This window comes from Actinoplanes sp. NPDC051537 (genome assembly GCF_055586105.1).
In genome coordinates this window covers 1-113,543 of the sequence record NZ_JBVJIU010000021.1, presented here as the reverse complement: position 1 = coordinate 113,543, position 113,543 = coordinate 1, and the positions used below count along the sequence as shown (strand labels likewise).

Genomic DNA, 113,543 nt, shown 5'->3' with positions numbered 1-113,543 from the left:
CCCCGCGCGGGAGCACCGCCCCGCCGCGCTGAGCATCTGTCCGGGATCGGTCAGGCCCGGTGGCTCTCCAGGTAGGCCTCGATCCGCTCGGCCGGCGCCGGCCGGCCCAGCGCGAACCCCTGCCCGTAGAGGCAGCCCGCCTTCGCCGCCCGCTCGATCTGCTCCCGGGACTCGAGCCCCTTCGCCACGATCTCCAGGCCCAGCCGGCGACCCAGGCTCACCACCACGTCGATCACCGCGGGACCGTGGCCGGTCGCGCCCTCCGAGGCCGTGTTGACCAGCGACGTGTCCAGCTTGAGCACGTCGACCGGCAGCCGCCGCAGGTGCGACAGCGACGCCTGGCCCGCCCCGAAGTCGTCGAGCGCCGCCCGCACCCCCAGCTTTCGCAGCCCGGCCAGCGACGCCACGATCGTCGGCACGTCCTCGGCGATCCAGTCCTCGGCCACCTCGACGACCAGGCGCTCGGGCGGCAGGTCGTACCGCTTCAGCGTCGCCGCCACCCGGTCGGGGAACCGGGCCGTGAGCAGCTCGCGCGGCGCCACGTTCACCGACAGCCAGAACCCCTCGTCCCCGGTCGACCAGGCGGTCAGGTGCTTGCAGGCCGCGTCGAGCACCCACTCGTCGATCTCGGCGGCGATGCCCACGGCCCGGGCGATCGGCAGCAGCTCGGCCGGCAGGATCGTGCCGAGCTCGGGATGCCGCCAGCGCAGCAGCGCCTCGACGCCGACCGGCAGGTTGTCGCGCAGGTCGACCACGGGCTGGAAGACCAGGTCGAGCTCGCCCCGCTCGGCCGCGCCGAGCAGCTGCTGCTCGAGCTCCATCCGGCGGTTGAGCTTCATCTCGACATCGGGGTCGTACCACTCGACGCGGTCGAGGCCGAGCTGCCGGGCGCGCTTGCGGGCCAGGTCGGCGTGGCGCAGCACCTGGTCGGAGTCGGCCGCGCCGGCCAGCTCGGCCAGCCCGATGCTGGTGTGCAGCTCGACGATCGTGCCGGGCAGCTCGTGCGGCCCGGAGAGCACCGTGGCGAGCCGGGTGGCCATCGCGTAGGCCAGCACCGCGCCGTCGCCGGTGAGCACCGCGAACTCGTCGCCACCGAGCCGGGCCGCCACGTCCTCCTCGGCCAGCAGCGTCTTGATGCGGCGGCCGACCTCGACCAGCACCGCGTCGCCGGTCTCGCGGCCGCGGCTGTCGTTGATCTCGGCGAGCCCGTGCAGGTCGATCACCAGCAGCGTGCCCTGCTGACCGGCCCGCCGCCGCTGAGCCAGCAGGTCGCGCATCAGCGCCCGCCGGTTCGCCAGCCCGGTGAGCTGATCGACGTACGACATCTTGTGCAGTGCTCGTTCAAGATGCCGCCGCTCGCCGATGTCGCGCACGTGCACCACCAGCGCCGCCACCTCGGGCACCGCGCGCTGGTCGGAGATCGTCGACTCGGTGTCGCGCCAGAGCTCGGCCCCGTCCCGCATGCGGGCCGTCACCAGCGCCGGCGGGCCGTCGTCGTGGTCACCGGCCAGCACCGAGTCGATCGCCGCCTGGGCGCCGGCCACGTCGTCGGGGTGGATCAGGTCGCGGAAGGCCCGGCCCACCACCTCGTCGTCGGAGAGCCCGAACAGCCGGGACGCGGCCGGCGACTGCCATTTGATCCGCAGCTGCTCGTCGAGCACCAGGGTGAGGTCGGTGGCCCCGGCGACCAGCGAGCGGAAGTGGGCCTCGGCGGTCTGGAGCTGTCCCGCGTACCGCCGGATGTCGCGCACCACCAGCAGCTCGCGCATCACCAGCACCGCGACCATGCCGATGCCCAGCAGCACGCCGATCGTGTCGAAGCTGCGCACCACGACGAGGTGCCAGAGCGCGGCGATCACGCCGACCGCGGCCGGGATCGCGAGCAGCGGGTAGCTGGCCAGGTATTGGTCGGGGTTGCGCGGCTCGAGCGCCGGCGCGGGCAGATGCCGGCGGCTGCCGCCGTCGGCCGAGGCGGCCAGGCCCACCACGACCGGGATGCCCAGCAACGGCAGCACCACCCCGCCGTGCCCGAGCGCCACCACCGTGGTGAGGATGCCGAGCGCGGCCATGGTCGTGACCGCGCCGGCGCCGCAGCGCAACGAGGGCCGGCGGTGCGGGCGGCCGCGCAGCACGGCCACGACGGCGATCGAGATGCCGAGGGCGCCGATCAGGGTGGCGGGCAGGGTGGTGATGTGCTCGGCCTTCTGCGGCGGGATCAGGTAGCCGGCGAAGGCCAGGCTCACGCCCAGGCCGGCCCCGTCGAACGCGCGACGGGTGCGAACCACCCAGTTCGTCGCCGAGCCGGGCAGGAACAGCATGCCGATCGAGAAGAGGGCGGCGGCCGACGCGTACCCGCAAGTGGCCCAGACGCCCGCCGCGGGCGGTCCCCAGGCCGGAACCACCGCGGTGAGGCCGGTCGCCAGCGCGGCGAGACCGATGAAGCCGGCCCCGCGGCAGGCGACGAACGTGCCGTCGGCATGGTGGATCTCCAGCGCGGCCCGGACCAGGTGGAGGCAGGCCCACAGCCCGGCGCCGCCGACCCCGATGGCCAGCGCGGTCGCCGGAGGCGTGAGGCCGGTCGCGCCCGCGAGCAGCACCGCCACGGCGACCACGGGGACGCCGAGAAGCGTCGCCCGGTCGATGAGCCGGGCGTGCATGGGGGGCTGCACTGCCACGTCGACGGATCCTCTGCGATGGGTAACTGTGACGTATCAACGAACGTCCCTCGAACAGGTTACGGCCGGGCGGCAGGGAATCGCACGTCCAGATCGTCGCCTGTGGACAGCCTGGGCGAAAATGGCGCCGGATCGGCGGGTGGGACAATGACCGGGTGAGACGAAAGCCCCTCCTTCGCGTCCGCAAGACCGGCGCGTTCCTGGTCGCCGCCGTGATCGCGTTCGTCGGCGCGGTCCCGTTCGCGGGGGCGGAGTGGGAGCTGACGCCGGTCCTGCTGATCCCGGTCGCGATCTTCGTCTGGGCGTGGCGGGCCGGCACCGACGTCTACCCCGACGAGCTGCGGGTCAAGGCCCTCTTCGGCAGCACCCGGGTGCCCTGGGCGCGGGTCAGCGAGCTCGCCCCCGACGAGAAGGGCCAGGTCTCGGCCCTGCTCGACAACGGCAACGTGATCCGTCTGACCGGCGTCACCCAGGGCAACCTCCCCCGGGTGCTGGCCGCCGGCAAACAGGAGATCAGCCACCCCGACTGATCGGCAGGGGCTTTCCAGGCTGCGCCGCTACCCTGGGGTGCGTCGAGTCGAGGAGGTCGCGTGGTGGTGGTGCGTTCCCGCCGGACAAGGGCGACGGCCGGGTCGCTCGGCGCCGTCCTGGCGCTGACCGCGGCCTGCAGTTTCGGCCCGCCCGATGCCGAGCAGCAGGGCACTCCGCCCAACCTGCCGAAACCCTCGGTGGCCGCCTCCGACTCGAGCGCGCCCGAGGGCGATCAAGAGGTCGCGGTCACCGTGCTGGCCAAGGGCCTCGAGGTCCCCTGGGGCATGGCCTTCCTGCCCGACGGCGCGGCGCTGGTCACCGAGCGCGACACCGGCCGCATCCTGCAGGTCGGGCCCGACTCCGACGCCAAGGGCCTGACCGTCACCGAGGTGCAGCGGCTCGCCGAGGTGCAGGCCTCGGGCGACGGCGGCCTGCTCGGCATCGCGGTCAGCCCGAAGTACTCGACCGACAAGACCGTCTTCGTCTACTACTCGACGGCCAAGGACAACCGCGTCGCCAAGCTGGTGCTCAAGGGGAAACCGCAGCCGATCCTGACCGGCATCCCGCGCTCCAAGGACGACAACGGCGGGGCGCTGGCCTTCGGCCCCGACGGGTTCCTCTACGCGTCGACCGGCGACGCCACCAACGGCACGCAGGCGCAAAACCCGAAGAGCCTGGGCGGCAAGATCTTGCGGATGACCACGGCGGGCAAGCCCGCGCCCGGAAACCCGATCAAGGACTCGCTGGTCTGGACGCTCGGCCATCGCAACGTCCAGGGCCTGGCCTGGGACAAGACCAAGCGGATGTACGCGACGGAGAACGGCCAGCCCAAGAACGGCGAGCTGAACGTGATCGTCAAGGGGAAGAACTACGGCTGGGCCAAGGCCGACGGCGCCAGCACCGACGCGACGCTCACCAGCCCGCTGTTCACCTGGCAGACCGCCGACTCGGGCTGCGCGGGCGTGGCCGTGATCGAGCAGACCGTCGCCACCGCCTGCCTGCTCGGCAAGCGCCTCTGGCTGCTCAACATCACCGACAACGGCACCGTGCTGGGCACCCCGCAGGCGCTGCTGACCGGTGAGTACGGCCGTCTGCGCGGCCTCGTGGCGGCTCCCGACGGCTCGCTGTGGGCCAGCACGTCGAACCAGGAGGACGCCGGTGACCCCGGCCCCGACGACGATCGGATCATCAGGCTCGTTTTCTCTGATGGCGGCGCCGGCCGCAGCTAGGAACAGTTTGATGACCGCCAGGTGGGGGCACGTGATGCGCCGATGACCGAACAGCCGTGGACGCTCGCCGTCCGCCGGCGCCTCCGGGGCACGCCGGCGGCGGCCGGCCGTCTCTACCGGCATCGCTGGACGCGCAAGATCGCGATGGCGACCGCGATCTTCCTGGTCAGCGTCGGCGGCGTGATCGTCGGCACGATGCTCTTCGCGCACGCCGCGCTCAACGTCGGCCCGTTCCGCGCCGAGATGTCGATCAGCCCGTCGATCCTGGGCGGCACCGAGGTCGACATCCCGCCGCTGGGCTCGCTGCACCTGGACAGCCACGACGGCCCGATCCACCTCAAGGTCAACCTCGCCTCGCTCGACCAGAGCCGCACCGAGGCGCTGATCGACGACCCCGCCGCGATCAGCTCGGCCGGGGAGAACGCGGTCGACGATGTCCGCATCGGCGTGATGCGCCTCGGCGTACGGACGCTGGGCATTGCCGTTCTGAGCGCGATGATCCTCTCCGCGCTGATCTTCCGGGACGTCCGGCGGGTCGCCGCCTCCGGCGTGACCGCCCTGGTGGTGACCGGCGGCAGCCTGGGCCTGGCGGCCGGCACGCTGCGCCCCGACTCGATCGCCGAACCACGCTACGAGGGCCTGCTGGTCAACGCGCCCGCCGTGGTCGGCGACGCCCGGCGGATCGCGGACAACTACGGCCGGTACGCCGAGCAGCTCCAGCAGATCGTCAGCAACGTGAGCCGCCTCTACACCACGGTGTCGTCGCTGCCCGTCTACGAGCCGGCCGGCAACACCACGCGCATCCTGCACGTCTCCGACCTGCACCTGAACCCGGCGTCGTGGGGGCTGATCCGCACCGTGGTGCAGACCTTCGACATCGACGCCGTGGTCGACACCGGCGACATGGTCGACTGGGGCAGCGCGGCCGAGACCAACTACGTGTCGTCGATCCCGTCGGTCGGCGTCCCGTACATCTACGTCCGCGGCAACCACGACTCGAGCGCGATCCAGGCCGCCGTGGCCCGGCAGCGCAACGCCGTGGTGCTGGACAACTCGACCACCACGGTCGACGGGATCACCATCGCCGGCATCGGCGACCCCGAGTTCACGCCGGACAAGAGCGAGACCCCGGCCGCCGCGAACGCCGACGACCCGGCCACCAGCCCGCTGGCCGCGTCCGGCGCCCGGCTCGCCGAGACGATCCAGCAGAGCGACAAGCCGATCGACATCGCGCTCGTGCACGACCCGGCGATGGCCCGGCCGCTCTCCGGCGTGGTGCCGCTGGTGCTGGCCGGGCACCTGCACCACCGCGAGGTCAGCCTGCTGCCGGCGCCCACCCCCGCGCCGGACGCGTCCGCCTCCGCCACGCCGGCGCCGCAGCCGTCCGCGGGGGACGCGCAGATTCCGGTCCAGACCAGGCTCATGGTCGAGGGGTCGACCGGGGGCGCCGGCCTGCGCGGGCTGCAGAACGACAAGCCGACGCCGCTGAGCCTCTCGGTCCTCTACTTCGACGAGAACCACCTGCTCAAGGCGTACGACGACATCCAGCTCGGCGGCACCGGCGAATCCAACGTGGAGATGCAGCGAAACGTGATCGGGGAGAAGCCCGAGGCGACCCCGACGGACTCGGTCTCATCCGGGCCTTGACCTTGCCCCTGGGGCAGGGTTTGACGATGTCGGCATGGACATCAAAGCCTTCTGCTCATCAAACGGCGTTCCCGGCTACGTGGTCGGCATCTACCGGGCCGGCGAGCTCGAGATCCGGACCCACGGCGTCGCCGACGTCACCACCGGCGAGCCGATGCGCCCCGACACCCCCTTCCTGTTCGGCTCGATCACCAAGGTCATGACCACCACGCTGGTGCTCCAGCAGGTCGAGCGGGGCGTGCTCGACCTCGACGCCCCGGTCGTCCGCTACCTGCCGGAGTTCGAGCTCGCGGTCCCCGGCGCGGCCTCCAAGATCCTGGTCCGGCACCTGCTCAGCCACGACAGCGGCATCGACGCCGACCTGTTCTTCCCCGACGCCGCCGGCCGCGACGCCCTGAAGATCTACCTCGACGGCCTGCGCGCGTGCGGCACGCTCTTCGAGCCCGGCGAGTACGTGAGCTACTCGAACGGCGGCATGATCGTCGCCGGCCGGCTGCTGGAGGTCGTGACCGGCCTCCCGTACCCCGAGCTGCTGAAGCGCGACGTCTACACCCCGGCCGGCATGTCCGGCTCGTCGACCTCGGCCGTCGCCGGCGCCGCGATCGGCCACTTCCCCGACCCCGCAACCGGCCGCCCGCGCCCGACGTCGATGTTCCGGCTCCCCGAGACGTGGGGCCCGGCCGGCGCCACCCCGCTCGGCCCGATCGCCGACCTGATCGCCCTGGGCCGCATCCACCTGAACGGCGGCGTGGCCCCCACCGGCGCCCGCGTGCTGTCGGAGTCGTCGGTGGCCGCGATGCACACGGTCAGCCACGACATGGGCGTGCCGAACGTCCCCCCGGTCGGCCTGGGCCTGCTGCTGGTCCCGTTCGGCGACGTCACGGTCCTGTCGATGTCGGGCGCCTCCCCCGGCGGCGTCGCGGTCCTGGCCGTGGTGCCGTCCCTCGACCTGGTCTTCGCCGCCTTCGGCAACGCACCGCAGGCGCTGGCCCTGCACGACGGGCTGCTGCTGTCGCTGATCCGCGAGCACGTGCCGGTCACGTTCCCGCCGATCGCCCCGGTGGAGGCCGACCTCGCCCGGTACGCCGGCACATACCGCTCCCACCAGCTGCGCGTGGACGTTCGGGTGGTCGACGGCATGCTCGAGGAGACGATGACGTACGAGCCGGCCTCTCGCGCCCAGGAGAGCATCTTCACGAAGTTCGCCGGGGGCGCGTTCCCGGCGCCGCCGATGAAATGGATCCCGGTGGGCAAGGATCTGTTCGCCCCCGCGGGGCTTCCGCTCGAGACCCTCGACGGGCACGCTCGCCAGTTCCTGATCTCGTACGTGGGTGATGAGGACGGGCGCCCGACCCATCGCTGCGCGGGCGGCCGGATGACGCGGCGCTGCACCGACGCGGCCACGTGATCCGCCGGGTGCTCCCGTGAGCGGCCCACAACTCTCGGCCCACGGCCCACCCTCTGCGGGTGGGCCGAATTCAACCACCCACGACCGACACTTTCAGCGCGTCTTCCACAGGCGGCCGCTCGACCCGGGAGCCCGCCCAACAGCCCACCAGCGCCCGGCCCACCCTCTGTGGGCGGGCCGAATTCAACCACCCACCACCGACACTTTCAGCGCGTCATCCACAGGCGGCGGGTGGCGCCCCGCCCCGAACGCACGACGGTGACACCATGGAGAACATGAGCGACGAGGCGAGGCGGCTGATCACGATCGGCCGGCTCGCCGAGTACGCCGGCGTCACGATCAAGGCCGTCCGCGTCTACCACGAGCGCGGTCTGCTTCCCGAGCCCGAGCGTGACTCGTCCGGCTACCGCCGCTACGACGCCGGCCACGCGATCCAGCTCGTCAAAATCAAGACGCTGGCCGACGCCGGGGTGCCGTTGGCCCGCATCAAGGAGCTGCTCGCCGCGCCGGCCGGGGAGTTCGCGGCCGCCATCGCCGAGATCGACGACAACCTGCGGAAACGGGCCGAAGAGATCCGCCGCACCCGGCGCCGGATGGCCGAGCTCCGGGCCGGCGAGCGCCTCTTCGTCTCCGCGCCGGTGGCCGACTATCTGGACCGGCTGCGCGCCCTCGGTATCAGCGACCGCACCGTCCATCTCGAGCGCGAGGTCTGGGTCCTGCTCCAGGCGGTCTCCCCCGACCAGGCCGCCGATTGGGTCGCCGACAAGCTCGCGGCGATCGAGGACCCGGAGTTTCAGGCGCTCTACCGCGACTACGACGCCGCCTTCGACTGGTCGCCCGACGACCCGCGTCTGCCGTCCCTGGCCGCCCGGACCCGCACCTGGTACCTCGCGCATGCCCCGGAGTCGCCCCCGCCGCCCGACCCGACGATCTCCCGCCTGGCCGCCGCGTCGATCAGCGACTCACCCGCCTGGGCCCGCATAGCAAAGCTGGCCCGAGGCTGACAACGCCGACCGAGCGACCCAAGGCCGAGCGACCCAAGGCCCAGCGACCCAAGGCCCAGCAACTCAAGGCCCAGCGACCAAGGCCGGCCAAGCGCCCGAACGCCGGACGAGCGAGCCGAGGCGACTCAAACCGGCCGAGCGGCCCAAGGCCGGCCAAGCGCACCAAGGCCAAGGCCCAAGGCTCAAGGCCCAAGGCCAAGCGGCCCCTACGACAAGCGCGCCAAAATCAGGTCGCGCACGGTCTTGGCGTCCGCCTGCCCCCGCGTCGTCTTCATGACCGCGCCGACCAGTGCGCCCGCCGCTGCCACCTTGCCGTCGCGGATCTTTGCGGCGATCTCCGGGTTGGCCGCGATGGCCTCGTCGACGGCCGCCGTCAGCGCGCCCTCGTCGTTGACCACCTCGAGCCCGCGAGCCGCCATGACCTCGGCCGGCTCGCCCTCGCCGGCCACGACGCCCTCGAGCACCGAGCGGGCCAGCTTGTCGTTGAGCTTGCCGTCGTCGACCAGCTTCTGCAGGGCCGCCACCTGGGCCGGCGTCGCGCCCACGGCGCCGATCTCGACGCCCGTCTCGTTGGCGCGACGGGCCAGCTCGCCCATCCACCACTTGCGGGCGCCGGCCGCCGACGCACCGGCCGCGATCGTCTCCTCGATCAGCTCGACCGCGCCCGCGTTGGCCACGGACTGCATGTCGGTCTCGCTGATCCCCCACTCCTCGCGCAGCCGGGCCCGCTTCACGCTCGGCTTCTCGGGCAGGGCCGCCTTCAGCGCCGCCACCCACTCCGGGTCGGGCGCGATCGGCACCAGGTCGGGCTCGGGGAAGTAGCGGTAGTCGGTCGCCTCCTCCTTGGACCGGCCGGGGCTGGTGTCGCCGCGGTCCTCGTGGAAGTGGCGGGTCTCCTGGATGATGCGGCCGCCCTCGTCGAGCACGCCGGCCTGCCGGATGATCTCGGAACGGACCGCGCGCTCGACCGAGCGCAGCGAGTTCACGTTCTTCGTCTCGGTGCGGGTGCCCCACTCGGCGCCGGGCTTGTTGAGCGAGGTGTTGACGTCGCAGCGCAGCGAACCCTGCTCCATGCGCACGTCGGAGACGCCGAGCGAGCGGATGATGTCGCGCAGCTCGCTCACGTAGGCGCGGGCCACCTCGGGGGCGCGGTCACCGAGGCCGGGCACCGGCTTGGTCACGATCTCGACGAGCGGAATGCCGGCCCGGTTGTAGTCGACGAGCGACTCGGTCGCGCCCTGGATGCGGCCGGTCGCGCCGCCCACGTGCAGCGTCTTGCCGGTGTCTTCCTCGAGGTGCACCCGCTCGATGCCGATGCGGTACTGCTTGCCGTCGATCTCCACGTCGACGTAGCCGTCCGTGCACAGCGGCTCGTCGTACTGCGAAGTCTGGAAGTTCTTCGGCATGTCGGGGTAGAAGTAGTTCTTCCGCGCCATGCGGCACCACGAGGCGATCTCGCAGTTCAGCGCGAGGCCGATGCGGATCGTCGCCTCGATGCCGGCGCGGTTGGCCACCGGGAGCGCGCCGGGCAGACCGAGGCACACCGGGCAGACCTGGGTGTTGGGCTCGGCGCCGAACTCGGTGCGGCAGCCGCAGAACATCTTGGTCTGCGTGCCCAGCTCGACGTGGGTCTCCAGGCCGATGACCGGCTCGTAGCGCGCGAGAGCGTCCTCGTACGTCGGCAGGGCAGTGGTGGTCATTGCGGTGAGCTCCCAGACTGGATCCGGTGATTCGGGCTCAAGCCTAATGGGCCCCACCGACGGAATTTCCGCCGACCTCGCGCTGCCCCCACCGGGAGTGATCATTTGACTAAGGTCCCGCCCATGCACCGCACCCTCTTCCTGGTCGCGGCCCTCGTCGTCGCGGGCTGTGACAACAAACCGGCCGCAGCCCCAACGCCGAGCGTCGCCCAGAGCGCACCCGCAACAAAAGGCGCGACAACCAGCGAGGGCAGATCGACCCCGGTCAAGGACCCCGTCTACCCCCAGCACGGCAACCCCGGCCTCGACGTCCTGCACTACGGCCTCGACCTCGGCTGGGACACCAAGACGTTCACCGGCACGGCGACCATCCAGATCCGCCCGACCGCCGACGCCGCGAGCATCGAGCTCGACTTCAAGCCGTACACGCTGGACAAGGTCACCGTCGACGAGCAGCCGGTGGCCGGCGCGACAGTCAAAGCCGAGCGGCTGCAGGTACCCATCGCGGTCACCAAGGACAAGCCGGTGACGCTCGAGGTGGCGTACCACGGAATCCCCAGCACCACCCCGATGCCCTCGCATCGCGGCGACGCCGAGCCCCTGGGCCTGACGGTCACCAAAGACGGCGATCTCTGGACCATGCAGGAGCCGTACGGGGCCTTCACCTGGTACCCGGCCAACGATCAGCCCTCGGACAAGGCCCTCTACGACGTGAAGGTGACCGTGCCGGCGGGCTACTCGGCGATCGCCGCCGGCACGCCTGGCGAAACAACGGGCACCACGTTCACCTACCGCAGCGACGTCCCGATGGCGTCGTACCTGCAGACCCTGGCCGTCGGGAAGTACCGGAAGATCAGCGCCAAGGGCCCGAGCGGCACGCCGCTGACGTACTGGTACCGCCCCGGCGCCGACGACAAGCTGCTGCCCTCGCTGCGGAAGTCCCCGCAGTTCCTGACGTTCCTGGAGAAGCGGTTGGGGCCGTACCCGTTCGCCACCGGCGGCATCGTGGTGGTCGACTCCGAGTCCGGCATGGAGACCCAGCAGATGGTCACGATGGGCGGCCGGATCAAGAAGCTGGACGCGGCCGGCTTCGAGGAGGATCTGCTCCATGAGTACGCGCACCAGTGGTTCGGCGACGCGGTGACCACCTCGAGCTGGCAGGACCTGTGGCTCAACGAGGGCTGGGCGACCTACGTGCAGTACCTCTGGGAGCAGGAGCTCTACCACTTCAGTGACACCGAGCTGGAGGACTATCTGCGCAAGTCCGACGCCGAGCTGCGGGCGAAGCTGGGACCGCCCGGTCATCCCCGGGCGGCCAACTTCGCCGAGAGCAACGTCTACATCTGCCCGGCCGCGATGCTCAAGCAGCTGAACGACGCGCTCGGCGACACGCGGTTCTTCGCGCTGGCCACCGCGTGGGTGCAGACGCAGAAGGGCAGCCAGCAGGACCGGGCGTCGTTCATCGCGTTCGTCAACAAGCAGACCGGCAAGGACTTCACCAAGATGATCAACTCGTGGCTGGACTCGAAAACGACGCCCCGATCCTGACCGTCAGAGTTGCGGCGGGGTGAAGGTCCCGACGGCGGACTCGAGCGCCGCCGCCACCCGGTACATCCGGTCGTCGGCCATCGTCGGCGCCATCACCTGGAAGCCGACCGGCAGCCCCTCGGAGAGCCCGCACGGCACCGAGATCGCCGGTCCGCCGTACAGGTTCGTCGGGATCGTGAACAGGTCGGCCAGATACATCTGGTAGGGGTCCGAGGTGCGCGACCCGAACGGGAACGCCACGAACGGCGTGGTCGGCGAGACCAGCACGTCGACCCGCTCGAACGCCTGCTGGAAGTCCCGCGTGATCAGCGTGCGGACCTTCTGCGCCTGCCCGTAGTACGCGTCGTAGTAGCCGCTGGACAACGCGTACGTCCCCAGGATGATCCGCCGCTTGACCTCGGGCCCGAAGCCGGCGTCCCGGGTCAGCGACATGACCTCCTCGAGCGACCGGTTGCCGTCGTCGCCGACCCGCAGGCCGTAGCGCACGCCGTCGAAGCGGGCCAGGTTCGACGAGCACTCGCTCGGGGCGATCAGGTAGTAGGCGGGCAACGCGTACTCGAAGTGCGGGCAGGAGACCTCGACGACCTCGGCGCCCAGCTTGACCAGCGCCTCCAGCGACTCGCGGAAGGCGGCCACGACGCCCGGCTCGGAGCCGTCGCCCGCGAACTCCTTGACCAGGCCGAGCTTGACGCCGGTCAGGTCGCCGCTCGCGCCGAGGCGGGCCGCGCCGACCACGTCGGGCACCGCCTGCGGGATCGAGGTCGAGTCGCGCGGGTCGTGCCCGGCGATCACCGAGTGCAACAGTGCCGCGTCCTCAACCGTGCGCGCGCACGGACCCGGCGTGTCGAGCGACGACGAGAAGGCGATCAGCCCGTATCGCGACGTGCCGCCATAGGTCGGCTTGGCCCCGACGGTGCCGGTCACCGCGCCCGGCTGCCGGATCGAGCCGCCGGTGTCGGTGCCGATCGCCAGCGGCGCCTCGTAGGCCGCGATCGAAGCCGCCGACCCGCCACCCGAGCCGCCCGGGATGCGCCCGAGGTCCCACGGGTTGTGGGTCGGCCCATACGCGCTGTATTCGGTGGAGGAGCCCATCGCGAACTCGTCCATGTTGGTCTTGCCGAGCATCACCGTGCCGGCCGCCTGAAGCCGCTCGACGATGGTGGCGCTGTAGGGCGGACGCCACCCCTCGAGGATCTTCGACGCCGCGGTGGTGGGCACGCCCTTGGTCGCGATCACGTCCTTGACCGCGACCGGCACGCCCGCGAGCGGCCCGCTGACCTCGCCCTTGTCGACCTTTTCGGCGGCCTGCAGCGCACCTTCGCGGTCGACATGGAGAAACGCGTGAACGCGCGCGTCGACGGCCTCGATGCGATCGAGATGAGCCTGCGCCACCTCGACGGCCGAGACCTCCTTGCTCTTGATCTTGCTGGCCAGCTCGGCCGCCGACATCCGGATCAGATCGGTCATCTCAGGCCTCCTCGTCCAGGATCCGCGGCACCCGGAACCGGCCCTCGAACGCATCGGGCGCGCCGGACAGCGCCTCTTCCTGCGTGAGACACGGCTGCGGCACGTCGTCGCGATAGACATTGGTCAGCGGCACGGAGTGTGAGGTGGGCGGAATGTCGTCCGCGGCCACCTCGCCGACCCGCGCCACCGACTGCAGGATCACGTCGAGCTGCCCCGCGAACTGATCCAGTTCCTGCTCGGTCACGGCGAGCCGCGACAGGCGCGCGAGATGCGCGACCTCTTCGCGGGAGATGGCCATGATTCTCTTCTTTCTCTGGTCCGACGCTGACGGGAGGAGTCTATTTCGACCCCCCGACAGGTTTTCCGCCGGGACCACGAACGTCACCCGTCACATAAAGATCAAATTCATCATGTCGTGCGTGGGCGGTGTGTGCGGACCGTCGCTCCCGCCGGGACCCGGGCGGGCCGAGCAGGGCGCTGACGCGCCCAAAACGCTCGACCCACCCGGGCGACCTGCGTGAGTGGTCACGCCCAAGGCACCCCGCGATTGTCGCCAACCGCAGGCGGGACCTGCCCGAGCAACCACGTTTGCGCAGGTGGGGTGTAATGCCAAGCCCCGTATATCCAACTATATCGATTGCCGAGCGCGGCCCGAAACGGCCCCGCCGGTAGCGTCGACGCCCCGCGTGGGGCCGGCCCGAAAGCGCGAACGAAAGGTGCGGCCGGCTTCAGGTGGGCGGGCCCGGCAACGCGACGGGGGTGCGGCCCGGGCGGATCGGGCGGTACTTCGCGAGCCAGTTGTTCAGCTCGTCGGGGGGCATCGGCCGCGCGTGGAACCAGCCCTGGGCCGCGTGGCAGCCGGCCTCGGCCAGCAGGCGCCACGTGCGCTCGTCCTCGACGCCCTCGGCCACCGCGCGCAGGCCCAGGGCCTCGGCCAGGTCGATCACCGAGCGGACGATCGCGGCGTCGCCCCGGTCGGTGGCCATGTCCAGGACGAACGAACGGTCGATCTTCACTTCGGCCAGCGGCAGCCGGCGCAGGTGCTGGAGCGACGAATACCCGGTGCCGAAGTCGTCGAGCGAGATCGCGACGCCCATCCGGTCCAGCCGGGTGATCGTGTTGAGCACCCGGTGCGGGTCGGCCATGAGCGCGCTCTCGGTGATTTCCAGCTGCAGAAGGTCGGCCGGAACGGCGTACTGGAGAAGCAGTTCCTCCACCCGGTCGGCGATGCCACCCGCATGCAGATCGCGCGCGCTCACGTTGACCGCGGCCCGCAGGGGCCGTCCCGCCTCGCGCCAGATCGCCAGCTGGCGCACCACGTCGTGCAGCACCCGCTGGGTCAGCAGCCGCATCACCGGCGTCGGCTCGGCGACCCGGATCAGCTCCTCCGGCCCGACCAGCCCCCGCTCCGGATGCTGCCACCGCAGCAGCGCCTCCACCCCCACCACCTCGCCGGTCGCAATGGCGATCTGCGGCTGGTAGAAGAGCATGATCCCGTCGTCGGGCGCGCCCTCCCGCAACGCCCGCCGCAGGTCCGCGAGCAGCGTCAGCCGATCGGGCGAGTGATGGGCCGCGTCCGGCCCGTAGACCGAGATCTGGTCCCCGCGCTGCTTCGCGTCGTACATGGCGGCCTCGGCCTCCCGCAGCAGAACCGCGCAGTCGTCGCCCGGCGACCCCTGCAGCGCGATCCCGATCGAGGCGCTGACGTCCACGGGCAGCCCGTCCAGCGCGAACGGCCGGTTGAGCGCCTCGGCCAGATGCGACGCGATCCGCCGGGCCTCCGGCACCCCGTCGACCCGGTTGGCGAGCACCGCGAACTCGTCCCCGCCGAGCCGAACCACCAGATCGTGCTCCGGCACGACCTCGGCCAGCCGCCGCGCCACCTCCACCAGCAGCCGGTCACCCACCCGATGCCCGAGCGCGTCGTTGACCGTCCGGAACCGATCGAGGTCGAGAAGCAGAAGCGCGCGCTGCATCCCGTTCCGTTCCCCCCGCCCCCGCCGGTCGCCTGCGCTTCCCCACCCCCGGGCGTCGTTCACCGAGGCCTGAAGCGCCCGCCGGTTCGGCAGCCCCGTGAGCGCGTCCACCCGAGCGGCCCGCTCGGACTCGCCCGCCGACCGCACCATCCGATGCACCGCGTGCAGCGCGAGCAGCACCAGCGGCACGAACGCCAGCCCGACCTGCGCGGTCGCCAGCACCACCGGCCCGAGCAGCAGAAGCGCCGCGGTGGCCAGCACCTCCACCCCGTGCCGCCGCCCTCGCATCCGCCGCCGGTGCGAGTTGACCCGGGCCACCAGGGCCGCGATCCCGTACCGAGCCAAAATCCAGGCCACCGCCGCCGCGACGGTCAGCAGCGCGTCGTCCCAGTCCGGCTCGGGCCCGATCCGCAGCGACACCAGCGCCGCGACGCCGGCCGCGGCCCCCAGAGCCACCGCATGCTGCAGCGCAAGATGAAGCGTCCGCCGCACGGCCAGCCGCATCCGCATGCCGGCCACGGTCACCGCCACCACCTGCACGGCCAGCGCCGCCTCGATCCCCCAGGCCAGCGCGATCGCAAAGGTGAAGCAGATGGACGGAAGAATGACCGAACTGGCCCGCCGACCGGCCAGGACGTAGGGCCGCGCATCGACCACCACGGCGAGCACCGCCATCAGCCAGTAGGCCCCCGGCAGCCCTCCGAAGAGGTCCCGCCCGAACACCCACAACACCGCGTCGACCCCGACCGCAATCCCCGCCGTGATCGCCAGCGCCCGCCGCCGCTCGGCCGAGACCCGCCACTCCCGCCCACCGCTCCGAGCCGCGGAGGGTTCGCTCTCGGCCACGCCGTCACCAAGCGCGCTGTTGCGCGGACGTGCGACGTCCATGCGACCTCCACAGTGGGGATCTTCCAATGGTTTTCACCATAGATCCGCATTGTCCGTTGGCCGCTAAACCGCTTCGGCGTTATCAAATCGGCATAAGCCCTCAAACGCTCAATGTTCACAAATTACCCCGAACGGGTGACCCACCGCCCCTCACCAGCGCAGAGGCCAACCTGACGCCGCCGCAGACCACCACGCGCAGCCACGGGTTGGACGACGCCGGCGCGGACCACCACGCACGGCTGCGGGTTGGTTGACGCCGCCGCGGACCCCCCACACGCGGCGCGGGTGAAGGCCCCCGGACGACACGGCGCCGCACGAGAAGACCGCAGCACGTCCCGCAGCCGCGCGAGAAGGCCGCAGCACGCTCCGCAGCCGGACGACAGGGCCGCGGCAAGCCCCGCGGCCGGGTGGTAGGGCCACAGCGAGCTCCGCAGGCAGCACCGCCCAGCAGCCGCACACAAAGCCGCCGCGGAAGGCCAACCAGCACCCAAAGGCCAAGCCCCACTCAAGCCGGGCGGCACCCCGCAAAGGCCGCACGCCTCCGCCCAGCCACGCGACGCGGACTCCGGCCAGGCGGCACGGACTCCGGCCAGGCGGCACGGACCCCGGCCAGGCGGCACCAACCCCGGCCAGGCACCAACCCCGGCCAGGCGCGGACCCCGGCCAGGCGGCCCTCAGCTCTCGGCCGGGACCTCCGGCGCAACCTCGGCCACCGCCCGCGCCGCGTCGGGGCCCTCCGACAAGAGCACGCCAAACCCCGCGTCATCGAGGACCGGGACCTTCAGCGACAAAGCCTTGTCGTATTTGCTGCCGGGGTTGTCGCCCACCACCACGAAGGCCGTCTTCTTCGAGACCGAACCGCTCACCTTGCCACCGCGGGACGTGACGGCCTCGGTGGCCTGGTCTCGCGAATAGCTGGCCAGGGTGCCGGTGACGACGAACGTCATGCCCTCGAGCGGGCGCGGGCCCTCGTCGACGCGCTCGTCGGCCATGCGGACGCCGGCCTCTCGCCACTTGCGGACGATCTCGCGATGCCAGTCGACGGTGAACCACTCGCGGAGGCTCTCGGCGATCGTCGGGCCCACGCCCTCGACCGCGGACAGGACGTCGGGCTCGGCCTTGGGCTTGCGCTTGGCGGGCTCTTCCGACGACTCGTCCACCGGCTCGGGGACGGGCGGCGGCGTGGCGATCACCCGCTCGATCGCCTCCATCGAGCCGAACTCGCGGGCCAGCGCCTGGGCGGCGGTCGGGCCCACGTGCCGGATCGACAGGGCCACGAGCACGCGCCAGAGGGGCTGCTCCTTGACCTTTTCCAGGTTGTCGAGCAGGCGCACCGCGTTGCTGCCGAGGCTGCCGTCCTGGTTGACGAAGAACGGGGACTCGCGCAACTGGTCGGCGGTGAGCGCGAACAGATCGCCCTCGTCGCCGATCACGCCGGAGTCGAGCAGCGCCTGGCCCGCCTTGTAGCCCAGCACCTCGATGTCGAACGCGCCGCGCCCGGCGAGGTGGAACACCCGCTCGCGCAACTGCGCCGGGCAGGAGCGGGTGTTGGGGCAGCGGATGTCGATGTCGCTCTCTTTGGCCGGGGCCAGATGCGTGCCGCAGGCGGGACAGTCGGTCGGCATCACGAACGCGCGGGCGTCGTCGGGCCGCAGGTCGATCACCGGGCCGAGCACCTCGGGGATCACGTCGCCGGCCTTGCGCAACACGATCGTGTCGCCGATCAGCACGCCCTTGCGCTCGACCTCGCGCGCATTGTGCAGCGTCGCCTGGGCCACCGTCGAGCCCGCCACCTTGACCGGCTCGAGGATCGCGAACGGGGTCACCCGGCCCGTGCGGCCGACGTTGACCGCGATGTCGAGCAGCTTGGTGGTGACCTCTTCGGGCGGATATTTGTACGCGATGGCCCAGCGCGGCGCCCGGCTGGTCGTGCCGAGCCGGCCCTGGATCGACACCGAGTCGCACTTGACCACGACGCCGTCGATCTCGTGCTCGACGTCGTGCCGGTGCTCGCCGTAATACGCGATGTACTCATGGACGCCGGCCAGGCCGTCGACCAGTTTCCACCGCTCGCTCGTCGGCAGACCCCAGGCCTTCAACGCTTCGTACGCATGAGACTGCGACGTCGGCGTGAACCCGACCCGGGCCCCGATGCCGTGCACCACCATGCGCAGGCCGCGCGACGCCGTGATGCGCGGGTCTTTCTGGCGCAGGCTGCCGGCGGCGGCGTTACGCGGGTTGGCGAACGGCGCCTTGCCCTGCTCGACCAGCGACGCGTTGAGGTCGGCGAAGGCCGAGACCGGGAAGTAGATCTCGCCGCGCACCTCGAGCAGGTCGGGCGGGTCGTCGCCGGCCAGGCGCTCCGGGATCTCGCGGATCGTGCGGACGTTGGGCGTGACGTCCTCGCCGGTGCGGCCGTCGCCCCGGGTCGCTCCGCGGACGAGACGACCCTTCTCGTACGTCAAATTGATCGCGAGTCCGTCGACCTTGAGCTCGCAGATGAACTCCACCGGGCCACCCGCGTCGCGCACCGTGCGCTCGGCCCACGCGCCCAGCTCGTCCTCGTCGAAGACGTTGTCGAGCGAGAGCATGCGCTCGGCGTGCTGCACCGGGGTGAACGTGGTGGAGAACGTGCCGCCCACGTTCTGCGTCGGGGAATCGGGCGTGCGCAGGGCCGGGTATTCCGCCTCGAGCGCCTCGAGCTCGCGCAGCTTCTTGTCGAACTCGGCGTCGGAGATGGTCGGCGAGTCGAGCACGTAGTAGCGATATTGATGACCACGCAGCTCGTCGGCCAGCTCGGCGTGCCGGGCGCTCACCTCGGACGTCGGGTCCTTGCCGGCGGCGGCCTCCTGCTCGGGCGTCGGCCGCCCGGAGGCGAGCTCCTCGGCCGAGGACCCCTCGTCACGCTGCACATCCGCCTTGTCGGCCACCGGAACCTCCGTCTCGCTTCAGCTAGGAGAAACCGTAGCCCCCACCCCCGACATTTTTCGGGACGCGGCGCGGGTGGATCAGGCCTCGGCCAGGCGGCGTCCGGCCTCGTGACAGGCGGCGAGCACCGCGCGGGCGTACGGCTCGCTCGCGCCCGCCAGCCCGCAGGCCGGCGTGACGACAACCTGCTCCGGAAGCCGCGCCAGCGGGAAGCTGAGCCGGGTCCACAGCTTGGTGATCCGCTCGGCCACATGCTTCCCGGTGACGGCGGCGCCGGCGGCGCCGGTGGGCCGGGTGGGCGCGGCGCCGGCGAAGAGCCCGATGCCGGCCTCGATCGCCTCACCCAGCGGATCAAGATCTTCGAGCAACGAGAGGTCGAGCGCGACGGCGGCGGCCCCTGCATCCCTGAAGACCTGCAGAGGTACGTCCGGAGCACAGCAATGTGCGACGACCGGCACCCCGACCGCTTCCGCCACGGTGCGCATCGCCGTCGCCGCGTCCGCGACGTCGACCGGCCGGTAGGACCCCAGCCCGCTCTCGGTCGGCACGTGCCCGGCCAGCACGACGGGCAGCGACGGCTCGTCGAGCTGGAGCAGGATGGTCGCGCGCGGCAGCCGCTTGCGCACCTCGTCGACGTGCCGGCGCAGGCCCTCGGCCAGCGAGTCGGTCAGGTCGCGCACGGCGCCCGGGTCGCGCAGCACCCGCCCGCCGATCTGCAGGTCGATGCCGGCGGCCAGGGTCCACGGTCCCGCCGACTGGAGCTTGAACGTGCCGGCGAACCCCTCGCCCTGCTCGGTCGCCTGGTCGAGGTCGCGTTCCAGCAGGTCGGCCGTGCGGCGCAGGTCTTTGCCGGGCCGCGGGGCCATCTGCCACCGGCCGGCGTAGAGCTGCACCGGCAGCTCGACCAGAAACCCGGCGGCGCGCCCGATCATGTCGGCCCCGGGCCCGCGGTCCGGCAGCTCGGGCAGGTGCGGCAGCTCGGGCAGCTCGCCGAAAACGATGCGCTGCGCCTCGGCGATGTCGGTGCCGGGCAGCGACCCGATCCCGGTGGCCGCGCCGACCGGCCAGGCGAACTCAGGCATGAGCCACCGCCGGGAAGTCGGCCGCCGGGACACCGGCCGTGATCGTGGCCGAACCGAGCACGACGTCGCCGGCCGGATCACGTCGGTACGCCACGATCGCCTGGCCGGCCGCCACGCCTCGCGCGGGCTCCCGCAGCCGGGCCGTCAGGACGTCTCCCTCGACGGTCACCAGCGCCGGCACGACCTCGCCGTGCGCCCGCAGCTGCACGTCGCACTCCACCGGCGTCGGCGTGCCGTGCCAGATCACCTTCGACCCGGTCACCACGTCGACGGCGAGCGCCTCGCGCGGGCCGACGGTCACGGTGTTCGTCTTCGGGGTGATCGACAGCACGTAACGCGGCCGTCCGTCGGCGGCCGGAACCCGCAGATCCAGCCCCTTCCGCTGGCCGACCGTGTACGCGTACGCCCCGTTGTGGGTGCCGACGGTCTCGCCGGTGCGTGCGTCGACGACATCGCCCGGCGCCGCACCCAGCTTGCGCTCGAGGAAGCCCTTGGTGTCGCCGTCCGCGATGAAGCAGATGTCGTGCGAGTCGGGCTTGTCGGCGACGGCCAGCCCGCGCGCCGCCGCCTCCTCCCGCACCCGCGCCTTGGTCGAGTCGCCCAGCGGGAACACCGCCCGGTCGAGCTGCTCGCGGGTGAGCACGGCCAGCACGTACGACTGGTCCTTGCCGTCGTCGACGCTGCGCCGCAGCAGGCCGTCCGCGCCGAGGCGGGCGTGGTGCCCGGTGACCACGGCGTCGAAGCCCAGGGCCACCGCCCGGTCGAGCACGGCCGTGAACTTGATCTTTTCGTTGCAGCGGAGGCACGGGTTGGGCGTGCGGCCGGCCGCGTACTCGGCCACGAAGTCGTCGACCACGTTCGCGTGGAACTGGTCGGCCATGTCCCACACGTAGAAGGGGATGCCGATCACGTCGGCGGCACGGCGGGCGTCGCGGGAGTCTTCCAGCGTGCAGCAGCCCCGGGCGCCGGTCCGGTAGGTCTGGGGGTTACGCGCCAGCGCCAGATGCACCCCGGTGACGTCGTGCCCGGCGTCATGGGCGCGCGCGGCGGCAACGGCGGAATCGACTCCGCCCGACATGGCCGCAAGAACTCGCATGCCGCCAGCCTATCCGGGGGATCAGCGCGGCGTTTTCCAGGCGGTCGCCCGCCGGGCCCGCTCGACCGCACCGGGGAGGGCGGCGAGCAGGGCGTCCACGTCCTCGACCGTGCTCGTGTGCCCCAGCGTGAACCGCAGCGAGGACCGGGCCCGGTCGTCGTCGGCGCCCATCGCCAGCAGCACGTGCGAGGGCTGGGCCACGCCCGCCGAGCAGGCCGAGCCGGTCGAGCACGAGATGCCCTGGGCGTCCAGCAGCAGGAGCAGGGCGTCGCCCTCGCAGCCGGGGAAGCTGAAATGCGCGTTGCCGGGGAGGCGGAGGTCGTCGCCGGCGCCGTTGTAGACCGCGTCGGGGATCGCCCGCCGCACCCGGACCGCCAGGTCGTCGCGCAGGTCGCCGACGCGGGCCGCGTAGTCCTGCTGCGCCTTGACCGCCATCTCGACGGCCACCGCGAACGCCGCGACCCCGGCCGTGTCGAGGGTTCCGGACCGGACGTCCCGCTCCTGGCCGCCGCCGTGCAGCAGGGGCGTGCAGGCGACGTCCCGGCCCAGCAGCAGCGCGCCGACCCCGACCGGGCCGCCCACCTTGTGGCCGGTGACGGTCATCGCGGCGGCGCCGCTGGCGGCGAAGTCGACCGGGATCTGGCCGACGGCCTGGACGGCGTCGGTGTGGAAGGGGATGCCGGCCTCCGCGGCCGCACGCGCGAGCTCGGCCACCGGCTGGACGGTGCCCACCTCGTTGTTCGCCCACTGGACGCTGACCACCGCGATCTCGTCCCGGTAGTGGGCGATCAGCTCGGTCAGGGTGGCCGGGTCGACGCGGCCGGTCTCGTCGACCGGCAGCAGGTCGACCGTGGCGCCCTCGTGCGTGCCCAGCCAGTCGACCGCGTCCAGCACCGCGTGGTGCTCGACCGCGGAGGCGACGACCCGGGTGTGGTTCAGCGACGCCGAGCGCCGCGCCCAGAAGATGCCCTTGGTCGCCAGGTTGTCGCTTTCGGTGCCGCCGCTGGTGAAGACGACCTCGGAGGGGCGGGCGTTCAGCGCGGCCGCGATGCGCTCGCGGGACTCCTCGACCAGGCGGCGGGCGCAGCGACCGGCCGCGTGCAGGGACGACGGATTGCCGACCTCGCGAGCGGCCGCCGTGTAGGCGTCCAGCGCTTCCGCGAGCATCGGGGTGGTAGCTGCGTGATCCAGGTAGGCCATCAACAAGAAAGCTTATGCCTCGAATCGCGGACCGGCCGCAGCGGGAAATCGCAGTGAGGGTGGCACCCCTCACTGCGATGAGTCCCGTCGCTACTTGCGCTTGCGGATTTCCTCGGCGGCCTGGGGAACGACCTTGAACAGGTCGCCCACGACGCCGTAGTCGGCGAGCTCGAAGATCGGCGCCTCGGCGTCCTTGTTGACCGCCACGATCGTCTTCGAGGTCTGCATGCCGGCCCGGTGCTGGATCGCCCCGGAGATGCCCAGCGCCACGTAGAGCTGCGGGGACACCGTCTTGCCGGTCTGGCCGACCTGGAACTGGTGCGGGTAGAAGCCGGAGTCGACCGCCGCCCGGGACGCGCCGACCGCGCCGCCGAGCAGGTCGGCCAGCTCCTCGACCAGCTTGAAGTTGTCGGCGTTGCCGACGCCGCGGCCGCCGGAGACGACGATGCCGGCCTCGGTCAGCTCGGGACGGGAGCCCTTCTTCTCGGCCACCCGCTCGACCACGCGAGTCAATTTGTCCGAATCAGAAATGGTCGCCGTCAACTCTTCCACGGCGCCCGACGCCGGGGCGGCGGACGGGGTCGTCGAGTTCGGCCGGACCGTGATGATCGGGATCCCGCGGGTGACCTTCGACTTCACCGTCGCCGAACCGGCGAAGATCGCCTGGGTCGCGGTGCCGTCGGCGTCGACCGCGACCGCGTCGGTGAGCAGCCCGTTGTCGAGCTTGACCGCCAGCCGCCCGGCGATCTCCTTGCCCTCCTGGGTCGAGGCCAGCAGGACCGCGGCCGGCTGCTTCGACCGCACCAGGTCGGCGACGACCGACGCCTTGGGCGCCACCAGATAGTCGTCGACCCCGGTCGCGACGTAGACCTTCTCCGCGCCGTACTCGGCGAGCTTGGCGGTGTCGACATCGCCGAACGCCACCACCGACACCGTCCCGAGCTCGCGGGCGATGGTCAGCATCTCGAGAGAGACCTTCTTGACGCCGGCCTCGACGACAACCAATACCTCAGCCATGACCGCCCCTCTCAGACGAACTTCTCGGTGGCGAGGAACGCGACCAGCTGCGTGCCGCCGTCGCCCTCATCGGTGACCTTGGTGCCGCCGGCCCGCGGCGGGCGCGGCGCGAACTCCAGCACCTGGCTGGTCGCGCCGGCCGTGCCCACCTCGTCGGCCGAGATGCCGAGGTCGCTCAGCGACAGGGTCTGCACCGGCTTCTTCTTGGCCGCCATGATGCCCTTGAACGACGGGTACCGCGGCTCGTTGATCGTGTCCCAGACGCTGACCACGGCCGGGGTGGCGGCGGAGACGACCTCGTAGCCGTCGTCGGTCTGCCGCTCGGCGGTCAGCTGCGACCCGTCCACGGTCAGCTTCCGCGCCCCGGTCAGCGCCGCGATGCCGAGCCGCTCGGCCAGCATGTGCGGCATGACCTGCACCCGGCCGTCGGTCGACTCGGCGCCGCAGATCACCAGGTCGGCATTGAGCGTGCCGAGCGCCGCCGCGAGCACCTTGGAGGTGGCCACCGCGCAGGAGCCGCGCAGCGCGTCGTCGGTCACGTGGACCGCCTTGTCGGGACCCATGGACAGCGCCTTGCGGATCGACTCGGCGGCGGTGGCCGGACCCATGGTCAGCACCGTGACCTCGCCGCCGTGCGCCTCCTTGATCTTCAGGGCTTCCTCGATGGCGTACTCGTCCATCTCGTTGATGACGTTGTTCGCGGAAGCCCGCTCCACCGAGTGATCCGCGCCGAGCGAGCGCGGTGCGCCGGAGTCCGGCACCTGCTTCACCAAAACGACGATGTTCATCGCGCTGCTACGACCTCCTGTATTGAACGCACCGTTGCGGTCGGACCGTCGCCTCGAAGGTTACCCGTCAGTAGCTTGGCGAGGACAGCCACCCAGAGTGACACACCTCACCATGATGAGCGAAGGAGGTGTCGCATATGTCCGGCCAAATCGCTCCGCTGCTGGACGGGTATCGCCAGCCCGTCCCCCATCCTCTACCACCGAAGGGTGCGGCCGCGCCGGAGACCCATGCCCGCTCCGATCCCGACTCACCGTGGTGCCGCTGCGGCCGCCTTCGCGAACGCTGTGTCAGTGACGAAGTACGCAGCTTGTGGACGCGCCTTCTTGACCCATCCGGTCGATAATCAACCGGTGTCCGGTGGCCTGCGGCAGTGGTTCGACCCCGAGAAGCAGCCGACGGTCGGCCGCACGCCCGACTACCGCTTCTCGCTCGCCAACGAGCGGACCTTCCTGGCCTGGATCCGCACCGGCCTCGCGCTGATCGCCGGCGGCCTGGCCTGCGCCCAGTTCCTGCCGCCGCTCGGCGTCCAGCACCTGCGCGAGGTCATCGCGATCGCCCTGCTGCTGCTCGGCGGCCTGACCGCGCTGCGGGCCGTCGACCACTGGGCCCGCACCGAGCGGGCCATGCGGCTCGGCCAGGAGCTGCCCGGCTCGAAGTTCCCGGCCGTTCTCGCCCTGGTGGTGGCCGCCGGCGCCGTGCTCCTGGTGATCGCCGTCATCGTCAAGGCCGCGCGGTGACCGATCCCGGCGCCTCGGCCGAGCGCACCCGGCTGGCCTGGCGCCGGACCGGCCTCTCGGCGACCGCCGTCGGCCTGCTCGCCGCCCGCCCGGCCTTCCACCCCGACGCCGGCGTCGGCGCCTGGCTGATCGCCGCCGTCGCGATGGCCGCCTGGGCGACCCTGGTCGGGATCGCCTACCGTCGCTCGGAGGAGTTGCGGACGGCCCCGCCGAGCCCCGGCCGCCGCGCGATTCCGGTCTACGCGCTCGTGACGGTGACCCTCGCGTTCCTCGGCGGGCTGGTTGTCATGCTCTGATCCGTGCCGCACGGCTCCGGCCGAGTCATCATTGCCTCATGGTCCGGTTGTTCATCTTCCTGGCTGCCGTGCAGCTGGTCCTCTTCGTGCTGGCGCTGATCAGCGTGTTGTCGGCCGATCGTGTCCGCGGCGTGCCGCGATTCGTGTGGGTGCTGCTGATCGTGCTGGTCCCCCTGCTGGGCCCGGCCGGCTACTTCGTCTGGGGCCGGCCGGCCGCCGTCCGGCACGAGGGCACGCCCGTGCGCCGGTCCAAGGCGCGCCCGTCCTCGCCGGACGACGATCCGGATTTCCTGAGCTCGATGGACAGCGAACAGTCCCGCCGCGACCGGGAGATGCTCGCCCAGTGGGAAAAAGAGTTCAAGAACCGGGAAGAGGACAAATAGGGCTCAGGCGAGATTGGAGCTGCGGGGGTACGCGTCGGCCGGGTCGGTGAGCACATTGACCAGGTACGGGACCCCGGAGTCGAACGCGCGGGCGAGGGCGGGCCCGATCTCGGCGGCCTTCTCCACGGTCTCCCCGGCGCCGCCCAGCGCGCGCACGACGTCGTCGTAGCGGAGCCCGGGCTGCAGGTCGGCCGCGACGTCGTACCCGTACATCGCCTGCATCGGGTGTTTCTCGAGCCCCCAGATGCCGTTGTTGCCGACCACCATGACCACCGGCAGGTTCTGCCGGACCAGGGACTCCGCGTCCATCAGGGAGAAGCCGGCCGCGCCATCGCCGAGCAGCACGCAGATCTGCCGGTCCGGGTAGGTGACCCGGGCGCCCATGGCGTAACCCATGCCGGTGCCGAGGCAGCCGTACGGGCCGGGGTCGAGCCAGGTGCCGGGCCGCGAGGGCTCCAGATACCGGCCCGCGTACGACACGAAGTCGCCCCCGTCGCCGATGGTCACCGCGTCCTCGGCCAGGACCTTGCGCAGCTCGCCGTAGATGCGGGCGGGCTTGATCGGGTCGGTCTCGGCCGCCATCGCCTCGGCGTCGCGCGCCTTGCCGGCATCCTCGGCCGTCCGCAGCCCGGCGATCCACTCGGCATGATCGGCCCGTTCGCCCGAATAGTCGGCGAGAGCGGTCAGGATCCGGCGCAGATCGCCGGCGGGCGACACCGCCGGCGTCACGTGCGCGGCCCGCTGCGAGGGGGCGTCCACAATGTGCACGACCCGAGCCTCGCCGAACTCGCCGAAGCCCAGCCGGAAGTCGAGCGGCGTCCCGATCACGCAGACCACGTCGGCCTCGTTGAGCGCGGGCCGGCGGGCCTTGGCGAACGCCAGCGGGTGCGACGGCGGCAGCGCGCCACGGCCCATCCCGTTGGTGAAGACCGGCACCTGCAGCGCCTCGGCGGCGGCCCGCAGCTCGGCGACGGCGTCGCCGCCCCAGACGTCCGAGCCCGCGATGATCACCGGGCGGTCGGCGCCGGCCAGCAGCGCGGCGGCCCGGGCCACCTCGTCCGGGTCGGCCTCGAGCACCGGCACCTCGGGGACGCCGGGCGCGGCCGCCTCGCCCGAGGAGAAGACGACCTCGAGCGGCAGGTCGAGGAAGGACGGCCCGCGGTGCGGGGTCAGCGCCGCGGTGAGCGCGGCCCGGATCTCGCCGGCGATGGCGTCGGCGTCGCCGACCGTTCCCGCGTACTTGGTGATCGGGGCGACCAGCGGCACGTGGTCGAACTCCTGGAGGCTGCCCGAGCCCCAGCGGAACTGCGGCGCCCGGCCGCCGAGCACGAGGACCGGCGAGGCGTTGAAGAACGCGCTGGTCAGGCCGGATATGCCGTTGGTGACGCCGGGGCCGGCGGTGAGGACCGCGAGGCCGGGACGGCGCTGGAGCTTGGCCACGGCCTCGGCCGCGAAGACGGCGCTCTGCTCGTGGCGCACGTCGTAGATGGGGAAGCTCTCCTTGTGGGCGGCGTCGTAGAGCGGGAACACGTGCCCGCCGGAGAGAGTGAACATCTCGTTCACCCCGAACGACCGCAGCGCGGCCAGGGCGAGGTCGCCGCCGTGTCCCTCGATCACTTCTGCCATGCAAGCAACCTACCGGTCGCCACCACAAAGATGAATCGGTCTCAGATACCCAGGAGGTTGGCGATGTCGTGCAGCAGGTTGCGGGCGTCGTCGGTCAGCGGCTCGGCATTGCCGTAGCCATAAGCGACCACCAGGGCGGCGAGCGGCACCGCGATCATCACGATGACGCTGAACAGGATCTGCACGCCGCGCCGGAACCCGCCGCGCCGCTTCGGCTTGGGCGCCTTGGCCTTCTTCACCTTCGCGACCCGGGCCGGCTTGACCTTCGCGACCCGGGCCGGCGGCGGGGTGACCGGCACCGGGCGCGACGACGCCGTCTGCGGCGACGGCGACACCGGCCGGCCGGGCGAGTCGAACCGGCCACCGGAGATCGGCCGGTTCGCCGGCATCGCGGGCGACATGGGCCGGGTGGCGTTCAGCTTCGGGGTGGACCGGCCGGCCGGCGCCGGACCGTCGAATCGAGGTTTCGGCGTGGCCACCGTGGCCTGCGGATCGGGCATCCACGCGCCGTGATCGGCGTCCGGCCACGGGTCGACCGCGGGCTGCAGCCCGGTCGTGCCCGGCACGTGGGCGGCGGCCGGCGCGATGCTCGCCACCGGCACGGTCGCGATGTCGGCCCGTCCCTTGGAGACCAGCCGCAGCTCGGCGGTCGGCCCGGGCGCGGCCGGGCCGGTGGTCAGCAGCGCGGCGTCGGCCAGGATGCTGCCCTCGGCCACCACCAGCTCGGGCTGCTCGATCACCACCGGCGCCTCGCCCAGCTCGCGGTGCAGCAGGGTCGCCACCAGCGGGATCCGGCTCGCCCCGCCGACCAGGAACACCCCGGCCAGCCGCCCCTCGGGCAGGTCGGCCCAGCGCAGCAGGTTCTTGGTGATGCGCACGGTCTGGTCGAGCACCGGGCGGGCCAGCTTCTCCAGTTCGTCGCGGGTCAGGTGGACCTCGGTGTCGAGCAGCGGCACCACGAAGTCGGCGGACTGGGCGCGGGACAGCCGCTCCTTGGCGATCCGCACGTCGTCCCAGAGCTGGCGGCGGGCGCGGCGCTCCTCGACGGTGGACGGCTCGAGCAGCCGCTGCCACTCGTCGGTGCGCAGGTGCTCGACGATCGCGGCGTCGATGTCGAGGCCACCGATGTCGTCGCGGCCGTCGACGGCCATCACTTCGAAGCCGGAGGACGTACGCGCGACCACGCTCGCGTCGAAGGTTCCGGCCCCGAAGTCGTGCACCACCACGACCGAGCCGATCGGCACGTCCCGCCCGAGCACCTCGGCGAAGTAGGTCGCGGCCGCCACCGGCTCGGCGACCAGCCGCGCGCCCTCGAGCCCGGCCCGCGCGGCGGCCTCGGCCAGCAGCGAGCGGCGGGCCGCGCCCCAGGTGGCCGGGCAGGTCAGCGTGGTCTCGGGCCGCACCGGGCCGACCGCGCGGTGCCACTCCTCGGCGACCCGGGCCAGCACCGCCGCGATCAGGTCGACCACCGCGAACTCCTGGTCGCCGAGCAGCACCGTGCCGTCGTCGATGCGGCGCTTCGGGTTGGGCTCGAAGCGAGCCGGGTCGAGGCGGGCGCTGTGCACGGCGTCGCGGCCCACGTTGAGGTCGCCGCCGGGCTCGGCATAGACGGCCGAGGGCAGCAGGGGGGAGCCGTCGACCAGGATCGGGCGCGCGCGGCCGTCGGGCCAGCGCGCCACCGCGACGGTGTTGGACGTCCCGAAGTCCACGCCGAGGGCGTGCCGCTTCGGGCCCCCAGGGTCAGTGGCCATGCCGCAGAGTCTAGGGGGTCGCGTCCCCTAGACGATCTTCCAGCGCGGGCGGTAGTGCCACGTGCGCAGACAGCGAACGAGAGTGCCCGCGGCGGTGAGCCCGAACGCGCCCGCGGGGTCGCAGCGCTCGCCCACGGTGACCGGCGCCTGCACGATCGGCGGCAGCGGGCTCGGCAGCGGCAGCGGCGGGTTCGGCACGGCCGGCGGGCTCGGCGCCGGCGGAACCAGGCTGCCGATCGGGCTGGTGCTCGCGGACGGGGACACCACCGGCGCCACCGGATCGCCGGCGACGGGGCCGGCCGGGGCGGGCACGTCCGGCGCGGGCGACGGAGGCGGCGCCGGAGCGGGCGGGACCGCGACGGCCGGCGAATGCGTGGCGCCACCGTCGCGCTTCGCCGTCCGGGTGTGCCGGGGGGCCGGGATGGAGGTGGATGTGGTGGTTGCGGTCGCCGTCGCCGTCCGGTCCGGCTCGGCGTACCGGCCGCCCGCGGTCGGCAGCGGGGCGCGTGGCGGCGCGGCCATCTCGTCGACCGGCGCGCCGCCGGCCGGGCGGCCCAGCGTCAGCCAGCCGATGAGCAGGCAGAGCAGCGCCTGCCCGACGACCAGGGACACCGCCACGCGCACGGTGCGGCGCACCGTGCGCGTGGTCGGAACCGGTTCCACTCGTCGGACTTTATGGCACTCGATCGATGGAAGCGAGATCAGCGGCCCGTAAACGTGGGTTTACGCTTCGCCACGAACGCGGTCGTGCCCTCGATCCGGTCGTCGGTCGCGAAGAGCGAGGCGAACAACTGCGACTCGAGGGCCAGGGCGGAGGCGAGGTCCATGCCGAGGCCGCTGTCGATCGCCTGCTTGGCCGCCCGCAGGGCGAGGGACGGCCCGGTCACGTACGGCCGGACGAGCGCGAGCGCCGTCTCGTAGACCTCGGCCGCGGGCGCCACCCGGTCGGCCAGGCCGATCCGCAGCGCCTCCTCGGCGTCCACCATGCGGCCCGAGAAGATCAGGTCCTTGGCGCGGGCCGGGCCGACCAGCCGGGCCAGCCGCTGGGTGCCGCCGGCGCCGGGGATGAGGCCCAGCTTGATCTCGGGCTGGCCCAGCTTCGCGTCGTCGGCGACCACCCGCCAGTCGCAGGCCAGCGCCAGCTCGCAGCCGCCGCCCAGGGCATAGCCGGTGATGGCGGCCACCACCGGCTTGGGGATGCGGGCCACCGAGTCGAAGGCCCCGGAGAGGGCGCCGGCGCGTACCACCATGTCCTGGTAGCTCTGCTCGGTGAACTCGGTGATGTCGGCCCCCGCGGCGAAGACCTTCTCCCCGCCGTACACGATGACCGCCTTGACCGCGTCGTCGCCGGCCGCGGAATACGCGGCCTCCCGCAACTCTTCCTGTACCTGGGTGTTCAGGGGATTCATCGGGGGCCGGTCCAGCCGGATGGTGCCGATGCCGTCGGTGATCTCCAGCGCCACGAACTCGCCCACGAAACACGCCTCCCTGAGTGTTGGTTAAGCCGAAGCCTACGACGGGTACGGAGAGAGAATGACCACGTACTACCGGGACCCCGACGTCTGGATCACGTCGAACGGCGTGCGGATGAACGGCCGCGACTACCCCCTGGCCGAGCTGCGCCAGGTGTGGCACCAGCGCGGGCGCCGGTCATGGCGGACGATCGCCGGGCGCGGCGCGCTCGGCCTGGCCATGCTGCTGCCGATCCTGGTCGGCGCGCTCGGCGTCGGGGTCGCGCTGATCATCCACGCGTCGGCCGCCGTCACGATCGGCCTGATCGGCGGCGGCATCCTGGTCGGGCTGGCCGCGGCGCCGCTCGCCGACCTGCTGCTCGAGCACGTGGACCGCTCGTACGACCGGGGCAGCCGGCAGCGCGAGATCTGGGGACGGACCCGGGCCGGCGACGTGTTGCTGCTGCGCACCGGGGACGCGGCCCGCTTCGGACGGATCTACCGGGCCCTTCAGCGAGCCCTCGAGCCGGCCGGGGTTACTCGCTAGTAATGTGACGCCCATGAAGAAGGACGCGCTGGGCCTGGCCGGCCTGCTGGCCACCACGGGGGCCCTGCATTTTCTGGTGCCCGGCCCGTTCGACTCGATCGTCCCGCGATCGCTGCCGGGGTCGCGGCGCACCTGGACCTACCTGAGCGGCGCGTGCGAGATCGCCGTGGCCGCCGCGGTCGCCCACCCGCGCACGCGCCGGGCCGGGGCGCTGGCCGCCGCCGCGCTGTTCGTCGGCGTCTTCCCGGCGAACGTGAAGATGGCGGTCGACTGGCGGCATGCTCCGCCGGCGAAGCGGGCCATCGCGTACGGCCGCCTGCCGTTGCAGATCCCGCTGGTGCTCTGGGCCCGCCGCGTGGCGCGCTGATTCCGGCGTTCGGGCGCGCGGGACCGGCCGCGTTCGGGACGATCGGAAGATCATGCGAGCCATCCAGAGCCGCCCGACCGGGGTCGAGCGCACCTTCGGCCCCGACGAGATCATCGTTACCAAGACCGACCCGCGCGGCGTCATCACGTACGCCAATGAGGTCTTTCTTCGCATCTCGGCGCTCACCGAGGACGAGGCCCTCGGGCAGCCGCACAACCTGATCCGGCACCCGGACATGCCCCGAGCCGTGTTCAAGCTGCTCTGGGACACGATCCAGGGCGGCGACGAGATCTTCGCGTACGTGCTGAACCTGGCCGCCGACGGTGGGCACTACTGGGTGTTCGCGCACATCACGCCCTCGCACGGCTCGGGCGGACGGCACGTCGGCTACCACTCCAACCGGCGTCGCCCCGAGCCCGGCTCGGTCGCGGCGATCAAGCAGGTCTACGACCGGGTGCGCGCCGCCGAGAGCCGGCACGGATCCACCCCGGCCGCGGTCGAGGCCGGCCGGCAGGCGCTCCAGGACGAGCTGGGCGGCCACTCCTACGACGAGTTCGTCTGGTCGGTCACCAATGGATGACCAGGCACTCGGGATGATCACCGAGGTCTGCCGGCGAGCCGCGGCCGGCGACCTCGAGGCGCGCCTGCCCGCGCTCGGCGACTCGCCCGCCGCCGACGACTGCCGGCAGGCGCTCAACAGCCTGCTCGACATGAGCGACGCGTTCGTGCGGGAGGCCGGCGCCGCCTCGTCCGCGGCCGCCGAGGGCCGGTTCCACCGGCGGATCCTCACCCGCGGCCTGCAGGGCTCGTTCCGCGGCGCGGCCGAGCAGATCTCGGCCTCGATCGAGGAGATGAGCCGCAGCGCCGGCCGGCTGGCCGAGGCGACCGCGGCCCGGGTGGCGCTCGCCGACGAGCTGGAGAACGCCGTGCTGCGGGTCTCCGAGCAGGTCGCGACGGCCGCGACCGAGATGGGCGCCTCGGCGAACGGGCTGGCCGACTTCGCCCGGGCCGCGGTGACCGAGGCCGAGCACGGGCTCGAGACGGTGACCTCGCTGCGGACCGCGGCCGACCAGATCCTCACCGCGGTCGACCTGATCAACCAGGTGGCCAAGCAGACCCGGCTGCTGGCGCTGAACGCGACCATCGAGGCGGCCCGGGCGGGCGAGGCCGGACTCGGCTTCGGCGTGGTGGCCGGCGAGGTCAAGACGCTGGCCGACGAGACCAGCGGATCGAGCGGCGAGATCATGGGGCACGTCAACAAGGTGCAGGAGGTCGCGGCCGACGCCATCGCCGTGCTGGAACGGGTCACCGACAGCATCCGGGAGATGAGCGGGCTGACCAACGGCATCGCCGTCGCGGTCGACGGCGAGCACGGGGTGGACGGGCTCTCCCAGCTCGCCGAGGTGCTGCGGGGCGAGGTCAGCCGCTTCGTGGCGACCGCGCGGCAGAGCTAGGGCCGTCCCGCCCTAGCCCGCCTTGTACTGCGCGTCGATCTCCTCGCGGGTGGGCAGCGCGCTCGACGCACCCAGCCGCTGCACGCAGACGGCGCCGGCCGCGGTCGCCCAGCGCACCGCCTCCATGAGGTCGCGGCCCTCGCCCCAGGCGACGGCGAGCGCGCCGGTGAACGCGTCCCCGGCCGCCGTCGTGTCGGTGGCCTCGACCGGGTACGCCGGCACGTGCTCGTCGCGGCCGTCGCGCTCGGCGTAGCGGGAGCCGTCGCCGCCCAGGGTCAGCACCACGCGCGGCACCAGGGCCAGCAGCGCGGGCATGTCGGGGGCGTCGGACCCGGTGATCGCCTGGGCCTCGCTCTCGTTGACGACCAGCAGGTCCACGTTCGCCAGCAGCTCGGGCGGCAGCTCGCGGGCCGGGGCCGCGTTGAGGATCGTGCGGGTGCCGCCGGCGCGGGCGGCCCGGCAGGCGGCCGTCACCGTGCCCACCGGAATCTCCTGCTGGCAGAGCAGCACGTCACCACCCGCGATGACCCGCTCCTCGGCCTCGGTGAGGCCGGTGAACGTGCTGTTGGCGCCGGGCGAGACGAGGATCGAGTTCTCCCCCGCGCGGTCCACCATGATCACGGCGACGCCGGACGCGCCGTAGCTGGTGCGCAGGTGCGCGGTGTCCACCCCGGCCGCGTCGAGCCGGGCGTTGAGCGTGACGCCGAACGAGTCCGAGCCGATCGCGCCGAGGAAGACCGCGTGACCGCCGGCCCGGGCCGCGGCGATCGCCTGGTTGGCGCCCTTGCCGCCGGGCATCATCACGAAGTCGTCGCCGAGCACGGTCTCGCCCGGCAGCGGCAGGCGCGCGGCCACCCCGACCAGGTCCATGTTGGCGCTGCCGGCCACCACGATGCGCGGCGCCACGGCTAGGCCGCCCGTGCCGTGTAGCGGTCGCCGAACCGGTCGACCACGAGCGGCATGCCGAAGGTCTTGGTGAGGTTGTCCGCGGTCATCACGTCGCCGAGCGGGCCGGCCGCCACGATCGTGCCCTCGCGCAGCAGCATGCCGTGCGTGAAGCCGGGCGGGATCTCCTCGACGTGGTGGGTGACGAGCGCCATGGCCGGCGAGTCGGGGTCGAGGGCGAGCTCGGTGAGGCGCGCCACGAGGTCTTCCCGGCCGCCGAGGTCGAGGCCCGCGGTCGGCTCGTCGAGCAGCATGAGCTCGGGGTCGGTCATCAGCGCGCGGGCGATCAGCGTGCGCTTGCGCTCGCCCTCGGAGAGGGTGCCGAACTCGCGCTCGATCAGCGCGCCCATGCCCAGCTGCTCGAGCAGCTGCCGGGCGCGGCGCTCGTCCTGCGGGTCGTAGCTCTCCCGCCAGCGGCCCACCACCGACCAGGCCGCGGTGACCACCACGTCGAGCACGCGCTCGCCGGTCGGGATGCGCTCGCCGAACTGGCCGGTGGACAGGCCGATGCGGGTGCGCAGCTCGTTGACGTCGGTGCGACCGAGGCGCTCGCCCAGCACGTACGCCGTGCCGCGGGACGGGTGCAGCCGGGCCGACGCCAGGTTGAGCAGGGTCGTCTTGCCGGCGCCGTTCGGGCCCAGGATCACCCACCGCTCATCCAGCTCCACCTGCCAGGACAGGCTGCGGACCAGGAAGTTGCCACTGCGGATCACGCTGACGCGGTCGAACGCGATGACGGTGTCCTCGTGGGGCGGAATGCGTACGACAGGTTCGAGCACGCGTCCATCCAACCACGCGTACGCCTGGCCCCCGGTCACCCGGTGGTCGAGCCGAAAACCTCGTCGCGGACCTCGTCCAGGGCCGTGTGCAGGGCGCCGTGCAGGACCGGCTCGTCCTCCACGCCGGTGATCACCACGCGGGGCGTGACCAGGGTGATCGCCGCCACCTCGCGCTCGACCCGCTCGGCCAGACCGGGGCCGCCGGCCTGGCTCACCTCGCCGGCCAGCACGACCAGCGGCGGGTCCAGCACCACGCAGGCGGCGGCCACGCCGAGGGCCAGCTTCTCGGCCAGCTCGTCGAGCACCTGGTCGCCGGCCTCGCCGGCGGCGACCGCCGAGCGGATGACGTCGGCCGCCTCGGCGCCGCGGAACCCGTACTTCTTGCCGATCGCCCGCACCGCGTCGCCGCCGGCGATGGTCTGGAAGCCGCCGCGCACGCCGCCCTTCTGCGACCGCTTGCCCTGGTGGCGGGGCACCTCGGTGCCGGCCACGGCGAGGTAGCCGATCTCGCCCGCGGCGCCGGTCGCGCCCTGGTGCAGCTTGCCGCCGATGACGCTGGCGAGGCCGACGCCGCGGCCGGCCCAGACCAGCACGAAGTCGCTCTCGCCCTTGGCCGCGCCGGTGCTCTGCTCGGCGATCGCGGCCAGGTTCACGTCGTTGCCGAAGACGACCGGGGTGCTCAGGTCGCGGCGCAGGTCGTCGAGGAGGCCGCGGTGCCAGCGGGGCAGGTCCCAGGCGAACGAGATCTCGCCGCTCTCCGGGTCGACCAGGCCCGGCGTGCCGAGCACGACCCGGCGGACCGAGCTCATGTCGGTGCCGGCCTCGGTCGCCGCCTGGACGACCGCGTTGTGCACGACGCCGACCGGGTCGTCGGTGTCCTTGGTGGACTGCTCGACCCGGCTCACAATGGCGCCGGTGATGTCGGCACAGGCGGCCACCACCCGCTCGGGGCCGACGTCGACGCCGATCACGTGGGCACTACCCGGGGTGACGGCGTAGAGCTGGGCGTTCGGGCCACGACCACCGGCCTGCTCGCCGACCCGGCGCACCAGGCCGCGCTGCTCGAGCCGCTCGACGAGCTGGGAGGCGGTGACCTTGCTGAGACCGGTCATCTCGCCGAGCTGCGCGCGGGTGAGCGGACCGCGGGTGAGCAGCAGCTCGAGCGCCGCGCGGTCGTTGAGAGCGCGTAGCAGCCGAGGTGTGCCCGGAAGGCGGGTGGCGGCCATTTCTCGTCCCCTAGTATTTTTAGGATTGTTTCCTATTAGACTAACGAGCCCTTCGTAGCCGCAGCGTAACGGTCGGCATCGTCGCCGTCCGCAGCACACGTCATCGACTCGGAGCGATCATGGCAGCTCGCGGGCACCCTGAGCCAGAGTTGCGTCACCGGAAGGACACCATGGCGAACGATCACGGGCTGCGCCGCCTCGCCCTCGGCACGCTGCTCGCCGCATTTCCCGGCGAGACCGCCCCGCCGTGGGCGCTGGACCTGCTGGCCGACGGCCTGGCCGGGCACACCCTGTTCGGCTACAACATCGAGTCCGCGGCCCAGGTCACGGCGCTGACCACGGCCCTGCGGTCGGCGCGGCCGGACGTGCTGGTCGCGATCGACGAGGAGGGCGGCGACGTCACCCGGCTCGGGCACCGCACCGGCAGCCCGTACCCGGGGAACGCGGCGCTCGGCGTGATCGACGATTTCGAGCTCACTTCCCGGGTGTACGCGGCGATCGGCAGCGACCTGGCGGCGACCGGTGTCAACCTCGACCTCGCCCCGACCGTCGACGTGAACACGGCCGACGACAACCCGATCATCGGGACCCGGTCGTTCGGCTCGTCCCCGGAGCTGGTCGCCCGGCACGCGGCGGCCGCGGTGGCGGGCCTGCAGTCGACCGGGGTGGCGGCGTGCGCGAAGCACTTCCCCGGGCACGGCGCGACGCTGTCCGACTCGCATCTGGAACTGCCGACCGTGGACGCGCCGCTGTCGCTCGTGCGTTCGCGCGACCTGCCGCCGTTCGCCTCGGTGGTGGCGGCGGGGACGCGAGCGATCATGACGGCGCACATCCGGGTGCCGGCTCTGACCGGGGACGATCCGGCCACCTTCAGTACGGCCGCCCTGGAGTCGCTGCTGCGGCGGGAGCTCGGGTTCGCCGGCGTCATCGTCACCGATGCCCTGGAGATGAAGGGCGCGGCGCTGGCGGCGGGCGGGATTCCGCGCGCCGCCGTGCGGGCGCTGGCGGCCGGGGCCGACCTGCTGTGCATCGGGGCGCAGGTGGACGCGGCGCTGGTCGAGGCGGTGGTCGCCGAGATCGTCGCGGCCGTGGACGATGACCGGCTCCCGATCGCTCGCCTTGAAGAGGCTTTCGCCCGTACGGCCGCATTGGCGCAGTGGAGCGCGACGCCTCGCGCCGGGAGTGACCACGACGCCGGCCTCGGTGTCGCCGCCGCCCGGCGTGCGGTGCGGGTCGAGGGTTCCCTGGCCGAGCTGGAGTCGCCGCTGGTGGTGCAGCTGGTGTCGGGCTACTCGATCGCCGAGGGACGCGTGCCCTGGGGTCTGGGACCGCACCTGAACGGGACCGAGCAGATCGAGGTCGTCGCCGCCTCCGCCTCGGCGCCGGATCTCGCCGCGCGCGCCTCGGGGCGGCCGATCGTGGTCGTGGGCCGGCACGTGCACCGCTCGCCGGACTCCCGCCGGCTGATCGAGACACTGGCCGCCACCCACCCCGTCGCCGTCGTCGAGATGGGCTGGCCGTCGTCGTGGCGCCCGGCCGGTTGCCGCGCGTTCGTCACCACCCACGGCTCCTCCCGGGCGAACGGCCGCGCCGCCGCCGAGACCCTGGGAATCGCCGCCTCCTGATCCGCGCGTCACACGTTCTTGAACACGTTCAAGTCTCCCCCTACGCTGAGGGAGACTTAGTTGAACGTGTTCGAGAAGGGTGACCCGATGGACCCGAAGGTCTGGATGTACCTGCTCTACCTGGCGGTCAGCGTGGGGCTGACCGTCTGGGTGGCGACCACGCTGTCGCGCAACGGGCTGGTCTTCCTCGAGGAGGTCTTCGCCGACGGCAAGCTCGCGCGGGCCGTCAACCAGCTGCTCGTCATGGGCTTCTACCTGCTGAACCTCGGCTACGTGGCGTTCGCGATGCGGTCGAGCGCGCAGGTCGAGGACGCCAGCGAGGCGCTCGAGACGCTCTCCATGAAGATCGGGCTGGTGCTGCTGGTGCTCGGCGTCCTGCACTTCTGCAACGTGTTCTTCCTGGGCCGCTACCGGCGCGGGCGGATCCGGCAGCAGCAGGGACAGCCGCCGCTGCCGCCGGCCGGGCGCCTGCCGATGCACCCGCAGCGACAGATGCCCCCGATGCCCCCTCCGGCGCAGGCGTGAGCCTCGCCGCCGACCCGGCCGGTCACGGGGCCAGCCGGGTCGGGTCGTTCACGGTGCTCTTCGACGAGGGGTGCCCGCTCTGCCGGACGGCGCGGCGGTGGCTGGCGGGGCGGGCGCAGCTGGTGCCGCTCGTCTTCGTGCCGGCCGGGTCGGCGTCGGCGCTCGCGCTGTTCCCCGGGCTCGACCACGCGGCGACGCTGCGCGACCTGACGGTGATCGCGGACGACGGGGCCTATTACACCGGGGACGCCGCCTGGCTGGCCTGCCTGTGGGCGCTGGCCGACTACCGGGAGGCGGCGCTGCGGCTGAGCTCCCCGCGGCTGCTGCCGGCGGCGCGGCGGTTCATCGCGGCGGCCTCCGCGGTGCGGGAGTCGACTCGCTCGCCCGGGCCGTCGCCGGTGCTGGTGGCGGACTACGGTGACCAATGTGACGACCGCTGCCACTGAACCCGAATCGCCGGAACCGGCGGGCTCACCGGATGCGGCGGGCGCGGCCGATCCGGCGGGCGCGGCCGGTTCAGCGGGCGCGGCCGGTTCAGCGGGCGCGGCCGGTTCAGCGGGCGCGGCCGGCTCAGCGGGCGCGGCCGGCTCGGTGGGCGCGGGCTCGGCCGGCAAGCCGCGGCGGGCTCGCGGGGAGCAGACGCGGCAGCTGATCCTCGAGACGGCGCTGCGGCTCTTTCGCGAACGGGGCTATGCCGAGACGACCATGCGAGCGATCGCTAAGGAGGCCGGGGTCGCGGTCGGGAACGCGTACTACTACTTCGACTCCAAGGAACACCTGATCCAGGGGTTCTACGACCGCAACCAGGCGGCGCACCGGACGGCGTCGGAGGCGGTGCTGGCCGGCGAAAAGGACTTCGCGGCCCGGCTGCGCGGGGTGCTGCACGCGGGCATCGATGTGAACGAGCCGTACCACTCGTTCGCGGCGACCTTCTTCAAGAGCGCGGCCGAGCCGTCGTCGCCGCTGAGCCCGTTCTCTCGCGAATCGTCGCCGGCCCGGGACGCGTCGATCGCGATCTTCCGCGACGTGATCGAGGGCTCGTCCGCCAAGCTCGACCCCGAGCTGCGCAAGGAACTGCCGGAACTGCTCTGGCTCGGCTGGATGGGCGTCATTCTCTTCTGGGTGTACGACAAATCGCCCGACCAGCGGCGGACCAGGCGCCTGATCGACGGCGCGGTGCCGCTGATCGACCGCTTGGTGGCGCTCTCCCGGTTGCGGGTGCTGCGACCCGCCCTGCGCCAGATCCTGGGCCTGATCGACAGCATCCGCCGGGACGATGATCACACACGGTAAGACCCGGCCGTCATCACCCTGCGTAACCCTGAAGCGGAATAAATACGCCTCTACCCAATACTTTCCGGATTTGTCGCCTATGTTGGGCTAGCCGAACGGCCATTTTGCCCACTCAGAGCTTCCGGCCCCGCTTTGCAGGCACGTAGCGTTATGTCCGCAGGTGGGTCTGGGGATGTTGCGAGGACTCGGACTTCGGGACCAGTCCGAGTCCTCGCGACGCTAGACGGTGAGCCGGGCGCGGGCGATTTCGGGAGCAATCCCCCGCGACCGGCTCACGCCGTTTCCGCCCTCCAGCGCTCCGCGCCTAGTGCCACAGCTCTGCTTACCTCGACGCGCCACCGCCCGCCAGAACATCGCGGTGCGCCACCTCAGGGTCGGCGCGCGAGAGCTACACCTCCGAGCCGACGCCCGAGTGCCACAGCTCTGCTTACCTCGACGCGCCACCGCCCGCCAGAACACCGCGCAGCGCGCCCACCTCCGGGGCGGGCGCCGCGAGAGCCACAGCTCTGCTTACCTCGGCGCGCCACCGGCCGCCGGAACACCGCGGCGCGCCACCTCAGGGCCGGCGCGCGAGAACCACACCTCCGCGCAGGCGCGCGAGAGCCACAGCTCTGCTTACCTCGGCGCGCCGGGGATGTGGGCTGGGCGGAAGTTGCGCAGGCGGAGGCTGTTCAGGACCACGAAGATCGAGCTCAGGGCCATCGCGGCGCCGGCGATCATTGGGTTCAGCAAGCCGGCGGCGGCCAAGGGCAGGGCGGCCACGTTGTAGGCGAAGGCCCAGAACAGGTTGCTCCGGATGATCGTGAGGGTGCGGCGGGACAGGCGCACCGCGTCCACCGCGGCGGTCAGGTCGTCGCGCACCAAAGTCAGATCCGAGGCCTGGATCGCCACGTCGGTGCCGGCGCCCATGGCCAGGCCCAGGTCGGCCTGGGCGAGGGCGGCGGCGTCGTTCACGCCGTCGCCGACCATGGCTACCGAGCGGCCCTCTCGCTGGAGGCGCTTGACCACGTCGACCTTGCCGGCCGGGAGGACGCCCGCGAAGACCTGGGTGATGCCGGTTTCGGCGGCTACGGCCTCGGCCACCGGCTGGGCGTCGCCAGTGACGAGCATCGGCTCGAGGCCCAGACGCTTGAGCTCGGCTATCGCGGCGCGGCTGGTCGGGCGTACGGCGTCGGCCAGAGCCATCCATCCGCGCACCCGGTCGTCGACGCGGACCTCGACCCACGTCGCCGCCTGTCGATGGTCCTGGGGCGCGCCCGCGCCGACCTCGACCCGGACGCCCTCGACCCGGCCCCGGACGCCCACCCCGGCCGTCGCCTGGAAGTCGGTGACCGGCGGCAGGTCGCCGCGCTCGCGGGCGGCGGCGGTGATCGCGCGGCCCAGGGGATGCTCGGAGGCCGCCTCCACGGCGCCGGCCAGACGGAGGAGATCGTCCGCGGGCCCGGGCGCCACGCGAAGGTCAACCGTGGCGCCCGCACGGTCGGAAGCGAGGACCACGTCGATCACCGACATGCGGCCGGTGGTTACCGTGCCCGTTTTGTCCAAAACAATCGTGTCGGCCCGGCGGGTGGACTCGAGCGCCTCCACCCCGCGGATCAGGATGCCCAGCTGGGCGCCGCGCCCGGTGCCCACCAGCAACGCCGTCGGGGTGGCCAGGCCCAGCGCGCACGGGCAGGCGATGATCAGGACGGCCACGGCCGCGGTGAACGCCGTCGTCGCGCCGTGGCCGGTGCCGAGCCAGAAGCCGAGGGTGGCCACGGCCAGGGCGATCACCACCGGGACGAAGACGGCCGCGATGCGGTCGGCCAGGCGCTGGACCGCGGCCTTGCCGTTCTGCGCCTCCTCGACCAGGCGGGCCATCTGCGCCAGTTGCGTGTCGGCGCCGACCCGGGTGGCCCGGATCGTCAGGCGACCGCCCGCGTTCACCGTCGCGCCGGTCACCTGGTCGCCGGGGTGCACCTCGACCGGCACCGACTCGCCGGTGAGCAGGCTCTGGTCGAGCGCCGAGACGCCCTCGACCACCTCGCCGTCGGTGGCCAGCTTCTCGCCCGGGCGTACCAGGAAAAGATCGCCCACCTTGAGGTCCGCCGCCGCGATCGCCCGCTCCCGGCCGTCCCGCAGGACGGTGACCGACTTCGCGCCGAGCGAGAGCAGCGACCGCAACGCGTCGCCCGCCCGCCGCTTGGCGCGCGCCTCCAGATAGCGCCCGGCCAGCAGGAACGTCGTCACCCCGGCGGCCGCCTCGAGGTAGATGGCGTCGCCGTCGCGGGCGGTCAGCGAGAACGGGTGCGTCATGCCGGGCATGCCGGCATCGCCGAGGAAGAGCGCCCACAGCGACCAGCCGAAGGCGGCGAGCGTGCCGAGGGAGACCAGCGTGTCCATGGTCGCGGCGCCGTGCCGCAGGTTGACGAACGCGGCCCGGTGGAACGGCCACCCGCCGTAGACGACGACCGGCGCGGCGAGGGTCAGCGACAGCCACTGCCAGTACGTGAACTGCCAGGCCGGCACCATCGCGAGCACGATCACCGGCAGGCTGAGCGCGGCCGAGATCAGCAGCCGGTCCCGAAGTGGGTCACGCGCGGGGGGAGCAACCAAAGGCGCCTGAAAGAAGGCCTTATATCCGGTTTTCTCGACAACGGCGATCAGGTCGCCGGCCGTGACCGAAGCCGGCACCGTGGCACGCGCCTTCTCGGTGGCGTAGTTGACGGTAGCGACCACACCGTCGAGCCGGTTCAGCTTCTTCTCGATGCGGCTCGCACACGACGCGCACGTCATGCCGCCGATCTCCAGCTCGATAACCCGCTCCACGCCTCCACCATATACCCCTTGGGGGTACCACGGCGGAGGCGTGGATCACGGCCCGGCTATGAGCTGGCCGACGAGGTCTTGACCAGCGTGCGGATCTGCCGGAGCAGCACCGACAACGCCGCCAGCTCGGCCGGCGTGTCGTCGACGTTGCCCATCGCGTTCGACGCCCGCGCGATCGATGCCGCGTTGACGTGCTCCCACTGCGAGACCCGGTCCTCCGCGGAGGAGGTCGCCGACGTCGACTCCAGCACCTCGACCGTCAACGCCGCCAGCGCCGCGTACAGGTCGTACCGCAACGCCATCCGGGCCAGCGTCTGCCACCGGTCGCCGCGCGGCAGCTTCGAGATGTGCGAGAGCAGCTGGTCGATCTGGAAGCGCTCGGACAGCACGAAGTAGACCCGGGCCACCTCGATCGCGTCGCGGCCGGTCAGCGCGCTGGCGGTCAGCACGTCGAGCAGGCCGAAACCGTAGTTCGCCCAGGTCACGCGCTCGGCCTGGTCGAGCGGCACACCCTTGTCGACCAGCGTCGCCACGTGCTCGTCCATCGACCGGCGCTCGATGCCGACCAGCACCGACGGCAGCTGGGGCAGCAGATCGCGCACGCCCGACTTGAGCTTGGTGATCTCACCGGCCACGTCGAGCGGCGAGCGCCGGGTGCTCACCAGCCAGCGGACCGCCCGGTCGAGCAGCCGCCGCGACTCGAGGAAGACCAGGGTCTGCGCCGGCGTCGGGACCTGGTTGTCGAGCGCCTCGGCGGCCGCCCAGATCTCCGGCAGCCCGTAGGCCTCACGGACCACCACGTACGCCCGCATGACGTCGGCGGCCGATGCCCCGCTCTCCTCCATCGCCCGGAAGACGAACGACGTGCCGCCGCGGTTGACCACCTCGTTGACCAGCGCCGTCGAGATGATCTCGCGACGCAGGCGGTGACCGGCCATCCGCGAGGCGAAGCGCTCGCGCAGCGGTGTCGGGAAGTACCGCGCGAGCACGCCGTTGGTCCAGGGCTCGTCGACCAGCTCGTCGGCGAGCACCTCGCGCTCGAGCGAGATCTTCACGTACGCGAGCAGGACCGCGAACTCCGGCGCCGTGAGCCCCTCGCCGTTCTCGTAGCGCGCGGCCAGGTCGGCGTCGGTGGGCAGCGCCTCCAGCTCGCGGTTGAGCTGCCCGGCCTCCTCCAGCGAGGTCAGCATCCGGCGGTGCACGGGCAGCAGCGAGTGGGCCTGGGCCCGGGCGTTGCCCAGCGCCGACGCCTGCTCGTAGTTGTCCCGCAGCACCAGGGCCGCGACCTCGTCGGTCATCTGCGCGAGCAGCGTGTCCCGGTCGGGGACGCTCAGCTCCCCGTCGGTGACCGCGCCGCCGAGCAGGATCTTGATGTTGACCTCGTGGTCGGAGCAGTCGACGCCGGCCGTGTTGTCGATGAAGTCGGTGTAGATCCGGCCGCCGGCGCGGGCGAACTCGATGCGCCCGCGCTGGGTGAGCCCGAGGTTGCCGCCCTCGCCGACGACCTTGACCCGCAGCTGCGACCCGTTGATCCGGATCGCGTCGTTGGTCTTGTCGCCGACGTCGGCGTGCGTCTCGGACATCGCCTTCACGTAGGTGCCGATGCCGCCGTTGAACAGCAGGTCGACCGGCGCCCGCAGGATCGCCTTCATCAGCTCGGCCGGGCTGACCGAGGTCGCGTCGCCGAGATTGAGCGCGGCCCGCACTTCCGGCGAAATCGGGATCGATTTGGCCGTACGCGAAAAAACGCCACCGCCCTTGCTGATCAGCTCCGCCGAATAGTCCGCCCACGACGAACGGGGGAGATCGAACAGTCGTCGCCGCTCGGCGAACGACGTAGCGGCGTCCGGCGAGGGGTCGAGGAAGATGTGCCGGTGGTCAAACGCGGCGATAAGTCGGATATGTTCCGATAAAAGCATCCCGTTGCCGAAGACGTCGCCCGACATGTCACCGACGCCCACCACCGTGAAGTCCTCGGTCTGGGTGTCGACGCCGAGGTCGCGGAAGTGCTTCTTGACCGACTCCCAGGCGCCACGCGCGGTGATGCCCATCTTCTTGTGGTCGTACCCGGCCGAGCCCCCGCTCGCGAACGCGTCGCCGAGCCAGAAGTCCTTGCCGACCGAGATCGCGTTGGCGATGTCGGAGAACGTGGCCGTGCCCTTGTCCGCCGCGACCACCAGGTAGGGGTCGTCGCCGTCGTGCCGGACCACGTCCCGCGGCGGGATGATCTTGCCGCTGTGGATGTTGTCGGTGACGTCGAGCAGGGCGGTGATGAACCGCTTGTAGCACTCGACGGCCTCGTCCCGGTCGCCCGGCTTCTGCTTCAGGACGAACCCGCCCTTGGCGCCCACCGGCACGATTACCGCGTTCTTCACCATCTGGGCCTTGACCAGGCCGAGCACCTCGGTGCGGAAGTCCTCGCGCCGGTCGGACCAGCGCAGGCCGCCGCGGGCCACGGCGCCGAACCGCAGGTGCACGCCCTCGAACCGCGGCGAGTACACGAAGATCTCGTACTTCGGGCGGGGCTCGGGCAGGTCGGGGATGGCCTTGGGGTCGAGCTTGAAGGCGACGTACGACTTCGGGCGGCCGTCCGGGCCACGCTGGAAGAAGCTGGTGCGCAGCGTGGCCTGCACCAGGGTCAGGTACGACCGCAGGATCCGGTCCTGGTCGAGGCTGTCGACGCCGTCGAGCAGCTCCGTGACCCGCTCGACGATCTCGTCGGCCAGCCGCGAGCGCTCGCCCTCGCCGGCCTCCAGCCGCGGCGAGAAACGCGTCTCGAACAGCGTGACCAGCAGGCGGGCGATCTCCGGGTAGGCGATGAAGGTCGACTCGATGTAGCGCTGGGAGAAGACGCTGCCGGCTTGGCGCTGATATTTCGCGTACGCCCGGAGCACCACCACCTGGCGCCAGGTGAGCCCGGCCCGGAGCACCAGCTCGTTGAAGCCGTCCACCTCGGCCTCGCCCCGCCAGGCGGCCGCGAACGCGTTCTCCACCTGGGGACGGACCTCGGCCAGTTCCCGGTGCGCGGCCGGCGGGCGCAGGCCGAAGTCGTAGAGATAGATCGTGCCGTCGGAGCGGCGGATCTCGTACGGCCGCTCATCCACCACCTGCACGCCGAGCGAGTGCAGCACCGGAAGCACCGCCGAGAGCATCATCGGCTCCCCGTAGCGGTAGACCTTGAACCGTACGTCGTGATCGTCGGGCTCGGGCTCGCCGCTCTTGCCCGGCCGCCGCTTGCGGTAGAGGTGCATCTCGAGCTGGCCCTCTTCCTCCAAGAGCTCGAGCTTCGCGAGATCCTGCATTCCCTCGTACGGCGTGTGGCCGTCCTTGTAGCTGTCCGGATACGCCGCCGCGTAGCGCGCGAACAGCTGGCGGGCCGGCTCCTCGCCCAGCTTGCGCTCGAGCACCAGGGAGAAGTCGTCGTCCCACATGCGGGTGGCGTCGGCGAGCATCTCGGCCAGCGCGTTCGGGTCGACCTGGCCCGGCGGGTCGGCCGGGTCGGTGCGCACGATGAAGTGGATGCGGGCCAGCATCCGCTCGGTGACCCGGGTCGTGTAGTCGACGCCGATGCCGTTCAGCTCGCGCAGCAGGATCTCCTGCATCCGCAGCCGGTTGCCGGTGGTGAACCGGTCGCGCGGCATGTAGATGAGGCACGAGATGAACCGGCCGTAGCCGTCCCGGCGCAGGAAGAGCCGCAGCTGGCGACGTCCGGCCATCCGCAGGACGCCGATCACCGCCTCGTACAGGTCATCGGTCTTGATCTGGAAGAGCTCGTCGCGCGGATAGGTCTCCAGGATCTGGAGCAGGTCTTTCCCGGAGTGGCCGCGCGGGGACAGGCCGGAGCGGTCGAGCACCTCCATCACCTTGCGCTTGACCACCGGCAGCTCGCGCACGCTGGTGCGGTAGGCCGACGACGAGAACAGGCCCAGGAAGCGCCGCTCGCCGATCACCTCACCGTGATCGTCGAAGGTCTTCACCCCGATGTAGTCGAGGTACGCCGAGCGGTGCACGGTCGCCCGCGAGTTGGCCTTGGTGATCACCAGCAGGCGCTTCTCGAGAGCCCGCTTGTACGCCTCGGGAGTCATCGTCGAGAGGGCGCGCGGGTTCGAGTCGCCGCGCAGAATGCCCAGGCCGGTGCCCGGCACCGCGGTGAGCGTGTCGCCGTCGAGGCGGTACTCGCGGTAGCCGAGGAACGTGAAGTGGTCGTGGGACAGCCACTTGAGCAGCTCGGTCGTGTCCGTGACGTCTTTGTCCGGCACCGGCAGCTTGGTCTCGGAGCCACGCGCGGAGGCCAGCTCGTCGGCGATCACCACGGCCCGCTGGCGCATGCGCGGCCAGTCCTCGACCGCGTCGCGCACGTCGGTCAGCACCCGGCGGACCTCGTTGTGCAGCTGCTCGCGGGCCTCCTCGCGGCGGACCGGGTCGATCTCGATCCGGATCCAGCTCTCCACCAGGTCGCCGTCGATCGCGTCGTCCGGCTCGACGTCGGCGGCGAGGTCGGCCAGCGCGCCCAGCGGCTCGCGCCGGACCACGATCAGCGGGTGGACCAGCAGGTGCACCTGGAGCTGGTGGGCGGTGAGCAGGGCGATCACCGAGTCGACCAGGAACGGCATGTCGTCGGTGACGATCTGCACGACGGTATGGCACTGGGAGCCGATCGGCGGCGTTATCGCCAGCTTCAGCTCGCCCGGCAACCGGACGGCGGCCAGCTCGCGATGCGCGACCGCGGCGTCGTACATCTCCTGTGCGGTGAAACCGACCAGTTCCTCGTCCGGCGCGAACCGCCAGAAGCGGCTGACCAGCGACGCGGTCGCGTGGTCGGCGCCGGCCACCTCGACGGCCTGCGCCACCAGGCGCTCGCCGTTCGGCAGTGGCTCGTCGAGCTCACCATCGTCGGACGCTCCGAGCCGGCCCGTGAGGGCGAGCCCGGGGCCCTGAGATAAGTCCAGCTCAGGATCGGTGGTCGGGTCGGATTCCGACGTCGGCTCGTCGGCGACAGCCATGGCTTGGTGCTCCCCTCACCCACGACACTGTGGGTTCGAACTTGTCGCCCACAGCGTAGAACGGGCCGGGCATCCCGGATCACACCCGTGGTGGGATCGGTCCGATCCACGGCAAATTTGCGGTACGTCACCCCTACCGGGTCCACGGAACGGGCGCGACTTTATTACCGTTCCGTAGCATCGCTTCCGGTGTACCCGGGAAAGGGGAGCTCATGCGTGACCGTCGTGACTCGACGCGCTGGCGCGCGGCCACCTTCGTGGCCACGTTGACGCTGGTCGCCGGCGGCCTGGTGGCCTGTTCCAAGGATGGGCCGGACGGCACGGTCAAGGACTTTCTGGCGGGCTGGCGCAGCGGCGACCTGAGCGCGGTCGGGTTCGTCAGCGCCGACGGCGGCAAGGTCTCGGCCAACGACGTGGTGGAGCAGTTGCACGCGCTCTCCGGTGACCTGGCCAAGCAGTCGCTGGTGTTGACCACGGTCGGCGACCCGAAGGTGACCGGGGACATCGCCTCCAGCACGATCAAGCTGGACTGGACGCTGCCCGGGGGCGCGCCCTGGTCGTACAACAGCACCGTCCGCCTCACCAAGCAGAAGAGCGACGGGTGGCGGGTGATCTGGGAGCCGGCGATCGTGCAGAGCGAGCTGGCCGCCGGCGACAAGCTGGGCGTCCGCCGGCTCGCGACCAAGCGCGCGGCCATTGAGGACGCGTCCGGGGAGGCGATCGTGACGCCGCGGCCGGTGGTCACCGTCGGGATCAGCCCGCAGAAGATCAAAAACTTGGCACAGTTGCAGAAGGACCTGGCCGCGGCGTTCAAGAAGATCAAGATTGACGTCGACATGTCCAACCTTGCCGATCGCGTGAAGAACGCCGACGAGGGCGCGTTCATCGACCTGGTCACGCTGCGCCGGCCGGACTACGACAAGATCCGGGACACCGTACGGCCGCTGGCCGGCACCGTGTTCCGCGAGGAGAACCGCAGCCTCGCACCCACCCGCGCCTTCGCCCGGGCCCTGCTCGGGACGGCCGACGAGGCGACCCGCGAGGACATCGACGCCAACCCCGAGGCGGTCGCGCAGGGTGACGTCGTCGGGCACGGCGGTCTCCAGCAGCGGTACGACACGACGCTGCGCGGCACGGCCGGGGTCTCGGTGGTGATCGCCCGCGAGGCCGCGGACGGCACGGTCAGCGACGCGCAGCTCTACAGCACCAAGCCGGTCGACGGGAAACCGATCAAGGTCACCCTCGACACCAAGGTGCAGAACGCCGCCGACGCCGCCCTGGCGACCCAGAAGCAGCCCAGCTCGCTCATCGCCATCAAGGTGAGCGACGGGTCGATCCTCGCGGTCGCCAACGGCCCCGACGGCGGCACGGTCGACACGGCGCTCACCGGCCAGGTCCCGCCCGGATCGACATTCAAAACCGTTTCCGCGTACGGGTTGTTGCAGCAGAAAGCCGTCACGGCGGCGACCCCGGTCGACTGCCCCGCGACCGCGACCGTGGACGGGCGGGAGTTCAAGAACTCGGGCGGCGAGGAGTTCGGGAAGGTCCCGTTCCACGTCGACTACTCGAAGTCGTGCAACACGGCGTTCGTCGGGCTCTCGTCGAAGCTGGGCGCCGACGGCCTGCACAGCGCGGCCTCGGCGCTCGGTCTCGGCGGCCAGTGGGACATGGGCATCGAGTCGTTCAGCGGCAAGGTCTCGCCCGCCGACACCCCGACCGAGCTCGCCGCCGCGACCTTCGGCCAGGGCGCGACGGCGGTCAGCCCGGTCGCGATGGCGAGCGTGGCGGCGGCGGTGGCCCGCGGCCAGTTCAAGCAGCCCAAGCTGGTGATCGATCCGGCGCCCGCGAAGCCCGCGGCGGACGGCGCCAAGCTGGACGGCGGCGCCGTGACGGCGTTGCGGTCGATGATGCGCGAGGTGGTGACGAGCGGCACCGGCACGGCGCTGCGCACCGTCAAGGGCGCCCCCGTCTACGGCAAGACGGGCACGGCCGAGTTCGACGAGAAGTCGAAGGACACGCACTCGTGGTTCATCGGCTACCAGGGCGACGTGGCGTTCGCCGTGATGGTCCAGAAGGGCGGCGCCGGCGCCGACGCCGCGGTCCCGTTGGTGGCGAAGTTCCTGAACGCCCTGAACTGACCCGTTAGACGACGTCGGCCGGCGAGCCCGACCCGACGTCGAAGGCCGGCCGCTGCACGGGAAGCGTGAACCCGTCGGCGGCCGGCAGCTCTTCGGCCGGGCGCGGTCGCAGCATGCCGGGGCGGGTCGCGGGCAGGGGTTCCGAGTCGAGCAGGGGGTTCTGCCCCAGCGGCCGGGACGCCAGGCGGGCCGGCTTCTCGCGCTCGACCACGGCCTTGGGCTCGGCTACGGCTTCGGGTTCCACGACCGCTTCCGGCTCCGGAGCGGTTTCGGCTTCCGGCTCGACGATCGCTTCTGGCTCGGCTTCCGGCTCCGCTTCGAGGCCGGTTGCCGCCTTGATCTCGTCGGCCGGCTCGGGCTCGTCGGCCAGTTCGGGCTCGTCGGCCGCCTCGGGCTCGTCGGCCGGCTCAGGCTCGTCGGCCAGCTCAGGCTCGTCGGCCAGCTCAGGCTCGTCGGCCAGCTCAGGCTCGTCGGTCACCTCAGGCTCGTCGGCCAGCTCAGGCTCGTCGGCCGCGACCGCGGCGGCGGCGTGCGCGGGCCTCGGGGTGGTGCTCAGGTCGGCCCGGGCGGCGATCAGATCGGGCCGGGGCACGACCCGCCGGGCGACCGCCAGCCCCGCGGCCACCGTCGTGGTGATCTCGGCGGCGTACTCGCCCTCGGGGTCGTAGTCGGGATCGAAAACGGTGATCTCGACGCCCAGGCAGTGCGGCGACTCGACCAGGCCGGCCAGCAGCAGCTCGAGCTCGGGGAACGCGATCCCGCCCGGCGAGGGGGCGTCCACCGCGGGCATCACGGCCGGGTCGAGGACGTCGACGTCCACGTGCACCCAGTAGCCGGCGCAGTCGACCAGCTGGTCCCGGGCCCACTGGGCGGTGCGGGCGGCGCCCTCGGCCCGCAGCGCCGGGACCGGGCGGGTCACGATGCCGGCCGCCTGGAGATCGAGCCGGTACTCGTCCTGGGCGCGGATGCCGAGCACCACCACGTCGATGTCGCGGAAGTACGGCCGGCGGCCCTCGATCGACGCCAGGTCGGCCTGGCCGCGGCCGGTGACCAGCGCCAGGTCCTCGCCGGCGGCCGCGCCCACGTACGACGCGTTGCCGGGGTGGCGGAAGTCGGAGTGGCCGTCGACGAAGACCAGGCCGATGCGGCCGCCGACGGCCTCGCCCAGGCGGTGCATGGCCAGACCCGAGCCGAGCAGGATCGAGCAGTCGCCGCCGAGGATGACCGGGAACTCGCCGGCGTCGAGGATGCCGCCGATGCGGTCGGCCAGCCGGCGCGAGTAGGCCGCGATCTGGGCCGCGTGCGCCACGCCGTCGCCGGGTCGCCACTCGCCGGCGTCGTAGCGCGGCGGCGTCAGACAGCCGGCGTCGCGGGCGCCGAGCTGGGTGAGCAGGCCGTGGTCACGGAGGGCTCCGGGCGCCTTGGCGCAGCCGGGCACCGACGTCGCGGTCGGCGGACGCAGACCGAGGTTGGACGGTGCGTCGAGGACTGCGATCCGGCGCACGGAGCCTCCCGCCTAGAAGAGCGCGCTGGCCAGCGCTCGGCGCGCCCCGGCGACCGCGGGATCGTCCGGGCCGGCCACGCTGAACAGTGACAGCAGATGCTTGCGTACGGCGTCTCGGTCGTCGCCCGCGGTGCGCTTGACCAGCACGACCAGCCGGTCGTACGCCAGGTCGGCCTGCCCGGAGAGCACCTCGACGTCGGCCGCCAGCAGCTGGGCCTCGATGTCGTCGGGGTCGGCCGCGGCCTTGGCCAGCGCGGCGGCCGGGTCGGCCCCGCTCACCCGGCGGTAGAGCGAGACCTGGGCCAGGCCGGACTCGGCGGCCGCGTCGGTGGGCGCCTCGGCGAGGATCTTCTTGTACGCCTGCTCGGCCGCGTCGAGGTCACCGACCATCAGCGCGTCGTCGGCCGCGTCGAGCCGCGGGTCGGCGGCCGCCTCGACCTCGATGCCACCGGCCTTGAGCACCGCGTCCACGTACTGCTTCACCTGGTGCTCGGGGAGAACGCCGGTGAAGCCCTCGACGAGCTGCCCGCCCACGACCGCGACCACCATCGGGATGCCCTGCACGCGCAGCGCCTGAGCCAGCCGCGGGTTCGCGTCCACATCGACCTTGCCGAGCACCCAGGAGCCGCCGCCGGCCTGCGCGAGCCGCTCGAGCACGGGCGAGAGCTGCTTGCACGGCTCGCACCAGTCGGCCCAGAAGTCGAGGATGACCGGCGTGCTCAGGGAACGCTCGAGGACGGCCGACTGGAAGTTGGCCTCGTTGACTTCGATGATGGTCTCGGGCCCGCCGCTGCCCGGGAAGCCCGCGGGCGCGCCGTCAGCGGGCGCGGCCGGCGAGGCAGCCGGACGGGTCGGCGCCGCCGAGGATGCGGGGGCCGGGGAGCGCAGCGCGCTGAGATCGACCGCGCCGCGGGTGTAGATCGACGGAGTGGTCCGTGGGTCGCTCATGGTTACCTAGTCTCGCACGCTGACAAGGCGGTTCGCCGTGCCGCGGGGCGGCCGATATCGGACGTCACAACCGCACGTCACCCAGATACTCGACGCCGTCGCCCGCTTGCGCAAGATCCCGGGCGGACCGCGCGTGCCAGATCACCGGCCGCGTTGTGGACAGCTCCGGAAAATTGTCGTAGGCGGCCCCTAAAGTCACCCCACCCACTGAACGGGGTGGGGTGGCGACGGCGGGGTGGGGTGGCGACGGCGGGCGGGGGGCGACGGCGGGCGGGGGGCGACGGCGCGGTGGGGTGGCGACGGCGAGGGGCGACGGCGCAGAGGGGTGACGGCGGGCGACGGCGCAGAGGGGTGACGGCGTGCGGCGGCGAACGGCGCAAACAGGCTAGAACCGGGCAGGCTCCCGATAGATCCCCCACTCGCCCTTCAGCGCGCCGCAGATTTCGCCCAAGGTCGCTTCCGCGCGGGCGGCTTCGAGCATGGCGGGGATCATGTTCTCGTCGGTGCGGGCCACGGCCACCAGCTGATCGAGAGCGGCTTTCACCCGTACGGAATCCCGGGCAGCCCGCCGATCGCCCAGCTCGCGCTTCTGCACCAGCTCGACCTCGTGGGAGACCCGGAGGATCTCCAGATCCTTCGTGACCGTGCCGGTGTGCGCGTTGACGCCGACGATCCGCTTCTCGTCCTTCTCCAGCGCCTGCTGGTAGACGAACGCCGCCTCGGCGATGTTCGCGGTGAACCAGCCGTCCTCGATGCCGCGCAGGATGCCCGACGTGATGCTGCCGTCGGTGCCCAGCTCGCGGATGCGGGCGAAGATCTCCTCGGCCTCGGCCTCGATGCGGTCGGTGAGCGCCTCGAGGTACCAGGAGCCGCCGAGCGGGTCGGCCACGTTGACCACCCCGGTCTCCTCCATCAGCACCTGCTGGGTGCGCAGGGCGATCTCGGCCGACTCGTCGGTGGGCAGCGCGAGCGTCTCGTCGAGGGCGTTGGTGTGCAGCGAGTTCGTGCCGCCGAGCACCGCGGCCAGCGCCTCGACCGCCGTGCGCACCACGTTGTTGACCGGCTGCTGGGCGGTCAACGAGACGCCGGCGGTCTGCGTGTGGAACTTCAGCCACAACGCCTTCTCGCTGGTGGCGCCGTAGTCGTCGCGCAGGTGCCGGGCCCAGATGCGGCGCGCCGCCCGGAACTTGGCGATCTCCTCGAAGAAGTCGATGTGCGCGTCGAAGAAGAACGAGAGGCCGGGCGCGAACTGGTTGACGTCGAGCCCGCGGCTGAGCCCGAGCTCGACGTAGCCGAAGCCGTCGGCCAGCGTGTACGCCAGCTCCTGCGCGGCGGTCGAGCCGGCCTCGCGGATGTGGTAGCCGCTGACCGACAGCGGCTTGTAGCGCGGGATCGACGAGGCGCAGTACTCCATCAGGTCGCCGATCAGGCGCAGGTGCGGCTCGGGCGCGAAGAGCCACTCCTTCTGCGCGATGTACTCCTTGAAGATGTCGGTCTGCAGCGTCCCGTCGAGGCGGGACAGGTCGGCGCCCTGCCGCTCGGCCGCCACCAGGTACATGCAGAAGACCGGAACGGCCGGCCCCGAGATCGTCATGCTGGTCGTGACGGCCTGCAGGTCGATGCCGCCGAACAGCACGTCCATGTCGGCGGCCGAGTCGATCGCGACGCCGCAGTGGCCCACCTCGCCCAGCGACTGCGGCTCGTCGGAGTCGCGGCCCATCAGCGTCGGCATGTCGAAGGCGACGCTCAGCCCGCCGCCGCCGGCCGCCAGGATCATCTTGTAGCGCTCGTTGGTCTGCTGCGCGTTGCCGAACCCCGCGAACTGGCGGATGGTCCAGGTGCGTCCGCGATAACCGGTCGGATAGAGACCACGGGTGTACGGGAACTCGCCCGGCCACCCGATGCGATCGAATCCCGGGTAGGCGACGCCGTCGGGTGGCCCGTAGACCGGGTCGACGGTCGCTCCGGAGAGCGTGGTGAAGTCGGCCTCCCGCTTGCGAGAGGCGTCGTAGCGCCGTTGCCAGCGCTCCCGGCCGGCGGCGATGTCGGCAGCATCCATGCGGCCCATCGTACGGGTTTCCTGAACGATCCCTAAGGCCTCTCGTCACACCCGATGGTCGAGAATCCAGGCCTGCGGATTTCCCTTGCGGTAGGCGAGCTTGAGAAACGCCGGGAACATCGCGTCGCGGATGGCGGCGCCGACCGGGCCGGCCGTCTTGCCGCTGCCGTTGCGGCGACCCTGGGCGACCACCTTCTCGACCCGGGAACGGCGAGTTTGCTCGTACGCGTCGAGCGCCGTCGCGATGTCGTCGGAGGCGGCCAGGCAACGACCCAGCACCACCGCGTCCTCGATGGCCATCGACGCGCCCTGGCCCGCGGACGGCGCGACCGCGTGCGCGGCGTCGCCGGCCAGCACCACCCGGTCGGAGTGCCACACCGGCACCCGGCGCAGGTCATCGGTGTTCCACGGGCCGATCGCCACGTCGGTGGCCCGGATGATGGCGGCCGCGGGCAGGTCGTCGCCCTCGAACAGGCCGATCAGGTGGGCCCGCCAGGACTCGGGCGTGTAGTCGCCGGAGCGCGCCGGGCGCTCGCTCGGCGGGTTGGCGAACCACCAGACCCGGCCGTCGGGCGCGACCGCCCAGCCGAAGAAGGACTTGCGGCCGAAGGCCATGTGCATGAGGCCGGGCGTGCGGTCGAGGTCGGCGTCGACCGGGCGGTCGGTGAATCCACCGGTGTTGAGCAGGCCCAGGTACGTCGGCTCGGGCCCGCCCGGATTGAGCAGCTCCCGGGTCCGGGAGCGCAGGCCGTCGGCGCCCACGAGCAGTTCGCCTTCGGCGGTGGTGCCGTCGGCGAAGCTCGCCGCCACCACGCCCGCGGAAAGTGAGGCGTAGCCGGTCAGGCGCTTGCCGTACTCGATCGGGATGCCACGCGCGGCGACGGCCGCGCGCAGGGAGTTGTAGAGATCGGCCCGCCGGATCGTGGTGGTGACGGTGCCGTCGGCGGTCGGGCCACCGAGCGGCAGCACGGCCAGCCGGCGGCCCGCGCCGTTGGACATGGCCAGTTGCGGGGTGGGGAAGCCGGCCGCCAGCACGCGGGCCGGGTCGAGGTCGAGGGCGCGCAGCGCGGTCAGGCCGTTGACGGCGACGGTCACGAAGGCGCCGCGGACGTCGTCCTCCCCCTCGGCGCGGGTCTCGAACAGGCGCGGCGCCAGGCCGGCGCGGTGCAGGGCGATGGCGGCGACGGCGCCGGCGATCCCGCCGCCGGCCACGAGTGCAGTCTTAGTCATAAGCTGACTATGCATACTATGACTATGCTTCGTCAAGCCCGTAAGCTGATCACATGGGAGAACCGCGCCGATCGACGCTGACGATGGTGTTGCTGGCGCTGCTGACCGAGGCGCCCATGCACCCGTACCGGATGCAGCAGGTGATCAAGGAGCGGGGACAGGACCAGCTCGTCAACGTGGCCCAGCGCAACAGCGTCTACCAGGCGCTCGACCGCCTGGTGCGGGACGGCCTGGCCCGGCCCACCGCGACCACGCGGGAGGCGGGCCGGCCGGAGCGGACGGTCTACGAGATCACCGGCGAGGGCGCCGCGACGTTCCGCCGCTGGCTCACCGACATGCTGCCGGCGCCGGCGCGCGAGTTCCCCGAGTTCCCGGTCGCGCTGGCGTTCCTCGCCCCGCTCGCGCCGGCCGAGGTGCAGGGGCTGCTCGAGACCCGGATCGAGGCCCAGGAGGCGCGGGTGCGAGCGATCCGGGAGCAGGCGCCGCCGGGCATGCCGCGGCTGTTCCTCATCGAGGACGAGTATCGGGCGGCCATGCTCACGGCCGAGATCGCCTGGCTGCGCGGGGTGGTGGACGACCTCGAGGCGGGCCGGCTCACCTGGGACCTGGAGCTGATCCAGCGGACGCTGGCCGCGTTTACAGGCCCTTGATCAGCTCGTCGGCGGCGGCGTAGGGGTCGAGCTCCCCGGCCGCCACCGCGGCGGCGAGCGCGCTCAGCGCCGTACCGTCGCGGAGGTTTCCGATCCGGGCCCGCAGCGTGCCGAGCGCGATCGCCTCGACCTCCACCGCCGCCCGCCGTTCGCGGCGGTCCTGGAGATTTCCGCTGGACTCGAGCCAGCCGCGGTGCTTCCCGATCGCCGCCAGCACCTCGTCGATGCCCTCGCCGCGCACCGCCGTGGCCCGCACGACCAGCGGCCGCCAGTCCCCCGGCGCGCGCTCGCCGAGCCCGAGCATCCCCTGGATGTCGCGGTAGGTGGCGTCGGCGCCGGGCCGGTCGGCCTTGTTGATCACGAAGACGTCGGCGATCTCGAGCACGCCGGCCTTGACCGCCTGGATCGCGTCGCCCATGCCGGGCGCGAGCAGGACCAGCGTCGTGTCGGCGAGCGAGGCGATCTCCACCTCGGCCTGGCCGACCCCGACGGTCTCGACCAGGATCACCTCGCAGCCGGCGCCTTCCAGCACGCGTACGGCCTGGGGAGTGGCCGCCGCCAGACCGCCCAGCTGGCCCCGGCTCGACATCGACCGGATGTAGACGCCGGGATCGGTGGTGTGCTCCTGCATCCGCACCCGGTCGCCGAGGATGGCGCCGCCGGTGAACGGGCTGGACGGGTCGACGGCGAGCACGCCCACCCGCTTGCCCGCCGCGCGCAGGGCCCGGACCAGCTCGTTGGTGGTGGTCGACTTGCCGACGCCGGGCGAGCCGGTGAGGCCGACCACCTGGGCGTGGCCGGCGTAGGGCGCGAGCGCCGCGGCCACCTCGGGCAGCGCGGGATCGCCGTTCTCGACCAGGCTGATCAGCCGGGCCACCGACCGCGGATCGCCGTCGCGCGCCTTGGCGACCAGCGTGGGCACGTCGTGCCGACGACTCACTCCGCGGGAACCTTGATGATCAGCGCGTCGCCCTGACCGCCGCCGCCGCAGAGACCGGCCGCACCGAGGCCGCCGCCGCGGCGCTTGAGCTCGAGCGCCAGGGTCAGCACCAGGCGGGCGCCGGACATGCCGATCGGGTGGCCGAGCGCGATCGCGCCGCCGTTGACGTTCACCACGTCGTCGCCGACGCCGAGCTCGCGCGCCGATTGGAGGACGACCTGGGCGAACGCCTCGTTCATCTCGAAGAGGTCGATGTCGTCGACGGAGAGGCCGGCCTTGCCGAGCGCGTGCTTGATCGCGTTGGCCGGCTGGGACTGCAGCGAGCTGTCGGGACCGGCCACGTTGCCGTGCGCGACGATCTCGGCGATCCAGGTCAGGCCGAGCTCCTCGGCCTTGGCCCGGCTCATCACCACGACCGCGGCGGCGCCGTCGGAGATCGGCGAGGCGCTGCCGGCGGTGATCGTGCCGTCCTGGGCGAACGCCGGGCGCAGCTTGGCCAGCGACGCGGCGGTCGCGTCGGGCCGGACGCCCTCGTCGGTGTCGACGACCACGTCGCCGCCGCGCTGGGCGAGGGTGATCGGGGCGATCTCGTCGGCGAAGTGGCCGTTCTTCTGCGCGGCGGCGGCCCGCTGGTGGCTCAGCGCCGCGAACTCGTCCTGCTCCTCGCGGGTGATGCCGAGCTTGGCCCCGCTGCGCTCGGTGGCCTCGCCCATCGCGATGCCGTCCCACGGGTCGGTGAGCCCGTCCCACGCCATGTGGTCGTGCACGGCCACGTCGCCGAACTTGGTGCCCTGACGCTGGTTGATCAGGTGCGGCGCGTTGGTCATCGACTCCATGCCGCCGGCCACCACGACGTCGAACTCGCCGGCCCGGATCAGCTGGTCGGCCAGGGCGATCGCGTCGAGGCCGGAGAGGCACACCTTGTTGATCGTCACCGCCGGGGTGGTCATCGGGATGCCGGCGAGCACCGCGGCCTGGCGGGCGGTGATCTGCCCGGCGCCGGCCTGCAGCACCTGGCCCATGATCACGTATTGCACCTGGTCGGGCGCGACGCCGCCGCGAGCGAGGGCGGCCTCGATGGCGTGGCCGCCGAGCGCGGTGCCGGGGAGCGACTTGAGGTTGCCGAGCAGGCGGCCCATGGGCGTGCGGGCGCCGCTGACGATTACCGAGGTGGTCACGGTTGATCGCTTTCGTCCTGAACGGTGGTTCAAGTAAGACTAGTGGGATGACCGAGGCCGCACCTAACTCCCCTGTGAATGTCACATTCCTTGTTGTCGACCTCCTGCGGATAGATCACGTCGGGATCGCCGTCGCCGATCTCGACGCCGCCAAGGCCTTCTACGCGGAGACCTTCGGCATGCGGGTGGTGCATGAAGAGACGAACGAGGAGCAAGGCGTACGCGAGGCGATGCTCGCGGTCGGCGACGGCGCCGGTCCGAAGCTCCAGCTGCTCGCCCCGGCCCGGCCCGACTCGGCGATCGCGAAGTTCCTCGACCGCAGCGGCCCCGGCCTGCAGCAGCTGGCGTACACGGTGGCCGACGTCGAGGCGGCCTCGGCCGCACTCCGGGCCCGGGGGCTGCGGCTGCTCTACGACACCCCGCGGCGGGGCACGGCCGGCTCGCGGATCAACTTCGTCCACCCCAAGGACGCGGGCGGAGTTCTGGTGGAATTGGTGGAACCCGCCTGATTGCTCCGTCTTCCGGGTGAATCCTCCTGACGGACGGCCCGGTGGCCTGGCAGGATCGTGCACATCGAGGGGCGCGACCGCGCCGCCGGGTGCCCGAACCCCGGATACAGCAGGTGACGGCCCGGCGAGCGTCCGCCGCCGGGTGGCCGGGGCCGTCCGGCCGAAAGGCTTACGGCCAGCTCAAAGCTGATCTACGTGTCTTTTCCGATGCCGGTCCGCTCTTGCGTGGCAGGTGCGTCTTCGCCAGGATGGCCCAATGCCTCAGCAGCAGGATCAGAACTTGGCATTTTTCGACGGTGCGAACTCGCAGCACGACTTCACCGTCGTCCTCCGCGGCTACGACCGCGGACAGGTTGACGCTCACCTGGGCCGGCTGGTCGCCGCGCTCAACCAGTCCGAGCAGGCCCGTGGTGAGGCCGAGCAGCGGATGAACGACGCGCAGCGCCGGCTGCGCCAGGCCGAGCAGCGGCTGAACGCGGTGGAGCAGAAGCTCGCCGACAGCAACAAGCTGCTCGAGGAGAACAACCGGCCGACGCTCTCCGGGCTGGGCACCCGGGTCGAGCAGATCCTGCGGCTGGCCGAGGAGCAGGCGAACGAGCACCGCAACGAGGCGAAGCGGGAGTCCGAGGGCATCCTCTCGGCGGCCCGGCTCGAGGCACGCGAGATCACCGACAAGGCGCGCGCCGAGGCCGCCGCCATGAAGGCGACCGCCGAGCGCGAGTCCGGCCAGGTGCGCACCCACGCCGAGCGGGAGGCGGCCGAGGCCCGCGTCCAGGCCCGGCGCGAGGCCGACACGCTGCGGTCCGACGCCGACCGCGAGACCAAGCAGTTGCGCACGGTCACCGCGCACGAGGTCGCCGAGCTGAAGTCGACCGTGGAGCGCGAGGTGGCGTCGCTGCGCGCCACCGCCGAGCGGGAGATCACCCAACTGCGGGCCAAGGCCTCCCGCGAGGCCGAGGAGAAGCGCGCCGAGGCGACCAAGCTGCTGACCGACGCCCGCGACAAGCGCGACAAGGACCTCCAGGCGCTCTCCCTCGAGATCGCCGAGCGGCGGGAGAAGGCCGAGCGCGAGGAGTCGCAGCGGCACGCCGCCCAGGTCAGCGCCACGCAGAAGATGGTGTCCGAGGCCGAGGAGCGCGCCCGCGCCGCCGAGGACCGCTCCAAGGAGATCTCGCAGCGCGCCGAGCAGCGCCGCGTCGAGTCCGAGCGGAACGCCAACGAGACCACCGAGAAGGCCCGCGCCCTCTCCGAGAAGACGGTCACCGAGGCTCGCGCCGAGGCCCAGCGCCTGATGAGCGACGCCCGTACCGAGGCCGAGCTGACCACCCAGGCGGCCAAGCGCGAGGTGGAAGACCTGACCCGCCAGAAGGACGCGGTCACCAACCAGCTCGGGCAGATGCTCTCCGGCCTCTCCGGCCTGGTTCCCGGGGTCGGTGGCGCGACCGCCAAGCCCAGTTCCGGGGCGGCCGGCGCCGAGGCGGCCAAGGCCGAGGCTCCCACCCAGCGGACTCCCGAGGCCGACAAGAACGGCGCCGGAGACAAGCCGGTACCAGCGAAGACCAATTCCTGAGTCGTTCGCCACTGACCGCTCCGGTTGCGCCATCCTCTGCTGTGCGCGACGGTGGTTCGGTCGGCCGCTACGCACACGATCCGGGCCGTATCGGAGTTTCTCCGGTGCGGCCTGAGTCGTTGTGGCGCGCGTAGCCTTGCTCCTACAAGCCGGCTAAGACAAATCACAACTAGACGCATACTCCGGCCAGGACGGTGTGTATCGGTACTTGACCGGACGATGCGTATGTGAGGATGGACAGCATGTCGCACGGCGGTGAAATCTTCGGTCTCGGCGGAGACGCGGCCACCGAACCCAGCTTCGAGACGGCCCTGCGGGGTTACGAGAAGAAGCAGGTCGAGCGGTACGTGGCCCGGGCCGAGAACGAGATCGCCGCGCTGGCGTCCGAGCGGGAGCAGGCCTACGCGCAGATCCAGGGCATGGCCGCGCAGATCGAGCGCCTCCAGCAGGAGATCACCCAGGTGCGCCGCCAGGGCGGGGTCGGGCCCGAGGTCTCGTTCCGCCACCTGGGCGCCCGGGTCGAGCAGATCCTGACGCTGGCCGAGGAGCAGGCCGAGGCGATCAAGGCCTCCGCCACCGACGACATCGCCGCCCGGCTGGCCGAGGCCGAGCGCATCCGCGCCGAGTCCGAAAAGCACGCGCACGACGGCATCCGCGACTTCGAGATCGCGCTGGCCGCCCGCCGTGCCGAGGAGGAGCGGTCCGACGCCGTCAAGCGGTCCGCGTCGGAGAAGGCGCTGTCGGCCGCCCGCCAGTCCGCCGAGCAGATGCGCGCCGAGGCCGAGAACGCGCTGGGCCGGGCCCGCGCCGAGGCCCAGCAGCTCACCGAGAAGACCGCGCGCGAGTCGCAGCGGGTGCGGGCCGAGGCCGACGGTTATGCGAAGTCGACCCGGATGCAGGCCGATCAGGAGATCAAGGCCCTCCGGGAGAAGATGCAGCAGGACATCGCGGCCCAGCGGATGGACGCCGACCGCGCCCACAACGAGCTGAAGGCCAGTGTGGAGCAGGAACTGGCCCAGCGCCGGCAGGGCGTGGTGCAGGAGCTCGCCCAGCTGCGCAGCGGCGTCGAGAAGCAGTGCGCCGACCTGCGCAGCGAGGCCGACAAGTACGCGGAGGACGTGCTCCGTCGCTCGGACGAGCAGGCCACGGCCGTACGGAAAGAGATCGCCACCCAGCAGGAGAAGATCGCTCAGGCCGCCACCGACCTCGAGGTCGCCCAGGCCAAGGTGGCCGAGGCCGAGCACCGTCTCGCCGACGCGCGGGATCGCGCCCAGGCCGGCGAGCAGGAGACCGAGCGGGTGCAGCAGCGTCTCGCCGACACCCGCAAGGACCTCGAGGCCGAGCTCAACCGGGTGGCCGAGGCCAAGCGGGCCGGCGAGGCCGCCGAGCGGCACGCCACCGACGTCCGCCGGCAGGTGCAGAAGGAAGCCAAGCGGGTCGCCGAGCTGGCGTCCGCCGCTGTCCTCGCCGCCGCCGCCTCCCCCGACGACCGGGACGACATCGACGACAGCGCGGCCCCGACGGCGGAGCCCGCCGAGAAGGCGGTGGCCGGCGGTCCGGTCGGCGCGCACGCCGCCGACGAGCCGGTCGGTCAGCACGCGGCCGGCAAGGTGACCGCCTCGGCGAAGGTGACCGTCCCGCCCGCCTCGCGCGTGGGGGCCGACGCCGACTAGCCGGGTGATAACCTCCGCCGATATCAATCGGCGTGAGGAAATCCCCGGTGACCGTAGACGATCAGACCGCTGGCGCGGTGCCGTCCGACGCTGTGCCTTCCCAAGCTGCGCCGTCCCAAGGTGGGCCGGTCGACGACGCGGTCGAGAGGGCCGAGCAGGAGGGGAAGTTCGGCCAGCCCGGGCCGCCCCTCGACCGGCGCAACCCGTTCATGATCGGGCTGCTCGGTGGGCTGGGCGTCATCCTCGCGTACGCCATCTTCCTGGGTCTTCGCAACGCGGCGTCGATCCTCGTGCTGATCTTCATCGCGATGTTCCTGGCGATCGGCCTCAACCCGGCCGTCACCCGGCTGCGCAAGTGGGGCCTGCCTCGCGGCGCCGCGGTCGCGATCGTGGCGCTGGTGGTCCTCGGGCTGCTGGTCGGCGGCATCGCGGCGCTGATCCCGCCGCTGGTCACGCAGACCAACGAGCTGATCCACAACGTGCCCGACTACCTCCAGCAGTTGCAGCGCAACAAGACCATCAACGACCTGGTCGAGCGCTACGACATCATGCAGAAGGTCACCAGCGCGGTCAACGCGGGCACGGTCGGCAACGCGGTCGGCGGGGTCGTGGGCGGCACCAAGCTGATCTTCGGAACGATCTTCAACACGCTCACCGTGCTGGTCCTGACGATCTACTTCATGGCGACGTTCGACCGGCTGCGCGAGTCGGCCTACTCGCTGGTGCCGGCGTCCCGGCGCAACCGGGTGCGGCTGCTCACCGACGAGATCCTGACCAAGGTCGGCGCGTACATGGTGGGCGCGCTCGCGATCGCCGTGGTGGCCGGCGCCAGCTCCTTCGTGCTCGCCATGATCCTCGGACTCGCCTACCCGTTCGCACTGGCCGTGGTGGTCGCCATCTGCGACCTCATCCCGCAGATCGGCGCCACCCTCGGCGCCATCATCGTGAGCCTGGTCGGCTTCGCGTCCTCGCTCACCGCCGGCATCGTCTGCGTGGCGTTCTTCATCGTCTACCAGCAGGTCGAGAACTACCTGATCTATCCGAACGTGATGCGCCGGTCGGTGAAGGTCAGTGACGTCGCGGCCGTGGTCGCGGCGCTGCTCGGGGTGGCGTTGTTCGGCGTGATCGGCGCGCTGGTGGCGATCCCGATGGTGGCCGCGATTCAGCTCATCGTTCGCGAGGTCGTGGTGCCGAGTCAGCAGAGTCGCTGAGCAGAGGGCCGGGGACGGGCACGTCGGAGAAGGCGGCGACGGTGCGGTCGGCGTACGCGTTCATGTCGCCGCTCTCCATCGGGCCGTCCCACGTCCTCGGCAGCGGGGTCGTGGTTTCGGGTGCGACCCGCTTCACGACCTCGTCCAGGACCGTCTCGGCGTCGCCGACCCAGAGGTGTTTCGCCCCTTTTATCGCGACGAGTTCGGCTTTATCGCCGAATTTCGCGGCGGCCGCCTCCGGCCGCAGGTAATCGTCGAACTCCGGGATGATCGCCGTGAGCGGCTTGCCGCTGTCGGCCCAGGCCTCCAGGTGCTCCGGCTCCGAGAACCGCAGTGGGGGCGACAGCAGGATGGCGCCCGCGACGGCCGGGTCGAGGCCATGCATCAGCGTCAGGTCGGTGCCGAAGGACCAGCCGAGCAGCCAGATGTTCGGCAATTCGGAAAAATCAGCAAATTCTATGGCGGCGGCCACGTCGTACTTCTCCCCGGCCGCGCCGTCGAAGGCGCCCTCCGAGGTTCCCCGCACGCTGCTCGTGCCGCGCGTGTTGAAGCGCAGCACGGCGATGCCGGCCAGCGCCGGCAGCCGCCACGCCGCCTTGCGGAAGACGTGACTGTCCATCATGCCGCCGTGCGTGGGCAGCGGGTGCAGGCAGACCAGCGTGGCGACCGGGTCGCGGTCGAGCGGGCGGGCCAGCTCGCCGACCAGGGTGAGGCCATCGGCGGTGTGCAGCTCGATGTCCTCCCGGCGGGCCGGAAGGATCGAGTTGGCACGGATCCGGTTGTTGCTCATGAAGAAGGCCTTCAGTCCTTTCTTGGGCGGCGGGCGGGGCGGTTGGATGGCTTATCCATACCTGGGCGCGTTGCGCGAGCGCTCCACCCCGGGGCCGCGCCGGTCACGCGCCCTCCAGCATCCCGTATGCCAGTGCCGGCGGTCGGTGAGATCGCCCGAGCCGTCCACCGGCCACGCCACCACGTGCGCGACGCCGGGGCGGATCTCCTGCATGCACCCCGGGCAGCGGTACGTCTTCGCGGCCGATCCGCCGAATATCGACCGAACCATCCACTCGCCGTCCCGCCATTGCTGGACGCCCTCGACGCCCTTGCGGACCCGTTCGTCGGTCAGTGGCGTGGGCGTGTCGTCGGCTCGACGGCGGGGATGATTACGGCGCGGCACGGAATCAAGAGTACGTAGTGACTGGCCGGTAACAATCGCCGTAGACTCCCGACATGACGGCTACTCGCGTTCCCGGCGTGCCGGTGATCGAAGACGGCGTGCTGATCTCGACCAACCCCGCCACCGGCGCCGAAGCAGGTCGCGTACCGGCCGCCGATTCTGCTTCTGTCCTGAAGGCCGTCGAAATCGCCCGCGAGGCCGCCCTCTGGTGGCAGGGCCTCGGCTACGACGGCCGCAAGGCCCGGCTCCTGCGCTGGCGCTCGCTGATCGTCCAGCGGATCGAGGAGCTGGCCCAGCTGACCAGCCTCGAGACCGGCAAGCCGAACGCGGACGCGACCGTCGAGGCGGTCGCCGCGATCGAGCACATCGACTGGGCCGCGCACCACGCCAAGCGCGTGCTCGGCCCCCGCCGCACCCGGACCCGCCTGCTGGTCGCCGAGCACAGCGGTCACCTGGAGTACCAGCCGTTCGGCGTGGTCGGCGTGATCGGCCCCTGGAACTACCCGATCGTCACGCCGGTGGGCCCGATCAGCGGCGCCCTCGCGGCCGGTAACGCCGTCGTCTTCAAGCCCAGCGAGTACACGCCGATCGTCGGCCAGTGGCTGGTCGACACGTTCGCCGAGGTGGTGCCCGAGCGGCCGGTCCTGCAGGCGGTGCACGGCCTCGGCGACGTCGGCGCCGCGCTGTGCCGCTCGGGGGCCAACAAGATGGCGTTCACCGGCTCGACCGCCACCGCCAAGAAGGTGATGGCGGCCTGCGCCGAAAACCTGGTCCCGGTGGTGATCGAGGCCGGCGGCAAGGACGCCATGATCGTCGACGCCGACGCCGACATCACGGCCGCCGCCGAGGCCGCGGTCTGGGGCGGGATGACCAACGCCGGGCAGACCTGCATCGGCATCGAGCGGGTGTACGCGGTGGCGCCCGTCTACGACCAGTTGGTCAAGGAGATCGTCGCCAAGGCGGGCAAGCTGCGCACCGGCGAGGAGATCGGCCCGATCACCATGCCGCGGCAGATCGACATCATCCGCGAGCACATCGAAGACGCGCTGGCCAAGGGTGGCAAGGCGGTGCTGGGCGGGTCCGATGCGGTCCAGCCGCCGTACGTCGCCCCGACCGTGCTCGTGGACGTGCCCGGCGACTCGACCGAGATCCGCGAGGAGACGTTCGGCCCGACGCTGACCATCACCAAGGTCGCCGACGCCGACGAGGCCGTGCGCCTGGCCAACGAGTCGAAGTACGGCCTGGGCGGCTCGGTCTTCGGCAAGAAGAACGCGGTCCGCATCGCCCGCCGGCTGCGCTCGGGCATGGTCGCGGTCAACTCGACGCTCACCTTCGTCGGCATGGGCAACCTGCCGTTCGGCGGCGTCGGCGACTCCGGCTTCGGCCGCATCCACGGCGAGGACGGCCTGCGCGAGTTCGCCCGGCCCAAGGCGATCACGGTCCGGCGCGGCCGGTCGCTGCTCCCGTCGACGACGTTCGAGCGCACGCCGGCCCAGGTCGCGCAGATTGTCAAGGCCGTGCGCCTGCTCTACGGGCGCCGATCGTAAGCTGTCCGGGTGGTAGATCACCCCGCCGTGGAGGTCGAGGGCCTGCACGTCAGCTACGGCTCGACGCCGGTGCTGGTCGGCGTCTCGCTCATCGTGCCGTCCGGCGGCGGCGTCTGCGTGACCGGCGAGAACGGCATCGGCAAGTCCACCCTGCTGCGCTGCGTGAGCAGCCTCCAGCAGCCCGACGAGGGGGAGATCCGGGTCTTCGGCGGCACGCCCGGCGCCACGCCCGAGTTCTGGCGGGCCGTGGTCACCACGGTCGAGCCGCCGACCTGGTACCCGGGACTCACCGTCCGCGAGCACGCCGAGCTGGTCTGCCGCGCCCACGGGCAGGACCCCGAGGAGGCCGGCATCGACGAGGCGCTCGAGCGTCTGGGACTGGCCGGGCACGCCGACGCGATCCCGCCGCAGCTGTCCTCGGGCCAGAAGCAGCGGCTCACGCTCGCCGTCGCGCTCGTACGGCCCAGCTCGCTGTTGATCCTCGACGAGCCCGAGCAGCGCCTCGACCCCGAGGGCCGGGAGGAGGTCGCCGCGCTGCTCGCCACCTACGTGGCCGACGGCGGCTCGCTGCTGATGGCCAGCCACGACGACAAGTTCGCGGCGGCCTCGGGCGCGGAGGTCACCACCATGGAGTCCTTGGTATGACCGCGGCCGTGGTCCCGCTCGCTCCGGTCCGGCGCTGGATCGGCCGGCGGCAGTCGGCCCATCGCGAGCGCGGCGCCACCGCCGGCAACATCTACTTCGCCCTGCTCTTCGTGGCCGTGGTCGGCGGCATGGTGCACAAGCAGCTCGCCGTCGTCTTCTGGCCGACCGCGCCGAACGCGTCCCGCCTGGTTGCCGCCTCCCTGGTCCCGGTCCTGTTCGGCCTGCTCTACCTGGCGTTGCGGCGGTTCGGCCCGCTGGCGCTGAGCCGTCCGGCGGCCTCCTGGCTGCTGCCGGCGCCGGTGAGCCGTCGCCGGCTGCTGCTGCCGTCGCTGCGGCTCACCGCGATCGCGGCGGCGGTGATCGGCGCGCTGGCCGGCCTCGCGATCGTCGGGCACGCGGCGCCGCGCACGCTGGGCGGTTCCGCGATCGCCCTGCTCGGCTCCGGCGCCGGCCTGGCCGGCATCGCGCTGCTGCTGGTGGCTTTGGCGGCACAGGCCGGCGGCCGGTGGGGCGAGCGGGTCGACGCGGTGGTCTCGCTGCTGCTCGCGGCCGGGCTGGCCGGGCTGGTCACGGACGCGACCTCGGGCGATGCGGTCGCGGTCGGTGGGTGGCCGCCGGCCACCACGCTGCTTCCGGTGGTGGGCGCGTTCGCGCTGGTCGTGGCGTTCCTGTTCGCATTGGCCGTACGAGGACTCGCGCGCACGCCGAACGAACGGATCCTGGAAGCGGCCAAGACCGCGGGCACCCTGTTCGACACGGCGTTCGGCATGGAGCCGTCGTTCCTCACCGACATGATCGAGCGGCGCTACTGGGCGCGGCGCAAACTGCGGTCGATCCGCTTCCCGGCGCGGCTGCCGGTTCTGGTCACCCAGGACCTGCTGCTCGTGGCCCGCCGCCGGCGCCGGGTGCTGTGGCTGGCGCTGGCCGCGGCCCTGCCGGTGCTGCTCGCCGACGCGCCCGGCGCCCTCACCGGCATCGCCATCCTGATCGGCGCGCTGCTGGCCGGCTCGACCTCGGGCGGCAACGTCAAGACCGACGCCGGCAACCCGGTGCTGCTGCGCATGCTCGGCCTCAGCTCCCGCCAGGCGGTCCTCCAGCGCATGTGGGTGCCCGGCGCCCTCGCCGCGATCTGGTCGGCCCTGGCGCTGGGCCTGCTCGAGGCCCTGGACGACCTGCCGGCCGGCCCGTGGTGGGCGCTCGGCCTGGCCCTCGGCCCGGTGGGCGCGGTCGCGGCCGTCCGGCGTGCCCGGGTCGGCTTCGTCCGCAACGAGTTGCTGCCGCTCGACACCCCGATGGGCACCGTCTCGACCGGCCCGCTGGTCAACGCGGCGATCGGCCCCGACGCGCTGCTGCTCGGCCTGCCCGCCCTGGTCGAGATCGCCCAGGGCCACCCGCTGTCCTGGCTGACCGTGCTGACCCAGGCCGTGGTCGGCGGGGTCGGCGCCCGCGCCTACCTGGCCGGCACCACCGCCACCGACCGCGTCGAGCTGAGCGCCACCCGCTGAGTTTGCTAGCGCGCCCGGACGCGGGTCAGCCAGCGCGGATCGGCGCGCGTCAGCTCATCCCACAGCCGGCGGGCCACGATCGAGGCGCCCTCCTCCTGCCATCGGCGCAGCTTGCGGCGGGGCACGTACCGGCGCATCCAGGCCAGCGCCAACCGCGTCTCCCGATCCAGGCCGTCGGTGCGGAGCCTTCGCTCGTACGGGTTGAGGTCGAGCACCGAGCAGAAGTACAACGCGTTGTAATGCCGCCACTCGTCCGTCGTCCCGAAGGCGCCGGCCGGGCGCAACCGATCGACGCTCTCCGCCAGCACCGCCCGCAGCTCCATCGCCCGCGCCAGCGGCTGCTCGATGGTCAGGCCGGTGAGCCGCCGGTCGACCGCCGGCAGGTCGGTGAGCGGGCTGCGCATGAGCCGTCCCAACCGTCCGTAGTTGTCCAGCGCCTGCCGGGTGAAGCGCAGGAAGTCCTCCTGCCCGGTAGTGATCAGCCGGTGCCGCTGGCGGCGCCGGGGCAGCGAGTCGGCCAGCCGGAGCAGCGCCGCGCGGTCCTGCCGCAGCCGCGCGTCGTGCCGGAACGCGATCGCGTCGAACGCCCGGCGCAGGTGCCCGATCAGCCCGATGCCGGTCATCACCATCGCGACCAGCACGAACTGAAGAACGATCACCGCCGTGCCGTCGACCGTGAGCAGGGTGATCGCGGCCGGCGCCCCGATCGTCAGCACCCCGATGAGCGCGGCGGTCAGCGAGCGAATCAGGTCGGGCCGCAGCCGCTCGCCCACGTCGAGCGCGTCGCCGACGGCCACCAGGAACGCCAGCATCATCAGGTCGACGCCGATCGCCACCACCACGAGCACGGGCGCGCCCAGCTCGACCGGAAGCAGCAGCACGGCGAGCCCGGCCGCGTAGAGCGCCGCCACCACCGCCATCGCCGACGGCAGGATGGTCGGCTGCACCTGATCGCGGAACCGCCAGAGCAGCACGATGCCGCCGGCCAGCGGCGCGAGCACGACGAGACGCCCGGGCGAGGGCAGCACGATCGCCATGACCAGGAACGGCCCGGCGGCGATCATCCAGCCGAGGTTGATCTGGCGGCGCTCCGGCAGCATGCGGGGCAGCAGGGCGACCGCGGTGCCGGCCCAGAACAGCGCGGGCACGCAGAGCAGAATCTCGGCGGTGGCCGATCCGGGCGCGATGGTCCAGGCGACGACCCCGATCCCGTACGCGGCGAGCGCCGCGGCCGCGCGAACCAGAGGCGCGCGGGCCGGATCACGTCCGATCAGGTAGCAGGCCGCCCACCACGAAAGGGCGAAGACGGGCACGGCGATCGCGGGCACCCGAGCAGTCAACCAAACGGGTGACCCGAACCGGAAGCCGCGAGGGCCCGCTTGCGTTTGCGCCGGCGCGCCACCGCGACCGCGCCCCAGATCAGCAAACCGAGTCCGACCAGGACCAACACCGGCATGAGGATGGCCAGAATCGACATCAGCACGCTGCCGATGTCTTCGATCGTGGAGGCCACCGGCGCGCCGAAGCCGGCCGTGCTGACGTTCACCACCGGGCGGGCCGCCGCCTTGACGCCGTGCACGCAGAGCGCGATGAGCACGCCGGCCGCGACCGGCACCCATTGGTGTGAGCCGAAGAACGACCCCGGGTCGCTCACCGTCACGGTCTGCGAGGCCGAGCCGGCCCCGAACGCGAGACCGCCCGCGGTCGGCCGCACGACGGTCTGCACCACGTCGTTCAGGTGGTCGACCACCGGCACCTTGTCCGCCACGACCTCGACGGCCAGCAGTACGGCGAGGATCAGCAGCACCCAGCCGTTGGACAGCCACGACCAGCCGCTGGGCAGATTGATCATGTCGGTGTAGCGGGCCAGCAGGCCCATCACCATGAGGGGGATATAGGCATTCAAGCCGGCGGATGCCGCGAGGCCGGTACCGGTCAACGCTTCGAGCACGACTCCAGGATGGCACCCGCACGCGAGTCCCGCCGGTTCCGCTACTGTCGTCCGGTGCGTCTGGTCATCGCGAAGTGCTCCGTCGACTACGTCGGCCGGCTGTCCGCCCACCTGCCCCTCGCCACCCGGCTGCTGATGGTCAAGGCCGACGGCTCGGTGTCCATTCACGCCGACGACCGCGCCTACAAGCCACTGAACTGGATGAGCCCACCCTGCAAGCTGCAGGAGGCGGAGGGCGTCTGGAAGGTGGTGAACAAGGCGGGCGAGGAGCTGCGGATCACCCTCGAGGAAATCTTCCAGGACACGTCGTACGACCTGGGCGTCGACCCCGGCCTGCAGAAGGACGGCGTGGAGGCGCACCTCCAGGAGCTGCTGGCGGCCCTGCCCGAGACGTTCGGCCCCGGCTGGACCCTGGTGCGCCGCGAGTTCATGACCGCGATCGGCCCCGTGGACCTCCTTTGCAAGGACGCCAACGGCAAATCGGTAGCCGTAGAGATCAAACGCCGAGGCGAAATAGACGGCGTGGAGCAGCTGACCCGCTACCTGGAACTGATGAACCGCGACCCGCTGCTGGCCCCCGTGCAGGGCGTCTTCGCCGCCCAGGAGATCAAGCCCCAGGCCCGCGTCCTGGCCACCGACCGAGGAATCCGCTGCGTGGTAGTCGACTACGACAAACTGCGCGGCATGGAGCGCGACGAGCTGACGCTGTTCTGACCCCTCGTCCTCGCCGCCCCGCCTGTGGATAGTCACGCGTTTTTGTCGTACCCATTCGCTTAACTCGACCCCACCCAGTTGATCGGGTGGGGCCTGTCCGGCCGGCTCAAAGCCGCAGCCCACCGCCGAGCTCGCCCGGCTCTGCTCACCAATACGCGCGGCTTGCCGCCGTACATCGCGCCGCCCGTCACCGACACCGCGCCGCACGCTGGCTGCCGCCCTCATGGCGTCGCCCGCCGCCCTCAAGCGAGACCGCCACCGTCACCGCGCCGCCCGCCGCCCGCCGCCGTGCCGGGCCTGAGGCGCGCGTATCGGTAAGCAGAGCTGCGGGTCGGCGGCCCACCACGCGCATATCAGTGAGCCCTCACACGAGACCGCCACCTTCGCCGCGCCACCTTCGCCGCGCCACCCTCACCGCGCCGCCCGCCGCCCGCCGCCGCGCCAGGCCTGAGGCGCGCGTATCGGTAAGCAGAGCTGCGGGTCGGCCGCCCACCACGCGCGTATCAGTGAGCCCTCACACGAGACCGCCACCCTCACCGCGCGACCGTCGCCGCACGAGCATCACCCTCAGCGGCCGTCATCTCGCGACCGCCACGCTCACCCTCGCGACCGCCACCGTCACCCCCGCGACTGTCACCCTCACCGCGGCCCGACGCCCAAGCACTCACCCGCGGCCACCACCCCAGGCACTCACCGAGCGACCACCCCCAGCTCTGCTCACCCATACGCGCCACCTCGCACAAAGGCGGCAAACCTCGGCGCGCCACGCGGCGACACGCAGCACAAAATCGCTTCGTTCGGGGCGAAATAGGTAAAATCCCCCATCGTGAAAATTCGGGGGTCGAGTGGCTAGCCACCGCAACGCGCTGGTCGCCGCCGTGCGGCAGGAGCTGGCCGAGGCGCGCGGCGCGGCCCGGGCCGTCCTGGCCGCGGCGGAGACGGCGCGCGGCGAGGCGCAGACCCGGCGACGGCTGGTGCGGGACGCGTATTCGACGTGCCTGAACCAGCTCGCCGAGGCGCGCGACACGGCCCGCCGCGACATCCAGCGCCGCTTCCAGTACGAGAACACCAAGCTGGCCGGCAACGTCCGCCGGGTGGCCGCGCTCAGCGCCGTGGGGGCGGCCGGCGCGCCCTGGCGGCTGTGGGCGCCCAGCGAACCCGAGCGCGGCAGCCGCCCCGGCCTGCTGCGGATCGGCACGCTCGCCCTCGACGACACCGCCCCACTCCCCGCGCTCGTCCCGTTCCTGGACGCGGCCCACCTCGAGCTCACCGGCCCGGCCTCGATCGTGGACGGCGTCATCACCGGCGTTCTCCTGCGCGCCCTCGGCAGCACCAAGCCGGGCGACATCCAGCTCACCGTCTACGACCCCGAGCACCTCGGCGGCACGCTCGCCCCGTTCGCGCCGCTGGGCATCTCGTTCGTCGGGCCGGGCGGCCTCGGGCCGATGCTGGACGAGCTGGTCGAGCACATCTGCCGGGTCAACGAGACCGTCCTCGCCGGCGAGCACGCCTCGCTCGCCGACCTCATCGCGGCCGGTGGCACCGCGCCGCGGCCGGAGCCCTGGCGGGTGATCGTGCTGCTCGCCGACGCCGCCACCGCCGACGAGCTGACCAACGGCCAGCGCGCGCAGCTGGATCGGATCGCTCGCACGGGCGTCGCCTGCGGCGTACATCTGATCGTTCGTGGTCTTCGCCTCAAAGACCACCCCACCGTGTTGCGGATCGACGCCGGCGAGCAGGCCGCCACCTGCGACGTCACCGGCGACCTGGAGATCCGGCTCGACCCGCCGCCGCCCACCGACCGGGTCGCCGCCTTCTGCCGGTCGACCGCCGAGCGGATGCGCGCCGGACCGCCGCCCGCCCGCCTCGCCGACCTCTCGCCCGCGACCTTCTGGGCCGAGTCCTCGACCGAGGGCCTGCACGCCCCGATCGGCGACAGCACCGACGGCACCCTGATCGACGTGCCGCTCGGCGACGACCCGCCGCATGCCCTGATCGGCGGCCCGTCCGGCTCCGGCAAGACCAACCTCATCTACGCCTGGCTGGCCGCGCTCGCCACCCGGTACGGCCCCGCCGAGCTGGCCCTCTACCTGCTCGACTTCAAGGAGGGCGTCTCCTTCGCCCGGTACGTGCCCGGCCCGCGCGACCCGAGCTGGCTGCCCCAGGTGCGGCTGGCCGGCATCAACGTCAACGGTGATCGCGAGTTCGGCCTGGCCATGCTCCGGCACCTCGGCGAGGAGCTGCGCACCCGGGCGCAGGCCGCCAAGCGGCACGACGCCAGCAAGCTCGCCGAGTTGCGGGCCGAGGACCCCGAGGGCGCCTGGCCGCGAATAGTGGCCGTCATCGACGAGTTCCAGGTGCTGCTCGGCGGCCGGGACGCGGTCGCCGACGAGGCCGTCACCCTGCTCGAGGACCTGGCCCGCCGCGGCCGTTCGCAGGGCATCCACCTGATCCTCGCCTCCCAGGACGTCTCCGGCATCGAGGCGTTGTGGGGCCGCACCGGGCTGGTCGGCCAGTTCACGCTGCGCATCGCGCTACCCAAGGCCCGTCGAATCCTGGCCGAGAACAACCTGGCCGCGGCCGTCATCCCCCGGCACCACGCGGTGGTGAACACCGAGGCCGGCGCGCCCGGGGCCAACGTCGTCGTGCGGCTTCCGGACGCCGGCGACCGGCTCGTCTGGCGTACGCTCCAGCGCCGTCTCTGGCGGATGCGGCCGGACGGCTGCGAGGAGCCCCGGCTGTTCGACGGCGACGCCGTGCCCCGCCTGCCCGCCGTCTGCCGGCCCGCCGGCGTGGTCCCGGACGTCGACTCGCCGGTCGGCTCGTCTCCAGGCGCCGTGCTCGGCGAGCGGATCGACGTGGCCGCCCGTCCCGCGCGCCTGCGTCTCGGCCGCATGCCCGGCCGCAACCTGGCCGTCCTCGGCACCCGCACCGACGAGGCGTGTGACGTGCTCGCGGCCGCGGCGCTGTCGCTCGCCGCCCAGGGTCCGGCCCGCTTCAGCGTCGTCTGCCTCGACCCGGACGCGGGCGGGGCGGCCGCGCGGCTCATCGCCGAGCTGCCCTCCGCCGACTGGTACGACGACGTGCCCGAGCCGGCCGCGTCGGACATCCCGCACTACGTCCTCGGCTATGCGCTGGACGCCGGCGCCGACCAGGCCACGCTGCGGCGGCTGCTCATCGACGGCCCCGAGCAGCGCACGCACGTCCTGGGCTGGTGGCGGTCGGTCTCCCGGCTGCGCGACAGCCTCGGCGGCCCGGCGAGCCGGCTCGACCCGATCGGCGCCTGGGTCGCGCTCGACGTGCAGGGCGCCGACCTGGCCCCGCTCTATCCCCAGCCCGGCGGCCCGGCCTGGTATCCGCGCACCCGCCGGGCCCTGTTCTTCGACCGCTCGGTGCACCGCACTCCCGAAGTGATCATCCCGTACGAGGTGAACAGTGACCACACGTGACCGGCAGCCGATCGGCCGCGACTACCAGCTGATGGTCAGCGCCCTGGCCGAGGCCACCCGGCGCCGCGAGACCGAGCTGGGCGGCGCCGAGCAGGCCTATCAGGAGAGTGCGGCCCAGGCGGCGGGCGAGCTGGCCCGGGCCGAGGGCGACGCGCTGTCGGCCGACCGCTGGGCGGGCGCGGCGGCCGCGCAGGTGCTCGACGTCGACCGCGAGGCCGAGCGGCTGTGGGACCAGCTGCGGCGGGCGCGCGGCCTGCGGGTGCGGGCGCTGGGCGAGGTGCCCGAGCCGGCGCCGATGGAGACGCTGCCGCGCGTCGCGCTTCCCCGCAACCCCGCCGACGGCACACCGCCGCCGCCCAGCCCTGAGGCGCCGACCGTGCTGCTGGCGCGGGTGGCGTCGCGCATCGACGTGACGATCCGCCCCGCCGCCCGGCGTGCGCTCCCCCGCTGGGCACTGCCGCTGCTGCCGCTGGTGGGCGCGCTGTTCGCGGCCCTTGCCGGCCTGGTGGCGTCGGGCTTGGTGACGATCGGCGGTACGGGTGTCTGGGGCGGCCCGCTCCTGCGCGGCATCGGGTGGCTGACCTTCCTCGCGGCCCCGTCCACCGGCGTGCCGGTAGCGGCGTTGCTGGCTCATCGCCGCCTCGAGGCCCGCCTCGACATCGGCGGCATCGGCCTCACGCTGCTCGGCGGCATGATCGCCGCCACCCTGATGTCGCTCGCCTTCGCCGCCACCCACTAACCGTCGCGCTTGGTCGTCCACTTGAACGTGGTCAGGCACAGAATCAGGGCCAGCACGCACCACCCCGCCAGCACCGCCGCGACCATCGGCAGGTTGAACGACCCGCCCGGCTCCTGCGCCCCGAACGACTCCGGGAGAAAGACCGACCGCAGCCCCTGGCACAGCCATTTCAGCGGGAACAGGGCCGCCACGTTCTGCATCCAGGTCGGCAGGCTCGTGAACACGAAGAAGACGCCGGAGATGAACTGCAGGATCAGCGCCACCGGCGTGACCACGGCCGGCGCGCTGCGACCGGTGCGGGCGACCGACGAGAACGCCACCCCGCACAGCGTGCACGCCGTGATCCCGAGCGCCGACACCCACAGGAAGGTCAGCCACTTCTCGGCCGTGTCGGGCAGCTTCAGGCCGTAGAGCAGCGACGCCACGGTCAGCAGGATGACCGTCTCGAGCAGCGCGATGAACGCGACCATCAGCACCTTGCCCGCGAAGTACACCCATTTCGGCATCGGCGTGCCGAGGAACCGTTTCAGCACCCCCCGATCGCGCTCCTGCGGAATCTGAATGGCGAGCGCCTGGAAGCCGGCCGTCATCAGCCCCGTGCCGATCATGCCGGTCACGAAGTACTGCGTGAACTTCACCCCGTCGGCGATCGTGCCGCTGAAGATCGAGCCGAACACCAGAATCATGATCGCCGGAAACGCCAGCGTGAACATGACCTGCTCCCGGCTGCGCATGAACTGCCGGACCTCCATGCCGCCCTGCGCCCGCCCGAGCTCGACGGCGCCCGCCCGCCGCCCCGCGCGAGTCTCCACCGTGGTCACCTCACGCACCCGATCACCGTTCATGCCGCGTCCCCGATCATCTCCAGGTAGACGTCCTCGAGCGTCGGCCGCGTCACGGTCAGCCCCGGCACCTCACCGTCGAACCGCGCGGCCAGATCGGCGACGACGGCCGTAGGCGTAGCGCTCTCTGTCCGCTCCCAGCCGCCCTCGGCCGTACGCCAGGAAATGGTCGCCAAGGCCGAGTCGCGCCGCCCCAGAGATCGCGGCGTGTCCACCGCGATCAACTGCCCCCGGGCGATCACCCCCACCCGATCGGCCAGCGCCTCGGCCTCCTCCAGATAGTGCGTGGTCAGCACGATCGTCGTGCCCCCCGCCTGCAGATCCCGGATCAGCGCCCAGAACTCCCGCCGCGCCTCCGGATCGAACCCGGTCGTAGGCTCGTCGAGAAACAGCAGGTCGGGCCGCCCGATGATGCCGAGCGCCACATCGAGCCGCCGTTTCTGCCCACCCGAGAGCGTGTGCGTGCGAGCCCGCGCCTTGTCGGTCAGCCCGACCCGCTCGATCACCGCCGTGGGATCGTCGGCCGCCGGATAGAACCGCGCGAAATGCCGCACCACCTCAGCCACGGTCAGCTCGTCGAACTCCCCCGTGCCCTGCAGCACGATGCCCACCCGCTCGCGCCACCGTTTGGCATCCGCGTCGGAGGTGGTCCCACGCCCGCCGTTGACCACCGCCGGATCGATCCCGAGCACGCTGACCTCGCCACCGTCGCGCTTCCGATAGCCCTCGAGAATCTCCACAGTGGTCGTCTTCCCCGCGCCGTTGGGCCCGAGCAGCGCGAACACCTCGCCATAGGCCACGTCGAGATCGATCGCACTCACCGCGACGTTGCCGTCGTAGGCCTTACGCAACGCTCGCACCCGGATCGCAGGATCGTCCATGCCGACGACAGTAGAGGGCGGCTACGACAATTTCCGCCCGCTCGATTCGAAGATCAAATTCATCATGTCGTGCGTGGGTGGTGGGTACGAGACGTCGCTCCCGCCGGGACCCGGCCGGGCCGAGCAGGGCGCCGGAGCGCCCAAAGCGCTCACCCCACCCGGGCGACGTGCGTGAGCGGTCGCGCTCACCCCCTGAGCGTCGGCCCAGAGCTGTTTGCCCAGTCGAACGCAGACCCACCTTCGCCGCGCCGCCCCACCCGCCTCGTCCCGCCCCGCGCCGTCCCGCCCCACCCCAGGCCGCCCCACCCGTGTTGGCGGATTCTGGGGTCGTTGCAACATGGCTGGTCAGCTGGCTGGTGGGAGGAGGGTGGTGGTGAAGCGTTCGGCGGGGGTGTCCCAGTTAAGGGTTTGCGGGGCTGGCCGTTGAGTTGCACGGCGACAGCGTCCAGGTGGTCGCGGCTGTGCACCGCCAGGTCGGTGGATTTCGGGAAGTACAGGCGTAGCAGCCCGTTGATGTTTTCGTTGGAGCCGCGTTGCCTGGGTGAGTGTGGGTCGCAGGAGTGGACGGTCATGTCGGTGGCCGGGGTGAATTTGTGGTGCAGGTGCATTTCGCTGCCGTGGACGGGTCCCGGCCGAGTTCGACGGCGATCTGCCGGATCGTCGCGTGTTCCCGCCTGCGGTCGGCGATATGCACCCGCTCGTCCTCGTTCACATACCGGCCCCGCACCGCACGCCGGACGGTGATCGGGTTCGGGCCGTGCCGCCACCGTTAACCGGTCCGCGGGTTGACCCCAACCACCCGGGCCGCCTGCAAACAGTTCATCCCCTGAGCCACCAAGGCAAGGTAAACCGCCCGCTCCCGCAGCAACGGCCGACCACGCTGCGGATCGAGAAGTCCCGGACCTCAAACTCCATCATCAACACCCCTTCGATCGGGTGTTGCAACGACCCATGGAATCCGAGTGTTTGGGTGGGGCCGATTCAAGCAGCGGGGTATGACAGTTTCCCGTCATCATCCCCAGTCCCGCCGCCCGAGCCCGCAACCGATAGCCGCAGGTCGCCCCCAGGCCAACCCCCACCCGTGTTTGGGTGGGGCCGATTCAAGCAGCCGGGTATGACAGGTTTCTGCCTTCATCCACAGGCTCAGCTACTGCGCCGGGACGGGCGGGACGGTGGGAACAGGCGGGGCATGCGTGACGTCGCGGTAGGCGATGTTCAGCACGGCGTGGGCCACCAGCACGGCGTCGACCTTGTTGTCGTACGGGCCGACGTGCAGTTCGACCGCATGATTGCCGAAGACGGCGCGGACCGTCCAGCTGTTGGGGTGGCGCTCGTCCTCACGGCTGTGGTTGACGATCACCTGGGTGGCCGAGCGAATGTTCACCGCCGACCATTTCTCGTCGGCCGTCGGCCACGCTCGGAACCAGCCCGGCGCGACGGCCAGGGCCTCGTGGCTCGCCTCGGACAGCGCCCACTGCATCTCCTCCGGCGTCGGTGTCGCCCGGGTCATCCCGCCTCCCCTCGCCAGAAAAACGATGGTAAGGGGGATTTACCCGGGCAGCGGCCGAATTCGACAGATCCGGCGTCAGTACGTGTAGAAGCCCTTGCCGGTCTTGCGGCCCAGATCGCCGGCCGTGACCATGCGCTGGAGCAGCTCCGGCGGGAAGAACTTCTCGTCGGCGGTGTCGCGGTAGATGTTGCCGGCCGCGTTCAGCATCACGTCGAGGCCGGTCAGGTCCACCGTGGCCAGCGGGCCCATGGCGTGGCCGAAGCCGAGCTTCATGACGGTGTCGAGGTCGGCCGGCGACACGACGCCCGTCTCGACCAGCTTGATCGCCTCGACCAGCAGCGCCGAGAAGAGGCGGTTCGAGACGAAGCCGGCGACGTCGCGCTTCACCTCGACGCAGGTCTTGCCGACCTCCTCGGCGAAGTTGCGGGCGGCCGCCAGCGTGTCGTCCGAGGTCTGGTAGCCGCGGACGAGCTCGACCAGCTTCATCATCGGGACCGGCGAGAAGAAGTGGATGCCGACCACCGACTCGGGGCGCCCGGTGACGGTGGCGATCTGGGTGATCGGGATGGCCGACGTGTTCGTGCCGAGGACGGCGCCGGACTTGCAGATCTTGTCGAGGGCCCGGAAGACCTCGTGCTTGGCCTCGACCTTCTCGTAGATCGCCTCGACCACCACGTCGGCGTCGGCGGCCGCCTCCAGGTCGGTCGTCGGGGTGATGCGGGACAGGGTGGCCTCGACCTCGTCCTGCGTGATCTTGCCCTTGGCCGCGAAGCGCCCGAGGGACTCCCGGATCGCCGCCATGCCCCGGCCGGTCGCGGCGTCATCGACGTCCCGCATCGTGACCTGCCAACCGGCCTGCGCCGAGACCTGCGCGATGCCGGAGCCCATCAACCCGGAGCCGATGACCGCGAGTCGACCCGCCATGTGCTTCCCCTTCCCACAAACGCCGAGAACGCCAACGCCGCCCACCATACCGTTGTTACTTAACGGAAACTCAGGCGCGGGCCAGGGTCCCTATCGGGGCAAATCCGGGGAAACGACCGCCCCGCGGTGCCAGACTATGCGCATGGCCTCAGGCAACGGCTGGTACCTCATCGGGCCACTGATTGCCGTCGGCCTGGTCGGCCTGCTCGGCGCCGTCTTCTGGCGGATGGGGCTGCATTGGACGTTCGTCCGGGAGGACGTGGACCGGTACGCCGACGGACTGGCGATCTTCGGAGAGCGCGACTTCGAGGGCGAGACGGAAGACTACGGCCTGCTCTCCCCGGCCGCGTTCACCGACGACGCGGGGGCGGCCGACGAGATCCGGCGGCTCCTGAGCGCGGCCGGCATCCGGGCCACGCAGGCGGTGGAGCGCGACGGCCGCACCGTGGTGCTGGTCTTCGCCGAGGAAGTCGAAGAGGCCCGCCGCCTGGTCGGCGGAAGCCCGGCCCTGTAAAAGGCGCTCTAGAAATCGAACGTCGGCTCCGGCACATCGGCCCGCTCGACCTCGACCCCCAGCTTGGCCAGGTCGGTGACGAAATCCGGGTAGCCGCGGTCGATGTGGTGCACCTCGCCGACCTCGGTCACGCCTTCGGCGCACAGCCCCGCGATCACGAGCCCCGCTCCCGCCCGGATGTCGGTGGCGCGCACCGGCGCCCCCGACAGCCGCTCCCGGCCGTTCACCACGGCGTGGTGGCCGTCGGTGCGGATGTCGGCGCCGAGGCGGACCATCTCGTTCACGAACATGAACCGGCCGTCGAAGATGTTCTCGGTGATGAGCGACGAGCCCTCGGCCACCGCGGCCAGCCCGATCGCCATCGGCAGCAGGTCGGTGGCGAAACCCGGGTAGGGCAGCGTCACGATGTCGACCGCGCGGGGGCGGTCTTCCATCCGTACGTGGAACCGGTTGTCGCCCGGAGTGACCACCGCGCCCGCCGTGACCAGCTTGTCCAGCGCGATGTCGAGGAACGACGGCTGCACCCCGTGGACCGTCACGTCGCCCCGGGTCATCGCCGTCGCGAACGCCCAGGTGCCGCCGACGATCCGGTCCCCGACCGTGGTGTGCGCCACCGGCGACAGCGACGGGACGCCCTCGATCGTCAGCGTCGACGAACCGGCGCCGTCGATGTGGGCGCCCATCTCGACCAGCATCTGGCAGATGTCGACGATCTCGGGCTCGCGGGCAGCGTTGTCGATCTCGGTGACGCCCTTCGCCAGCACGGCCGCCATCAGCAGGTTCTCGGTCGCGCCCACGCTCGGGAAGTCCAGCCAGATCTTGCTGCCGCGCAGGCCGTGCGGGGCCGAGGCGATCACGAAGCCGTGCTCGCCGGAGATCTCGGCGCCCATCCGGGCCAGGCCGGAGAAGTGCATGTCGAGCCCGCGGGAGCCGATCATGTCGCCGCCGGGGAGGGCGACGCGCACGTACCCGCGGCGGGCCAGCAGCGGCCCGAGCACGCAGATCGACGCGCGCAGCCGCCGGACCAGGTCGTAGTCGGCCTCGCTGCCGGGCTCGGCGGGCACGTCGATGGTGGCCTGGCCGCCCTCGAGCGTCACCTGGCACCCGAGCCGGCGCAGCACCTCCGCCATGATCGCGATGTCGGTGATCCGGGGAACGTTGCTCACCACGCTGCGCCCCTCGGCGAGCAGCGCCACCGCCATCAGCTTGAGCGCCGAGTTCTTCGCGCCGCCGACCGTGACGTCCCCGGAGAGCTGCGCGCCGCCCATCACCCTGATCACATCCACGCGGGCCATGGTATGGGCCGCGGCCCAGCGGCGCCTCCGTAGGGTGGGTCCATGGCCGTTCACCTCACCCGCATCTACACCCGCACCGGCGACGCCGGCGAGACCCGCCTCGGCAACAACGAGGTGGTCCGCAAGACCGATCCGCGCTTGATCGCCTACGCCGACACCGACGAGTGCAACGCCGCGCTGGGCGTCGCGTTGGCCCTGGGCAACCTGCCCGAGGACGTCCGCGACGTGATCACCGCCGTGCAGAACGATCTTTTCGACGTCGGCGCCGACCTGTGCAACCCGATCGCCGACGAGCCGCCCTATCCCCCGCTGCGGATCACCGACGACTACGTGACCCGGCTCGAGGGCTGGTGTGACGAGTTCAACGAGCGCCTTTCGGCCCTCGACAGCTTCATCCTGCCGGGTGGGACGCCGGGCGCGGCCCTGCTGCATGTGGCGCGCACGGTGGCGCGACGGGCGGAACGCGCGGCCTGGGCTCTTTTCCAGGACGACCCCGACCGTACGGGTGACCTGCCCGCAAAGTATTTGAACCGGCTCTCCGACCTGCTGTTCATCCTGTCCCGCACGGCCAATCCGGGCGGCGACGTCAAATGGGTGCCGGGCGGGGACCGGTAGGAGGGCTGCCGGCTCAGACGAGCAGCTCGCCGTCGATGACGGTTACGGCCTGGCCGGTCAGCAACGTGCGCTCGCCGGCCAGCGTGACCCGCACGTGGCCGCCCCGCGCCGACGCCTGGTAGCCGACCAGCTCGGTGCGGCCGCCGAGCCGGGCCGACCAGAACGGTGCGAGGGCCGTGTGGGCGCTGCCGGTCACCGGGTCTTCCGCGACCCCGGCCGCCGCGCCGAAGAAGCGGGAGACGAAGTCGTAGCCGGCCGCCGGGTCGGCTGCGGCGGCGGTGACCACCACGCCGCGGTTCTCCTTGCGGGCGAGCGCCGTGAGATCGGGGCGCAGCTCGCGCACGGTCGCCTCGTCGGCCAGCTCCACCAGCAGGTCGTCGGTGCTCGGCCCGGTGTGGTGCACCGCGACGATCTCGGCGCCGAGCACCTCGGCCAGCCACGAGGGCGCCTCGATCGGTGTCAGCGGCGCGGTGGGGAAGTCGAGCGTGTACCACCCGTCGCCGCCCGAGGTCGCCGTCAGCACGCCGCTGAGCGTCTCGAAGCTCGCTTTGCCGAGGCCGAGCACGTGCGCGGTGGCCAGCGTCGCGTGCCCGCACAGGGCGACCTCGACGGCCGGCGTGAACCACCGCAGGGCGAAATCGGAACCGGACCCGAGCGGGTGGACGAACGCCGTCTCGGAGAGGTTCACCTCGGCCGCCACCCGCTGCATCCAGGCGGCGTCAGGAAAGGACTCGAGAACGACCACGCCGGCCGGGTTGCCACCGAACGGGCGGGAGGTGAAGGCGTCGACGATCCGGATGCGCATGGGCCGACGCTAGAACGCCGGGCGAGCGCGAGGCGAGCGGATTCCCGCCAAAGAGCGGCTGTTACTCGATGATGCGGGGGCGGATCGTCGGGCGCGGGCTGACGCTGCCGGGCTGGCCGGGCGGCGCCGCCTCGAGCCAGGAGAGGAAGCCGGTGACGGTGGACTCGGCCATCGCGATCTCGATCTCGCCGGCGTCACCGTTGGAACAGCGCAGGATGCACCACTGCGAGGGCATCGTGAGCCGCTCGGGCCCGTCCGGCCGGCGGCGCTGCTCGACCACCAGCACCTCGCGGTCGAGCACCCGTTTGGGGCGGAAGGCGAGGCTGAACATGCGGTGGAAGCGCAGCTCGTCGCCGACGAACTGGCCGATGCCGGTGGACCAGCCGCGGCCCGGGACGATCGTGTTGACCCGGACCTGCAGCCGAATGGTTCCGCCGCCGACCATGAGCAGCCGGCGGCGGAAGAAGATCACGAACAGGAGCAGGATGAACGCGACGAAGCAGATTCCGAGGATCTCGAGAACCCGCATCGCCGGAGTCAGTGAGACTCGGGAGTGGCGGCCGTGGCGCTCTCGGCGAGAACGGTCACGCCGTCCGCGTCGATGGAGAGGAACCCGCCGCTGACGTCGTAGGTCAGTTGCTCGCCGCCGGCGAGCTTGACCCGCACCTGGGACGGTTCCTTGAGCAGGCCCAGCAACGGCGCGTGACCGGGCAGCACACCGATCTCACCCTCGGTGGTGCGCGCGACGAGCATCTCGGCGTCGCCGGTCCAGACGCGCTCCTCGACGGCGACAACCTTGACGTGCAGCTGGTTGGCCACGCTGTCTCCCTGTTCAGCCAAGCATTACCGAATGGGTGAAGTCTAAACGGCGCCCTTGCGCCCCGCGGCCGGGGGTGGCGACCGCCACATCTCAACTCGTCTTGTTCACGTACTCCGGGTGGCGGAACAGGAAGCCGGAGAGCTGATCGGCGGTCACCGCGGTGAAGAACTGGCCGGCGGTGTCGTCGAGCCCCTCACCCACGTACCGGCCGTTCTCGAACTTCGACTCGCCGGGCAGCTTGATCGACACCATGTTGGTGGCCCGGATGTTCTTGAGGGCGAAGCCCCAGTCGACCACGTCGTGGCCCTGGCCGTCGAAGATCAGCGCGTTGCCGGCCGCCTTGAGCACGCGGTCGAGCTTGGCCGGATTGGTGATCACGTCCTTGCTCAGCGCCTGCTCGGCCATGGCCTTGATGAACTGCTGCTGGTGCCGCTGGCGGTCGTAGTCGCTCTTGGGCAGGCCGTAGCGCTGCCGAACGTAGTCGAGCGCCTGCCAGCCCTGGAGGTGGTAGGTGCCGACCTTGTACTCCGCCTGCGGGCCGTAATAGGGGTGCTCGCAGGTGTTGTCGGCGCACCGGGCGTAACGCGGGCGGGGCTTGCCGTCCGGCTGGAGGTGCTCGGACTTCACGTTCTGGTCGATCTTCATGGTGACGCCGCCCATGGCGTCCACGATCTGCTTGAAGCCGCCGAAGTTGAGGATCGCGCCGGCGTCGAACGTGCGGATGCCGGTGAGCTGCTGAACCGTCTTGGCCAGCAGCTCGAAGCCCTGGGCCGGGTCGTGCTTGCCGTTGCCGACGGCGCTGCCGTACCCCATCGCCGCATTGATCTTCGACCGGCCGCCGCGGAACCCGGTCTTCTCGAACGGCGGGATGTCGACGACCAGGTCGCGCGGGATCGAGAAGAGGAACGCCTGGTCCATGTCCTTCGGGACGTGCACCACGATGATCGAGTCGGAGAGCGGGGGCTGCGCCGCGTTCCGCGGGTCGATGCCGACCAGCAGGATGTTCAGCGGGCCCTTGATGTCCGACACCTTCTGGTCGGAGCCGGCCGCCGACGCGCCGAACAGGTCCTGGTTGTCCACCGAGTTCGCGTACCGGGACAGCACGACCTGACCGCTGAGCAGAACGCCGCCGCTCAGGAGCATGAGGACGCAGCCGAAGATCGCACAGAGCCGGGCCCACATGGGGGCACGACGCTTGCCGTTCTTGGCCACCAGCGCTCCTCAGCAGAAGAATCCGACGCCGGTCCAAGGTACCCGGGCGTGCAAAGGACTAACGGCGGGGAAACAGCGCGGAAACGGGTCCGGGCCGCGCCCGCCTGATGGCGAGCGCGGCCCGGGTGCCGCGAAAGAGCGTCAGCCCTTCATGAGCTCGTGCGCGTTGCGCTCGAGGTCCTCCAGGCCGCCGCACATGAAGAAGGCCTGCTCGGGGAAGTGGTCGTACTCGCCCTCGCTGATCTTCTTGAACGCCTCGATGGTCTCCTTCAGCGGGACCGTCGAGCCGGGAACGCCGGTGAACTGCTCGGCCGCGTACGTGTTCTGCGAGAGGAAGCGCTCGATGCGGCGAGCCCGCTGCACCGTGACCTTGTCCTCCTCGGAGAGCTCGTCCATGCCGAGGATGGCGATGATGTCCTGCAGGTCCTTGTACTTCTGCAGGATTCGCTGCACCTCACGGGCGACCGTGTAGTGCTCGGCGCCGACGAACTCCGGCGCGAGGATCCGCGAGCTGGAGGCCAGCGGGTCCACGGCGGGGTAGATGCCCTTGTCGGAGATCGACCGCTCGAGGTTCGTGGTGGCGTCGAGGTGGGCGAACGTGGTGGCCGGCGCCGGGTCGGTGTAGTCGTCGGCGGGCACGTAGATCGCCTGCAGCGAGGTGATCGCCTTGCCCCGGACCGAGGTGATCCGCTCCTGGAGCTCGCCCATCTCGTCGGCCAGCGTGGGCTGGTAACCCACGGCCGACGGCATGCGGCCGAGCAGGGTGGACACCTCGGAGCCGGCCTGGGTGAACCGGAAGATGTTGTCGATGAAGAGCAGCACCTCCTGGTTCTGGACGTCCCGGAAGTACTCCGCCATGGTCAGCGCGGACAGCGCCACCCGGAGACGGGTGCCCGGGGGCTCGTCCATCTGGCCGAAGACGAGGGCGGTCTTGTCGAGAACGCCACCCTCCTCCATCTCCAGGATGAGGTCGTTGCCCTCACGGGTGCGCTCGCCGACGCCGGCGAACACCGAGGTGCCGCCGAAGTTGCGGGCAACGCGGATGATCATCTCCTGGATGAGCACCGTCTTGCCCACGCCCGCGCCGCCGAACAGGCCGATCTTGCCACCGCGCACGTACGGCGCGAGCAGGTCGAGCACCTTGATGCCGGTCTCCAGCATCTCGGTCTTCGGCTCGAGGTCGGCGAACGCCGGCGGCTTGCGGTGGATCGACCAGCGCTCCTGGATGTCCAGGGTCGCCGGGTCGGCGTTGAGCACGTCGCCGAGGGCGTTGAACACGTGCCCCTTGGTCACGTCGCCGACGGGCACCGAGATCGGCGCGCCGGTGTCGTTGACCTCGGCGCCCCGGATCAGGCCGTCGGTCGGCTGCATCGAGATCGCGCGGATCAGGTTGTCGCCGAGGTGCTGGGCGACCTCGAGGGTCAGCGTCTTCGTGCCCTCGGAGAGGGTCACGTCGACGTGCAGCGCGTTGTAGATCTCGGGCATGGCGTCACGCGGGAACTCGGCGTCGACGACCGGGCCGATGACCCGGACGACGCGGCCGACGCCGGTCTCCGCCTTGGTGGGCTCAGCAACAGCAGTCATCACACATCACTTCCCGCCGCGGCCAGCGCGTTGGCGCCGCCGACGATCTCACTGATTTCCTGGGTGATCGCAGCCTGCCGCGCGGAGTTCATCTCGCGCGTGTACCGCTTGAGCAGGTCGTCCGCGTTGTCCGACGCGCTCTTCATCGCCCGCCGCCGGGAGGCCGACTCGCTCGCGGCCGAGTCCAGCAACGCCGCGTAGATCCGCGTGTTGAGGTACTTCGGCAGCAGCGCGTCGAGCAGCTCGTCGGCGTCCGGCTCGAACTCGTACGCCGGCCGCAGACCGGGCTCGACCTCGCGCTCCTCGACCTCCATGGGGGCGAGGAAGTGCGCCTCCGCGCTCTGGGTCATGAGCGACTTGAACTGCGTGCTGACGATGTGGAGCTCGTCGACGCCCTGGATGCCGTCCGGCCCGTAGTGCGCGTCCGTGTCGTCCGCGCCCGCGATGAACGCCTCGAGCAACGCGTCGCCGATCCTCTTCGCGTCCGGGAAGGACGGACGCTCGGAGAACCCGGTCCAGCTGGCCTCGATCGGCCGGTTGCGGAACCGGTAGTAGCCGACGCCCTTGCGGCCGACCACGTACAGCACCGTCTCCTTCCCGTCCGCCTTCAGCTTCTGGATCAGCTGCTCGGCGGTGCGGATGGCGTTGGCGTTGTACGCGCCGGCCAGGCCACGGTCACTGGTGATCAGCAGGACCCCCGCGCGCCGGACCCGCTCACGCGGGACCAGCAGCGGGTTGTCGATCGTCGCGTTCGACGCCAGAGCGGTCAGGACCTGGGTGATCGCCTCCGCGTACGGCTTGGAGGCGGCGACCCGCTCCTGGGCCTTGGCGATGCGGCTGGTGGCGACCAGCTCCTGGGCCTTGGCGATCTTCTTGGTCGACCGGACGGTGCGAATGCGCCGCCGGAGGGCCTGTACCTGACCGGCCATGACTACTTCTCGGCAGCCGGACGGTGAACCTCGCGGGTCACCGTCTCGCGGGTCTCGCGGCCCTCGGCCATCGCCTCGGCGTCGGGCTCGTTGAGCTTGATCCCGGTCTCGCCCTGCTTGAAGAGCTCCTTGAACTCGTCCAGGCCGGACTTCAGGCTCTCGATGTTGTCGTCGGACAGCTGGCCGGTCGACTCGATCGCGGTGAGCGTGTCCTCGCGGTGCCGGTGCAGCCACTGGAGCATCTCGCCCTCGAAGCGGCGGATGTCGCCGACCTCGATGTCGTCGAGCTGACCGGTGGTGCCGGCCCAGATCACGATGACCTCGTCGACCACCGAGTACGGCGAGTACTGCGGCTGCTTGAGCAGCTCGACCAGGCGGACGCCCTTGTCGAGCTGGGCGCGCGACGCACGGTCCAGGTCGGACGCGAACGCCGAGAACGCCTCGAGCTCACGGAACTGGGCCAGGTCGAGACGGAGCCGGCCGGAGACCGACCGCATCGCCTTGACCTGCGCCGAGCCGCCGACCCGGGACACCGAGGTGCCGACGTTGATCGCCGGGCGGACACCCGAGGCGAACAGGTCGGTCTCCAGGAAGATCTGACCGTCGGTGATCGAGATGACGTTGGTCGGGATGTAGGCCGAGATGTCGCTGGCCTTGGTCTCGATGATCGGCAGGCCGGTCATCGAGCCGCCGCCCAGCTCGTCGGAGAGCTTGGCGCAGCGCTCGAGCAGCCGGGAGTGCAGGTAGAAGACGTCGCCCGGGTAGGCCTCGCGGCCCGGCGGGCGGCGCAGCAGCAGCGACACCGCGCGGTACGCCTCGGCCTGCTTGGTCAGGTCGTCGAAGACGATCAGGACGTGCTTGCCGGCGTACATCCAGTGCTGGCCGATGGCCGAGCCGGTGTAGGGCGCGATGTACTTGTAGCCGGCCGGGTCCGAAGCGGGGGCGGCGACGATGGTGGTGTACTCCATCGCCCCCTGCTCCTCGAGGGTGCCCTTGATCGAGGCGATCGTGGTCGCCTTCTGGCCGATCGCCACGTAGATGCAGCGCACCTGCTTGTCCGGGTCGCCGGACGCCCAGTTGGCCTTCTGGTTGATGATCGTGTCGATCGCGACCGTGGTCTTGCCGGTCTTGCGGTCGCCGATGAGCAGCTGGCGCTGGCCGCGGCCGATCGGCGTCATGGCGTCGATCGCCTTGATGCCGGTCTGCAGCGGCTGCTTGACCGGCTGCCGGTTCATGACGTTGGGCGCCTGGAGCTCCAGTTCGCGGAAGCCCTCGTTGGCGATGTCGCCGCGGTCGTCGATCGGCCGGCCCAGCGGGTCGACCACGCGACCGAGGAAGCCGTCGCCGACCGGGACCGAGAGAACGCGACCGGTCCGCTTGACCTGGCCACCCTCCTGGATGCCGGAGAAGTCGCCCAGGACTACGGCGCCGATCTCGCGGACGTCGAGGTTCAGGGCGACACCCAGCGTGCCGTCCTCGAACTCGAGCAGTTCGTTCGCCATCGTCGAGGGCAGGCCCTCGACATGTGCGATGCCGTCGCCCGCATCGGAGACGATGCCGACCTCCTCGCGGGAGACCTCGGGCGTGTAGGACGAGACGTAGCGCTCTAGCGCCCCCCGGATCTCGTCCGAGGAGATGGTCAGCTCGGCCATCCTCTGCCTTCTCTGTCTAGCTCGGGACGTCGCCGCCGCCGAGGGGCCTGCTCGATCAGGGTGTCGAATGACGTTGACCGAGGGAAATAAATCTATTTCGCGAACGCCTGGCGTGCCGCGTTGAGCCGCCGCAGGATCGTGCCGTCGTAGAGGTCGGAGCCGACTCGGACGCTGACCCCACCGATGATCGAGGGGTCGACGTCGACCTTGAGCGACACCGGCCGGTCGTAGAGATCGGACAGCTTGGCAGCCAGCGCCTGCTCGTCGGCGTCGCTGAGCGGCTTGGCCACCGTCACGTACGCGACCTCGCGGTCACGCTTCGCGGCGGTCAGCTCGACCAGCCTGGTCAGCGAGGAGTCGAAGCTCCGGCCCAGGAAACCCTCGAGCGCCACCTCGACGAGCCGGACCGTCGCCGGCTGGGCCTTGCCCTTGAGCAAGTCCTCCACCAGCTTAACCCGGCGCGAGGTAGGCGCACCCGGGTCACTCAGCGTGACCGCGAGCCCGGCGTTGCCCGAGACGATCTGTCCGAACCGGAACAGCTCGTCCTCCACGTCGGCGAGGGTGCCCGCCTTTTCCGCGGACCGCAGGACGACCTCGGCGCCGAGACGCTCCGTGACGTCCAGCAGCTCGGTCGGCTTGGAGAACCGGCCGGTGACCAGCGCCGTCAGCGTGTCAACGGTGATCTCGGCCAGCTTGGCGGCCAGCAACGAGCGCAACAGTTCGGCCCGCTCGGCCCCGGTCCGCGACGGGTTGGTGAGCGCCCGCCGGAGTCCGGGCTGGGCGCGCAGCAGGCTCGCCACCGACAGGATCTCGTCGGCGATCGTGGCCAGCTGCGCGGCCGTGGCCGAGCCGGTCTCGGCGGCGAGCTTCTCGACCGCCGAGTTGTAGGCCTGCTGACTGACGCTCGACGCCATCAGCGCCGTCCGCCCGTCGTGCCGGCGGAATCGAGCTCGGCGATGAACCGCTCGACCGTGCCGCGGCTGCGCGCCTCGTCGGCGAGGGACTCTCCGACGATCCTGCCGGCCAGGTCGACCGCGAGCGTGCCGACCTCGGCGCGCAGGTCACGGACGATCGACTCGCGCTGCGCGGAGAGCTGCTCGCGACCGGCCGCGATGATGCGGTCGGACTCCTCCCGGGCCTTGGCCAGGACGTCCTGCCGGATGCCCTCGGCGTCGGCGCGGGCCTCGTCGCGGATGCGAGCGGCCTCGGTGCGGGCCTCGGCCAGTTGGGCGCGGTACTGCTCGAGCAACTGGTTGGCCTCGGCCTGAGCGGCCTCGGCGCGCTTGATGCCGCCCTCGATCGCGTCCACCCGGGCCGCGAACGTCTTCTCCATCTGCGGGAAGACGAACTTCATCAGGACCCAGCAAAGCAGGCCGAAGGCGATGACGCCGACGATGACCTCTTGCCAGATCGGGATGATCGGGTTGTGCTCGGTCTCGGTCGTGCCCTCCGCGGCCAGAACCACAAGAGAGTTGATCATTACTTACCTCCTGTCGAGGCGGAGGAGGATCAGAGCCCCGAGCCCTGCCAGATGAAGCCGAAGGCGATGCCGAGGAGCGCGAGCGCCTCGATGACGGCGAAGCCGATCCAGACGTACGGCAGGGTCAGGCGCGAGGACTCGGGCTGACGGGCGGTCGACTGGATGTAGGCCGAGAAGACCAGGCCGACGCCGATGCCGGGGCCGATGGCGGCGAGGCCGTAGCCGATGGCGGCGGTGCTACCGGTGAAAGCAGCGATTTCCATTTTTTCAGTTCCTCCAGGTATCTCGCGTGAATCGGTTTCACGCGGGACGACAACGGGGTGTTACTGGGCTGTGCTTGGGGTGAAACTCAGTGCTCGTCCGCGAGCGCGCCCTGGACGTAGCTCGCGGTCAGCACCGTGAAGACGTAGGCCTGCAGGCAGATCACCAGGAACTCGAGGAACGTCAGCGCGATCGTCAGGGCCCAGGAGAGCACCGAGAAGGGCGCGTACCAGATGTTGGCGTTCAGCATCGCGAAGCCGCCGAGGGTGAACACCAGCAGCAGCATGTGGCCGGCGAACATGTTGGCGAAGAGTCGGACGGCGAGCGAGAACGGCCGCACCAGGAAGTTCGAGAAGAACTCGATCGGGATCAGCAACGGCAGGATGAACCACGGCGCCGGCGGGATGAGCGCCGTCTTGAAGTACTTGATGAAGCCGTGGTGGCGGATGCCGACCGCGATGAACATGACGTAGCTGATGATCGCGAGGAACGCCGGGAAGGCGATGTGCGAGTTCGGCGAGATCTGAACGAACGGGACGATGCCCCAGAAGTTGTTCAGCAGGATGAACGTGAACAGCGTCGTCAGGTATGGCGCGAAGCGCACACCGGCCGGGCCGATCATCTCGATCGCGATGTTGTTCCGCACGAAGCCGTAGAGGCTCTCGGCAAGCCACTGCTTCTTCGTCGGGACCAGCTGCGGCTTCCGGTTCGAGACCAGGAAGAAGACGATGATCAAAGCAGTGGTCAGCCAGACCAGCGCGGTGATCTTCGTAAACCAGTAATTGTCGTGCTCGCCCCACGGCAGGATGCTGGGCAGGTAGAAGTCCTCGACCTTCGGCGGGAAGGGGATATCCGCTGCGAGGACGATCGACTGACCGGTCACCGTAGCCCTTTCCTGTCAGGCGCCCAGACGGCGCACGATGAGGTAGACACCGGCGGCCATACCAACGACCGCGCCGATACCGGCAAAGATGCCCCTGGTCCCGACCCAGTGGTCGACCAGCCAACCGATCCCGCCCCACACCAACATGCCCGCAAGGAGGTAGGAGACGGCCGTCATGCCCATGCCCGTGTCGGGCGGCTGCTGACCGTCGTCCCCAGGGGGATTCTTGGGAGGTTCCTGACCGGTCATGACGGCCCGAACGATATCAGCAGGAAAGACGAAGCTAAGCGGGACCCCCCGCACAACCGCAGTTGTCCAGGCGTCAGGGGTCTCGCAACTGGAAGGACACGGTACTCCCCCTTCGCCATAACCGGACAAGCCACGACCGTTCACGTCACCGTTTCGTGGTCAACAAACCACGAAAGGGACGCTGACGAGGCAAAACGCGGTGCGATAGATCACTTTGGGCGACGCACGGCGGTGAACCACCAGGCCTGAACGCCCGTCCAAACGATCACGCCGGCGACGATGCCCCAGCCCAATGCGGACTTCCCCGTCCACGTCGTCTGTACACCGTAGGCAAGCACCAATCCGAGAACGCTGTACTTCAACACATATGTACCCAGGGCCAGCGGCATGAGCAGGGCCGGGCGCACCGTGTCGGCCCAGGCGATCACCAGCGTCGACATCGTGTAGCTGATCGTCACGATCAGGACGCCGAGCGCGGCCCCGAGCGCGGACGCGGACCCGCCGGCCAGGAACCCGGCCGAGGCGGCGCAGAGCAGCAGCGCGAACGAGACCGCGGTCAGGAACGGCAGATGCGCCACCCGCCAGCGCGGATCGGCCGGGAGCGGAGCGAGCTCGGGCAACGGGCGGTCGTCGCCATCATCAAGATCAAAACGAGCATCACGATCAAAACCTTGCTTGGGTACGCCGGGAAGCGTCACCGAGGACTCGTCGGTGTTCCGCTCGCTCACGCCATCACCTCCTGCCGCGCATAGGCCGGGAATCTCCTGACCAGGTCGTGCACCTCGTCCGCCGCGTCGGCCAGGCGCCGGGCGCCGTCCGCCGTCGCGGGGTCGCTGCGGACCGCGGCGCCGATCAGACCGGCTATCCGCCGCATCTCGCCCTCGCGCATGCCCTGCGTGGTCACGCCCGGCGATCCGACCCGGATGCCCGAGGCCTCCGCCGGCCGCTGCGGGTCGAACGGTATCGCGTTCTTGTTCAGCGTGATGCGGGCGAGGTCGCATCGCGACTCCGCCTCGGCCCCGGTGAGGCCGAGCTCGCGCAGGTCGGCCAGCACCAGGTGGGTGTCGGTGCCGCCGGAGACCGGGCGCATGCCCTCCTGGGCCAGACCCAGGGACAGGGCCCGGGCATTGTCGACGACCTGGCGGGCGTACGCCTGGAAGGCCGCGCCCGACGCCTCCCGCAGCGCCACCGCCTTGGCCGCGATCACGTGCATCATCGGGCCGCCCTGGCTGAACGGGAAGACCGCCTTGTCGACGCGCTGGGCGAGGTCGGCACGGCACAGGATCATGCCGCCCCGCGGTCCGCGCAGCACCTTGTGGGTGGTGCAGGTGACGACGTCGGCGTGCGGCACCGGCGACGGGACCGCCTTGCCCGCGACCAGCCCGATGAAGTGCGCGGCGTCGACCATCAGGTAGGCGCCGGCTTCGTCGGCGATCTCCCGGAACAGCGCAAAATCGATATTCCGGGGGTACGCGGTGGCGCCGCAGATGATGATCTTGGGTCGGTGGGCGAGCGCGAGATCGCGTACCTCGTCGTAGTCGATCTCCTCGGTGTTCGGGGCGACCCGGTACCCGATCGGGTGGAACCACTTCCCGGAGAAGTTGACCCGGCTGCCGTGGGTCAGGTGCCCGCCGTGCGGCAGCTCCATGGCCAGCACGGTGTCGCCCGGCTCGGCCAGCGCCGCGAACGCCGCCAGGTTCGCCGACGCGCCCGAGTGCGGCTGCACGTTCGCGTGCTCGGCCCCGAACAGCTCCCGGGCCCGCTCGACCGCGAGCACCTCGGCCCGGTCCACCTCGGCGCAGCCGCCGTAGTAGCGCCGCCCCGGATAGCCCTCGGCGTACTTGTCGTTGAGCGTCGAGCCGAGCGCGGCCAGCACGGCCGGCGAGGTGAAGTTCTCGCTCGCGATCAGCTGAAGCCCGTCGCGCTGCCGGCCCAGCTCGTCGAGGAGCACACGTGCGATCTCCGGATCCTCGCGTTCCAGCAACGCGAAGTCCGGCCCCCAGAAGGTGTCCACGTGCCCTCCCCGGATAGGCAACGAAATCCAGCATATGGCTTGAAAGGCCGCCCAATGGGCACACTCTGCGGTTATGCGATGTCTGGTGACCGGCGCGACCGGCTACATCGGCGGCCGGCTGGCGCCCCGGCTGCTCGACGCGGGGCACGAGGTGCGCTGCCTGTCGCGCAGCGCGGCGCGGCTGCGGGACGCGCCCTGGGCCGGCCAGGTCGAGATCACCGAGGGCGATCTGACCGACCCGGAGTCCCTGCGGGCGGCCCTGGACGGCATCGAGGTCGCCTACTTCCTCGTGCACTCGCTGGGCCGGCGCGACTTCGAGGAGATCGACCGGCGGGCCGCCGGGAACTTCGCCGAGGCCTGCCGGGACGCGGGCGTGCACCGGATCGTCTACCTGGGCGGACCCGAGCCGCCGGCCGGCGAGCGCGCCTCGGCCCACCTGCGCTCCCGCGCCGAGGTGGCCCGCATCCTGCTCGACAGCGGGGTGCCGACGGTGGTGCTGCGCGCGCCGGTGATCATCGGCTCCGGCTCGGCCTCGTTCGAGATGCTGCGCTACCTGACCGAGCGGCTGCCGGTCATGGTGACGCCGCGCTGGGTCCGCAACCGGATCCAGCCGATCGCCGTCCGGGACGTGCTGCGCTACCTCATCGCGGCCGGTGACCTGCCGGCCGAGGTCAACCGCGGCTTCGACATCGGCGGGGCGGACGTCCTGACGTACCTGGAGATGATGCGCCGGTACGCGAGGGTGGCGGGCCTGCGGAGGCGGGCCATCTGGCCGCTGCGGCCGCTCAGCCCGTGGCTCTCGGCCCACTGGGTCGGCCTGGTCACGCCCGTGCCCAACGCGATCGCCCGGCCGCTGGTGGCGAGCCTGGTGCACGAGGCGGTGGCCCGGGAGAACGACATCCGCGCGCTGGTGCCCGAGGTCGAGCCGCTCGGCTTCGACGAGGCGGTCCGGCTCGCCCTCCGCAAGATCAAGGACGCCGACGTGGAGACCCGATGGTCGACCGCGGCCGGCCGGCAGGCGTCGGCCGAACCGCTGCCGAGCGACCCGAAGTGGTCCGGCGGCAGCGTCTACGTCGACGAGCGGCGCCGGGCGGTGGACGCGCCGGTCGAGGCTCTCTGGCAGGTCATCGAGGGGGTCGGCGGCGAGAACGGGTGGTACTCGTTCCCGCTGGCCTGGTCGGTGCGCGGCTGGCTGGACAAGCTGGCCGGCGGGGTGGGGCTGCGCCGCGGGCGGCGCGACCGGCACCGGCTGCGGGTCGGCGAGGCGCTGGACTGGTGGCGGGTCGAGGAGATCGTGCCGGGGTCGCTGCTGCGGCTGCGGGCCGAGATGCGGGTGCCGGGCCGCGCCTGGCTGGAGATGTGCGCGACTTCCGATGGCGAGGGGCGCAGCGTCTACCGGCAGCGGGCCGTCTTCCTGCCGCGCGGGCTGGCCGGGCACGCGTACTGGGCGTCGGTGCTGCCGTTCCACGGGATCGTCTTCAACGGGATGGCCCGCAACATCGCCCGGCAGGCGGCTACTTCGCGGCGGCCCGGCTCAACCGGTCCCGGATCGCCAGCCAGTCCTCCCCCGGCGGGGGTTCCTGAACCAGGATCTCGGTGACGCCCGAGTCGTCGAGCCGGTGCAGCGCCGCGTAGAGGTCGGCCGCGTACTCACGGGGATCGGCGGACAGCACCTCGGCGCCGGGGACTTCCTTTCCCTCGTACGTCAAAATGCCTGTTTCGTTCGTTTTGTCGGTGTCGCTGGCATCGGTCACCCACCGCACCCGGGCCCGCGGAGCGTAGTGCCGGCGGCTCATGCCGGGCGACGGGCGCGCGGCTCCGTCGGCCGCCTCCGCGTCGCGCAGGGCGATCGACCCGGTCACGTCGCGCAGCGCGCGCAGGGCCAGCGCGCCCGGCCGCAGCAGCGTGGGCACGGCGGTGGTCAGGTCGAGCACGGTCGACTCGATGCCCCACGCGCTCGCGCCGCCGTCCAGCACCAGCGGCACGTCGGGCAGGCTGCGCAGCACGTGCCCGGCGGTGGTCGGCGAGATGCCCTCGGAGCGGTTGGCGCTGGGCGCCGCGAGCGGCAGGCCGGACGCCTCGAGCAGGCGCAGCGCCACGTCGTGGGCCGGGATGCGCAGCGCGATCGTCGCGTTGTCGGCGCCCACCCCGGTCAGGTGCTCGGCCCGGCGGACCACCAGGGTGAGCGGGCCGGGCCAGAACGCGGCGGCGAGCCGGTCGGCGGCGGCCGGCCACTCGGCGGCGAGCTTGCGGGCCGCGCCGACGTCGGCCACGTGCACGATCAGCGGGTTCCACGACGGGCGGTTCTTGAGCCGGTAGACCTCGCCGATCGCCTTGGCCGAGAAGGCGTCGGCGCCCAGGCCGTAGACGGTCTCGGTGGGGAAGGCGACGACCGACTCGGCGCGCAGCAGCTCGACCGCCTCGGCGATCCCCGCGGCGTCCGGCTCGACGATGCGACCGGTCACGACAGGAGAAGATTGGCGAACGGGACCGTGGTGTCCTCGATCTCGTCGCCGATGCGGTGGAACGTCTGGTCGCCGCGGCCCCACGGGTCGTCCAGGTCGTCGCCGGGCAGCGGGCCGTCCGGGCCGCGCAGCCGGTGCACCGCCTCGACGATGGCGACGCCCCGGTCGTGCACCGACTCGGGCTTGCCGTCCGCGGCCGGCAGCGACCCCGCGTCGACGCTCGCGAGCAGCCGGCCGAACTCGCCCATCACGAACGTGCGGGCGGCCGCGTCGGGGCGCAGCGCGACCACGTAGTCGTACTGGTCGGCGGTCGCCGTGAAGATCACGTCGGCCTCGTCGATGAAGTCGCCGCGCAGCTTGCGGGCCTCGAAGCCGGTCACCTCGCCGCCCCGGGACCGCACCTGGCGGGCCGCCGGCGGGTTCATCTCCTCGCCCTCGTGCCAGCCGCCGGTGCCCGCGCTGACACTGCGCAGCAGCCGCTCGCCGGCCTCGCCGACCCGGTCGCGCACCGCGCGGGCGAGCAGCCGCTCGGCCATCGGCGACCGGCAGATGTTGCCCATGCAGACGTGCAGGACGGTGAAGGGCGCCTCCACGTCAGGCCTCCGGCCCCAGCAGCTCGGGCACCACGTCCTGAAGCTTCTCGAGCGGGATCGCGCCCATCCGCAGCACCCGGGGAGTGTCGCCGGTGACGTCGACGATCGTGCTCGGCTGCGGGTCGTGGGCCGGGCCCGCCTCGAGGTAGACGCGCACCGCGTACTCCAGCTGGTCGCGCGCCTCCTCGGCGGTCGTCGGCGCCGGCTGGCCCACCTTGTTGGCCGTGGTGACCGCCATCGGACCGACCTCGCGCAGCACCTCGAGCGCCACCGGGTGCAGCGGCATGCGCACGGCGATCCGGCCGCCGGTGTCGCCCAGGTCCCACTGGAGGCTCGGCGAGTGCTCGACGTAGAGCGTGAGCGCGCCCGGCCAGAACGCGTCGGCCAGCTCGCGCGCGGCCCGGGGCAGCGAGTAGACCAGGCCGTCGAGCGTGTGCCGGGAGCCGACCAGCACCGGCGGGGGCACCTGGTTGGTGACGCTGCGGGCGTGGTGCAGCGCGGTGATGGCGTGCGGGGTGAAGGCGTCCGCGCCGATGCCGTACACCGTGTCGGTCGGCATCACGGCGAGCTCGCCGCTCTTGACCGCCTCGACGGCGGCGGCGATGCCGCGATCCCGGTCCGCGGTCGTACGGCAGTCGTAGAGCATCACACCGTGCAGTCTGCCATGTGGCGGCCGACACCGATCAGGTGCGCCGTGCCGTCGCGAAGCGCGGGCGCCCGGTGAGATCACGGTGGGCGGTCACCCCGGCGAAGCGGCCGTCGTTCCGCAGCAACAGCGGCACCGCGTCGCCGTGCACATCATCGTGCTCAATTCCGACATGTCCCCCGGGCTTCAGCAACCGGGCCGCGAGGGCGATCACCGGACGGATCACGTCGAGCCCGTCCGCCCCGCCGAAGACCGCCTCGGCCGGGTCGTGATCGGCCACCTCGGGCGGGACCGCGGTGCCGTCCGGCACGTAGGGCGGGTTGCACAGCACCACGTCGACGACGCCGGACAGCCCCGGCAACAGCCCCGGGTCGGTGACGTCGCCCTCGACCACCTCGACGGCCGGGAACCCGGCGGCGTTGCGCCGCAGGAAGGAGATCGCGACGGGGGAACGCTCCACGGCGTACACCCGCCCGGATTTGCCCTCATCGGCCACCGCGAGCGCGATCGCGCCGGTGCCGCTGCACAGATCGACCACGACGCCGCCCGAAGGGGCACGCTCGATGCCCCACCCGGCGAGCAGCTCGGTCTCCGGCCGGGGCACGAAGACGCCGTCGCCGACCGAGAGCTCCAGGTGCCGGAACGCGGCCGTGCCGAGCAGGTGCTGCAACGGGATCCGGCGCGCCCGCTCGGCCACCAATGTCCGAAAACGACGCAGCTCGTCGGCCCGGATCGAGTCCACGAGCAGCAGCCGGCCGCGCGGGATCTCCAGCACGTGGGCGGCCAGCAGCTCGGCGTCCACCCGGGGCGACGCCACGCCGGCGGCGGCCAGGCCGGCGACCGCCTCGGCCAGCGCCGGGCCGAGAGGCGTCCGTACCAAGTGCCGGGAGGGGTGTTCGTCGTCCGGGTCCACGGCATAATCATCAAACGTCACGTGCGACGCCGGCCGGCCGGGTCGGCGCATCGACGCGGGGACATGCGGTGGGAGGCGCCCGGTGAGTTGGTTGGACCAGCTCCCTGAAAACATCGAGGAGCTGACGCGGGCCGGGCGGCTGCAGCAGAACGGACGATCCGCCGAGGCGCTCCCGATCCTCGACGACGTGCTCGCCACCGCCACCGACCCCAGCACCCGGGCGTACGCGTTGGTCCAGCGCTTCGGCGCGCTGATCAATCTGGGACGGATCGCCGAGCTGGCCACCGCCATGACGCTCGCCGCCAACGCCGTGCGCGAGATCCCGGACCCCTACCTGCGCGGTCAGATGCACGCGTTCGCCGCCCTCGGCTCGCACCTGCAGAGCAACATCGACCGCGGCGTGACCCACCTCGTGCAGGCGTCCCGGGCGCTGGCCGCCGTGCGGGAGAACGACTTCGAGACCGCGTGGGGCTGGCACGACCTCGCGATGGCCTACTCGTACCTCGGCTTCCACGGCCACGCGCTGACCGCCATCGAGCAGGCCCGGCAGGTCGGCGCCGCGGTCGGGCTCGCCCCCGAGATCTTCGCGGCGCCCGGCATCCGGCTGCGCAACGCCGTCTCGCTCGACCACCAGGGCGACACCGACGGCTGCCTGCGGGTGCTGCGCGACATCGACGCCGAGCTGTCCCGCTACATCGCGATCGGCGCCGACCAGATGCGGCCGGGCAGCCGCGCGGCGTACGGCTACGCCCTGGCCCGCCGCGCCGCCCTGGGCGAGGAGACCGAGGCCAACGCGGCCGAGCTGCTCACCGGCGGCGGCGACAGCGTCCGCACCCGCGACCTGCACCACCTCGGCCAGGTCTGCCTCTCGATCGCCGCCGGCCGCCCGGCCCAGGCACTGGCCATGCTGGACGCCGTGCCGGTCTCCCCCGAGATCCTCGGCGCCGCCGAGCCGGCCCGGCTGCGCAGCATCGGCCACGCCGCCGCCGGCGACCACGCGGCCGCCCACCAGGCCGACCGGTACGCGTTCCGCCTCGCCGCCCAGCGCATCGACCGGCTCCGCGACGGCTACCTCGACGGGGTCGCGGCCCGGCTCGACGCCCAGGAGACCCAGCGCGACGCCGGCCGCTACGGCGACGAGACGCTCACCGACCCGCTCACCGGGCTGCCCAACCGCCGCCAGCTCGAGCGGTACGTCGGCGCGATGCTCGAGCGCGGCGAGCGGGCCGCGATCGGCGTCTGCGACCTGATCGGCTTCACCGCGGTCAACGTGCGGCACGGACGGCACTGCGGCGATCTGGTGCTGCAGCGGATCGCCGGCGTGCTCAACCGGGTCATGCGCCGCGGCGACTTCGTGGCCCGGTTCGCCGGCGACGAGTTCGTGGTGGTGCTGCCGGGCGCCGGCCAGGCGCAGGCGGCCGAGGTGTCGCGCCGGATCGCGGCGGCCACCACCGCCGAGAACTGGCAGGTCCTGGTGCCGGGCACGCCGATCGGCCTGGCGGCGGGCTGGTCCGAGGTCGGCGCCAACGGGCGTACGCTCAGCGCCGCCCTCGCGGCCGCGGCCGCCAACCGCGCGCCGACGAGATGAGCACGATCGACCTCGGTGAGATGTCCCCGGCGCCGGACGGGGAGCCGATCCGCGAGTTCGATCACCGCCTGATCCGCCGCTCGCTCCGCCGCCTGGCGATCGCCACGGTCGGCCTGTTCTCGCTGCTCGGCGTCACCGCCTCGGCCCGGCCCGAGCCGCCGGCCGGCGTCCGTCCGCTGTGGAGCGTGCCGCTCAGCGAGCAGGACAACGCCGCGCTCGGCGCCGGCAGCGTCTACCTGAGCCGGACGAGCGGCGGCCGCACCCGGCTCACCGCCTACGACCTGGTCACCGGGACGGTCGAGTGGGAGACCACGGTCGACGACGTCCTCGGCTACGCCCAGCTGGCCGAGCCGGAGGGGCTGCTCCTGCTGCCGGCCGACAACCAGGTGGGCGGGGAGAACGGCGTCTACACCGAGTTCGCCACCCGGACCCTCGCCTTCGACGCCCGCACCGGACGGCAGTTGTGGACCGAGGAGGGCGACGTGATCGCGGTCGCCCGCGGCACCGTCCTGATGGCCGAGCACGGCGACGACGGCGGCTACTCCCGGCTGCGGCTGATCCGGCTCGGCGACCGCGCCACGGTGTGGCAGCGGGCGACGCCCGGCGCCACCAGCGTGGCGTTCTCGCTCGACGGCCTCGAGCCGGACAAGGTCGTGACGGCCACCTCGGACGGCCAGATCGAGATCCTGCGCTTCGCCGACGGCGGGCGGATCTCCGGGGCGCGCATCCCGTGGGCCAAGCCCGATCCCGAGCGCGGTCAGTGGAACGACCTTGCGGCCAACGGCGACCATCTGGTGGTGAACCGGAACGTCCAGGGCCACGCCGAGCTCAGCGTGTACCGCGTCGACTCGATGACCGAGGCGTGGCACGCCGATGGCACCGAGGGCTACGCCTTCCCGTGCGGCGGGGCGATCTGCGTCAACAACGCCGGGGGCCTGACCGCGTACGAGACGGACAGCGGCCGGCTGATCTGGCGGCTGCCCGGGATCGGCAACGGGTGGGCGGCGTCCGACGACCGCGTGGTCGTCTCCGAGCCGGGCGAGGGCGGCGAGCAGTACCTGGTCGACGCGGCCACCGGGCAGCGGATCGGCGCGGCCGGCGCCGGCGAGACGGTCTGGACCACCGAGCCCGGCGAGGCCCTGCTCGTGCTGCGCGGCACCTCCTCGCCGCCGGACCGCACCTCGATCACCCGGTGGGACCTGGCCACCGGCCGCCGCGAGCTGCTCGGCTCGACCGAGCGCATCCCGGTCAACCGCTGCCAGGCCGTCGGGCACTACCTCGGCTGCTACGCGCGCTCCTCGTACACGATCACGGCGGTCGGCCGGTGACCCTCATCGACCTCGGCGACCTCGGCGACCGCACGCACGAGGACGCCGCGCCCCCGATCCCGGTCGACCACCGCCGGATCCTGCGCGCCGTGCTGGCCGCGCTCACGGTCGCCGGGCTCGTCGTGCTCGGCGGCGCGGCGCACGCCGGACCGCTCGGCGTCCGCTCGCTGTGGACCATCCCCGACTTCGCCGAGCACGACAACTTCGCGCTCGGCCGCGACGCGATCTACATCGACCGGCTCGAGGCCGGGCGGGCGGCGGTCGCCGCCTTCGACGTGGCCACCGGCGAGCCGCGGTGGGTCACCGACATCGGCGCCGAGCCCGGCGGCTACGGGCCGACCGTGGCCGGCGACGTCGTGGTGGCGCGCGCCGATCCGCTGCAGATCAACCGCAAGGACCCGGACGGCAACACGTACTCCTTCCAGCGGATCCGGACCTCGGTGGCCCTCGACGCGGCCACCGGCGAGCGGCTGTGGCGTGCGTCCGGCGACTCCCAGGTGTCCGCCGCGACCGGGACGGCGCTGGTGACCGAGGCCGACGACCAGGGCCGCACGATCCGGCTCCGGCTGCTGCGCCTGCGCACCGGGGAGGAGATCTGGAGCCACGCCACGACGCCGCTGGCCGACTGGACCGTCCTGCCCGCCGACGGGAACCCGCAGATGGTCGCCATGGTCACCCCGGACGGGCACGCGACCACCCTCCGCTACGCCGACGGGCAGACCGTCGGCGCCGCCCGGTTGCCCTGGCCGGCCCGCACCTATGCCTCGCTGCTGTGGCCGGTCGGCAACTACCTCGCGGTCATCCGCGACGTCGCGCAGAACGAGAACGCCACGACCGTCTACGACCCGCGCGCCTTCACGCCGTTGTGGACGTCCGACTACGTGACACCGTGCGGCCCCCTGCTCTGCTCGGTGGAGATCACCGGCGTCTCCGGGCGTGATCCGGCCACCGGTCGCAAGCTGTGGAGCGTCCCGGCCCAGGCCGCGAACGAAGCCGGGCCGGACCGGGTGGCACTGATCACGAACCTGGACGGGTCGACCGTGCAGCTGGCCGACGCCCGGACCGGCCGCGCGCTCGGGGCGAAGGTGCGCGGCGACATCGCGTACGACGCCGAGCCCAGCGACCATCTGCTGGTCCTGCGGCCGTCGGTCCAGCCGCCCGGCCAGGTCGTGGTGGTGCGGCTCGACCTGACCGACGGCAGCACCCGGATCCTCGGCTCGTTCGGCCCGAGCGGCGAGCAGGAGGTCTGCGCCGCGAACGAGCGCTACCTGGCCTGCCCGCGGGGCGACGGGCTGCGCATCATGGCCGTCGGCTGATCTCCGTGTCGCCGGCGAGGCGGGCCTGCCGGTCGGCCTCGGCCAGCGCGTCCAGCACGGCGTCGAGCTCGCCGCCGAGGACGAGGTCGAGGTTGTACGCCGTGTAGCCGATCCGGTGGTCGGTGATCCGGTTCTGCGGGAAGTTGTACGTGCGGATGCGCTCCGACCGGTCGACGGTGCGCACCTGGGCCTTGCGGGAGTCGGAGGCCGCCGCGTCCGCCTCCTCCTGGGCGATCGCCAGCAGCCGGGACCGCAGGATGCGCAGCGCCGACTCCTTGTTCTGGAGCTGGCTCTTCTCGTTCTGGCAACTCACCACGGTGCCGGTGGGCAGGTGCGTGATCCGCACCGCCGAGTCGGTCGTGTTGACCGACTGGCCGCCCGGGCCGGACGAGCGGAACACGTCGATCCGCAGGTCGTTGGCGTCGATCTGGACGTCGACGTCCTCGGCCTCGGGCAGCACCAGCACGCCCGCCGCCGAGGTGTGGATCCGGCCCTGGGACTCGGTCACGGGCACCCGCTGCACCCGGTGCACGCCGCCCTCCCACTTCATCCGGGACCAGACGCCGTGACCGCCCTCGGGCGTGCCCTTGGTCTTGACCGCCACCGAGATGTCCTTGACGCCGCCCAGGTCCGACTCCTGCGAGTCGATCACCTCGACGATCCAGCCGTGGCGCTCGGCGTACCGGGTGTACATGCGCAGGAGATCGCCGGCGAACAGCGCCGACTCCTGGCCGCCCTCGCCCGCCTTGATCTCGACGATCACGTCCTTGGCGTCGCTCGGGTCGCGCGGGATGAGCATCTCGCCGAGCTTCTCCTCGAGCGGCGGCAACATGGCCGCGACGGCCTCGACCTCGGACGCGAAGGCCGGGTCCTCGGCCGCGAGCTCCTTGGCCGCGGCCAGGTCGGCCCGGGCGGCCTCGAGCTCGGCGTGAGCCGCGTAGATCGGGGCAAGCTCCGCGAAACGACGGCCGACCCGGCGCACGAGGGCCTGGTCGGCGTGGATGGACGGGTCCTCCATCCGCTTCTCCAGCGCCGCGTACTCCTCGAGAAGCGTGGTCAACCGATCGTTACTCACAGTATTTTCTCCCCACGCGAACGGCGCCCGCCCCCCTGTCGACCAGGGATGGCGGGCGCCGTTGAAGCAGTTACTTCTTCTTGGCCGCGTTCACCTTCGCGTACTTGGCCTGGAACTTCGCAACCCGGCCCGCGGTGTCCAGAACGCGCTGCTTGCCGGTGTAGAACGGGTGGCAGGCGCTGCAGGTCTCGACGCGGATCTCGTCGCCCTTGGCGGTGCTCCGGGTGGTGAAGGTGCTGCCGCAGGAGCAGATGACCTCGGTGGTCGTGTACTCCGGGTGGATGCCGCTCTTCATCTTCTCGGTCTCTTTTCGTTGATGTGGTCGCCGGGTCGCTGTCAGCACCGCGCCGCCCCGCCAGGGCGGTGGGCTCGGGCGTGAACCGGAACCTTTACTGGCCGATGGACCAGTCTGCCATGTGACACAGCCGCACGAGAAATCGAGGCGACTTTCCTGATCCGGTGTCGATAACGTGAGCCGCCCTCGCGGCATTCCCGCCGGGCTTCGCACCCGGAGAAGGAACGGTCCCATGACGCTGCTCGCCGACGTCCTCGAACCGGCCGAACCGGCCACGGCGGTCGAAATCGGGCAGGTGCGGGCGAGCACCGGTCGTCGCTGTTCCTGCGCCTCGAGGGCGAGGACTACCGTCCTGCGCTGTGGCAGCAGGCGCGCCCGGAGGGCTGAGGATTGACGAGATTGCTGATCACCCGGGGGCTGCCGGCGTCCGGCAAGACGACGTTCGCGCGGAAGCTTCAGCCTCGGGTGGTCCGCGTCAACCGTGACGATCTGCGGCGCATGCTGCACGGCGACCGGTTGTACGCGCAATGGTCGGAATCGCAGGTGACGCACGCGCAGCGGGCCGCCGTCGAGGCCCTGCTCCGCGCGCACGCCGACGTGATCGTCGACGACACCAACCTGCGGGCCAAGACCGTGCGGGAGTGGGCCGAGCTGGCGGCCAAGATGGGCGCGACCTTCGAGGTGCACGACTTCACCGACGTGCCGCTCGAGGAGTGCATCCGGCGGGACAGCACCCGCGATGAAGAGGATCGGGTCGGTTCGGAGGCGATCCGGCGGATGCACGCCCGGTATCTGGCGGGCCGCAATCTGCCTTTGCCCGTGCCGTACATCAGTGGCATTCCAAACGTTTCGTATTCGCCGGACCCCTCCCTGCCGGCGGCACTGCTCGTGGACATCGACGGGACCGTGGCGCTCATGGGCGACCGCAGCCCGTACGACTGGGAGCGGGTCGGCTCGGATCTGCCGAACGCCGCGGTGATCACGGCGGTGCGCGCCATGCACGCGGCCGGCAATGCGATCATCTTCTGCTCGGGACGGGACGCGGTGTGCCGCCCCGAGACGGAGGCCTGGCTCGATCTTTACGTCGGCGTCCCGTACCAGGCGCTGTTCATGCGGCCCGAGGGCGACGGCCGCAAGGACTCCGTGGTCAAGCGCGAGATCTTCGATCGGGAGATCCGCGAACGGTGGCGGATCGTCGGGGTTTTCGACGACCGGCAACAGGTGGTACGTATGTGGCGGGCGCTCGGCCTCACCGTGTTCCAGGTCGCGGAGGGAGACTTCTGACCTTGAAGTACCCGCGCACCTTCCACCTGCCCGACTCGCCCGGCGCGACCGCCGACGACAAGGTGCAGCACGATCTGTCCTGGTTGGACGGCGAGCTGGTGGTGACCGAGAAGCTCGACGGCGGAAACCTGACCTTCACGCGCGACGCCATGTACGGCCGGTCGGTCGACTCCGGCACGCAGCCGTGGGACCGGCCGGCCAAGGCGCTGTGGGCGATGACCGCCTACCGAATCCCGGACGACTGGCGGGTGTGCGGCGAGTCGATGTGGGCGCGGCGCAGCATCGCGTACTCGGACCTGCCCGGCGTCTTCATCGTCTTCGGCATCTGGGACGAGACCGACACGCTGCTCGGCTGGGACGACACGGTCGACTGGGCGCGGCGGCTCGAGCTGCCGGTGGTGCCGGTGCTCTATCGGGGCGGCAGCCTTTCCGAGGCACGCGCCGCCTGGTCTGCGCAGCGCGACGCCTCGGCGTCCGAGGGCTACGTCGTGCGTGCGGCCGGGCGTATCCCGGCGGCCGAGTTCTCCCACAAACTTCTCAAGTGGGTACGCGCGGAGCACGTGCGCACCGATGCCGGTTGGCGCCATCGGGACGACTTCGCCGTGAACGAGTTCGCGTGATGTCCCGCCCCCGCTACGGCGTCGACGCGCCGCCGGTGCTCTTCGGTCTCTGCTCGGCCGTCGTCTTCCTGGTCGCGGCCACGCTGATCACCGGCTTCGTCACGAACTGGCGGTACGCCATCGGGCCCGGCGTCTTCGCGCTGTACTTCATCGCCAGCGCGTCGCTCTACCTGCACACGACGACGCGGGGAAAGTTCGTGGTCTGGTCACGGATCCTCGACGGCCTGTCGCTGCGCGGCGACGAGCGGGTGCTCGACCTCGGCTGCGGTCGCGGCGCGGTGCTGATCGCCGTGGCCCAGCGGCTTCCCACGGGCCATGCCACGGGCGCGGACCTGTGGCGGTCCGTCGACCAGTCCGGCAACTCCCCGTCGGTGACGTCGGCGAACGCGGCCGCCGCCGGCGTGGCCGACCGCGTCTCGCTGGACACGGCCGACATGACGTCGCTCCCCTACCCCGACGAGTCCTTCGACCTGGTCGTCAGCAGCATGGCGATCCACAACATCCACCCGCCGGCCGGTCGTCTCACCGCCCTCGACGAGGCGCTGCGGGTGCTGCGCCCCGGCGGCCGGCTGGTCATCGCCGACATCAGCGCCACCCGTTCGTACGCCGCCCATCTGGTGAATGCGAACACCCGGCCCCTGGGCTGGCGCATGTGGTGGGGCGGCCCGTGGCTCCCCACCACCCTGGTGACCGCCGTCAGGCCGTAGCCGCCGCCCGCTCGGCCTCGCTGCGCAGAATGCAGAACTCGTTGCCCTCGGGGTCGGCGAGCACCATCCAGCCCCCGCCGTCCGGCAGCCGCAGATCGTCGATCGGCTTGGCCCCGTGGTCGATCAGCCGGGCCAGTTCTTCGTCGCGGGTCCCCGCAACCGGCCGCAGATCGAAGTGAATGCGGTTCTTCCCCTGCTTGGCGTCGGGCACCTCGATGAACAGAATCTTGTGAACCCGATCCCGCGACATGATGATGCATTCCTCGTGCCCGGGAAGGTTGGGATCGTCGGCGTCCTCGGTGTAGTCGAGCACGCCCTCCCACCACTTGGAGAGCGTGTAGGCGTCGGCGCAGTCAACCGTGGTGTGCGATACGAAGGAGGTCATCGGGGCATGCTTTCAAGCCCGGCGGTCTCGTGCCATGTAATTCGCGGGTTTATCGCTGTTCGTTGGCTGTCGCTCTGCGGTCGTCGCTCATCTGTCGTCGCCTGGTGGCCGTCGCCCAGCGGTCGTTGCCCAGCAGCCGTCGCCCAGCAGCCGTCGCCCATCGGCCGTCGGCCATCGGCCGTCGGCCATCGGCCGTCGGGGTCGGCCGTCGGGGTCGGCCTTTGGCCCGTCGCCCGCTGCATAGCAGGGTTTGCCGATCACTGCGCGTCTTCCACACGGGCGGGCTGTCCACAGGGCAGCCCGCGAATTCGCCCAACATCGCATTTTTCCGGGGAGAATGACCGACGGGGGCTTCCCCCTGGGAGGGCGGGATCACGGGCGGGCGAGATCACGGGCGGGCGAGATCACGGGCGGGCGAGATCACGGGCGGGCGAGATCACGGGCGGGCGAGATCACGGGCGGGATCGGCTCCCGTGGCACAGCGCGTGGGAACGACCGAGACATGCCGGCGGGTCGGGTTATGCGCAAACCGGTTACGAGGGGCGGCATCCCGGGCTCGCGGGGCTTACGCACTGGCACTTCGTCAGGCTTGGCAGCGGGAACCGCGGCGGATTGCGTGACTGAGGTTTGGCGCGGACGTTTGCGGTCTCGGGGCACTCGAGCTGGGCGGCCAAGGCACGGGACGTGCGTGGTTACGGGTGGTGCGGCCCGTCACGGTGGCGATTTGCGTCGCTTGGCCACTTCGCGCCAGCGGACAGCCGTAGCAATGAAGAGAAACTGCACCCTACGAACACAAACTCTTCATTGCTTACTGCGGCACCCTAGATTTCACGGCTTTTGCGGCAATCAGCACGGGCGACGGCGACCCGCGGGCGACGGGCGGCGGGCGACGGGCGACGGCGACAACAAGGCGAAGCGAAACGCGCGACCCGGCTCAATGTGGGAACGGGCATCGGCTCCCCTCGCGGGCCAGCGCCGCCGCTTCCTCGTCCAGGTAGAAGGCGGGACGCAAGTCCATCTCCTCGTAATAGCGGTGGAAGACGCCGGTCAACGAGCCGGACATCGGGGGAACGATCCAACTCCAATCGGCGGGAACGGGACGCCCGGCTTTCTGCTCGTTTCGGAGGTGGGCCAGGAAACGCTGGGACTCCGTGTGGTGGTCGGACATCTTGACGCCGGCCTGCTCGAAACTCCACAGGACGGCGCGATTGAGCTCCACCAATGCCCGGTCGCGCCACAGTGTTGACTCGCGGGACATGTCCAGGCCCAGGCGGGCGGCGATCGTGGGCAGCATGTCGTAGCGGTCGGCGTCGGCCAGGTTGCGGGCGCCGATCTCGGTGCCCATGTACCAGCCGTTGAACGGGGCCAGGGGGTAGTGCACGCCGCCGATGGTCAGGCGCATGTTGGAGATGGCGGGGACGGCGTGCCAGCGGAGGCCGAGCTCGGCGAACCACGGGAGCTCGGGGTGCGTGATCGGCACTTCATGGATCGCGCGCTCGGGGAGCTCGTATAGGCGTACGCCCTCGGTGGGGGTTTCGATCGCCAGGGGAAGCACGTCGAAGTGGTCGCCCTTGCCGCGCCAGCCGTAGCCGGACATCGCGTCGGTGAAGGACAGCTGGCGGGCGTCGCCGACGGTGCGGCCGTCCTCGCCTCGATAGCCGGCGTAGCGGATGAGCTGCTCGTTCCACACCCGGGCGTACGGCTGGCCGGGCTGCGCGGCGGCGAAGACGCTGATCACGGGGCGCAACTGGCCCTTCCCGGCCGCCTGCAGGTGGTGCACGAGCAGGGAGAAGATCTCGTCGGCGGTACGGGCGCGGCGGCGGTCGAGCACCAGGAGGCTCCTCCAGTAGAGGCGGCCGATGCAGCGGGAAGCGTTGCGCCAGGCCATCTTGGCGCCGTGGGTGAGTTCGTCGGGAGTGTGCACGTACGTGCCGGTGGCCGCGATCTGCGCCCGAACGATCGCCAGCCGGGGCTCGACCGGGCCGAGCCGCGGGTTCTCGACGTAGCAGCGACGCAGGAAGTCCTCTGCCTCGCCCGCGTCGACCGGCGCCACCGGGTCCCATCGCTCGGTCGGATGGTCCCGATACCCAGGCACGATCATCGAGGCGCCTCCCACGGTGAGCCGACGTGTCCTCGGAGGTTCGCACGACCCCCCGAGTGGTCGATCACACATGGTGTGCGACAAAAAGGACGCGGTGTGCGACAAAAAGACGCGGCCCCCGTCCAAGACGGGGGCCGCGTCCGAAATGAACCGATTACTCGCCGGGCGTCGACTTCGCGATCTGCATCAGGAACTCGACGTTCGTGCGGGTCTGCTTGAGCCGGTCGAGCAGCAGGTCGAGCGCGGCCGACGAGTCCAGCGAGTGCAGCACCTTGCGGAGCTTGTGGATGATCGCCAGCTCTTCCTTGCCGAGCAGGATCTCTTCCTTGCGCGTGCCGGACGGGTCGATGTCGATGGCCGGGAAGACCCGCTTGTCGGCGATCTTCCGGTCGAGCTTGAGCTCGGCGTTACCCGTGCCCTTGAACTCCTCGAAGATGACCGTGTCCATCATCGAGCCGGTCTCGACCAGCGCGGTCGCGAGAATGGTGAGCGAGCCACCGTTCTCGATGTTCCGCGCCGCGCCCAGGAACCGCTTGGGCGGGTAGAGCGCGGTCGAGTCGATACCACCCGACATGATCCGGCCGGAGGCCGGCGCGGCCAGGTTGTACGACCGGCCGAGACGCGTCACCGAGTCGAGCAGCACGACCACGTCGTGGCCGAGCTCGACCAGCCGCTTGGCCCGCTCGATGGCGAGCTCGGCGACCGTGGTGTGGTCCTGCGGCGGCCGGTCGAACGTGGCCGCGATGACCTCGCCCTTGACCGAGCGCTGCATGTCGGTGACCTCTTCGGGCCGCTCGTCGACCAGCACGACCATCAGGTGGCACTCGGGGTTGTTGTGGGTGATCGCGTTGGCGATCGCCTGCAACACCATCGTCTTACCGGCCTTCGGCGGCGAGACGATCAGCGCGCGCTGGCCCTTGCCGAGCGGCATGACCAGGTCGATGACCCGGGTGGTGAGGATGTGCGGCTCGGTCTCCAGCCGCAGGCGCTCCTGCGGGTAGAGCGGCGTGAGCTTGTAGAACTCGGGGCGGCGCCGAGCCTCGTCGGGCTCCATCCCGTTGATCGTGTCGAGCCGGACCAGCGGGTTGTACTTGTCGCGCCGGTTGTCGCCGCTGGCGCCGTCGCGCGGGGTCGCCCGCACGGCGCCGGTCACCGCGTCGCCGCGGCGCAGGCCGTACTTCTTCACCTGGGACATCGAGACGTAGACGTCGTTCGGCCCGGAGAGGTAGCCGGTCGTGCGCACGAAGGCGTAGTTGTCCAGCACGTCGAGGATGCCGGCCACGGGGACCAGGACGTCGTCCTCGGCGACGTGCGGCTCGCGGCCGCCACCGTCGCGCTGACCGTCCCGCTGGCCGCCGCCGCCACCCTCGCCGTCGCGGTCACGACCGCGCCGGCGGTCCCGGAAGCGGCTGCGACGGCTGCGCCGCCCGCCGTCGCCCGAGTCGTTGTCGTCGTCGTCGTGACCTTGATCACCGCTGTTGCGCGGGCCGCGGTCATCCCGCTGGCCACGGTCGTCGCGGGGCCCACGGTCGTCACGGGGCCCACGGTCGTCGCGCGGGCCACGGTCGTCGCGGGCGCCACGGTCGTCGCGCGGTCCACGGTCGTCGCGGGGGCCACGGTCGTCGCGGGGGCCACGGTCGTCGCGGGCGCCACGGTCGTCCCGCGGACCCTGGTTGCGCTGACGGTCGCCGCGATCGCGGTCGCCGCGGTCACGGTTGCGCTCGCCCCGCTCCGGACGCTCGGTGCGCTCGCCGGCCTCGGGCTGAGCCACGGGCTGGGCGACCGGCTGGGCGACCGGCGACGTCGCGACCGGCTGCTCGGCGACGGGCGCCGCCGACTCGGCCGGAGCAGTCTCGCGCGGAGTGGTGTCGCGCCGGGCACGCTCGCGGCTACGCCGGCTGCCACCCTCGGTCGCCGGAGCGGCCTCCGGCTGCGCGGCAGTCGGCGACGCCTCGACAACCGGGGCGGCCGCGGCCACCGGGGCCGAAGCCGCCGGAGCCGAAGCGGCCTGAGCAGCGGCCGCGGCACGCGGACGGGGAGCGGACTCGGCGGGAGCGCCGCCGCTCTGCCGCTCGGAGATCGCGGTGATCAGCTCGCCCTTGCGCATCCGGGCGGTGCCGGAGATGCCCAGCGAAGCGGCGAGACTCTGCAGCTCGGGGAGCAGCATCGCGGACAGCCCGGTGCCGCCGCGGCGGCGCTTCGTAGCGGTCGCGGTGGTGCCGGCGCCGTCAGCGACGTCAGAAACACCCGACGTCACGTCGGTGGTGTCGCTCAATGGATTCCTTCCGTCGGAAAAAGCCCGAGGCGCCCGGTCTGCAGCCTGGTGGCCGGGTGACTCGGAGCCCGCTTCGCCGGGGCGACGCGGGAGTTTGTGCAGCACGGCAGCTCGACGGTGTCCCTGCTTGTCAAACGTTGACGAGTAGGTCTCGGCGAGTGCAGCGACTGGGAGATCTGTTGCTCGGCGTGTGCCTTGCTGAGAATTGAGACGACTTACAGAGTTTTCTCAGAAACCCGTAGGTCTTGAAGTCTCGGGGGTGCGCGCCGAACCGCAGTGATCGCTTGCTTCGCGGCTGTGCTTGGTCTTGAGCGTAGTCAACTCGTACGACCTGCGGCAACAGGGCCCCGCTAGGCGAGTTCCACCATACTCCCTTTGACAAGAGCACCGCGCGCATCCACGCCCAACGTCTCCGCGCGCCATTCTGTTCCCGGGTGGAAATCGGCCGGGACCTCGGACAACGCGAGAACTGTCGGGCCCGCGCCACTTACCACCGCGGCGACGCCGACCGATCGCAGCGACGCCACGAGCGACGCGGTGCCGGGCATGCCCTCGGCGCGGTACCCCTGATGCAGCCGATCCTCGGTCGCCGGGAAAAGCAGTTGCGGCGCCGCGGTGATCGCATGCGTGAACAGCGCCGAGCGGCCCGCGTTGAACGACGCGTCCTTGTGCGGGACATCGGACGGGAGCGCGGCGCGGGCCGAGGCGGTATACCCGCGCTCGGCGGGCACGAAGACAATCGGCCGTACGCCTTCGTGAGCATCCAGCCGGACGGCCCGGGCGCCGCTCCCCTCCGTCCAGGCGATGGTGAACCCGCCGAGCAGGCAGGGCGCCACGTTGTCGGGGTGGCCCTCGATCCGCGCCGCGATGCGCAACGCGTCCTCGTCGCCGATCAGCCGCCGGCCGTCCCGCACCAGGCCACGCGCCAGCTGGATGCCGCCGACGATCGCCGCCGACGACGAGCCCAGCCCGCGCGCCTGCGGGATCCGGTTGACGCACTCGACGGCGAGGCCGGGCGGACGCTCACCGAACTCGTCGAAGGTCGCGAGCATTGCGCGTACGACCAGATGCTCCTCGTTCTCCGGCAGCTCGCCCGCGCCCTCGCCGCGCACGCTGACCGCGAAGCCGGCATCGGTCACCTTCGCCGTGAGGTCGTCGTAGAGGGTGAGCGCGAGGCCGAGCGCGTCGAAACCGGGGCCCAGGTTGGCGCTGGTGGCCGGGGTGCGCACGGTGACCGGATCGGTCGCGAAGGTCAGGCCCATCGGCACATGCTAAGCGTTGATCATTCACCCGGATGTCGCACCCGACCGGTACCTTCGGCGGCGTGATCTCCCTCGTCGGATACCTCGGCATATTCGTGGTGCAGCTGCCGGTCTTCGCGGTGCTCGTCACCGGGCTGGTGCTGCTCGCCGGGCCGGGCAAGCGGCTGCCTCCGCGCAGCCTCCTGCTGGCCCGCGCCGGCCTGGCCCTCATGCTGGCCGAGGGTCTCGCCTCGATGACCTGGTCGGCCCTGCTGCCGCAGATCCTCTCCCGCATGCATTACCGCGACGGCTTCATCCAGACGTACGGCATCATCAGCGGCATCGTGGGCTTCGTGCTGGCCCTGCTGTTCGCCGCCGGGGTGGGCCTGCTCGTGGCGGCGCTGCTCGGCGCCCGGCCGGCCTTCCCGCCCGGCCCGCCGTTCCCGCCCGGGCCGTCCCCGGCCCCGGCCGGGGCCGCCGCTCCCCATCCGGCCGATCCCGGCCCCACGCCGTCAGTCCCGCCCGGCGAGTGACGGCTCGTCGCTCAGCCGCAGCTTTCGCGTCGCGACGCCCCACACGACCGCGTAGAGGAGCGTGACCAGCCCGCACGCCGCCAGGATGACCCGCATGTCGACGTGGTCGACGACGGCGGCGGCGGCCAGCTGGCTGACCGCGACCGACAGCGTCACCACCATGAGGTCGGTGGCGAAGACCCGGCCACGCAGCCGGTCGGGCACCTCGGCCTGGAGGGCGAAGTTGGACAGCGTCCAGTTCGCGCCGCCGGCGAAGTGCGCGGCGAAGACGAGCACCAGCACGAGCGGGAACCACGGCGTGACGGCCACGCCGAGGTAGCCGACGCCGTAGAGGGCCATCGAGAGCGCCAGGGCGCCGAGCAGCCAGGAGCGGCGGCGCAGCACCGGCCGCAGCGCGAACGGGCCGACCAGCGCGCCCGCGCCGCGCACCGCGAACAGCAGGCCGGCGCCCAGCGTGCCGGCGCCGTGCAGGCCGGCGATCAGCGGAAAGACGATCAGCACGCCGTTGCCGAGGCCGGCCGCCGACTTCACCGTGACCAGCGCGCGCAGCCGGGGGCGGGCGATGATGTAGCCGGCCGCCTCGCGCAGCGCGTGCCAGGTCGGCGGCGTCGTCGCGCCGTCCTCCCGGGGCGCCTGGAGCGGGCGGCGGATCGTGCCGGTCAGCACCACGGCGACCAGCAGGCAGACGGCGGTGACAGCGAAGCTCGGGTACGGGCCGTAGGCGGAACCGACCAGGCCGCCGAGCGACGCCCCGACGATCGTCATGGTGCCCCAGGACGAGCCCGAGATCGCGTTGGCGGCGGGCAGGTCGGCCGGCTCGACGACGTTGGGCAACGCGGCCGACGCGGCCGGGGTGTAGAACGCCTTGGCCACCGACATCGCGCCGATCGAGACCAGGGCCAGCGGGGCGGTCGCCGCCGATCGCACGGCGAACAGCAGCAGGACGGCGACGAAGGCGCACAGGTTGGCGACCATCAGGATCTTGCGGCGGTCGACCCGGTCGGCGACGGTGCCGGTGAACGGCAGCAGCAGCGCGCTGATCCCGGTGTCGGCGGCGAGCACCAGGCCGCCCCAGACGCCGCTCCCGGTGAGCTCCGGCAGCAGCGTCAGGAGCGGGACGATGACGAACCAGTCGGAACCGAACACGACCAGCTCGGCGCCGAACAGACGGCGGAAGTCCCGGTTGCGGGTAATGACCGAAAGCGCTGTTGCCACGTACGGCAATCTAATCGGCGAGGGGGGGGGGGGGGGGGGGGGGGGGGGGGGGGGGGGGGGTGGTGGTGGGGGGGGGGGGGGGGGGGGGGGGGGGGGGGGGGGGGCGGACGGAAAACCACCAGCGCTTTTTTGGTTGAGTTTTTTGCTATTTCACGGCT

The 113,543-nt window shown here is 71.7% G+C and carries 101 protein-coding genes and 2 pseudogenes (1 of these 103 running past the window's edge); 41 read left to right on the top strand and 62 right to left on the bottom strand.

Annotated features, from left to right (window positions below; translation table 11 throughout):
• On the top strand, positions 1-32 hold the final stretch of the coding sequence (locus ACZ6TB_RS39935; RefSeq protein ID WP_465564109.1) for a LacI family DNA-binding transcriptional regulator. The gene continues 979 nt to the left of window position 1, outside the view; the window shows 32 of its 1,011 coding nt (coding positions 980-1,011); its start codon lies off the left edge, out of view; its stop codon occupies positions 30-32.
• A gap of 18 nt (positions 33-50) precedes the next feature.
• Here the strand turns inward: ACZ6TB_RS39935 and ACZ6TB_RS39930 are convergent, their stop codons facing one another.
• Positions 51-2,675, bottom strand: a complete 2,625-nt coding sequence (locus ACZ6TB_RS39930) for a putative bifunctional diguanylate cyclase/phosphodiesterase (protein WP_465564106.1) — start codon at positions 2,673-2,675, stop codon at positions 51-53.
• A 155-nt stretch (positions 2,676-2,830) separates the two neighbouring features.
• Between ACZ6TB_RS39930 and ACZ6TB_RS39925 the strand changes: the two genes are divergently transcribed.
• The 5 genes from ACZ6TB_RS39925 to ACZ6TB_RS39905 all read left to right on the top strand — a co-directional run bounded on the left by ACZ6TB_RS39925 (position 2,831) and on the right by ACZ6TB_RS39905 (position 8,494).
• On the top strand, positions 2,831-3,205 hold the full coding sequence (locus ACZ6TB_RS39925) for a PH domain-containing protein (RefSeq protein WP_465564103.1): 375 nt from the start codon (positions 2,831-2,833) through the stop codon (positions 3,203-3,205).
• A gap of 63 nt (positions 3,206-3,268) precedes the next feature.
• Entirely contained in the window at positions 3,269-4,435 is a 1,167-nt protein-coding gene (locus ACZ6TB_RS39920) for a PQQ-dependent sugar dehydrogenase (protein WP_465564310.1), read from the top strand.
• Between the two features lie 42 nt (positions 4,436-4,477).
• Positions 4,478-6,082 carry a metallophosphoesterase family protein gene (locus ACZ6TB_RS39915; protein WP_465564100.1) on the top strand — a complete coding sequence of 535 codons (1,605 nt, stop codon included), beginning with the start codon at positions 4,478-4,480 and terminating at the stop codon, positions 6,080-6,082.
• A 34-nt stretch (positions 6,083-6,116) separates the two neighbouring features.
• On the top strand, positions 6,117-7,490 hold the full coding sequence (locus ACZ6TB_RS39910; RefSeq protein WP_465564097.1) for a serine hydrolase domain-containing protein: 1,374 nt from the start codon (positions 6,117-6,119) through the stop codon (positions 7,488-7,490).
• 266 nt (positions 7,491-7,756) lie between these two features.
• Entirely contained in the window at positions 7,757-8,494 is a 738-nt protein-coding gene (locus ACZ6TB_RS39905; protein ID WP_465564095.1) for a MerR family transcriptional regulator, read from the top strand.
• A 206-nt stretch (positions 8,495-8,700) separates the two neighbouring features.
• Here the strand turns inward: ACZ6TB_RS39905 and gatB are convergent, their stop codons facing one another.
• Positions 8,701-10,194, bottom strand: a complete 1,494-nt coding sequence (gene gatB, locus ACZ6TB_RS39900) for an Asp-tRNA(Asn)/Glu-tRNA(Gln) amidotransferase subunit GatB (RefSeq protein WP_465564092.1) — start codon at positions 10,192-10,194, stop codon at positions 8,701-8,703.
• Positions 10,195-10,317: 123 nt separating this feature from the next.
• Between gatB and ACZ6TB_RS39895 the strand changes: the two genes are divergently transcribed.
• On the top strand, positions 10,318-11,742 hold the full coding sequence (locus ACZ6TB_RS39895) for a M1 family metallopeptidase (RefSeq protein ID WP_465564089.1): 1,425 nt from the start codon (positions 10,318-10,320) through the stop codon (positions 11,740-11,742).
• Between the two features lie 3 nt (positions 11,743-11,745).
• On the opposite strand, the gene gatA is transcribed toward ACZ6TB_RS39895, so the two are convergent.
• From gatA to ACZ6TB_RS39850, 9 genes are all read right to left on the bottom strand, one after another.
• Entirely contained in the window at positions 11,746-13,209 is a 1,464-nt protein-coding gene (gene gatA / locus ACZ6TB_RS39890; RefSeq protein ID WP_465564086.1) for an Asp-tRNA(Asn)/Glu-tRNA(Gln) amidotransferase subunit GatA, read from the bottom strand.
• A 1-nt stretch (position 13,210) separates the two neighbouring features.
• The gene (gene gatC / locus ACZ6TB_RS39885) at positions 13,211-13,510 is read right to left on the bottom strand and encodes an Asp-tRNA(Asn)/Glu-tRNA(Gln) amidotransferase subunit GatC (RefSeq protein ID WP_465564308.1); all 300 of its coding nucleotides are present in this window, start codon (positions 13,508-13,510) and stop codon (positions 13,211-13,213) included.
• A 427-nt stretch (positions 13,511-13,937) separates the two neighbouring features.
• On the bottom strand, positions 13,938-16,073 hold the full coding sequence (locus ACZ6TB_RS39880; protein WP_465564083.1) for a putative bifunctional diguanylate cyclase/phosphodiesterase: 2,136 nt from the start codon (positions 16,071-16,073) through the stop codon (positions 13,938-13,940).
• Between the two features lie 674 nt (positions 16,074-16,747).
• A complete protein-coding gene (gene ligA / locus ACZ6TB_RS39875; RefSeq protein WP_465564306.1) occupies positions 16,748-18,985 on the bottom strand; it encodes an NAD-dependent DNA ligase LigA in 2,238 nt (745 codons plus the stop codon).
• A gap of 96 nt (positions 18,986-19,081) precedes the next feature.
• On the bottom strand, positions 19,082-20,083 hold the full coding sequence (locus ACZ6TB_RS39870) for a uroporphyrinogen decarboxylase/cobalamine-independent methonine synthase family protein (RefSeq protein ID WP_465564080.1): 1,002 nt from the start codon (positions 20,081-20,083) through the stop codon (positions 19,082-19,084).
• On the bottom strand, positions 20,076-21,179 hold the full coding sequence (gene mnmA, locus ACZ6TB_RS39865) for a tRNA 2-thiouridine(34) synthase MnmA (protein WP_465564078.1): 1,104 nt from the start codon (positions 21,177-21,179) through the stop codon (positions 20,076-20,078). The genes ACZ6TB_RS39870 and mnmA overlap by 8 nt, the downstream gene beginning before the upstream one ends.
• A gap of 21 nt (positions 21,180-21,200) precedes the next feature.
• On the bottom strand, positions 21,201-22,379 hold the full coding sequence (locus tag ACZ6TB_RS39860; RefSeq protein ID WP_465564075.1) for a cysteine desulfurase family protein: 1,179 nt from the start codon (positions 22,377-22,379) through the stop codon (positions 21,201-21,203).
• A gap of 90 nt (positions 22,380-22,469) precedes the next feature.
• On the bottom strand, positions 22,470-23,396 hold the full coding sequence (locus ACZ6TB_RS39855) for an electron transfer flavoprotein subunit alpha/FixB family protein (RefSeq protein WP_465564072.1): 927 nt from the start codon (positions 23,394-23,396) through the stop codon (positions 22,470-22,472).
• Between the two features lie 11 nt (positions 23,397-23,407).
• Entirely contained in the window at positions 23,408-24,184 is a 777-nt protein-coding gene (locus tag ACZ6TB_RS39850) for an electron transfer flavoprotein subunit beta/FixA family protein (RefSeq protein WP_465564069.1), read from the bottom strand.
• A gap of 351 nt (positions 24,185-24,535) precedes the next feature.
• Here ACZ6TB_RS39850 and ACZ6TB_RS39845 point away from each other — a divergent pair, with 351 nt between their 5' ends.
• The 3 genes from ACZ6TB_RS39845 to ACZ6TB_RS39835 are packed head-to-tail and all read left to right on the top strand — an operon-like array spanning position 24,536 to position 25,601.
• Positions 24,536-24,922 carry a YidH family protein gene (locus ACZ6TB_RS39845; protein WP_465564066.1) on the top strand — a complete coding sequence of 129 codons (387 nt, stop codon included), beginning with the start codon at positions 24,536-24,538 and terminating at the stop codon, positions 24,920-24,922.
• Entirely contained in the window at positions 24,919-25,218 is a 300-nt protein-coding gene (locus ACZ6TB_RS39840) for a DUF202 domain-containing protein (RefSeq protein WP_465564063.1), read from the top strand. Before ACZ6TB_RS39845 ends, ACZ6TB_RS39840 begins: the two co-directional genes overlap by 4 nt.
• A gap of 38 nt (positions 25,219-25,256) precedes the next feature.
• Positions 25,257-25,601 (top strand): PLDc N-terminal domain-containing protein, encoded by a 345-nt coding sequence (locus ACZ6TB_RS39835; protein WP_465564060.1) that lies wholly within the window; start codon positions 25,257-25,259, stop codon positions 25,599-25,601.
• A 3-nt stretch (positions 25,602-25,604) separates the two neighbouring features.
• Here the strand turns inward: ACZ6TB_RS39835 and ACZ6TB_RS39830 are convergent, their stop codons facing one another.
• Genes ACZ6TB_RS39830 through ACZ6TB_RS39815 form a run of 4 tightly spaced genes read right to left on the bottom strand, consistent with a single transcriptional unit; the run spans position 25,605 to position 30,453 of the window.
• A complete protein-coding gene (locus ACZ6TB_RS39830) occupies positions 25,605-27,227 on the bottom strand; it encodes an acetolactate synthase (protein WP_465564057.1) in 1,623 nt (540 codons plus the stop codon).
• Between the two features lie 41 nt (positions 27,228-27,268).
• Positions 27,269-28,978 (bottom strand): Hsp70 family protein, encoded by a 1,710-nt coding sequence (locus ACZ6TB_RS39825; protein ID WP_465564056.1) that lies wholly within the window; start codon positions 28,976-28,978, stop codon positions 27,269-27,271.
• A gap of 27 nt (positions 28,979-29,005) precedes the next feature.
• A complete protein-coding gene (locus ACZ6TB_RS39820) occupies positions 29,006-29,641 on the bottom strand; it encodes a hypothetical protein (RefSeq protein ID WP_465564053.1) in 636 nt (211 codons plus the stop codon).
• A gap of 38 nt (positions 29,642-29,679) precedes the next feature.
• Positions 29,680-30,453: an enoyl-CoA hydratase/isomerase family protein gene (locus ACZ6TB_RS39815; RefSeq protein ID WP_465564050.1), complete on the bottom strand. Its 774-nt coding sequence runs from the start codon at positions 30,451-30,453 to the stop codon at positions 29,680-29,682.
• 58 nt (positions 30,454-30,511) lie between these two features.
• On the opposite strand from ACZ6TB_RS39815, the gene ACZ6TB_RS39810 reads away from it, so the two are divergent.
• From ACZ6TB_RS39810 to ACZ6TB_RS39795, 4 genes are read left to right on the top strand one after another with little or no spacing between them, the layout of a single operon-like run.
• Positions 30,512-30,976 carry a DUF6232 family protein gene (locus tag ACZ6TB_RS39810; RefSeq protein ID WP_465564047.1) on the top strand — a complete coding sequence of 155 codons (465 nt, stop codon included), beginning with the start codon at positions 30,512-30,514 and terminating at the stop codon, positions 30,974-30,976.
• A gap of 13 nt (positions 30,977-30,989) precedes the next feature.
• Positions 30,990-31,343 (top strand): DoxX family protein, encoded by a 354-nt coding sequence (locus ACZ6TB_RS39805; RefSeq protein ID WP_465564044.1) that lies wholly within the window; start codon positions 30,990-30,992, stop codon positions 31,341-31,343.
• A 52-nt stretch (positions 31,344-31,395) separates the two neighbouring features.
• On the top strand, positions 31,396-31,923 hold the full coding sequence (locus tag ACZ6TB_RS39800) for a PAS domain-containing protein (protein ID WP_465564041.1): 528 nt from the start codon (positions 31,396-31,398) through the stop codon (positions 31,921-31,923).
• Positions 31,916-32,797, top strand: coding sequence for a methyl-accepting chemotaxis protein (locus ACZ6TB_RS39795; RefSeq protein WP_465564038.1), 882 nt, complete (start codon positions 31,916-31,918; stop codon positions 32,795-32,797). Before ACZ6TB_RS39800 ends, ACZ6TB_RS39795 begins: the two co-directional genes overlap by 8 nt.
• A 12-nt stretch (positions 32,798-32,809) precedes the next feature.
• Here ACZ6TB_RS39795 and ACZ6TB_RS39790 read toward each other — a convergent pair whose 3' ends face one another.
• The 3 genes from ACZ6TB_RS39790 to ACZ6TB_RS39780 are packed head-to-tail and all read right to left on the bottom strand — an operon-like array spanning position 32,810 to position 35,747.
• Positions 32,810-33,703 carry a ribokinase gene (locus tag ACZ6TB_RS39790; RefSeq protein ID WP_465564036.1) on the bottom strand — a complete coding sequence of 298 codons (894 nt, stop codon included), beginning with the start codon at positions 33,701-33,703 and terminating at the stop codon, positions 32,810-32,812.
• A gap of 2 nt (positions 33,704-33,705) precedes the next feature.
• Positions 33,706-34,521 (bottom strand): ABC transporter ATP-binding protein, encoded by an 816-nt coding sequence (locus ACZ6TB_RS39785; RefSeq protein WP_465564033.1) that lies wholly within the window; start codon positions 34,519-34,521, stop codon positions 33,706-33,708.
• 35 nt (positions 34,522-34,556) lie between these two features.
• Positions 34,557-35,747, bottom strand: a complete 1,191-nt coding sequence (locus ACZ6TB_RS39780) for an ROK family transcriptional regulator (RefSeq protein ID WP_465564030.1) — start codon at positions 35,745-35,747, stop codon at positions 34,557-34,559.
• A 170-nt stretch (positions 35,748-35,917) separates the two neighbouring features.
• Here ACZ6TB_RS39780 and ACZ6TB_RS39775 point away from each other — a divergent pair, with 170 nt between their 5' ends.
• From ACZ6TB_RS39775 to ACZ6TB_RS39760, 4 genes are all read left to right on the top strand, one after another.
• The gene (locus ACZ6TB_RS39775) at positions 35,918-37,372 is read left to right on the top strand and encodes a glycoside hydrolase family 3 N-terminal domain-containing protein (RefSeq protein WP_465564027.1); all 1,455 of its coding nucleotides are present in this window, start codon (positions 35,918-35,920) and stop codon (positions 37,370-37,372) included.
• Positions 37,373-37,438: 66 nt separating this feature from the next.
• Positions 37,439-37,897: a hypothetical protein gene (locus ACZ6TB_RS39770; protein ID WP_465564305.1), complete on the top strand. Its 459-nt coding sequence runs from the start codon at positions 37,439-37,441 to the stop codon at positions 37,895-37,897.
• Positions 37,894-38,343 carry a thiol-disulfide oxidoreductase DCC family protein gene (locus ACZ6TB_RS39765; RefSeq protein WP_465564024.1) on the top strand — a complete coding sequence of 150 codons (450 nt, stop codon included), beginning with the start codon at positions 37,894-37,896 and terminating at the stop codon, positions 38,341-38,343. The genes ACZ6TB_RS39770 and ACZ6TB_RS39765 overlap by 4 nt, the downstream gene beginning before the upstream one ends.
• Entirely contained in the window at positions 38,324-39,190 is an 867-nt protein-coding gene (locus ACZ6TB_RS39760) for a TetR/AcrR family transcriptional regulator (protein ID WP_465564021.1), read from the top strand. The genes ACZ6TB_RS39765 and ACZ6TB_RS39760 overlap by 20 nt, the downstream gene beginning before the upstream one ends.
• 615 nt (positions 39,191-39,805) lie before the next feature.
• Here ACZ6TB_RS39760 and ACZ6TB_RS39755 read toward each other — a convergent pair.
• Both ACZ6TB_RS39755 and ACZ6TB_RS39750 read right to left on the bottom strand, forming a co-directional pair.
• Positions 39,806-41,965: a heavy metal translocating P-type ATPase gene (locus tag ACZ6TB_RS39755; protein ID WP_465564303.1), complete on the bottom strand. Its 2,160-nt coding sequence runs from the start codon at positions 41,963-41,965 to the stop codon at positions 39,806-39,808.
• A gap of 89 nt (positions 41,966-42,054) precedes the next feature.
• On the bottom strand, positions 42,055-47,001 hold the full coding sequence (locus ACZ6TB_RS39750; RefSeq protein WP_465564018.1) for an NAD-glutamate dehydrogenase: 4,947 nt from the start codon (positions 46,999-47,001) through the stop codon (positions 42,055-42,057).
• Positions 47,002-47,213: 212 nt separating this feature from the next.
• On the opposite strand from ACZ6TB_RS39750, the gene ACZ6TB_RS39745 reads away from it, so the two are divergent.
• Complete coding sequence (locus tag ACZ6TB_RS39745; RefSeq protein ID WP_465564015.1) at positions 47,214-49,139, top strand: penicillin-binding transpeptidase domain-containing protein; 1,926 nt, start codon at positions 47,214-47,216, stop codon at positions 49,137-49,139.
• Between the two features lie 610 nt (positions 49,140-49,749).
• Here the strand turns inward: ACZ6TB_RS39745 and ACZ6TB_RS39740 are convergent.
• The 4 genes and pseudogenes from ACZ6TB_RS39740 to ACZ6TB_RS39725 all read right to left on the bottom strand — a co-directional run.
• Positions 49,750-50,643, bottom strand: a pseudogene (locus ACZ6TB_RS39740) (arginase family protein); the annotation flags it as partial.
• A 12-nt stretch (positions 50,644-50,655) separates the two neighbouring features.
• Entirely contained in the window at positions 50,656-51,591 is a 936-nt protein-coding gene (locus ACZ6TB_RS39735) for a tetratricopeptide repeat protein (RefSeq protein ID WP_465564012.1), read from the bottom strand.
• Positions 51,592-51,976: 385 nt separating this feature from the next.
• A complete protein-coding gene (locus ACZ6TB_RS39730) occupies positions 51,977-53,650 on the bottom strand; it encodes an acyl-CoA mutase large subunit family protein (protein WP_465564009.1) in 1,674 nt (557 codons plus the stop codon).
• 45 nt (positions 53,651-53,695) lie between these two features.
• A complete protein-coding gene (locus ACZ6TB_RS39725; protein WP_465564007.1) occupies positions 53,696-54,880 on the bottom strand; it encodes an FAD-dependent oxidoreductase in 1,185 nt (394 codons plus the stop codon).
• 53 nt (positions 54,881-54,933) lie between these two features.
• Here ACZ6TB_RS39725 and ACZ6TB_RS39720 point away from each other — a divergent pair, with 53 nt between their 5' ends.
• Entirely contained in the window at positions 54,934-55,530 is a 597-nt protein-coding gene (locus ACZ6TB_RS39720) for a PadR family transcriptional regulator (RefSeq protein WP_465564004.1), read from the top strand.
• Here ACZ6TB_RS39720 and meaB read toward each other — a convergent pair.
• Entirely contained in the window at positions 55,517-56,470 is a 954-nt protein-coding gene (gene meaB / locus ACZ6TB_RS39715; protein WP_465564001.1) for a methylmalonyl Co-A mutase-associated GTPase MeaB, read from the bottom strand. The genes ACZ6TB_RS39720 and meaB overlap by 14 nt on opposite strands.
• On the bottom strand, positions 56,467-57,648 hold the full coding sequence (locus tag ACZ6TB_RS39710; protein ID WP_465563999.1) for an acetyl-CoA C-acetyltransferase: 1,182 nt from the start codon (positions 57,646-57,648) through the stop codon (positions 56,467-56,469). Before ACZ6TB_RS39710 ends, meaB begins: the two co-directional genes overlap by 4 nt.
• Before the next feature lie 47 nt (positions 57,649-57,695).
• Here ACZ6TB_RS39710 and mce point away from each other — a divergent pair, with 47 nt between their 5' ends.
• The 4 genes from mce (at position 57,696) to ACZ6TB_RS39690 (ending at position 62,611) form a co-directional block, all read left to right on the top strand.
• Positions 57,696-58,157 (top strand): methylmalonyl-CoA epimerase, encoded by a 462-nt coding sequence (gene mce, locus ACZ6TB_RS39705; protein ID WP_465563996.1) that lies wholly within the window; start codon positions 57,696-57,698, stop codon positions 58,155-58,157.
• Between the two features lie 256 nt (positions 58,158-58,413).
• Positions 58,414-59,727 carry a DivIVA domain-containing protein gene (locus ACZ6TB_RS39700; protein WP_465563993.1) on the top strand — a complete coding sequence of 438 codons (1,314 nt, stop codon included), beginning with the start codon at positions 58,414-58,416 and terminating at the stop codon, positions 59,725-59,727.
• A gap of 233 nt (positions 59,728-59,960) precedes the next feature.
• Positions 59,961-61,400 carry a coiled-coil domain-containing protein gene (locus ACZ6TB_RS39695; protein ID WP_465564301.1) on the top strand — a complete coding sequence of 480 codons (1,440 nt, stop codon included), beginning with the start codon at positions 59,961-59,963 and terminating at the stop codon, positions 61,398-61,400.
• 77 nt (positions 61,401-61,477) lie between these two features.
• On the top strand, positions 61,478-62,611 hold the full coding sequence (locus tag ACZ6TB_RS39690; protein ID WP_465564298.1) for an AI-2E family transporter: 1,134 nt from the start codon (positions 61,478-61,480) through the stop codon (positions 62,609-62,611).
• Here the strand turns inward: ACZ6TB_RS39690 and ACZ6TB_RS39685 are convergent.
• Positions 62,568-63,401 carry an alpha/beta hydrolase gene (locus ACZ6TB_RS39685; protein WP_465563990.1) on the bottom strand — a complete coding sequence of 278 codons (834 nt, stop codon included), beginning with the start codon at positions 63,399-63,401 and terminating at the stop codon, positions 62,568-62,570. The genes ACZ6TB_RS39690 and ACZ6TB_RS39685 overlap by 44 nt on opposite strands.
• A gap of 51 nt (positions 63,402-63,452) precedes the next feature.
• Positions 63,453-63,785, bottom strand: coding sequence for a hypothetical protein (locus tag ACZ6TB_RS39680; RefSeq protein WP_465563987.1), 333 nt, complete (start codon positions 63,783-63,785; stop codon positions 63,453-63,455).
• A 53-nt stretch (positions 63,786-63,838) separates the two neighbouring features.
• On the opposite strand from ACZ6TB_RS39680, the gene ACZ6TB_RS39675 reads away from it, so the two are divergent.
• The 3 genes from ACZ6TB_RS39675 to ACZ6TB_RS39665 are packed head-to-tail and all read left to right on the top strand — an operon-like array spanning position 63,839 to position 67,482.
• Positions 63,839-65,332: an aldehyde dehydrogenase family protein gene (locus ACZ6TB_RS39675; protein ID WP_465563984.1), complete on the top strand. Its 1,494-nt coding sequence runs from the start codon at positions 63,839-63,841 to the stop codon at positions 65,330-65,332.
• A gap of 9 nt (positions 65,333-65,341) precedes the next feature.
• The gene (locus ACZ6TB_RS39670) at positions 65,342-65,977 is read left to right on the top strand and encodes an ABC transporter ATP-binding protein (RefSeq protein WP_465563981.1); all 636 of its coding nucleotides are present in this window, start codon (positions 65,342-65,344) and stop codon (positions 65,975-65,977) included.
• Positions 65,974-67,482: a DUF6297 family protein gene (locus ACZ6TB_RS39665; protein WP_465563978.1), complete on the top strand. Its 1,509-nt coding sequence runs from the start codon at positions 65,974-65,976 to the stop codon at positions 67,480-67,482. The genes ACZ6TB_RS39670 and ACZ6TB_RS39665 overlap by 4 nt, the downstream gene beginning before the upstream one ends.
• 5 nt (positions 67,483-67,487) lie before the next feature.
• On the opposite strand, the gene ACZ6TB_RS39660 is transcribed toward ACZ6TB_RS39665, so the two are convergent.
• Positions 67,488-68,810 (bottom strand): hypothetical protein, encoded by a 1,323-nt coding sequence (locus ACZ6TB_RS39660; protein ID WP_465563976.1) that lies wholly within the window; start codon positions 68,808-68,810, stop codon positions 67,488-67,490.
• 8 nt (positions 68,811-68,818) lie between these two features.
• The gene (locus ACZ6TB_RS39655) at positions 68,819-69,433 is read right to left on the bottom strand and encodes a DUF4126 domain-containing protein (RefSeq protein WP_465563973.1); all 615 of its coding nucleotides are present in this window, start codon (positions 69,431-69,433) and stop codon (positions 68,819-68,821) included.
• Positions 69,434-69,487: 54 nt separating this feature from the next.
• Here ACZ6TB_RS39655 and nucS point away from each other — a divergent pair, with 54 nt between their 5' ends.
• The 3 genes from nucS to ACZ6TB_RS39640 all read left to right on the top strand — a co-directional run bounded on the left by nucS (position 69,488) and on the right by ACZ6TB_RS39640 (position 74,335).
• Positions 69,488-70,147: an endonuclease NucS gene (gene nucS, locus ACZ6TB_RS39650; protein ID WP_465563972.1), complete on the top strand. Its 660-nt coding sequence runs from the start codon at positions 69,488-69,490 to the stop codon at positions 70,145-70,147.
• 845 nt (positions 70,148-70,992) lie between these two features.
• A complete protein-coding gene (locus tag ACZ6TB_RS39645) occupies positions 70,993-73,596 on the top strand; it encodes an FtsK/SpoIIIE domain-containing protein (RefSeq protein WP_465563969.1) in 2,604 nt (867 codons plus the stop codon).
• Positions 73,583-74,335 carry a hypothetical protein gene (locus tag ACZ6TB_RS39640; protein WP_465563966.1) on the top strand — a complete coding sequence of 251 codons (753 nt, stop codon included), beginning with the start codon at positions 73,583-73,585 and terminating at the stop codon, positions 74,333-74,335. Before ACZ6TB_RS39645 ends, ACZ6TB_RS39640 begins: the two co-directional genes overlap by 14 nt.
• Here the strand turns inward: ACZ6TB_RS39640 and ACZ6TB_RS39635 are convergent.
• Positions 74,332-75,180 carry an ABC transporter permease gene (locus ACZ6TB_RS39635; protein ID WP_465563963.1) on the bottom strand — a complete coding sequence of 283 codons (849 nt, stop codon included), beginning with the start codon at positions 75,178-75,180 and terminating at the stop codon, positions 74,332-74,334. The two genes, ACZ6TB_RS39640 and ACZ6TB_RS39635, sit on opposite strands and share 4 nt — an antisense overlap.
• Positions 75,177-76,058, bottom strand: coding sequence for an ABC transporter ATP-binding protein (locus ACZ6TB_RS39630; protein WP_465563961.1), 882 nt, complete (start codon positions 76,056-76,058; stop codon positions 75,177-75,179). Before ACZ6TB_RS39630 ends, ACZ6TB_RS39635 begins: the two co-directional genes overlap by 4 nt.
• Between ACZ6TB_RS39630 and ACZ6TB_RS39625 the strand changes: the two genes are divergently transcribed.
• Entirely contained in the window at positions 76,057-76,233 is a 177-nt protein-coding gene (locus tag ACZ6TB_RS39625; RefSeq protein ID WP_465563958.1) for a hypothetical protein, read from the top strand. The two genes, ACZ6TB_RS39630 and ACZ6TB_RS39625, sit on opposite strands and share 2 nt — an antisense overlap.
• Before the next feature lie 170 nt (positions 76,234-76,403).
• On the opposite strand, the pseudogene ACZ6TB_RS39620 reads toward ACZ6TB_RS39625, so the two are convergent.
• From ACZ6TB_RS39620 to ACZ6TB_RS39605, 4 genes and pseudogenes are all read right to left on the bottom strand, one after another.
• Positions 76,404-76,675: pseudogene (locus ACZ6TB_RS39620) on the bottom strand (IS30 family transposase); the annotation flags it as partial.
• The gene (locus tag ACZ6TB_RS39615) at positions 76,627-76,752 is read right to left on the bottom strand and encodes a hypothetical protein (RefSeq protein ID WP_465564295.1); all 126 of its coding nucleotides are present in this window, start codon (positions 76,750-76,752) and stop codon (positions 76,627-76,629) included. The pseudogene ACZ6TB_RS39620 and the gene ACZ6TB_RS39615, both read right to left, overlap by 49 nt.
• 453 nt (positions 76,753-77,205) lie before the next feature.
• Positions 77,206-77,568: a hypothetical protein gene (locus tag ACZ6TB_RS39610; RefSeq protein ID WP_465563955.1), complete on the bottom strand. Its 363-nt coding sequence runs from the start codon at positions 77,566-77,568 to the stop codon at positions 77,206-77,208.
• 75 nt (positions 77,569-77,643) lie between these two features.
• On the bottom strand, positions 77,644-78,492 hold the full coding sequence (locus ACZ6TB_RS39605; protein WP_465563952.1) for a 3-hydroxyacyl-CoA dehydrogenase family protein: 849 nt from the start codon (positions 78,490-78,492) through the stop codon (positions 77,644-77,646).
• Positions 78,493-78,634: 142 nt separating this feature from the next.
• Between ACZ6TB_RS39605 and ACZ6TB_RS39600 the strand changes: the two genes are divergently transcribed.
• Positions 78,635-79,006, top strand: coding sequence for a hypothetical protein (locus ACZ6TB_RS39600; protein WP_465563949.1), 372 nt, complete (start codon positions 78,635-78,637; stop codon positions 79,004-79,006).
• Between the two features lie 8 nt (positions 79,007-79,014).
• On the opposite strand, the gene murA is transcribed toward ACZ6TB_RS39600, so the two are convergent.
• A complete protein-coding gene (murA, locus tag ACZ6TB_RS39595; protein ID WP_465563946.1) occupies positions 79,015-80,301 on the bottom strand; it encodes a UDP-N-acetylglucosamine 1-carboxyvinyltransferase in 1,287 nt (428 codons plus the stop codon).
• 42 nt (positions 80,302-80,343) lie between these two features.
• On the opposite strand from murA, the gene ACZ6TB_RS39590 reads away from it, so the two are divergent.
• Complete coding sequence (locus ACZ6TB_RS39590) at positions 80,344-80,916, top strand: cob(I)yrinic acid a,c-diamide adenosyltransferase (RefSeq protein ID WP_465563943.1); 573 nt, start codon at positions 80,344-80,346, stop codon at positions 80,914-80,916.
• Positions 80,917-80,929: 13 nt separating this feature from the next.
• Here the strand turns inward: ACZ6TB_RS39590 and ACZ6TB_RS39585 are convergent, their stop codons facing one another.
• The 14 genes from ACZ6TB_RS39585 to ACZ6TB_RS39520 all read right to left on the bottom strand — a co-directional run bounded on the left by ACZ6TB_RS39585 (position 80,930) and on the right by ACZ6TB_RS39520 (position 92,805).
• A complete protein-coding gene (locus tag ACZ6TB_RS39585; protein WP_465563940.1) occupies positions 80,930-81,721 on the bottom strand; it encodes a PhzF family phenazine biosynthesis protein in 792 nt (263 codons plus the stop codon).
• A gap of 61 nt (positions 81,722-81,782) precedes the next feature.
• On the bottom strand, positions 81,783-82,250 hold the full coding sequence (locus ACZ6TB_RS39580; protein ID WP_465563937.1) for a DUF2550 domain-containing protein: 468 nt from the start codon (positions 82,248-82,250) through the stop codon (positions 81,783-81,785).
• 8 nt (positions 82,251-82,258) lie between these two features.
• Complete coding sequence (locus ACZ6TB_RS39575; RefSeq protein ID WP_465563934.1) at positions 82,259-82,540, bottom strand: F0F1 ATP synthase subunit epsilon; 282 nt, start codon at positions 82,538-82,540, stop codon at positions 82,259-82,261.
• Positions 82,541-82,631: 91 nt separating this feature from the next.
• Positions 82,632-83,723: an LCP family protein gene (locus ACZ6TB_RS39570; protein WP_465564292.1), complete on the bottom strand. Its 1,092-nt coding sequence runs from the start codon at positions 83,721-83,723 to the stop codon at positions 82,632-82,634.
• A gap of 171 nt (positions 83,724-83,894) precedes the next feature.
• On the bottom strand, positions 83,895-85,337 hold the full coding sequence (gene atpD, locus ACZ6TB_RS39565) for a F0F1 ATP synthase subunit beta (protein ID WP_465563931.1): 1,443 nt from the start codon (positions 85,335-85,337) through the stop codon (positions 83,895-83,897).
• Positions 85,337-86,266 carry a F0F1 ATP synthase subunit gamma gene (locus ACZ6TB_RS39560; RefSeq protein WP_465563928.1) on the bottom strand — a complete coding sequence of 310 codons (930 nt, stop codon included), beginning with the start codon at positions 86,264-86,266 and terminating at the stop codon, positions 85,337-85,339. The genes atpD and ACZ6TB_RS39560 overlap by 1 nt, the downstream gene beginning before the upstream one ends.
• 2 nt (positions 86,267-86,268) lie before the next feature.
• Positions 86,269-87,918, bottom strand: a complete 1,650-nt coding sequence (gene atpA, locus ACZ6TB_RS39555; protein ID WP_465563926.1) for a F0F1 ATP synthase subunit alpha — start codon at positions 87,916-87,918, stop codon at positions 86,269-86,271.
• A 92-nt stretch (positions 87,919-88,010) separates the two neighbouring features.
• The gene (locus tag ACZ6TB_RS39550; protein ID WP_465563924.1) at positions 88,011-88,832 is read right to left on the bottom strand and encodes a F0F1 ATP synthase subunit delta; all 822 of its coding nucleotides are present in this window, start codon (positions 88,830-88,832) and stop codon (positions 88,011-88,013) included.
• Complete coding sequence (locus tag ACZ6TB_RS39545) at positions 88,832-89,398, bottom strand: F0F1 ATP synthase subunit B (RefSeq protein WP_465563921.1); 567 nt, start codon at positions 89,396-89,398, stop codon at positions 88,832-88,834. The genes ACZ6TB_RS39550 and ACZ6TB_RS39545 overlap by 1 nt, the downstream gene beginning before the upstream one ends.
• A gap of 29 nt (positions 89,399-89,427) precedes the next feature.
• On the bottom strand, positions 89,428-89,661 hold the full coding sequence (locus tag ACZ6TB_RS39540) for a F0F1 ATP synthase subunit C (protein ID WP_465563918.1): 234 nt from the start codon (positions 89,659-89,661) through the stop codon (positions 89,428-89,430).
• Between the two features lie 86 nt (positions 89,662-89,747).
• Positions 89,748-90,542, bottom strand: a complete 795-nt coding sequence (atpB, locus tag ACZ6TB_RS39535; protein WP_465563915.1) for a F0F1 ATP synthase subunit A — start codon at positions 90,540-90,542, stop codon at positions 89,748-89,750.
• 15 nt (positions 90,543-90,557) lie between these two features.
• Positions 90,558-90,791 (bottom strand): AtpZ/AtpI family protein, encoded by a 234-nt coding sequence (locus tag ACZ6TB_RS39530; protein WP_465563912.1) that lies wholly within the window; start codon positions 90,789-90,791, stop codon positions 90,558-90,560.
• A 209-nt stretch (positions 90,792-91,000) separates the two neighbouring features.
• The gene (locus ACZ6TB_RS39525) at positions 91,001-91,411 is read right to left on the bottom strand and encodes a hypothetical protein (protein WP_465564289.1); all 411 of its coding nucleotides are present in this window, start codon (positions 91,409-91,411) and stop codon (positions 91,001-91,003) included.
• 104 nt (positions 91,412-91,515) lie between these two features.
• Positions 91,516-92,805: a serine hydroxymethyltransferase gene (locus ACZ6TB_RS39520; RefSeq protein ID WP_465563910.1), complete on the bottom strand. Its 1,290-nt coding sequence runs from the start codon at positions 92,803-92,805 to the stop codon at positions 91,516-91,518.
• A 73-nt stretch (positions 92,806-92,878) separates the two neighbouring features.
• Here ACZ6TB_RS39520 and ACZ6TB_RS39515 point away from each other — a divergent pair, with 73 nt between their 5' ends.
• Complete coding sequence (locus tag ACZ6TB_RS39515) at positions 92,879-94,405, top strand: SDR family oxidoreductase (RefSeq protein ID WP_465563907.1); 1,527 nt, start codon at positions 92,879-92,881, stop codon at positions 94,403-94,405.
• Here the strand turns inward: ACZ6TB_RS39515 and ACZ6TB_RS39510 are convergent.
• From ACZ6TB_RS39510 to prmC, 4 genes are read right to left on the bottom strand one after another with little or no spacing between them, the layout of a single operon-like run.
• Entirely contained in the window at positions 94,320-95,270 is a 951-nt protein-coding gene (locus ACZ6TB_RS39510; RefSeq protein ID WP_465563904.1) for an L-threonylcarbamoyladenylate synthase, read from the bottom strand. The two genes, ACZ6TB_RS39515 and ACZ6TB_RS39510, sit on opposite strands and share 86 nt — an antisense overlap.
• Entirely contained in the window at positions 95,267-95,863 is a 597-nt protein-coding gene (locus tag ACZ6TB_RS39505; protein ID WP_465563901.1) for an arsenate reductase/protein-tyrosine-phosphatase family protein, read from the bottom strand. Before ACZ6TB_RS39505 ends, ACZ6TB_RS39510 begins: the two co-directional genes overlap by 4 nt.
• Position 95,864: 1 nt before the next feature.
• A complete protein-coding gene (locus ACZ6TB_RS39500) occupies positions 95,865-96,509 on the bottom strand; it encodes an L-threonylcarbamoyladenylate synthase (protein WP_465564286.1) in 645 nt (214 codons plus the stop codon).
• 37 nt (positions 96,510-96,546) lie between these two features.
• Positions 96,547-97,422, bottom strand: coding sequence for a peptide chain release factor N(5)-glutamine methyltransferase (gene prmC / locus ACZ6TB_RS39495; protein WP_465563898.1), 876 nt, complete (start codon positions 97,420-97,422; stop codon positions 96,547-96,549).
• Positions 97,423-97,504: 82 nt separating this feature from the next.
• On the opposite strand from prmC, the gene ACZ6TB_RS39490 reads away from it, so the two are divergent.
• Genes ACZ6TB_RS39490 through ACZ6TB_RS39480 form a run of 3 tightly spaced genes read left to right on the top strand, consistent with a single transcriptional unit; the run spans position 97,505 to position 101,654 of the window.
• A complete protein-coding gene (locus tag ACZ6TB_RS39490) occupies positions 97,505-99,010 on the top strand; it encodes a GGDEF domain-containing protein (protein WP_465563896.1) in 1,506 nt (501 codons plus the stop codon).
• Positions 99,007-100,338, top strand: coding sequence for an outer membrane protein assembly factor BamB family protein (locus ACZ6TB_RS39485; RefSeq protein WP_465563893.1), 1,332 nt, complete (start codon positions 99,007-99,009; stop codon positions 100,336-100,338). Before ACZ6TB_RS39490 ends, ACZ6TB_RS39485 begins: the two co-directional genes overlap by 4 nt.
• Positions 100,335-101,654: an outer membrane protein assembly factor BamB family protein gene (locus tag ACZ6TB_RS39480; protein ID WP_465563890.1), complete on the top strand. Its 1,320-nt coding sequence runs from the start codon at positions 100,335-100,337 to the stop codon at positions 101,652-101,654. The genes ACZ6TB_RS39485 and ACZ6TB_RS39480 overlap by 4 nt, the downstream gene beginning before the upstream one ends.
• On the opposite strand, the gene prfA is transcribed toward ACZ6TB_RS39480, so the two are convergent.
• Positions 101,638-102,729, bottom strand: coding sequence for a peptide chain release factor 1 (prfA, locus tag ACZ6TB_RS39475; RefSeq protein WP_465563887.1), 1,092 nt, complete (start codon positions 102,727-102,729; stop codon positions 101,638-101,640). The two genes, ACZ6TB_RS39480 and prfA, sit on opposite strands and share 17 nt — an antisense overlap.
• Positions 102,730-102,799: 70 nt before the next feature.
• Positions 102,800-103,024 carry a 50S ribosomal protein L31 gene (gene rpmE / locus ACZ6TB_RS39470; RefSeq protein ID WP_267564747.1) on the bottom strand — a complete coding sequence of 75 codons (225 nt, stop codon included), beginning with the start codon at positions 103,022-103,024 and terminating at the stop codon, positions 102,800-102,802.
• 390 nt (positions 103,025-103,414) lie between these two features.
• On the opposite strand from rpmE, the gene ACZ6TB_RS39465 reads away from it, so the two are divergent.
• The 3 genes from ACZ6TB_RS39465 to ACZ6TB_RS39455 are packed head-to-tail and all read left to right on the top strand — an operon-like array spanning position 103,415 to position 105,635.
• Positions 103,415-104,308, top strand: a complete 894-nt coding sequence (locus tag ACZ6TB_RS39465; RefSeq protein WP_465563884.1) for a phosphatase domain-containing protein — start codon at positions 103,415-103,417, stop codon at positions 104,306-104,308.
• Positions 104,309-104,310: 2 nt separating this feature from the next.
• Entirely contained in the window at positions 104,311-104,928 is a 618-nt protein-coding gene (locus ACZ6TB_RS39460) for an RNA ligase family protein (RefSeq protein ID WP_465563881.1), read from the top strand.
• Positions 104,928-105,635 carry a class I SAM-dependent methyltransferase gene (locus tag ACZ6TB_RS39455; protein ID WP_465563878.1) on the top strand — a complete coding sequence of 236 codons (708 nt, stop codon included), beginning with the start codon at positions 104,928-104,930 and terminating at the stop codon, positions 105,633-105,635. Before ACZ6TB_RS39460 ends, ACZ6TB_RS39455 begins: the two co-directional genes overlap by 1 nt.
• Here ACZ6TB_RS39455 and ACZ6TB_RS39450 read toward each other — a convergent pair.
• The 4 genes from ACZ6TB_RS39450 to thrB all read right to left on the bottom strand — a co-directional run bounded on the left by ACZ6TB_RS39450 (position 105,625) and on the right by thrB (position 111,658).
• Positions 105,625-106,020: a VOC family protein gene (locus ACZ6TB_RS39450; protein WP_465563875.1), complete on the bottom strand. Its 396-nt coding sequence runs from the start codon at positions 106,018-106,020 to the stop codon at positions 105,625-105,627. The two genes, ACZ6TB_RS39455 and ACZ6TB_RS39450, sit on opposite strands and share 11 nt — an antisense overlap.
• A gap of 934 nt (positions 106,021-106,954) precedes the next feature.
• Positions 106,955-108,121 (bottom strand): nitric oxide synthase oxygenase, encoded by a 1,167-nt coding sequence (locus ACZ6TB_RS39445; protein WP_465563872.1) that lies wholly within the window; start codon positions 108,119-108,121, stop codon positions 106,955-106,957.
• A 154-nt stretch (positions 108,122-108,275) separates the two neighbouring features.
• Positions 108,276-110,396, bottom strand: a complete 2,121-nt coding sequence (gene rho, locus ACZ6TB_RS39440; protein ID WP_465563869.1) for a transcription termination factor Rho — start codon at positions 110,394-110,396, stop codon at positions 108,276-108,278.
• A 350-nt stretch (positions 110,397-110,746) separates the two neighbouring features.
• Complete coding sequence (gene thrB, locus ACZ6TB_RS39435; RefSeq protein WP_465563865.1) at positions 110,747-111,658, bottom strand: homoserine kinase; 912 nt, start codon at positions 111,656-111,658, stop codon at positions 110,747-110,749.
• A 62-nt stretch (positions 111,659-111,720) separates the two neighbouring features.
• Between thrB and ACZ6TB_RS39430 the strand changes: the two genes are divergently transcribed.
• Entirely contained in the window at positions 111,721-112,170 is a 450-nt protein-coding gene (locus ACZ6TB_RS39430) for a hypothetical protein (RefSeq protein ID WP_465563862.1), read from the top strand.
• Here the strand turns inward: ACZ6TB_RS39430 and ACZ6TB_RS39425 are convergent.
• Positions 112,150-113,385 carry an MFS transporter gene (locus tag ACZ6TB_RS39425; RefSeq protein ID WP_465563859.1) on the bottom strand — a complete coding sequence of 412 codons (1,236 nt, stop codon included), beginning with the start codon at positions 113,383-113,385 and terminating at the stop codon, positions 112,150-112,152. The two genes, ACZ6TB_RS39430 and ACZ6TB_RS39425, sit on opposite strands and share 21 nt — an antisense overlap.
• Positions 113,386-113,543: the final 158 nt, after the last annotated feature.

Excerpts from the sequence above, each read along its gene's own strand:
- atpD (WP_465563931.1), bottom strand. The coding sequence starts at position 85,337 with ATGACTGCTGTTGCTGAGCCCACCAAGGCGGAGACCGGCGTCGGCCGC.
- atpA (WP_465563926.1), bottom strand. The coding sequence starts at position 87,918 with ATGGCCGAGCTGACCATCTCCTCGGACGAGATCCGGGGGGCGCTAGAG.
- ACZ6TB_RS39540 (WP_465563918.1), bottom strand. The coding sequence starts at position 89,661 with ATGGAAATCGCTGCTTTCACCGGTAGCACCGCCGCCATCGGCTACGGC.
- ACZ6TB_RS39850 (WP_465564069.1), bottom strand. The coding sequence starts at position 24,184 with ATGAACATCGTCGTTTTGGTGAAGCAGGTGCCGGACTCCGGCGCACCG.
- ACZ6TB_RS39685 (WP_465563990.1), bottom strand. The coding sequence starts at position 63,401 with ATGAGCAACAACCGGATCCGTGCCAACTCGATCCTTCCGGCCCGCCGG.
- ACZ6TB_RS39745 (WP_465564015.1), top strand. The coding sequence starts at position 47,214 with ATGCGTGACCGTCGTGACTCGACGCGCTGGCGCGCGGCCACCTTCGTG.
- ACZ6TB_RS39445 (WP_465563872.1), bottom strand. The coding sequence starts at position 108,121 with ATGATCGTGCCTGGGTATCGGGACCATCCGACCGAGCGATGGGACCCG.
- ACZ6TB_RS39895 (WP_465564089.1), top strand. The coding sequence starts at position 10,318 with ATGCACCGCACCCTCTTCCTGGTCGCGGCCCTCGTCGTCGCGGGCTGT.
- ACZ6TB_RS39750 (WP_465564018.1), bottom strand. The coding sequence starts at position 47,001 with ATGGCTGTCGCCGACGAGCCGACGTCGGAATCCGACCCGACCACCGAT.
- rpmE (WP_267564747.1), bottom strand. The coding sequence starts at position 103,024 with ATGAAGAGCGGCATCCACCCGGAGTACACGACCACCGAGGTCATCTGC.
- thrB (WP_465563865.1), bottom strand. The coding sequence starts at position 111,658 with ATGGGCCTGACCTTCGCGACCGATCCGGTCACCGTGCGCACCCCGGCC.
- ACZ6TB_RS39835 (WP_465564060.1), top strand. The coding sequence starts at position 25,257 with ATGGTCCGGTTGTTCATCTTCCTGGCTGCCGTGCAGCTGGTCCTCTTC.
- ACZ6TB_RS39590 (WP_465563943.1), top strand. The coding sequence starts at position 80,344 with ATGGCCGTTCACCTCACCCGCATCTACACCCGCACCGGCGACGCCGGC.
- ACZ6TB_RS39550 (WP_465563924.1), bottom strand. The coding sequence starts at position 88,832 with ATGGCGTCGAGCGTCAGTCAGCAGGCCTACAACTCGGCGGTCGAGAAG.
- ACZ6TB_RS39755 (WP_465564303.1), bottom strand. The coding sequence starts at position 41,965 with ATGACGTGCGCGTCGTGTGCGAGCCGCATCGAGAAGAAGCTGAACCGG.
- ACZ6TB_RS39605 (WP_465563952.1), bottom strand. The coding sequence starts at position 78,492 with ATGGCGGGTCGACTCGCGGTCATCGGCTCCGGGTTGATGGGCTCCGGC.
- ACZ6TB_RS39905 (WP_465564095.1), top strand. The coding sequence starts at position 7,757 with ATGGAGAACATGAGCGACGAGGCGAGGCGGCTGATCACGATCGGCCGG.
- ACZ6TB_RS39825 (WP_465564056.1), bottom strand. The coding sequence starts at position 28,978 with ATGGCCACTGACCCTGGGGGCCCGAAGCGGCACGCCCTCGGCGTGGAC.
- ACZ6TB_RS39880 (WP_465564083.1), bottom strand. The coding sequence starts at position 16,073 with ATGGACGTCGCACGTCCGCGCAACAGCGCGCTTGGTGACGGCGTGGCC.
- ACZ6TB_RS39775 (WP_465564027.1), top strand. The coding sequence starts at position 35,918 with ATGGCGAACGATCACGGGCTGCGCCGCCTCGCCCTCGGCACGCTGCTC.
- ACZ6TB_RS39675 (WP_465563984.1), top strand. The coding sequence starts at position 63,839 with ATGACGGCTACTCGCGTTCCCGGCGTGCCGGTGATCGAAGACGGCGTG.
- ACZ6TB_RS39700 (WP_465563993.1), top strand. The coding sequence starts at position 58,414 with ATGCCTCAGCAGCAGGATCAGAACTTGGCATTTTTCGACGGTGCGAAC.
- ACZ6TB_RS39625 (WP_465563958.1), top strand. The coding sequence starts at position 76,057 with ATGCCGACGACAGTAGAGGGCGGCTACGACAATTTCCGCCCGCTCGAT.
- ACZ6TB_RS39500 (WP_465564286.1), bottom strand. The coding sequence starts at position 96,509 with ATGCTCTACGACTGCCGTACGACCGCGGACCGGGATCGCGGCATCGCC.
- ACZ6TB_RS39635 (WP_465563963.1), bottom strand. The coding sequence starts at position 75,180 with ATGAACGGTGATCGGGTGCGTGAGGTGACCACGGTGGAGACTCGCGCG.
- ACZ6TB_RS39530 (WP_465563912.1), bottom strand. The coding sequence starts at position 90,791 with ATGACCGGTCAGGAACCTCCCAAGAATCCCCCTGGGGACGACGGTCAG.
- ACZ6TB_RS39720 (WP_465564004.1), top strand. The coding sequence starts at position 54,934 with ATGGGAGAACCGCGCCGATCGACGCTGACGATGGTGTTGCTGGCGCTG.
- gatB (WP_465564092.1), bottom strand. The coding sequence starts at position 10,194 with ATGACCACCACTGCCCTGCCGACGTACGAGGACGCTCTCGCGCGCTAC.
- ACZ6TB_RS39730 (WP_465564009.1), bottom strand. The coding sequence starts at position 53,650 with ATGGATGCTGCCGACATCGCCGCCGGCCGGGAGCGCTGGCAACGGCGC.
- ACZ6TB_RS39585 (WP_465563940.1), bottom strand. The coding sequence starts at position 81,721 with ATGCGCATCCGGATCGTCGACGCCTTCACCTCCCGCCCGTTCGGTGGC.
- ACZ6TB_RS39870 (WP_465564080.1), bottom strand. The coding sequence starts at position 20,083 with ATGCCTGAGTTCGCCTGGCCGGTCGGCGCGGCCACCGGGATCGGGTCG.
- ACZ6TB_RS39610 (WP_465563955.1), bottom strand. The coding sequence starts at position 77,568 with ATGACCCGGGCGACACCGACGCCGGAGGAGATGCAGTGGGCGCTGTCC.
- gatA (WP_465564086.1), bottom strand. The coding sequence starts at position 13,209 with ATGACCGATCTGATCCGGATGTCGGCGGCCGAGCTGGCCAGCAAGATC.
- ACZ6TB_RS39735 (WP_465564012.1), bottom strand. The coding sequence starts at position 51,591 with ATGAGCGACCCACGGACCACTCCGTCGATCTACACCCGCGGCGCGGTC.
- ACZ6TB_RS39805 (WP_465564044.1), top strand. The coding sequence starts at position 30,990 with ATGAAGAAGGACGCGCTGGGCCTGGCCGGCCTGCTGGCCACCACGGGG.
- ACZ6TB_RS39485 (WP_465563893.1), top strand. The coding sequence starts at position 99,007 with ATGAGCACGATCGACCTCGGTGAGATGTCCCCGGCGCCGGACGGGGAG.
- mnmA (WP_465564078.1), bottom strand. The coding sequence starts at position 21,179 with ATGCGAGTTCTTGCGGCCATGTCGGGCGGAGTCGATTCCGCCGTTGCC.
- ACZ6TB_RS39915 (WP_465564100.1), top strand. The coding sequence starts at position 4,478 with ATGACCGAACAGCCGTGGACGCTCGCCGTCCGCCGGCGCCTCCGGGGC.
- mce (WP_465563996.1), top strand. The coding sequence starts at position 57,696 with ATGACCGAGGCCGCACCTAACTCCCCTGTGAATGTCACATTCCTTGTT.
- ACZ6TB_RS39515 (WP_465563907.1), top strand. The coding sequence starts at position 92,879 with ATGCGATGTCTGGTGACCGGCGCGACCGGCTACATCGGCGGCCGGCTG.
- ACZ6TB_RS39800 (WP_465564041.1), top strand. The coding sequence starts at position 31,396 with ATGCGAGCCATCCAGAGCCGCCCGACCGGGGTCGAGCGCACCTTCGGC.
- ACZ6TB_RS39560 (WP_465563928.1), bottom strand. The coding sequence starts at position 86,266 with ATGGCCGGTCAGGTACAGGCCCTCCGGCGGCGCATTCGCACCGTCCGG.
- ACZ6TB_RS39695 (WP_465564301.1), top strand. The coding sequence starts at position 59,961 with ATGGACAGCATGTCGCACGGCGGTGAAATCTTCGGTCTCGGCGGAGAC.
- ACZ6TB_RS39570 (WP_465564292.1), bottom strand. The coding sequence starts at position 83,723 with ATGTGGGCCCGGCTCTGTGCGATCTTCGGCTGCGTCCTCATGCTCCTG.
- ACZ6TB_RS39780 (WP_465564030.1), bottom strand. The coding sequence starts at position 35,747 with ATGGCCGCCACCCGCCTTCCGGGCACACCTCGGCTGCTACGCGCTCTC.
- ACZ6TB_RS39855 (WP_465564072.1), bottom strand. The coding sequence starts at position 23,396 with ATGGCTGAGGTATTGGTTGTCGTCGAGGCCGGCGTCAAGAAGGTCTCT.
- ACZ6TB_RS39810 (WP_465564047.1), top strand. The coding sequence starts at position 30,512 with ATGACCACGTACTACCGGGACCCCGACGTCTGGATCACGTCGAACGGC.
- ACZ6TB_RS39665 (WP_465563978.1), top strand. The coding sequence starts at position 65,974 with ATGACCGCGGCCGTGGTCCCGCTCGCTCCGGTCCGGCGCTGGATCGGC.
- ACZ6TB_RS39830 (WP_465564057.1), bottom strand. The coding sequence starts at position 27,227 with ATGGCAGAAGTGATCGAGGGACACGGCGGCGACCTCGCCCTGGCCGCG.
- ACZ6TB_RS39455 (WP_465563878.1), top strand. The coding sequence starts at position 104,928 with ATGTCCCGCCCCCGCTACGGCGTCGACGCGCCGCCGGTGCTCTTCGGT.
- ACZ6TB_RS39450 (WP_465563875.1), bottom strand. The coding sequence starts at position 106,020 with ATGACCTCCTTCGTATCGCACACCACGGTTGACTGCGCCGACGCCTAC.
- ACZ6TB_RS39580 (WP_465563937.1), bottom strand. The coding sequence starts at position 82,250 with ATGCGGGTTCTCGAGATCCTCGGAATCTGCTTCGTCGCGTTCATCCTG.
- ACZ6TB_RS39910 (WP_465564097.1), top strand. The coding sequence starts at position 6,117 with ATGGACATCAAAGCCTTCTGCTCATCAAACGGCGTTCCCGGCTACGTG.
- murA (WP_465563946.1), bottom strand. The coding sequence starts at position 80,301 with ATGGCCCGCGTGGATGTGATCAGGGTGATGGGCGGCGCGCAGCTCTCC.
- ACZ6TB_RS39545 (WP_465563921.1), bottom strand. The coding sequence starts at position 89,398 with ATGATCAACTCTCTTGTGGTTCTGGCCGCGGAGGGCACGACCGAGACC.
- ACZ6TB_RS39600 (WP_465563949.1), top strand. The coding sequence starts at position 78,635 with ATGGCCTCAGGCAACGGCTGGTACCTCATCGGGCCACTGATTGCCGTC.
- ACZ6TB_RS39725 (WP_465564007.1), bottom strand. The coding sequence starts at position 54,880 with ATGACTAAGACTGCACTCGTGGCCGGCGGCGGGATCGCCGGCGCCGTC.
- ACZ6TB_RS39795 (WP_465564038.1), top strand. The coding sequence starts at position 31,916 with ATGGATGACCAGGCACTCGGGATGATCACCGAGGTCTGCCGGCGAGCC.
- ACZ6TB_RS39630 (WP_465563961.1), bottom strand. The coding sequence starts at position 76,058 with ATGGACGATCCTGCGATCCGGGTGCGAGCGTTGCGTAAGGCCTACGAC.
- ACZ6TB_RS39860 (WP_465564075.1), bottom strand. The coding sequence starts at position 22,379 with ATGGCCTACCTGGATCACGCAGCTACCACCCCGATGCTCGCGGAAGCG.